The organism is Herbaspirillum sp. NPDC101397, from assembly GCF_044767325.1.
GTDB lineage: Bacteria > Pseudomonadota > Gammaproteobacteria > Burkholderiales > Burkholderiaceae_D > Herbaspirillum.
The window spans coordinates 1-115,343 of the sequence record NZ_JBIWNS010000009.1; the positions used below are offsets into that span (position 1 = coordinate 1).

At 61.2% G+C, this 115,343-nt stretch carries 99 protein-coding genes, 2 tRNA genes and 1 pseudogene (1 of these 102 running past the window's edge); 62 read left to right on the plus strand and 40 right to left on the minus strand.

Going from position 1 to position 115,343, the window contains the following annotated elements; all coding sequences use genetic code 11:
- The 3 genes and pseudogenes from ACIROW_RS20425 to ACIROW_RS20435 all read right to left on the minus strand — a co-directional run.
- A pseudogene (locus ACIROW_RS20425) lies at positions 1 to 290 on the minus strand (branched-chain amino acid ABC transporter permease); the annotation flags it as partial.
- 186 nt (positions 291 to 476) lie between these two features.
- The gene (locus ACIROW_RS20430) at positions 477 to 1,628 is read right to left on the minus strand and encodes an ABC transporter substrate-binding protein (protein ID WP_402278343.1); all 1,152 of its coding nucleotides are present in this window, start codon (positions 1,626 to 1,628) and stop codon (positions 477 to 479) included.
- Between the two features lie 179 nt (positions 1,629 to 1,807).
- Positions 1,808 to 3,916: a TonB-dependent siderophore receptor gene (locus tag ACIROW_RS20435; protein ID WP_402278345.1), complete on the minus strand. Its 2,109-nt coding sequence runs from the start codon at positions 3,914 to 3,916 to the stop codon at positions 1,808 to 1,810.
- 409 nt (positions 3,917 to 4,325) lie between these two features.
- Here ACIROW_RS20435 and ACIROW_RS20440 point away from each other — a divergent pair, with 409 nt between their 5' ends.
- The 11 genes from ACIROW_RS20440 to ACIROW_RS20490 all read left to right on the plus strand — a co-directional run bounded on the left by ACIROW_RS20440 (position 4,326) and on the right by ACIROW_RS20490 (position 15,148).
- Positions 4,326 to 5,387, plus strand: a complete 1,062-nt coding sequence (locus ACIROW_RS20440) for a LacI family DNA-binding transcriptional regulator (protein ID WP_402278347.1) — start codon at positions 4,326 to 4,328, stop codon at positions 5,385 to 5,387.
- Positions 5,388 to 5,586: 199 nt separating this feature from the next.
- Complete coding sequence (locus ACIROW_RS20445) at positions 5,587 to 6,393, plus strand: transporter substrate-binding domain-containing protein (protein WP_265215383.1); 807 nt, start codon at positions 5,587 to 5,589, stop codon at positions 6,391 to 6,393.
- Between the two features lie 121 nt (positions 6,394 to 6,514).
- Positions 6,515 to 7,213, plus strand: a complete 699-nt coding sequence (locus ACIROW_RS20450; RefSeq protein ID WP_402278348.1) for an amino acid ABC transporter permease — start codon at positions 6,515 to 6,517, stop codon at positions 7,211 to 7,213.
- Positions 7,210 to 7,860, plus strand: a complete 651-nt coding sequence (locus ACIROW_RS20455) for an amino acid ABC transporter permease (RefSeq protein ID WP_053199424.1) — start codon at positions 7,210 to 7,212, stop codon at positions 7,858 to 7,860. Before ACIROW_RS20450 ends, ACIROW_RS20455 begins: the two co-directional genes overlap by 4 nt.
- Positions 7,847 to 8,581 carry an amino acid ABC transporter ATP-binding protein gene (locus ACIROW_RS20460; protein WP_016832037.1) on the plus strand — a complete coding sequence of 245 codons (735 nt, stop codon included), beginning with the start codon at positions 7,847 to 7,849 and terminating at the stop codon, positions 8,579 to 8,581. The genes ACIROW_RS20455 and ACIROW_RS20460 overlap by 14 nt, the downstream gene beginning before the upstream one ends.
- On the plus strand, positions 8,578 to 9,324 hold the full coding sequence (locus tag ACIROW_RS20465; protein WP_402278350.1) for a sugar phosphate isomerase/epimerase family protein: 747 nt from the start codon (positions 8,578 to 8,580) through the stop codon (positions 9,322 to 9,324). The genes ACIROW_RS20460 and ACIROW_RS20465 overlap by 4 nt, the downstream gene beginning before the upstream one ends.
- Positions 9,325 to 9,362: 38 nt before the next feature.
- Positions 9,363 to 10,307 carry a sugar kinase gene (locus ACIROW_RS20470; RefSeq protein ID WP_402278352.1) on the plus strand — a complete coding sequence of 315 codons (945 nt, stop codon included), beginning with the start codon at positions 9,363 to 9,365 and terminating at the stop codon, positions 10,305 to 10,307.
- An 18-nt stretch (positions 10,308 to 10,325) separates the two neighbouring features.
- Positions 10,326 to 11,285, plus strand: a complete 960-nt coding sequence (locus ACIROW_RS20475) for a 2-hydroxyacid dehydrogenase (protein ID WP_402278353.1) — start codon at positions 10,326 to 10,328, stop codon at positions 11,283 to 11,285.
- A 230-nt stretch (positions 11,286 to 11,515) separates the two neighbouring features.
- Complete coding sequence (locus ACIROW_RS20480; protein ID WP_402278355.1) at positions 11,516 to 12,271, plus strand: electron transfer flavoprotein subunit beta/FixA family protein; 756 nt, start codon at positions 11,516 to 11,518, stop codon at positions 12,269 to 12,271.
- Between the two features lie 12 nt (positions 12,272 to 12,283).
- On the plus strand, positions 12,284 to 13,213 hold the full coding sequence (locus ACIROW_RS20485; RefSeq protein WP_402278357.1) for an electron transfer flavoprotein subunit alpha/FixB family protein: 930 nt from the start codon (positions 12,284 to 12,286) through the stop codon (positions 13,211 to 13,213).
- A 132-nt stretch (positions 13,214 to 13,345) separates the two neighbouring features.
- Positions 13,346 to 15,148: an acyl-CoA dehydrogenase gene (locus ACIROW_RS20490; protein WP_402278359.1), complete on the plus strand. Its 1,803-nt coding sequence runs from the start codon at positions 13,346 to 13,348 to the stop codon at positions 15,146 to 15,148.
- A gap of 55 nt (positions 15,149 to 15,203) precedes the next feature.
- On the opposite strand, the gene ACIROW_RS20495 is transcribed toward ACIROW_RS20490, so the two are convergent.
- Complete coding sequence (locus ACIROW_RS20495; RefSeq protein WP_402278361.1) at positions 15,204 to 15,620, minus strand: NINE protein; 417 nt, start codon at positions 15,618 to 15,620, stop codon at positions 15,204 to 15,206.
- A gap of 293 nt (positions 15,621 to 15,913) precedes the next feature.
- Between ACIROW_RS20495 and rpsP the strand changes: the two genes are divergently transcribed.
- From rpsP to trpS, 11 genes are all read left to right on the plus strand, one after another.
- Positions 15,914 to 16,168 (plus strand): 30S ribosomal protein S16, encoded by a 255-nt coding sequence (gene rpsP, locus ACIROW_RS20500; protein ID WP_040503873.1) that lies wholly within the window; start codon positions 15,914 to 15,916, stop codon positions 16,166 to 16,168.
- A 49-nt stretch (positions 16,169 to 16,217) separates the two neighbouring features.
- Positions 16,218 to 16,781: a ribosome maturation factor RimM gene (rimM, locus tag ACIROW_RS20505; RefSeq protein ID WP_402278363.1), complete on the plus strand. Its 564-nt coding sequence runs from the start codon at positions 16,218 to 16,220 to the stop codon at positions 16,779 to 16,781.
- A gap of 26 nt (positions 16,782 to 16,807) precedes the next feature.
- Entirely contained in the window at positions 16,808 to 17,554 is a 747-nt protein-coding gene (gene trmD, locus ACIROW_RS20510) for a tRNA (guanosine(37)-N1)-methyltransferase TrmD (protein WP_402278365.1), read from the plus strand.
- A gap of 134 nt (positions 17,555 to 17,688) precedes the next feature.
- Positions 17,689 to 18,072: a 50S ribosomal protein L19 gene (gene rplS, locus ACIROW_RS20515; protein ID WP_402278367.1), complete on the plus strand. Its 384-nt coding sequence runs from the start codon at positions 17,689 to 17,691 to the stop codon at positions 18,070 to 18,072.
- An 81-nt stretch (positions 18,073 to 18,153) separates the two neighbouring features.
- Entirely contained in the window at positions 18,154 to 18,819 is a 666-nt protein-coding gene (locus tag ACIROW_RS20520) for a CoA pyrophosphatase (RefSeq protein ID WP_116435374.1), read from the plus strand.
- A 213-nt stretch (positions 18,820 to 19,032) separates the two neighbouring features.
- Positions 19,033 to 19,989, plus strand: coding sequence for a CobD/CbiB family protein (locus tag ACIROW_RS20525; protein ID WP_402278369.1), 957 nt, complete (start codon positions 19,033 to 19,035; stop codon positions 19,987 to 19,989).
- 168 nt (positions 19,990 to 20,157) lie between these two features.
- Positions 20,158 to 20,502 carry a DUF3579 domain-containing protein gene (locus tag ACIROW_RS20530; RefSeq protein ID WP_016836400.1) on the plus strand — a complete coding sequence of 115 codons (345 nt, stop codon included), beginning with the start codon at positions 20,158 to 20,160 and terminating at the stop codon, positions 20,500 to 20,502.
- Positions 20,503 to 20,656: 154 nt separating this feature from the next.
- Positions 20,657 to 22,045, plus strand: a complete 1,389-nt coding sequence (gene fumC / locus ACIROW_RS20535; RefSeq protein WP_402278371.1) for a class II fumarate hydratase — start codon at positions 20,657 to 20,659, stop codon at positions 22,043 to 22,045.
- Positions 22,046 to 22,289: 244 nt separating this feature from the next.
- Entirely contained in the window at positions 22,290 to 22,622 is a 333-nt protein-coding gene (locus ACIROW_RS20540) for a hypothetical protein (RefSeq protein WP_402278373.1), read from the plus strand.
- 64 nt (positions 22,623 to 22,686) lie between these two features.
- Positions 22,687 to 23,253 carry a glycine zipper family protein gene (locus tag ACIROW_RS20545; RefSeq protein WP_116435379.1) on the plus strand — a complete coding sequence of 189 codons (567 nt, stop codon included), beginning with the start codon at positions 22,687 to 22,689 and terminating at the stop codon, positions 23,251 to 23,253.
- Between the two features lie 281 nt (positions 23,254 to 23,534).
- Positions 23,535 to 24,599, plus strand: a complete 1,065-nt coding sequence (gene trpS, locus ACIROW_RS20550) for a tryptophan--tRNA ligase (protein ID WP_402278375.1) — start codon at positions 23,535 to 23,537, stop codon at positions 24,597 to 24,599.
- Between the two features lie 29 nt (positions 24,600 to 24,628).
- On the opposite strand, the gene ACIROW_RS20555 is transcribed toward trpS, so the two are convergent.
- Positions 24,629 to 26,029 (minus strand): ATP-binding protein, encoded by a 1,401-nt coding sequence (locus ACIROW_RS20555; protein WP_402278770.1) that lies wholly within the window; start codon positions 26,027 to 26,029, stop codon positions 24,629 to 24,631.
- A 17-nt stretch (positions 26,030 to 26,046) separates the two neighbouring features.
- Positions 26,047 to 26,775, minus strand: coding sequence for a response regulator (locus tag ACIROW_RS20560; RefSeq protein ID WP_402278377.1), 729 nt, complete (start codon positions 26,773 to 26,775; stop codon positions 26,047 to 26,049).
- A gap of 208 nt (positions 26,776 to 26,983) precedes the next feature.
- Here ACIROW_RS20560 and ACIROW_RS20565 point away from each other — a divergent pair, with 208 nt between their 5' ends.
- Positions 26,984 to 27,553 carry a Spy/CpxP family protein refolding chaperone gene (locus tag ACIROW_RS20565; RefSeq protein WP_402278379.1) on the plus strand — a complete coding sequence of 190 codons (570 nt, stop codon included), beginning with the start codon at positions 26,984 to 26,986 and terminating at the stop codon, positions 27,551 to 27,553.
- Between the two features lie 70 nt (positions 27,554 to 27,623).
- On the opposite strand, the gene ACIROW_RS20570 is transcribed toward ACIROW_RS20565, so the two are convergent.
- Entirely contained in the window at positions 27,624 to 27,776 is a 153-nt protein-coding gene (locus ACIROW_RS20570) for a hypothetical protein (protein WP_402278381.1), read from the minus strand.
- Positions 27,777 to 27,823: 47 nt separating this feature from the next.
- On the opposite strand from ACIROW_RS20570, the gene ACIROW_RS20575 reads away from it, so the two are divergent.
- Genes ACIROW_RS20575 through ACIROW_RS20590 form a run of 4 tightly spaced genes read left to right on the plus strand, consistent with a single transcriptional unit; the run spans position 27,824 to position 37,380 of the window.
- Positions 27,824 to 29,452 (plus strand): MdtA/MuxA family multidrug efflux RND transporter periplasmic adaptor subunit, encoded by a 1,629-nt coding sequence (locus ACIROW_RS20575; protein ID WP_402278772.1) that lies wholly within the window; start codon positions 27,824 to 27,826, stop codon positions 29,450 to 29,452.
- Positions 29,453 to 29,461: 9 nt separating this feature from the next.
- Complete coding sequence (locus ACIROW_RS20580; RefSeq protein ID WP_402278383.1) at positions 29,462 to 32,632, plus strand: MdtB/MuxB family multidrug efflux RND transporter permease subunit; 3,171 nt, start codon at positions 29,462 to 29,464, stop codon at positions 32,630 to 32,632.
- Between the two features lie 12 nt (positions 32,633 to 32,644).
- Entirely contained in the window at positions 32,645 to 35,878 is a 3,234-nt protein-coding gene (locus ACIROW_RS20585; protein ID WP_402278385.1) for an efflux RND transporter permease subunit, read from the plus strand.
- A 20-nt stretch (positions 35,879 to 35,898) separates the two neighbouring features.
- Positions 35,899 to 37,380: an efflux transporter outer membrane subunit gene (locus ACIROW_RS20590; RefSeq protein ID WP_402278387.1), complete on the plus strand. Its 1,482-nt coding sequence runs from the start codon at positions 35,899 to 35,901 to the stop codon at positions 37,378 to 37,380.
- A 54-nt stretch (positions 37,381 to 37,434) separates the two neighbouring features.
- Here the strand turns inward: ACIROW_RS20590 and pabB are convergent, their stop codons facing one another.
- Positions 37,435 to 39,288, minus strand: coding sequence for an aminodeoxychorismate synthase component I (gene pabB, locus ACIROW_RS20595; protein ID WP_402278389.1), 1,854 nt, complete (start codon positions 39,286 to 39,288; stop codon positions 37,435 to 37,437).
- Between the two features lie 173 nt (positions 39,289 to 39,461).
- On the opposite strand from pabB, the gene ACIROW_RS20600 reads away from it, so the two are divergent.
- The 3 genes from ACIROW_RS20600 to corA are packed head-to-tail and all read left to right on the plus strand — an operon-like array spanning position 39,462 to position 42,803.
- Positions 39,462 to 40,877: an MFS transporter gene (locus tag ACIROW_RS20600; protein ID WP_402278391.1), complete on the plus strand. Its 1,416-nt coding sequence runs from the start codon at positions 39,462 to 39,464 to the stop codon at positions 40,875 to 40,877.
- A 27-nt stretch (positions 40,878 to 40,904) separates the two neighbouring features.
- A complete protein-coding gene (locus ACIROW_RS20605; RefSeq protein ID WP_402278393.1) occupies positions 40,905 to 41,795 on the plus strand; it encodes a DMT family transporter in 891 nt (296 codons plus the stop codon).
- 27 nt (positions 41,796 to 41,822) lie between these two features.
- Positions 41,823 to 42,803: a magnesium/cobalt transporter CorA gene (gene corA, locus ACIROW_RS20610; RefSeq protein ID WP_402278395.1), complete on the plus strand. Its 981-nt coding sequence runs from the start codon at positions 41,823 to 41,825 to the stop codon at positions 42,801 to 42,803.
- Positions 42,804 to 42,867: 64 nt separating this feature from the next.
- Here corA and ACIROW_RS20615 read toward each other — a convergent pair whose 3' ends face one another.
- Positions 42,868 to 46,860 carry a translocation/assembly module TamB domain-containing protein gene (locus ACIROW_RS20615; protein WP_402278397.1) on the minus strand — a complete coding sequence of 1,331 codons (3,993 nt, stop codon included), beginning with the start codon at positions 46,858 to 46,860 and terminating at the stop codon, positions 42,868 to 42,870.
- Between the two features lie 39 nt (positions 46,861 to 46,899).
- Entirely contained in the window at positions 46,900 to 48,660 is a 1,761-nt protein-coding gene (locus ACIROW_RS20620) for an autotransporter assembly complex family protein (RefSeq protein ID WP_402278399.1), read from the minus strand.
- 302 nt (positions 48,661 to 48,962) lie between these two features.
- Here ACIROW_RS20620 and ACIROW_RS20625 point away from each other — a divergent pair, with 302 nt between their 5' ends.
- Entirely contained in the window at positions 48,963 to 49,775 is an 813-nt protein-coding gene (locus ACIROW_RS20625; protein ID WP_402278401.1) for a ferredoxin--NADP reductase, read from the plus strand.
- 81 nt (positions 49,776 to 49,856) lie between these two features.
- Here the strand turns inward: ACIROW_RS20625 and ACIROW_RS20630 are convergent, their stop codons facing one another.
- A complete protein-coding gene (locus ACIROW_RS20630) occupies positions 49,857 to 50,321 on the minus strand; it encodes a fimbrial protein (RefSeq protein ID WP_402278403.1) in 465 nt (154 codons plus the stop codon).
- A gap of 359 nt (positions 50,322 to 50,680) precedes the next feature.
- On the opposite strand from ACIROW_RS20630, the gene ACIROW_RS20635 reads away from it, so the two are divergent.
- Positions 50,681 to 51,349: a response regulator gene (locus ACIROW_RS20635; RefSeq protein WP_402278405.1), complete on the plus strand. Its 669-nt coding sequence runs from the start codon at positions 50,681 to 50,683 to the stop codon at positions 51,347 to 51,349.
- A gap of 3 nt (positions 51,350 to 51,352) precedes the next feature.
- Here ACIROW_RS20635 and ACIROW_RS20640 read toward each other — a convergent pair whose 3' ends face one another.
- On the minus strand, positions 51,353 to 51,697 hold the full coding sequence (locus ACIROW_RS20640) for a hypothetical protein (RefSeq protein WP_402278407.1): 345 nt from the start codon (positions 51,695 to 51,697) through the stop codon (positions 51,353 to 51,355).
- A gap of 260 nt (positions 51,698 to 51,957) precedes the next feature.
- Between ACIROW_RS20640 and ACIROW_RS20645 the strand changes: the two genes are divergently transcribed.
- The 3 genes from ACIROW_RS20645 to ACIROW_RS20655 all read left to right on the plus strand — a co-directional run bounded on the left by ACIROW_RS20645 (position 51,958) and on the right by ACIROW_RS20655 (position 56,137).
- A complete protein-coding gene (locus ACIROW_RS20645; RefSeq protein ID WP_402278409.1) occupies positions 51,958 to 52,542 on the plus strand; it encodes a fimbrial protein in 585 nt (194 codons plus the stop codon).
- Positions 52,543 to 52,668: 126 nt separating this feature from the next.
- A complete protein-coding gene (locus tag ACIROW_RS20650; protein ID WP_402278411.1) occupies positions 52,669 to 53,427 on the plus strand; it encodes a molecular chaperone in 759 nt (252 codons plus the stop codon).
- An 85-nt stretch (positions 53,428 to 53,512) separates the two neighbouring features.
- The gene (locus ACIROW_RS20655; protein WP_402278413.1) at positions 53,513 to 56,137 is read left to right on the plus strand and encodes a fimbria/pilus outer membrane usher protein; all 2,625 of its coding nucleotides are present in this window, start codon (positions 53,513 to 53,515) and stop codon (positions 56,135 to 56,137) included.
- A 94-nt stretch (positions 56,138 to 56,231) separates the two neighbouring features.
- Here ACIROW_RS20655 and ACIROW_RS20660 read toward each other — a convergent pair whose 3' ends face one another.
- The 13 genes from ACIROW_RS20660 to paaY all read right to left on the minus strand — a co-directional run bounded on the left by ACIROW_RS20660 (position 56,232) and on the right by paaY (position 68,815).
- Positions 56,232 to 57,026 (minus strand): enoyl-CoA hydratase-related protein, encoded by a 795-nt coding sequence (locus ACIROW_RS20660; RefSeq protein WP_402278415.1) that lies wholly within the window; start codon positions 57,024 to 57,026, stop codon positions 56,232 to 56,234.
- A 14-nt stretch (positions 57,027 to 57,040) separates the two neighbouring features.
- A complete protein-coding gene (gene pcaF / locus ACIROW_RS20665) occupies positions 57,041 to 58,243 on the minus strand; it encodes a 3-oxoadipyl-CoA thiolase (RefSeq protein ID WP_402278417.1) in 1,203 nt (400 codons plus the stop codon).
- Positions 58,244 to 58,294: 51 nt separating this feature from the next.
- Positions 58,295 to 59,638, minus strand: a complete 1,344-nt coding sequence (gene paaK, locus ACIROW_RS20670; RefSeq protein WP_402278419.1) for a phenylacetate--CoA ligase PaaK — start codon at positions 59,636 to 59,638, stop codon at positions 58,295 to 58,297.
- 58 nt (positions 59,639 to 59,696) lie between these two features.
- On the minus strand, positions 59,697 to 60,212 hold the full coding sequence (gene paaI / locus ACIROW_RS20675) for a hydroxyphenylacetyl-CoA thioesterase PaaI (RefSeq protein WP_402278421.1): 516 nt from the start codon (positions 60,210 to 60,212) through the stop codon (positions 59,697 to 59,699).
- Positions 60,205 to 61,749 carry a 3-hydroxyacyl-CoA dehydrogenase PaaH gene (gene paaH / locus ACIROW_RS20680; protein ID WP_402278423.1) on the minus strand — a complete coding sequence of 515 codons (1,545 nt, stop codon included), beginning with the start codon at positions 61,747 to 61,749 and terminating at the stop codon, positions 60,205 to 60,207. Before paaH ends, paaI begins: the two co-directional genes overlap by 8 nt.
- Before the next feature lie 2 nt (positions 61,750 to 61,751).
- A complete protein-coding gene (gene paaG / locus ACIROW_RS20685; protein WP_402278424.1) occupies positions 61,752 to 62,543 on the minus strand; it encodes a 2-(1,2-epoxy-1,2-dihydrophenyl)acetyl-CoA isomerase PaaG in 792 nt (263 codons plus the stop codon).
- 17 nt (positions 62,544 to 62,560) lie between these two features.
- Positions 62,561 to 64,219, minus strand: a complete 1,659-nt coding sequence (paaN, locus tag ACIROW_RS20690) for a phenylacetic acid degradation protein PaaN (protein WP_402278426.1) — start codon at positions 64,217 to 64,219, stop codon at positions 62,561 to 62,563.
- 87 nt (positions 64,220 to 64,306) lie between these two features.
- Positions 64,307 to 65,380 (minus strand): 1,2-phenylacetyl-CoA epoxidase subunit PaaE, encoded by a 1,074-nt coding sequence (paaE, locus tag ACIROW_RS20695; protein WP_402278428.1) that lies wholly within the window; start codon positions 65,378 to 65,380, stop codon positions 64,307 to 64,309.
- Positions 65,381 to 65,431: 51 nt separating this feature from the next.
- On the minus strand, positions 65,432 to 65,971 hold the full coding sequence (paaD, locus tag ACIROW_RS20700) for a 1,2-phenylacetyl-CoA epoxidase subunit PaaD (protein WP_402278429.1): 540 nt from the start codon (positions 65,969 to 65,971) through the stop codon (positions 65,432 to 65,434).
- On the minus strand, positions 65,968 to 66,720 hold the full coding sequence (paaC, locus tag ACIROW_RS20705; protein ID WP_402278431.1) for a 1,2-phenylacetyl-CoA epoxidase subunit PaaC: 753 nt from the start codon (positions 66,718 to 66,720) through the stop codon (positions 65,968 to 65,970). The genes paaD and paaC overlap by 4 nt, the downstream gene beginning before the upstream one ends.
- Positions 66,721 to 66,742: 22 nt before the next feature.
- Positions 66,743 to 67,027 (minus strand): 1,2-phenylacetyl-CoA epoxidase subunit PaaB, encoded by a 285-nt coding sequence (gene paaB / locus ACIROW_RS20710; protein WP_016836359.1) that lies wholly within the window; start codon positions 67,025 to 67,027, stop codon positions 66,743 to 66,745.
- Positions 67,028 to 67,116: 89 nt separating this feature from the next.
- On the minus strand, positions 67,117 to 68,106 hold the full coding sequence (gene paaA / locus ACIROW_RS20715) for a 1,2-phenylacetyl-CoA epoxidase subunit PaaA (RefSeq protein ID WP_402278433.1): 990 nt from the start codon (positions 68,104 to 68,106) through the stop codon (positions 67,117 to 67,119).
- Positions 68,107 to 68,212: 106 nt separating this feature from the next.
- Complete coding sequence (gene paaY / locus ACIROW_RS20720; RefSeq protein WP_402278434.1) at positions 68,213 to 68,815, minus strand: phenylacetic acid degradation protein PaaY; 603 nt, start codon at positions 68,813 to 68,815, stop codon at positions 68,213 to 68,215.
- 401 nt (positions 68,816 to 69,216) lie between these two features.
- On the opposite strand from paaY, the gene ACIROW_RS20725 reads away from it, so the two are divergent.
- The 7 genes from ACIROW_RS20725 to ACIROW_RS20755 all read left to right on the plus strand — a co-directional run bounded on the left by ACIROW_RS20725 (position 69,217) and on the right by ACIROW_RS20755 (position 78,798).
- Positions 69,217 to 69,831, plus strand: coding sequence for a TetR/AcrR family transcriptional regulator (locus ACIROW_RS20725; protein ID WP_402278436.1), 615 nt, complete (start codon positions 69,217 to 69,219; stop codon positions 69,829 to 69,831).
- A gap of 217 nt (positions 69,832 to 70,048) precedes the next feature.
- Positions 70,049 to 71,161 (plus strand): ABC transporter substrate-binding protein, encoded by a 1,113-nt coding sequence (locus ACIROW_RS20730; protein WP_402278774.1) that lies wholly within the window; start codon positions 70,049 to 70,051, stop codon positions 71,159 to 71,161.
- A gap of 152 nt (positions 71,162 to 71,313) precedes the next feature.
- A complete protein-coding gene (gene paaZ, locus ACIROW_RS20735; protein WP_402278438.1) occupies positions 71,314 to 73,368 on the plus strand; it encodes a phenylacetic acid degradation bifunctional protein PaaZ in 2,055 nt (684 codons plus the stop codon).
- 177 nt (positions 73,369 to 73,545) lie between these two features.
- Positions 73,546 to 74,598 (plus strand): branched-chain amino acid ABC transporter permease, encoded by a 1,053-nt coding sequence (locus tag ACIROW_RS20740; protein WP_402278440.1) that lies wholly within the window; start codon positions 73,546 to 73,548, stop codon positions 74,596 to 74,598.
- Between the two features lie 10 nt (positions 74,599 to 74,608).
- On the plus strand, positions 74,609 to 76,399 hold the full coding sequence (locus ACIROW_RS20745; RefSeq protein ID WP_402278442.1) for an ATP-binding cassette domain-containing protein: 1,791 nt from the start codon (positions 74,609 to 74,611) through the stop codon (positions 76,397 to 76,399).
- A complete protein-coding gene (locus ACIROW_RS20750) occupies positions 76,399 to 77,157 on the plus strand; it encodes an ABC transporter ATP-binding protein (protein WP_402278444.1) in 759 nt (252 codons plus the stop codon). The genes ACIROW_RS20745 and ACIROW_RS20750 overlap by 1 nt, the downstream gene beginning before the upstream one ends.
- 57 nt (positions 77,158 to 77,214) lie before the next feature.
- Positions 77,215 to 78,798, plus strand: a complete 1,584-nt coding sequence (locus ACIROW_RS20755; RefSeq protein WP_402278446.1) for a methyl-accepting chemotaxis protein — start codon at positions 77,215 to 77,217, stop codon at positions 78,796 to 78,798.
- Between the two features lie 16 nt (positions 78,799 to 78,814).
- Here ACIROW_RS20755 and ACIROW_RS20760 read toward each other — a convergent pair whose 3' ends face one another.
- Complete coding sequence (locus ACIROW_RS20760; RefSeq protein WP_402278448.1) at positions 78,815 to 79,282, minus strand: Lrp/AsnC family transcriptional regulator; 468 nt, start codon at positions 79,280 to 79,282, stop codon at positions 78,815 to 78,817.
- 164 nt (positions 79,283 to 79,446) lie between these two features.
- On the opposite strand from ACIROW_RS20760, the gene ACIROW_RS20765 reads away from it, so the two are divergent.
- From ACIROW_RS20765 to ACIROW_RS20775, 3 genes are all read left to right on the plus strand, one after another.
- Complete coding sequence (locus tag ACIROW_RS20765; protein ID WP_402278450.1) at positions 79,447 to 83,079, plus strand: indolepyruvate ferredoxin oxidoreductase family protein; 3,633 nt, start codon at positions 79,447 to 79,449, stop codon at positions 83,077 to 83,079.
- 238 nt (positions 83,080 to 83,317) lie between these two features.
- Positions 83,318 to 84,406, plus strand: coding sequence for a DUF262 domain-containing protein (locus ACIROW_RS20770; RefSeq protein ID WP_402278452.1), 1,089 nt, complete (start codon positions 83,318 to 83,320; stop codon positions 84,404 to 84,406).
- Between the two features lie 11 nt (positions 84,407 to 84,417).
- On the plus strand, positions 84,418 to 84,921 hold the full coding sequence (locus ACIROW_RS20775) for a HEPN domain-containing protein (protein WP_402278454.1): 504 nt from the start codon (positions 84,418 to 84,420) through the stop codon (positions 84,919 to 84,921).
- A gap of 111 nt (positions 84,922 to 85,032) precedes the next feature.
- Here the strand turns inward: ACIROW_RS20775 and ACIROW_RS20780 are convergent, their stop codons facing one another.
- The gene (locus tag ACIROW_RS20780; protein WP_402278456.1) at positions 85,033 to 86,145 is read right to left on the minus strand and encodes a hypothetical protein; all 1,113 of its coding nucleotides are present in this window, start codon (positions 86,143 to 86,145) and stop codon (positions 85,033 to 85,035) included.
- 599 nt (positions 86,146 to 86,744) lie between these two features.
- Between ACIROW_RS20780 and ACIROW_RS20785 the strand changes: the two genes are divergently transcribed.
- Positions 86,745 to 87,941 (plus strand): HD-GYP domain-containing protein, encoded by a 1,197-nt coding sequence (locus ACIROW_RS20785; protein WP_402278458.1) that lies wholly within the window; start codon positions 86,745 to 86,747, stop codon positions 87,939 to 87,941.
- Between the two features lie 33 nt (positions 87,942 to 87,974).
- On the opposite strand, the gene ACIROW_RS20790 is transcribed toward ACIROW_RS20785, so the two are convergent.
- A complete protein-coding gene (locus ACIROW_RS20790; protein WP_402278460.1) occupies positions 87,975 to 88,475 on the minus strand; it encodes a cupin domain-containing protein in 501 nt (166 codons plus the stop codon).
- A 106-nt stretch (positions 88,476 to 88,581) separates the two neighbouring features.
- On the opposite strand from ACIROW_RS20790, the gene ACIROW_RS20795 reads away from it, so the two are divergent.
- A complete protein-coding gene (locus tag ACIROW_RS20795) occupies positions 88,582 to 90,378 on the plus strand; it encodes an EAL domain-containing protein (protein ID WP_402278462.1) in 1,797 nt (598 codons plus the stop codon).
- Between the two features lie 201 nt (positions 90,379 to 90,579).
- Here the strand turns inward: ACIROW_RS20795 and ACIROW_RS20800 are convergent.
- Both ACIROW_RS20800 and acs read right to left on the minus strand, forming a co-directional pair.
- Positions 90,580 to 90,670 (minus strand) — tRNA-Ser (locus tag ACIROW_RS20800).
- A gap of 193 nt (positions 90,671 to 90,863) precedes the next feature.
- Positions 90,864 to 92,846, minus strand: a complete 1,983-nt coding sequence (acs, locus tag ACIROW_RS20805) for an acetate--CoA ligase (RefSeq protein ID WP_402278464.1) — start codon at positions 92,844 to 92,846, stop codon at positions 90,864 to 90,866.
- A gap of 370 nt (positions 92,847 to 93,216) precedes the next feature.
- Between acs and ACIROW_RS20810 the strand changes: the two genes are divergently transcribed.
- The 4 genes from ACIROW_RS20810 to ACIROW_RS20825 all read left to right on the plus strand — a co-directional run bounded on the left by ACIROW_RS20810 (position 93,217) and on the right by ACIROW_RS20825 (position 96,571).
- Entirely contained in the window at positions 93,217 to 93,837 is a 621-nt protein-coding gene (locus tag ACIROW_RS20810; RefSeq protein ID WP_402278466.1) for a YqhA family protein, read from the plus strand.
- Between the two features lie 44 nt (positions 93,838 to 93,881).
- On the plus strand, positions 93,882 to 95,426 hold the full coding sequence (locus ACIROW_RS20815) for a fumarate hydratase (protein WP_402278468.1): 1,545 nt from the start codon (positions 93,882 to 93,884) through the stop codon (positions 95,424 to 95,426).
- Positions 95,427 to 95,490: 64 nt separating this feature from the next.
- Entirely contained in the window at positions 95,491 to 96,366 is an 876-nt protein-coding gene (gene murI / locus ACIROW_RS20820; protein ID WP_402278470.1) for a glutamate racemase, read from the plus strand.
- Between the two features lie 129 nt (positions 96,367 to 96,495).
- Positions 96,496 to 96,571, plus strand: a tRNA-His gene (locus ACIROW_RS20825).
- Positions 96,572 to 96,639: 68 nt separating this feature from the next.
- Here ACIROW_RS20825 and ACIROW_RS20830 read toward each other — a convergent pair.
- On the minus strand, positions 96,640 to 97,077 hold the full coding sequence (locus ACIROW_RS20830; RefSeq protein ID WP_402278472.1) for a winged helix-turn-helix transcriptional regulator: 438 nt from the start codon (positions 97,075 to 97,077) through the stop codon (positions 96,640 to 96,642).
- 98 nt (positions 97,078 to 97,175) lie between these two features.
- Between ACIROW_RS20830 and ACIROW_RS20835 the strand changes: the two genes are divergently transcribed.
- Positions 97,176 to 98,033 carry an SDR family oxidoreductase gene (locus ACIROW_RS20835; RefSeq protein ID WP_402278474.1) on the plus strand — a complete coding sequence of 286 codons (858 nt, stop codon included), beginning with the start codon at positions 97,176 to 97,178 and terminating at the stop codon, positions 98,031 to 98,033.
- Between the two features lie 80 nt (positions 98,034 to 98,113).
- Here ACIROW_RS20835 and mgrA read toward each other — a convergent pair whose 3' ends face one another.
- Both mgrA and ACIROW_RS20845 read right to left on the minus strand, forming a co-directional pair.
- Positions 98,114 to 99,151: an L-glyceraldehyde 3-phosphate reductase gene (mgrA, locus tag ACIROW_RS20840; protein ID WP_402278475.1), complete on the minus strand. Its 1,038-nt coding sequence runs from the start codon at positions 99,149 to 99,151 to the stop codon at positions 98,114 to 98,116.
- Positions 99,152 to 99,221: 70 nt separating this feature from the next.
- Positions 99,222 to 99,764, minus strand: a complete 543-nt coding sequence (locus tag ACIROW_RS20845; RefSeq protein WP_402278477.1) for a helix-turn-helix domain-containing protein — start codon at positions 99,762 to 99,764, stop codon at positions 99,222 to 99,224.
- Between the two features lie 97 nt (positions 99,765 to 99,861).
- Between ACIROW_RS20845 and ACIROW_RS20850 the strand changes: the two genes are divergently transcribed.
- The 9 genes from ACIROW_RS20850 (at position 99,862) to ACIROW_RS20890 (ending at position 106,546) form a co-directional block, all read left to right on the plus strand.
- Positions 99,862 to 100,566, plus strand: coding sequence for a glutamine amidotransferase (locus ACIROW_RS20850; RefSeq protein ID WP_402278479.1), 705 nt, complete (start codon positions 99,862 to 99,864; stop codon positions 100,564 to 100,566).
- On the plus strand, positions 100,563 to 101,270 hold the full coding sequence (locus ACIROW_RS20855) for an MOSC domain-containing protein (protein WP_402278481.1): 708 nt from the start codon (positions 100,563 to 100,565) through the stop codon (positions 101,268 to 101,270). Before ACIROW_RS20850 ends, ACIROW_RS20855 begins: the two co-directional genes overlap by 4 nt.
- Before the next feature lie 72 nt (positions 101,271 to 101,342).
- Entirely contained in the window at positions 101,343 to 102,242 is a 900-nt protein-coding gene (locus ACIROW_RS20860) for a DUF72 domain-containing protein (protein WP_402278483.1), read from the plus strand.
- Positions 102,243 to 102,496: 254 nt separating this feature from the next.
- Positions 102,497 to 102,844, plus strand: coding sequence for a hypothetical protein (locus ACIROW_RS20865; protein ID WP_402278485.1), 348 nt, complete (start codon positions 102,497 to 102,499; stop codon positions 102,842 to 102,844).
- Between the two features lie 174 nt (positions 102,845 to 103,018).
- A complete protein-coding gene (locus ACIROW_RS20870; RefSeq protein WP_402278487.1) occupies positions 103,019 to 104,107 on the plus strand; it encodes an NAD(P)/FAD-dependent oxidoreductase in 1,089 nt (362 codons plus the stop codon).
- A 25-nt stretch (positions 104,108 to 104,132) separates the two neighbouring features.
- The gene (locus tag ACIROW_RS20875) at positions 104,133 to 104,654 is read left to right on the plus strand and encodes a hypothetical protein (RefSeq protein ID WP_402278489.1); all 522 of its coding nucleotides are present in this window, start codon (positions 104,133 to 104,135) and stop codon (positions 104,652 to 104,654) included.
- 21 nt (positions 104,655 to 104,675) lie between these two features.
- Complete coding sequence (locus ACIROW_RS20880) at positions 104,676 to 105,392, plus strand: aspartate/glutamate racemase family protein (protein WP_402278491.1); 717 nt, start codon at positions 104,676 to 104,678, stop codon at positions 105,390 to 105,392.
- Positions 105,393 to 105,470: 78 nt separating this feature from the next.
- Positions 105,471 to 106,094 (plus strand): glutathione S-transferase family protein, encoded by a 624-nt coding sequence (locus tag ACIROW_RS20885; RefSeq protein ID WP_402278493.1) that lies wholly within the window; start codon positions 105,471 to 105,473, stop codon positions 106,092 to 106,094.
- A 23-nt stretch (positions 106,095 to 106,117) separates the two neighbouring features.
- On the plus strand, positions 106,118 to 106,546 hold the full coding sequence (locus ACIROW_RS20890; protein ID WP_402278494.1) for a hypothetical protein: 429 nt from the start codon (positions 106,118 to 106,120) through the stop codon (positions 106,544 to 106,546).
- A 54-nt stretch (positions 106,547 to 106,600) separates the two neighbouring features.
- On the opposite strand, the gene ACIROW_RS20895 is transcribed toward ACIROW_RS20890, so the two are convergent.
- The 7 genes from ACIROW_RS20895 to ACIROW_RS20925 form a co-directional block, all read right to left on the minus strand.
- Positions 106,601 to 107,812, minus strand: coding sequence for a M20 aminoacylase family protein (locus tag ACIROW_RS20895; RefSeq protein ID WP_402278496.1), 1,212 nt, complete (start codon positions 107,810 to 107,812; stop codon positions 106,601 to 106,603).
- Between the two features lie 114 nt (positions 107,813 to 107,926).
- Entirely contained in the window at positions 107,927 to 109,426 is a 1,500-nt protein-coding gene (locus tag ACIROW_RS20900) for a sodium:solute symporter (RefSeq protein ID WP_402278498.1), read from the minus strand.
- A 1-nt stretch (position 109,427) separates the two neighbouring features.
- A complete protein-coding gene (locus ACIROW_RS20905) occupies positions 109,428 to 109,637 on the minus strand; it encodes a DUF3311 domain-containing protein (protein WP_402278500.1) in 210 nt (69 codons plus the stop codon).
- Between the two features lie 203 nt (positions 109,638 to 109,840).
- A complete protein-coding gene (locus ACIROW_RS20910) occupies positions 109,841 to 111,271 on the minus strand; it encodes an NAD-dependent succinate-semialdehyde dehydrogenase (protein WP_402278502.1) in 1,431 nt (476 codons plus the stop codon).
- A gap of 71 nt (positions 111,272 to 111,342) precedes the next feature.
- Positions 111,343 to 112,602, minus strand: a complete 1,260-nt coding sequence (locus ACIROW_RS20915) for an MFS transporter (protein WP_402278504.1) — start codon at positions 112,600 to 112,602, stop codon at positions 111,343 to 111,345.
- A 4-nt stretch (positions 112,603 to 112,606) separates the two neighbouring features.
- Positions 112,607 to 113,101: a flavin reductase gene (locus tag ACIROW_RS20920; RefSeq protein WP_402278506.1), complete on the minus strand. Its 495-nt coding sequence runs from the start codon at positions 113,099 to 113,101 to the stop codon at positions 112,607 to 112,609.
- Between the two features lie 137 nt (positions 113,102 to 113,238).
- The gene (locus ACIROW_RS20925) at positions 113,239 to 114,606 is read right to left on the minus strand and encodes an LLM class flavin-dependent oxidoreductase (RefSeq protein ID WP_402278508.1); all 1,368 of its coding nucleotides are present in this window, start codon (positions 114,604 to 114,606) and stop codon (positions 113,239 to 113,241) included.
- A 265-nt stretch (positions 114,607 to 114,871) separates the two neighbouring features.
- On the opposite strand from ACIROW_RS20925, the gene ACIROW_RS20930 reads away from it, so the two are divergent.
- Positions 114,872 to 115,343, plus strand: partial view of a helix-turn-helix domain-containing protein gene (locus ACIROW_RS20930; RefSeq protein WP_402278510.1) — the 5' portion only. The gene runs 107 nt beyond the window's last position; the window shows 472 of its 579 coding nt (coding positions 1-472); its start codon is at positions 114,872 to 114,874; its stop codon lies off the right edge, out of view.

Below are 115,343 nucleotides of genomic sequence, written 5' to 3' on the forward strand. Positions count from 1 at the left end.
TCGGACTTGATCTTGATGGCCGGACGCACGCCGATCCATTCGACGAAGACGCCTTGCAGCGCGCCGAAGACCAGCACGATGGGGATCATCAGCCAGTAGTTGAGATAGGGTCCGCCGTGAATGTTGCCGACCACGGACAGGCCGACCAGCGAACCAAGCATCAAGGCCTCGCCTTGGCCGAAGTTCAGTGTGCCGGAGGTGGCGAAGGTCAATTGATAACCGAAGGCGATCACCGCGTAGATCATGCCTAGCGCGATGCCGCTGAAAACCAGCTGTAACAGAATATCCATTATTTCTACCCAAGAAGCGGCTGCCAATGAATGGCGAGCGGTGTGTGGCGAAAACCTGGTTTGCATGGGGCGCATGGACAGCGCCCGAACGAGCGGACTCGGTGCAAAAAAGGCCGGTCCTTGGGAGCAAAGACCGGCTTTTCAGGTTCAGCAATGATGCACAAATGTCAGTGCATGGTGGGCGGACTATTTGCCGAGAATGACGCGACCGTTTTTCACTTCGCCCATGACGACGTTGTTCGGCTTGATCGCTTCGTGGTCACTGTGCGAGAACGGTTTGTCGTAGGTCGTCACGACGCCTTCGACCTTGGTGTTCAGGTTTTCCAGGGCAGCACGGACCTTCTCGCCGTCGGTGGCGCCGGCTTGCTTGATCGCTGCGGCCAACAGGTAAATCGAGTCGTAACCCTGGGCAGCTGACACTGCGGAAGGAATGCGGTCAACCTTGTAAGCCTTTTGGTAGGCTTCGATGAAGGCCTTGCGCTTGGGTGTATTGCCGTCCTGGATGAAGGTTTGCGGCATGCGTGCGCCGTTGCCGTTCTTGCCGGAGTTGTCGATGAAGTTACCCATCGACAGCGGCCAGCTGCCGATGATGGGCACGTGCCAGTTCAGCTTTTCCATGGCGTTGGCGATCTGCGCCAGTTCAGGACCGATGCCGTAAGTCAGCACGACTTGCGCGCCGCCTTGCTTGGACTTCAGCAACTGGGCCGTCATGTCGACGTCCTTCAGGTTGTATTTTTCGACGGCGACGGGCGTGATCTTCCGGGCGGCCAGGACCTTTTCCAGATCTTCACGGCCGAGCTGGCCGTAGTTGGTGGAGTCGGCCAGAATCGCGACCTTGGTGAACTTTTGCTTGTCGATCGCTTCTTCGGCAATCATCTTGGCCTGGATGCCGTCAGCCGCCGAAGTACGGAAGACGTAGTTGTCCTTTTCCTTCTCGAACTGCTTGGTGATGACGCTGCCGGTGGCGACGTTATTGATGACCGGAATCTTGGCTTCCTGATAGAAGCGCTGCGCGGCCAATGCGACACCGGTGTTGATGAAGCCGACTGTGGCGACGACCTTTTCCTTGTTGATCAGCTCCTGCGCGATTTGCACGCCACGCTCATTCTTGGCTTCGTCGTCGCGCTCGACCAATTGCAGCTGGCGACCCAGTACGCCGCCGGCAGCGTTGATGTCGGCCACGGCCAGCTTGACGCCGTCGCGCATGGACGCGCCCATCGGTGCGGAACCGCCAGTGAACGGGCCGGACACGCCGATCTTGATCGTGTCGGCAGCCTGGCTGGAAAGGGAGAGGCTCAGCAGTGCTGCTGCAACCAGTGCTTGGGTCTTGTAAGTCATTTGTCTTCCTCCTGTTGTAATTAGGCGCTTAGTATTTTCGAGTCAGTCATTTTCAACAAGCGTTAAACTACGTAGATCATCTGCGTAGTAATACGTAGATGGGAAAACCAACGTCTCTTCTGATTCGGACCCCCGGTACATGGCGCGGCTGCATTGCTTTTTTCGGCATGCAACCGCGATCAGTAGCGATATCCCAGTGTCAGCATCACGACGCGATCATCGCCAAGGGCGACCGCATTGGCCAGGCCGCCGGCGTAGTACTGCGTATTGAATATGTTCTTGACGTTCAAGGCGGTGCGCCAGCGCGCGGCATTGTAGGCGACGCCCACATCAGTCAGCACATAGCCCGGCAGGGAATAGCCATTGGTGCGCTGACGACTTTGCCCATGCACACCGCCATTGAGTTCCCATCCGGTCAGTTCGCCCTTGAAGCGATAGCGTGCGCTGGTGTTGAAATTGTGGCGCGGCACATTGTCCAGCCACTGGCCGACGGTGGTGACTTTTTGTCCGCCGTCGTCGCTGATCACGGCCGAGGTGTAGGAGTAACCGGCCATCAGGCTCACACCGTTGCGGAAGTCGCTGGTGATGCCGATTTCTCCGCCTTGCGAATGCTGTTCTCCCACGGCGATCTTGAAGGTGGTGTTGTTCGGATCGGTCTGCAGCACGTTGCGGCGGCGCAGGTCGAACAAGGCCACGTTCAGGTTGGTACGGCCTTCATCCAACTCGACCTTGACGCCGGCTTCCCATTGCTTGCCGGTCTCCGGTTTGAAGGTGTTGCCGCCGATGTCAGTGCCGGAGTTCGGGTAGAACGAGGTGGAATAGCTGACGTATGGACGCACGCCTCTCAGGACTTCATACATCAATGCCGCCGAGCCGGTAGTGGCGCTGGCGGGATTGTCCGTGTGTTTCTTTGTCACGATGTTGTCCGAATAGGTCGACGTATTGTCGCGGCGCAGGCCGGCCAACAGTTGCCAGCGATCGCCGAACTGGATCTGGTCACGCAGGTAGATGCCAAGATCGCGGACGGTGGTGGAGGTATTGGTGCCAGGCGTGGCGGGGCAGACCAGGCGCGCGCCGTAGACCGGGTTGTAGACGTTCAATGCGGTCACGGTACAAGCATAGGAGCGCACGTCTTCGCGCGTGTTCAGGTAGTCCGAGCCGAAGGTGATCTGATGCTTGCCGACAGCGGTGTTGAAGCTGCGCTGCAAGTTGGTGTCCATCGTGAAGGTCTGACCGTCGTAGGTCTGGTCGGTGCCGGTCCGGGTCAGCGAGGTGCCGGTGGCGGCGGTGTTGGCGACCAACTGGCCGCTCATCGTGAATTGCTGCCAGCGCAGGTTGTTGTTCAGCGTCCAGCCGTCGTCGAAGCGATGCGTCAGCGAATAGCCCAGGCGGGTTTCGGTGGCGTTGTACGGCCGTGCTGCGGGTTCGCCGGTGAAGCGGCTGAGCGGGATGCTGCCGTTGACGTTGCGGTTGATCGATCCCGACAGCGGCAGGCCTTGCTGGCGGATGTAGCCGCGTTCCTGGAAGCTGGTCAGGATGGTGAAGTCGGTGCGTGCGCCGAGATCCAGCGACAGCGATGGTGCGATGTAACGGTTCTTGAACCAGACGTAATCGGTGGCGTCGTTGGCGTTGGAGATCAGGCCGTTGATGCGAAAGGCTTGTTTGCCGTTTTCCGACAGCGACTTGTTCAGGTCGATTGTCGCCTGGCGGAAGTCGTGGCTGCCGACCGTGACGTCGGCATTGGCGAAATCGTAGCTTTGCGGGCGCTTGCTGACCATGTTGACCAGGCCGCCCGGCAGGACCAGGCCGTACAGCAGCGAACCCGGCCCCTTCAAGACTTCAATTTGCTCCAGACCGAACAACTGCTCGGCGACGCGATTGGACGCCGCCGTGCGCAGGCCGTCCAGGTAAAGCGAATCGGACGCCACCTGGCCGCGGATGATCAGGTCGTCCCAGCCGCGCCGCCCGTATTGGCCGGAGACCACGCCAGGTGCATTCTTGAGCGCATCCGCGAGCGTCACGGCCTGCTGGCTGTCGAGCACGGCGCGCGGCACTAGTGAAACGGATTGTGGCGTCTGCGACAGCGGTACGGAGGATTTGTTGACCTGTATTTTTGCCGCGTTGTAGCGGGTTTCTGCATCGCCGTCGGCGCTCACGTTCACGGCAGGCAGCTGGTTCGTATCTGCGGCGGTCGTCGGGGCGGAAGATTCTGTGGTTTGCGCCAGCAGGATTGACGGTGCAAGGGTAGCCAGGCCCAGGAGGGCGGCGCGGGTGCGTTTGAGGGACATGGATAGAGGGAGATAATTTTGTTAATGAGAACTATTTTCATTAATTGTATCGTCCCATGTCGCGATGCAGCAAACTAATTAGAAGAATATTTGTATTTTTGTCGCGATCGTTTGAAGGCTGCAGAATTGGTTATGCCAACAATACCGCACGTGAGTTGCCATGGCGGGGAGGCGATTATGACCTGCCACTCGCATTTTTCCTGAGAGAAATTCGACGCTTCGTTTCATCATTCTTCATCAAATTTTTCATGTGAAATAGTTTGCCAAACAAAATTCTCACTGTTATCTTGGAACCGGTTCCAAAGATTCATCATAAAAAAGAAACCTGGGAACCCGTAGCGCAAATCAATCGATGTATCGATAGATAACAATCAACGATTTGGCAGGTAGAGTGAGACAAAAATCCTATATGCAACACACGCGCAGCACCGGCGCGGGCAAGGTCACGATTGCCCAGGTCGCACGCGAAGCGGGTGTGTCGAAGACAAGTATTTCAAGGTATCTCGGCGGCGAGCTTGACGCCCTGTCGGAGCATCTGCGCGAACAGATTCGCAGCACGATCGCCCGGCTCGGCTATCAGCCAAGCCAGATGGCGCGCGGCCTCAAGGGCGGGCGCACCAAGCTGATCGGGATGCTGGTGGCGGACATCCTGAACCCGTATTCGGTGGCCGTGCTGCACGGCGCCGAAGCGGCTTGCCAGGAACATGGCTACACGCTGATGCTGTGCAATACCGGCAACGACGAGAAGCGCGAGAAGCAATCGCTGGCGGCCCTGCATTCCTATAGCGTGGAAGGCCTGCTGTTCAATACGCAAGGGCGCAATGTGACGCCGTTGAAGGAGTTGGGGCAAGCGGCGTTTCCGGTGGTGTTGCTGGACCGGCGTGTGGAAGGTTGCGATTTCGACCTGGTCGGGTTGGACAACGTGGGCGCGGCACGCATGGCGACCGAGCACCTGCTGGCCGGCGGTTATACCGATATCGGCCTGGTGGTGCAGCCGCTGCACGGCGTCAGTTCGCGTCAGGGGCGGCAGGCAGGCTTTCTCCAGGCGATGTCGACGCGGCCGGATTGTCACGGCGAGACGCTGGAAGTGCATATCGACCAGCCGGGGCACGTGGCGACGACGCTGGATGATTTCCTGAAGCGCCGGCGCAGCCGCAATAGCGGCGGCAGGCTGGCGATTCTGGCGGGCAACGGCATGGTGTCGCTGCAGATCGCGCTGGCGCTGCAAAGCATGAAGCTGCGCTTCCCGCAAGACATCGGCCTGCTGTGTTTCGATGAATTGTCCTGGTCTCCGCTGGTTGGCAGCGGCATCAGCACCATCGAGCAGCCGACCTACGACATCGGCTTTGCCGCGATCGAGCGCCTGCTGGCGCGCATCAATGGCGAGGGCGCACCACGCCGCGAGATTTTGCTGGACGGCCGGCTGATTCCGCGCGGATCCAGCACGCAAGCGAAGAACATGGTTTTGTAACGATTCTGGAACCGATACCAGAGAAAACAAATGCACGGGTGATGCATCGCTGCTCAGAAAAAAGCAACAAAAAAAGCAACAAAAAGAGGCGGTAAAGAAAGACGTAGACAGTCGTACTACAGCGGGCGCAAGCCTATAACGAGGACGTTCATCCGGCTCCCTTATCCAGGGCAGGGGATGACGAAAAGGAGACTACACCATGAGCATCAAGAATCTGTTGAGCACCAAATTCATCGCGCTGACCCTGGCCGCTACCTGCGCAGTCGGCGCAGCCGCCAGCGCCAGCGCACAAACCGTGGCCGACCTGATCAAGAAGGGCAAGGTCACCATTGGCGTCGTCAGCGGCACACCACCGTTCGGTAGTGTTGACGCCAAGGGCGAGCCAATCGGTTACGACGTTGACGTCGCCAACCTGATCGGTAAATACCTTGGCCTGCCGGTGGAAATCGTTCCGCTGGTGCCGCCTGCACGTATTCCAGCGCTCGAATCCGGCAAGGTCGACTTCCTGGCTGCAACACTGGCGCCGACGCCTGAACGCGCCAAGTCGGTGATGTTCACGATTCCTTACAGCGGTTTCGAGTTGTCCATCGTCGGTCCGGTCGCTTCCAAGTTCAAGAACCTGAACGACCTGGTCAAGAAGAAGGTCGGCGTTTCGCGCGGTAGCACCAACGACACTGCACTGACTCGTCTGGCGCCTGCAGGCACCGTGCTGGTCCGTTTTGAAGATGACTCCACCGTGACCCAGGCTCTGTTGAGCGGCCAGGTTGATGCAATCTCGATCCCGAACACCATGGCGACCGAAATCGTGAAGACCCGTGGCGCCGGCAAGATCGACATCAAGTTCCCATACTCGGTGCAACCGAACTCGATGACCGTGCGTAAAGGCGCGTTCGATCTGCAGCAATGGCTCAACAACTTCATCTACTACGTCAAGCTGAACGGCGAATTGGATGCGATCTCGCGCAAGTGGTCGGGTTCGCCACTGCCAAATCTCCCCGTTTTCTGATTTAGCACTGCGCAACGTATTGCAATCAACCGGTACGGATTCCTCGCGGATTCGTACCGGAAAACTTGCGCGGCGGGTGTCGGCATTTGCGCCCGCCAAGTAAATCGGCAAGGAGTAGACGATGTCTTATGATTTTCAGTTTGCGTTCATCTTTCAGCACATGGACCAGCTGCTATGGGGAGCCTTGCTCACCATCCGGCTCAGTGCGCTGTCGATGATCTGCGGTTTGGCGGTAGGTATCTTCGGGGCGATCGTGAGCATTCACGGTTCGGCACCGGCCCGCTTTGCGGTCACGTCCTATGTGGAGCTGATCCGCAGCACGCCTTTCCTGGTGCAGTTGTTCATTATCTTTTTCGGCTTGCCCGCTGCAGGCGTGCAGGTCGATGCCAATGTCGCCGCACTGGTGGCGATGACGGTCAATCTCGGCGCGTATTCGACCGAGATCGTGCGCGCCGGCATGATGGCGGTCCATCCGTCGCAAGTCGAAGCGGCGCAGGCGCTGGCGATGACGCGCTGGCAGGTGATCCGCCACGTGGTGCTGACGCCCGCGCTGGAGAAGGTCTATCCGGCGCTGGCCAGCCAGTTCACGCTGATGATGCTGGCCTCCAGCGTGGTGTCGGCGATCTCCGCCGAAGAGCTGACCGCGAGCGCCAACCTGCTTGATGCGGAAACCTTCCGCAGCTTCGAAATTTACCTGATCGTGATGGGCCTCTACATTCTGCTGGCGCTGCTGTTCCGCCTCAGTTTCTGGCTCATCGGTCTGGTTGTGTTCAAACGCCGCCGCCGTCTTGGCGTAGCGCGGCCAAGGGGGAACCGATGATTGCCGAATTTTCCTGGGACCAGTTCATCTTCCTGTGGGAAGCCGCGCGCTGGACCGTGCTGTTGTCGGTGCTGGCGTTCATCGCCGGTGGCGCTGCCGGGTTCGTGGTGGCGCTGATGCGTACTTCGCATCTGCAGATCCTGCGTACCTTGTCGGCGGTGTATATCCAGATCATCCAGGGCACGCCGGTGCTGATCATCCTGTTCCTGTCGTTCTACGGACTGGCGATCTACGGTTTCAAGCTGCCGCCGATGGTGGCAGCGACGATCGCCATGACGATTTACACCAGTGCCTACCTCGGTGAAATCTGGCGCGGCTGCATCGAAGCCGTGCCGGTGCCGCAGTGGGAAGCATCCACTGCGTTGGCGATGACACGCTGGCAGCAGCTGCGCTACGTGATCCTGCCGCAGGCGGTGCGCATTTCGCTGCCGCCGACGGTCGGCTTCCTGGTGCAGATCGTCAAGAACACCTCGATTGCTTCCATCATCGGCCTGGTCGAGTTGACGCAGGCGGGCAAGCTCGTCAGCAATGCGACGTTCCAGCCCTTCCTCGTTTTCCCGATTGTCGCCGCGATCTATTTCATCTTCTGCTATCCGCTGTCGCGTTTCAGTTTTGCCCTAGAAAGGAAATTCCATGCCCATCGTTGAGATCGAGAACATCACCAAGAGCTTTGGCAGCAACCAGGTCTTGAATGGGATATCGTTGTCCGTCGAGCGCGGACAGGTGATTGCGGTCATCGGCCGCAGCGGTTCGGGTAAAAGCACCATGCTGCGTTGCATCAATGGCCTGGAGACGATTGATGGTGGTAGCATCAATGTCGCCGGTCACAAGCTCACCGCCAAGCATGAGCACCTGATCGAGCTGCGCAAGGATGTCGGGATGGTGTTCCAGCACTACAACCTGTTCCCGCATCTGACCGTGGAGGAGAACGTCATGCTGTCGCCGCGCATCGTCAAGAAAGTGGCGACCGAAAAAGCGCGCGAAACCGCGATCAAGGTCTTGAAGCAGGTCGGCCTGGATCACAAGCGCGACGCTTATCCGGAACAATTGTCGGGCGGCCAGCAACAGCGCGTGGCGATTGCCCGCTCGCTGGCGATGGAACCGCAGGTCATGCTGTTTGATGAAGTGACCTCGGCGCTGGACCCGGAGCTGACGCAGGAAGTGCTGAAAGTCATGGAAGAACTCGCAAGGGGAGGGATGACTATGTTGCTCGTCACGCACGAAATGGAATTCGCCCGGCGGGTCGCCGATCTCACCGTGTTCATGCATCAGGGCAAGGTGTGGGAAGCGCGTCCGTCGAAGGAATTCTTCTCAGATCCGCAAACGCCGGAAGCGCGCCAGTTCGTCGGCGCCGGCAACATCAAATGAAAACCCCGGTACTGGTTGCGGCCTCCGCCTACGGCGCAGATTTCGTGCGCCAGGTCGGGCATGCGCACCTGATTCCGATCGTGGCCGCGGCTGGTGCGGCGGGCTTGGAAATCCGCCGCGAGCTGTTCGTCGAGTTGCCTGATTTCGATGAGCTGCACGCGCTGCTGGTGAAGCACAAGTTGTTTTCGGTCTATTCGGCGCCGATCGAGTTGTTCCGCAAGGACGGTTCGCTGGCGCGCGATGAGCTCGATCAGGTCATGGACGAGGCGCAACAGCTGCAGTCACGATTCCTGAAGGTGTCGCTGGGCCATTTTTCGCCGGCCAGCAACATGCTGGACTGGTCGCGTTTTGTCGCGCAGGCGCCGGTGCCTTTACTGCTCGAAAACGACCAGACCGAACACGGTGGCAAACTGGAATCGATCGCCAATTTTCTGGCGGTTTGTTCCGGCACCGGCGTCCCGGTCGGCATGACCTTCGACATGGGCAACTGGCGCTGGAGCGGCGTCGACGCCGAAGTGGCGGCCCGCACGCTGGCGGCGCACGTGCAATACGTGCACTGCAAGGGCGTGTGGAACGACAAGGGTAAACTCAAGGCGATCCCGCTCGACGAAGACGACGCCGTCTGGCGCCGCCTGTTTTCCCATTTCCCGCGCGGCGTGCAGCGCGCGATCGAATTCCCGATCATCGGCAAGGACCTGGAAGCGGCGACCCGCGATTACGTGGCGATGCTGGCTTCGGCCTAGGCGCATCACCCGCCGTACACCATCAGAGAGAACGAGTAATGCAAACACAACTGGACGTCGTCACGTACGGCGAAGCACTGGCGTTGTTTGTCGCGGACGAGGTCGGCGATTTTGCGGATGTTGAAAGATACACGCGTCGCCTCGCCGGAGCCGAAACCAACGTCGCCATCGGCCTGGCGCGCCTGGGCCTGAAAGTCGGCTGGGTCAGCCGCGTCGGCAACGATTCCTTCGGCCGTTTCATCTGCAAGCGCGTCGCCCAGGAAGGCGTCGACGTCAGCCACGTGGCGACCGACAAGGAATTCCGCACGGCGATCCAGCTCAAGGCCAAGGCCGTCGACGGCGCCGATCCGGCGATCGAGTATTACCGCAAGGGTTCGGCCGCCAGCCATCTGTCGCAGGTCGATTTCGACGAGGCCTATTTCGGCGGCGCGCGTCACTTGCACGCGACCGGCATCGCCGCCGCCTTGTCGCCGAGCACGATGGCGTTCGCGCATCACGCGCTGGACTTCATGCGTGCGCGCGGCAAGACGATTTCCTTCGATCCGAATTTGCGGCCGATGCTATGGCCGTCGCAGGAAGTGATGGCGCAGCAGCTCAACGCGCTGGCGTTCAAGGCCGACTGGGTATTGCCCGGCCTGAGCGAAGGCAAGATATTGACCGGCCACAGCGAGCCGCGTGACATTGCCGCCTTCTATCTTGAGCGCGGCGTCAAGCAGGTCATCATCAAACTAGGTGCGGACGGCGCCTACTTCCGCAACGCCGACGATGAAGGCATCGTGGCCGGTGTCGCGGTCAGGGAAGTGGTCGACACGGTCGGTGCCGGCGACGGTTTCGCGGTCGGCGTGATCAGCGGTTTGCTGGAAGGATTGTCGATGACGGAGGCCGTCATGCGAGGCAACCGTATCGGCGCGTTCGCCATTCAGGTGGTGGGCGACATGGAAGGCCTGCCGACCCGCGCTCAACTTGACGCTGCTTCCACCTGAAGCCATCCGGGAGCATCGATGAAACAACATGTAGTCGTATACAAGAAGTTGCCGGACGATTTGCTGCAACGTCTGCGCGATGAATTCGAGGTCACGTATTTCGAGGCGATTAACGCCGGCAACCGTGCGCAGTTCCTGGCGGCGCTGGCGACGGCGCAGGGCATGATCGGCGCCAGCCTGCCGATCGGCAATGACATGCTGGAGGCGGCTCCCCTGCTGAAGATTGCCTCGACGGTGTCGGTCGGCGTCGACAACTTCGACCTTGATTATTTCCGCAAGCGCGACCTGATGCTGGCGCATACGCCGGGCGTGCTGAACGAGGCCACGGCGGATGCGATCTTTTCGCTGATCCTCGCCAGCGCGCGCCGCGTGGTGGAGCTGGCGGAATTCGTCAAGGCCGGAAAATGGAAGGGCAGCATCGGCGAATCGCTGTTCGGCGTCAACGTGCACGGCAAGACGCTCGGGATGCTCGGCATGGGCCGTATCGGCAGCGCGGTGGCGCGGCGTGCGCATCACGGTTTCGGCATGAAGATCGTGTATCACAACACGCGCCCCAATCCCGAGGCGGAAGCGTTGCTGGCGGCGACGTATGTCACACGCGACGAACTGTTTCAGCAGGCGGACTTCGTTTGTCCTATGCTGCCGCTGACGGCGCAGACCGAACGCACCATCGGTGCGCGCGAATTCGGGCTGATGAAGCGAAGCGCCATTTTTATCAACGCCTCGCGCGGACGCATCGTCGATGAAGCGGCGCTGATCGAGGCGCTGCAACGCAAGACCATTTACGGCGCCGGACTCGACGTCTTCGAGCAGGAACCGTTGCCGGCCGATTCTCCGTTGCTGCAATTGCCCAATGTCGTAGCCTTGCCGCATATCGGCTCGGCCACGCATGAAACGCGGCGCGCCATGGCTGAACTGGCCGTCGATAATCTGATTGCCGGTTTGCGCGGCGGCCGACCGGCACATCTGGCCGTATAAATTTCTCCTGCGGAATCCGGGCGTGGTGACGTCCGGAAATTCTGCTCAAAATCCTTTCCAAAAAGCCGGTCCGGGGACTTTCGCTGCGGCGATTTAGTGTGTATGCTTCACACATTAAAAAGAACGATCGTGCTAAATTCAAACGATGTCCGGCTTTTGCCGCGCTTTTGCTTTTATAATCACCGTTCAGTTAACGTTTACGTCAATTCGATTTTTCCAAGGACCAGGCGATGAAAGTATTAGTCCCCGTCAAGCGGGTAGTAGATTACAACGTCAAAGTACGCGTCAAATCCGACGGTAGCGGTGTGGACATCGCCAACGTCAAGATGTCGATGAACCCCTTCGACGAGATCGCGGTGGAAGAAGCCACGCGTCTGAAGGAAGCCGGTAAGGTCACCGAAGTCATCGCCGTTTCCTGCGGCGTGACCCAATGCCAGGAAACCCTGCGCACCGCCATGGCGATCGGCGCCGACCGCGGCATCCTGGTGGAAACGCCGGCCGACCTCGACCTGCAACCGCTGGCCGTGGCCAAGCTGCTGAAGGCACTGGCCGACAAGGAACAACCGCAACTGATCATCCTCGGCAAGCAAGCCATCGACGACGACAGCAACCAGACCGGCCAGATGCTGGCGGCGCTGCTGGGTTGGCCGCAAGCCACCTTCGCCTCCAAGGTCGTGGTCGAAGACGGCAAGGTCTCGGTCACGCGTGAAGTCGACGGCGGCCTCGAAACCCTGTCGCTGACCTTGCCGGCCATCGTGACCACCGACTTGCGCCTGAACGAGCCGCGCTACGTCACGCTGCCGAACATCATGAAGGCCAAGAAGAAGACCCTGGACATCGTCAAGCCGGAAGACCTGGGCGTGGACGTCGCTCCGCGCGTCAAGACGCTCAAGGTCGCCGAACCGGCCAAGCGCACCGCAGGCGTGAAGGTGCCTGACGTCGCGACCCTGGTTGCCAAGCTCAGAAACGAAGCCAAAGTCATTTAAGGAAGAGACAACATGACCGCACTCGTCATTGCAGAACACGACAATGCCAGCCTCAAGGGCAGCACACTGAACACCATCACCGCAGCAGCACAAGCCGGCGGCGACGTCCACGTTCTCGTGGCAGGCCACAACGCCAAAGCCGCCGCCGATGCCGCCGCGCAGATCGCCGGCGTCTCCAAAGTCCTGCTGGCCGATGCGCCGCAATTCGCCGACGGCCTCGCAGAGAATATCGCCGAGCAAACGCTGGCCATCGCCAAGGACTACACCCACATCCTGGCTCCCGCCACCGCCTACGGCAAGAACATCCTGCCGCGCGTGGCCGCCAAGCTGGACGTGGCACAGATTTCGGAGATCACCAAGGTCGACAGCGCCGATACCTTCGAGCGTCCGATCTACGCCGGTAACGCCATCGCTACCGTGCAATCGACCGATGCCATCAAGGTCATCACCGTGCGCACTACCGGTTTCGATGCCGCAGCCTCAGGCGGCAGCGCAGCGGTTGAGTCGCTGGCGGCCGTGGCCGACTCCGGCAAATCCAGCTTCGTCTCGCGTGAAGTGGCGAAGTCGGATCGTCCGGAGCTGACGGCTGCCAAGATCATCGTTTCCGGTGGCCGCGGCATGGGCTCGTCGGAAAGCTTCAAGATCCTCGAGCCGCTGGCCGACAAGCTCAACGCCGCCATGGGCGCTTCGCGCGCCGCGGTCGATGCGGGCTACGTGCCGAACGACTGGCAAGTGGGCCAGACCGGGAAGATCGTGGCGCCGCAGCTGTACATCGCCGTCGGTATTTCCGGGGCGATCCAGCATCTGGCCGGCATGAAGGATTCCAAGGTGATCGTGGCGATCAACAAGGATGAAGAAGCACCGATCTTCTCGGTGGCGGACTACGGCATCGTCGGCGACTTGTTCGAGGTCGTGCCTGAGTTGGTCAAGCAACTGGGATAATCAGCAATACCAAATCGGCCCTCTCGCATGACAGGGCCGATTTTTCAGCAGCACAGGTAATACAGCAAGCAGTAAAAACGAATGCGTAAGCAGCGCAACAAGAGATTGCGTACACAGGATCAGGAGTCGGAGATGAGCTACGTCGCACCATTGAAGGATATGCTGTTCGTCATGAACGAACTGGCTGGATTGTCGGAAGTCAATGCGTTACCAAACTGCGAAGACGCGACGCCGGAAACCGTGGAAGCCATTCTGGAAGAAAACGCCAGGTTCTGCGGCGAAGTCGTGGCGCCGCTCAATCATTCCGCCGACAAGGATCCGAGTTCATGGAGCGACGGCAAGGTCACGACCAGCAAGGGCTTCAAGGAAGCCTTCAAGCAGTTCGGCGAAGCCGGCTGGCAGGGCGTGCAGCATCCTGTTGAATTCGGCGGCCAGGGCTTGCCGAAGCTGGTGGCGACGCCCTGTATCGAAATGCTGAATTCCGCGAATCTCTCATTCGCGCTGTGCCCACTGCTGACCGACGGCACCATCGAAGCACTGATGACGGCCGGCACCGAAGAGCAAAAGAATACTTATCTGACCAATTTCATCTCCGGCAAATGGACCGGCACGATGAATCTGACCGAGCCGCAAGCCGGCTCCGACCTGGCGCTGGTGCGCACACGGGCGGTGCCTCAGGGCGACGGTACGTTCAAGTTGTCGGGCACCAAGATTTTCATCACGTACGGCGACCATGACATGGCCGAGAACATCGTCCATCTGGTGCTGGCGCGTACGCCGAATGCGCCGGAAGGCGTGAAAGGTATTTCACTGTTCATCGTGCCGAAGTTCCTGGTCAAACCGGACGGTTCGCTGGGCGAGCGCAACGACGTGCATTGCGTCTCCATCGAACACAAGCTGGGCATCAAGGCCAGCCCGACTGCGGTGCTGCAATTCGGCGACCACGGCGGCGCCGTCGGCATGCTGGTCGGGGAAGAAAATCGCGGCCTCGAATACATGTTCATCATGATGAACGCCGCGCGCTTCGCTGTCGGCATCCAAGGCATCAGCGTGGCGGAACGCGCCTATCAAAAAGCCGTGGCCTACGCCAAGGACCGCGTGCAGTCGCGCGACCTGGCGGGTTCGGCAGGCGCCGTCACCATCATCCACCAGCCGGACGTGCGCCGCATGCTGATGTCGATGCGTTCCCAGGTGGAGGCGGCACGCGCGCTGGCGTATGTCGCCGCTGCGGCGTCGGATGCCGGCCATCATCATGCTGACGAGGCTACGCGCAAGACCAACCAGGCCGTCTACGAATATCTTGTGCCGATCGTCAAGGGCTGGTCGACCGAATTGTCCATCGACGTCACGTCGACCGGCGTGCAGGTACATGGTGGCATGGGCTTCATCGAAGAAACCGGCGCTGCACAGTATTACCGCGATGCCCGCATCCTGGCGATTTACGAAGGCACCACCGCGATCCAGGCCAATGACCTGGTCGGTCGCAAGACCTCGCGTGACGGCGGTGCAGTCGCCAAAGGCATCATCGGCCAGATCCGCAAGACCGAAGCGGCGCTCACCGCCGCCGGCGCGGGCGAGTACGATGCCGACCTGCAGGCGATCCACAAACGTCTGGTTGAAGGTGCACAGGCGTTGGAGGATGTCGTCAACTACGTGGTTGCCAACATCAAGACGGACATCAAGGGGGTGTTTTCAGGCAGCGTGCCGTACCTGAAGCTGGCCGGCATCGTGCTGGGCGGCTGGCAAATGGCGCGCGCCGCGCTGGTCGCGGTCGACAAGCTGAATGCCGGTGACGGCGATGCGCAGTTCTACAAAGCCAAGATCGCAACTGCCCGTTTTTATGCGGACCACGTGCTGACCCAGGCCTCGTCGTTGCGCGCGTCGGTGGTGGAGGGTAGCGCCGGTGTGCTGGCGCTGACCGAAGACCAATTCTGATTTGGCAGCGCTCGCCGGGTCGACCGGCGAGCGCTGCAGGTTTTCCAGTTAAGCGTCAGCCGTAAGCGCCGCCGGTGAAGAGCAGGTCGAAACTGCGCGCCATCAGGGCGATCACCGACATGGCGCCGATGCCCAGCGTCAATACCAGAATCAGCGCCAGCACCCAGTGCGATTCGGATTTCTTGCCGGATGCCGGATTGCGGGTTGCATCCCATTTTTCATCCGGCGTCAGCCCGATGACGAGGGCTTCGAGGAAGCCGCACAATATCGACAGCGCAAACAGCATGCCCATGAACAGCGGCTGCGAGTTGCTGAACGTCCAGATCAGCAGCGCCGACACCGGCAGGGTGGCCAGATGCAGCCAGCCGATCAGGTCTTTGCGGCCGACCATATAAAAGCGGTGGAGGCCGATGCCGCCAAAAACGGCCGCCAGGAAAGTCGTGAATGTCTTGTTCTTGTGCTGAATTGTCATGAAGCTAATTTCTCAATGGCAAAAAAAGGCGCGGGATCGGGCGGACTGCACGACGGGGAGCGTTGTAGTGTTGTAAAAAAACTGCGCCTAGTATAGCCGCAGGAGAGGACGTCCCGAAGAGCGTTTCGGAGCGTGCCGCCCTGAAAAGGGCAAAATCCGGGGGGAAGGACGGAGGGGGCGCGTGCGGCGCATCGCGCGGGCCAGGTCGCTTTCCCGTATTCATCTTGCTGCGTGACCGGTATTTCGGCTATAATCACCAGCTTTTCCGTGTTCGAACACTTTTTGGAACCATTATGGTCGTTATTCGTTTAGCTCGTGGAGGCGCCAAGAAGCGCCCATTCTTCAACATCGTTGCAACTGATTCGCGCAATCGCCGCGACGGTCGCTTCATCGAGCGTCTGGGTTTTTACAACCCGGTTGCTTCCGGTAAGGAAGAATCCTTCCGTATCGCTCAAGACCGTCTGGCTCACTGGGAAGGCGTCGGCGCACAGCTGTCCCCAACCGTTGCCCGTCTGGTCAGCGAAGCAGGCAAGAAGGCCGCTGCTTAATTGCAGTTGCATTCAGCTCTGATTTCGCAAGCGTATTGGTAAGGCAGGTTTGTCGCGCACATCACAATCAGGCGTTGCAGTTCCCTCGGATCTGTTGACGGTAGGTTACATCTCAGGTGCTTATGGTATTCAGGGATGGGTGCGGGTCAAACCTTATTCAGCGGATGCAGATGCTCTGCTGGGCGCAAAAACCTGGTGGCTGGACAAGCCAGAGTTGCGTGATGTCGAGATGATGCAAGCCAAGTCCCACAGCGGTGATGTGGTGGCAAGGTTAATGGGAGTGGCTGGTCGTGATGCCGCCGAGGCGCTCAAGGGCGCAGTGGTGCAGATTGCGCGCAGCCACTTTCCTGCTTTATCCGACGGAGAATTTTACTGGGTCGATCTGATCGGCCTGGCAGTTGAAAACCTGCAGGGCGAGTCCCTGGGCGTGGTCAGCGATCTGATGGACAACGGGGCTCACCCGATCCTGCGGGTCGCAGTTCCCACGATCCAAGCCGAAGCTGCCGACAGCAAGGCTGCTGCAGAAATCCTGATTCCGTATGTTGACCAGTTCGTCAAGACCGTCAGTCTGGCGGACAAGAAAATCGTGGTCGACTGGGGACTGGATTATTGATCCCGTAGTATTGAAAAGGGTGCCGGATGCAATTTGACGTCGTCACGCTTTTTCCCGAAATGTTTGCAGCATTGACGCAGTCCGGTGTAACCCGGCGTGCGTTCGAGCAAAAGAAGTGGGGCTTGTCGCTGTGGAATCCCCGTGATTTCACCACCGACAATCATCGCACGGTGGACGACCGGCCTTACGGCGGCGGACCGGGCATGGTGATGCTGGCCAAACCGTTGCAGCAGACGCTACAGGCGGCGAAGCAGCGGCAACTCGATTTGAATCTGGCGGCGCCGCGTGTGGTGTATTTGTCCCCGCAAGGCAAGCCGTTGACGCATCAGCGCGTCATGCAGTTCGCTGAAGACACAGGTGTGGTGCTGCTGTGCGGTCGCTACGAAGCGATCGACCAGCGTTTGCTGGACAGCCATGTCGATGAAGAAATCAGCCTTGGCGATTTCGTGCTGTCGGGCGGTGAATTGCCGGCGATGGCGCTGATGGATGCCGTGATCCGGCAATTGCCGGGCGTGCTCAACGACGGCAGCTCGGCGGTTGAAGACAGTTTCGTCAACGGCCTGCTGGATTGTCCGCACTACACGCGGCCTGAAGAATACGAAGGTGTTGCGGTGCCGCCGGTATTGATGGGCGGCCACCATGCAGAGATTGTGAAGTGGCGACGCGAGCGGGCGCTTGAAGCGACCGCGAAGAAGCGTCCCGACCTGATCGCGAAAGCACGCCAGGACGGTTTGCTGAGCAAGGCCGATGAGAAGTTTTTAAGCAGTTTGTAGCAAATGTAGCAAAAGTGCGGGCAAGGCCGGAAGACAACTGAAGGCGGCGTCCGTTGATTAACCCCATCCTCTACCGGGCAGGTCGACTCAGTCGACGAAGTCAGCGCCGGCAAGATGGCATTCGGAGTATTAAAATGGATCTGATCCAGCAATTAGAGCAAGAAGAGATCGCGCGTCTCGCAAAGAACATCCCTGAGTTCGCTCCAGGCGATACAGTCATCGTCAGCGTCAACGTGGTCGAAGGTACGCGCAAGCGCGCCCAGGCTTACGAAGGCGTCGTGATCGCGCGTCGCAACCGTGGTTTGAACTCCAACTTCATCGTCCGCAAGATTTCGTCGGGCGAAGGCGTTGAGCGTACATTCCAGTTGTACTCGCCGCTGATCGCGTCGATCGAAGTCAAGCGTCGCGGCGATGTCCGTCGCGCCAAGCTGTACTATCTGCGTGAGCGTTCCGGCAAGTCGGCACGTATCAAAGAGAAGTTGCCTAACCGCCGTGGCACTGCCAAGGCTGAAGCGTAATCTTCGCAAAGTCTTTGATATTTGTTTGAAAAAAGGGCGTCTTCGGACGCCCTTTTTGTATTCCATCCTTAAGGTGCAGCCTTGGCAATTTTTGATCCTCTCGATCTTCCGATAGAGTCCGTCGCCGGCGAGGCGAGGCTGGATGCCGAGCGCATGCAGGAGGAATGGCTGCGCCGCCGCTTTACCGAAGAGCGCCCCTGGACGCCCGAGATCAACGTCGAGCAGCAAATCCGCCAGGTTGCCGGAACGCCGCGCCCGGCTGCCGTGCTGATGCCCATCGTGCTGCGCGAGCAGGGGCCGACACTGCTGTTCACCCAGCGCACCGCCGATCTCAAGGACCATGCCGGGCAGATCAGCTTCCCCGGCGGCCGCACCGAGCTGAGCGACGTCTCGCCGGTCGACACGGCCCTGCGCGAAACGGAAGAAGAAATCGGTCTGGCGCGCCGCCATGTCGAGGTGATCGGCTCGCTCCCCGAGTATTTCACCGGCACCGGCTATCGCGTTACGCCGGTGGCCGGCCTGATCCGCCCGCCCTTCGACGTGGTGCCCGATCCGCGCGAAGTGGCCGAGATCTTTGAAGTGCCGCTGGCGTTCCTCATGGACGGCATGAACCATCAGCGCCGCACCATCGAGTTGCCCAACGACCTTGGTCGGCGCACCTTCTACACCATGCCGTACGAGCGCTTCTTCATCTGGGGCGCGACCGCAGGCATGCTGCGCAACCTGTTCCATTTCTTGCGCAGCTGAGGGCAGAGCAGGGCAGGGACCTGAAGGGTGCCGCTCATAGGGAAAATATCTCCCGCGGACAACATAAAACGTCAGGAATACTTGCTGCCGTTGTATCATTTACCTGTTTCCGCGAAGGTCGTGCGCTCTGTGCGAACTCATATTCGCTTGGCAAAAGTACTTCCATAAGTACACAAATAAGTACACAAATAAGACTCACCAAAAGGCGGCTTGATGACATTTCTTTCCATACTCTTTGCGCTCCTGATCGAACAACTGAAGCCGCTGCGGGCGGACAATCCGATTTACGCCTGGATCAAATCCTTCGCGGCCCGGATTGAAAACTGGTTCAACGCCGGTCACGCGCATCATGGACGTCTGGGATGGTTTGTCATGGTCGGCGCGCTGACGGTGCCGGCCGGCCTGGTCTACTGGGTGTGCCTGCGCATCAGCCCGCTGGCGGCGCTGGCGTGGAACGTGCTGATCGTCTACATGACCCTGGGCTTCCGTCACTACAGCCACTACTTCACTTCGATCCAGCTGGCGCTGAACACCGGCGATGATGTCGCCGCGCGCGCCTTGCTGGCAGAGTGGACCAAGGAAGACACCTCGGACCTTGATGTCAGCGAAATTTCGCGCATCGCCGCCGAAAAAGCCCTGGTTACCACGCATCGTCACGTATTCGGCGTGTTTTTCTGGTTCCTGATGCCGGTTGGCCCAGCCTTGGCTGTGATGTATCGCGTGTCGGAGTATCTGGCGCGCGCCTGGAATGAGCCGGATCACATGAAGCAGGAAGTCTTTGGCCGCTTTGCCGAACGTGCGTTCTACTGGATAGACTGGATTCCTGCACGTTTCACGGCGGCGGCGTTTGCCGTGGTCGGCAATTTCGAAGACGCGATCTACGCCTGGCGCAATTTCGCCGATCGCTGGAAGGATGAGGCCGTCGGCATCATCCTGTCGGCCGGCGGCGGCGCCATGGGCGTGCGTTTCGGCACCCCGGCCGAGTCCGCCTCGGGCGTGCTGCCGATCGATGCCGCGACGGTCGATTCGACGCTGGAAGCAGCTGACGGCTTCCCCGGCGATCCGCCTTCGCCGCGCACGCTGCAAAGCACGGTCGGCCTGGTCTGGCGCGCCATGTTGTTATGGATGTTCCTGCTGCTGCTGTTGTCGGTCGCCGTCTGGCTGGGGTAAAGGGATGCAGGGTTGCCCGCAAGACAAGCTTTTGCGGGTGGCCCCGGTTGTCCAGATAGTGGTGTATCTCAAGTCTTCTATAAGATATAATACTTGGGTTTCGTCGGCTTCCATCCCAACAGGAAGGAAGCCATTTATGTGGCAAACGCCAGAGAACGAATTGCACGCATGGCAGATCCCATCAATACCACCAACGAGCCGGCACAAGAATTCATCATCATGGGTCTGACCCAGGATGGGAAGCAGTTCCGGCCCAGCGACTGGGCCGAACGTCTGTGCGGCGTCATGTCCTGTTTCCGCCCCGAAGGTTCGGGCGGCCGCAATGCTCACCTGCAATATTCCCCCTACGTATTACCGACCATGATCAACGGTGTTCGCTCGGTCGTCGTCAACGAAGCGCTGCGCGCGCTTGAGCCGCTGGCGTATCATTTCGTCCTGAATTTCGCCAAAGACAACAACCTGCAGGTGATCGACGCCTGTCTGCTGCCGGACCCAGCGTCCCGCAAGCCTTAGGACGTATTGCATCAGCGTCCGCCGGCAGCAGCGAGGCGGTGGTTGATGCAATACGTTCCAGTTGTCTCCTATCGCTCAAGCCGGCAGCGTGCGCCAGAGCCGTACGAGATGTAGCGGTTCCACGGAACCATATTTCCTGCGGAGAAGAAATATCATGAAACATCGCATTGAACGTGACACCTTCGGCCCGATCGAGGTGCCTGACGATCGTTTGTGGGGCGCGCAAACGCAGCGCTCGCTGCACCATTTCCATATTTCCACCGAGCGCATGCCCGCCGAACTGATCGTTGCGCTGGCAGCGGTCAAGCGTGCCTGCGCAAGCGTCAATCGCGACCTCGGCAAGCTCGACGCCAAGAAGGCGGAAGGCATCCTCGCCGCCGCCGATGAAGTGATCGCCGGCAAGCACCCGCTCGAATTCCCGCTGTCGGTCTGGCAGACCGGTTCCGGCACACAAAGCAACATGAACATGAACGAAGTGCTGGCCAATCGCGCTTCGGAACTGCTGGGCGGCGTGCGCGGTGAAGAGCGCAAGATCCATCCCAACGACGACGTCAACCAGAGCCAGTCGTCCAACGACATCTTCCCGACCGCCATGCACGTGGCGGCCGCGCTGGCCATCGCCACCCACCTGGTGCCCAAGCTGCACAAGCTGCGCGCGACCCTGGAACGCAAGTCGGAAGAATTCAAGGACATCGTCAAGATCGGCCGCACCCACTTGCAGGACGCCACGCCACTGACGCTGGGCCAGGAGTTCTCGGGCTATATCGCGCAACTCACGCATGCCGAAATGGCGATCATTTCGACGCTCAACGCCGTCAGCGAACTGGCGGCCGGCGGCACTGCGGTCGGCACCGGCCTCAACGCGCATCCGGAATTCGGTGCGCGCGTCGCCGCCGAGCTGGAGAAGCACTACGGCTTCCCGTTCAAGACCGCGCCCAACAAGTTTGCCGCACTGGCCAGCCATGACGCCCTGGTGTCGGCGCACGGCGCCCTCAAGACACTGGCGGCGGCGCTCATGAAGATCGCCAACGATGTGCGCTGGCTGGCTTCCGGCCCGCGTTCCGGCCTCGGCGAAATCACCATCCCGGAAAACGAGCCGGGCAGCTCGATCATGCCGGGCAAGGTCAATCCGACCCAATGCGAAGCCCTGACCATGCTGTGCGCGCAAGTGTTCGGCAACGACGTCGCAATCAACATCGGCGGCGCATCCGGCAATTTCGAACTGAACGTGTTCAAACCGGTGATCGTGCATAACTTCCTGCAAAGCGTACGTTTGCTGGCCGACGGCATGGACAGTTTCGACGACCACTGCGCGCAGGGCATCGAAGCCAACCGCGACCGCATTGCCGACCTGATGGAGCGTTCGCTGATGCTGGTGACCGCGCTGGCGCCGCATATCGGTTACGACAAGGCCGCCAAGATCGCCAAGCAGGCGCATCACGACGGCACCACCTTGAAGCAGGCGGCGCTGGCCCTTGGCTATGTCACCGAAGAGCAATTTTCCCAGTGGATCAAGCCGGAAGAAATGACCGGGCCGAAGTAATTTTTGCAGGCCTTGACAGCCGCTTTTCAGTCACATTTCCGCTTTGCCTACACGCCGCTTCCCCATAGCGGCGTGTCTGTTTCCGATCTCCGGAAACCCGCATGTATCCGGCTTTGTAGCGCCATGTACAGGTTTCTTAAATAGGGTTACGAATTGAAACAAAGCCGTTGAAACCTTGCCATTTTGCGTATATTGAATGAAGCGGGATGGCGCGTGCCGTCTCCACGAAATACGCGAGGCGAAGATGAGAAAAGCAGCTTTGTTGGGATTGCTTGCGCTGGGTTGCATGGCGGCAAGCGGGGCGAGTTCCGCGCACACCCGTTTCGGTGTGTACATCGGCGGTCCGCTGTGGATACCGCCACCGGCCTACTATCCGGCCCCGGTCTATTATCCGCCGCCGGTCTATGTCCAACCTGCAGCTCCGCCGGTGTACATCGAGCAGGGGCCCGCACAGAGCAATTACTGGTACTACTGCCAGGAAGCCAAAGGTTATTACCCGTACGTCCAGAGTTGCCCGAGCAACTGGATGAAGGTGGTGCCGAACGGTCCAAATGGCGGACAACCGCCGCCGCAATAAAGCTAACGCACGGCCGCCAACAAACCTCAGACCAGTTGCAGATAGCCTTCTCAAGGATTACATCGTGAAACCACTCCATAAAACAGCCGGTACGCTCGGCGCGTTGACAGCCCTGCTGGTGCTGGGCGGCTGCGTCAGCGTGCCGACCGGCCCATCGGTCATGGCCATGCCGGGCAACGGCAAATCGTATGAGCAATTCCGCAGTGAACAGCAACAGTGCCAGCAATATGCCCAGGACGCCATCGGCGGACAGGCGCAGTCGACGCAGAACAATGCCACCAACAGCGCTGTCGCGGGCACCGCGATCGGTGCGGTGGCCGGCGCTTTGATCGGCGCAGCTTCGGGCAATGCCGGCGCAGGTGCTGCGATCGGCGCCGGCGGCGGTCTGCTGGTCGGCAGTGCGGCAGGCAGCAACGCGTCGGCAGGCGGTAACTATTCGATGCAGCAGCGCTACGACATGACCTACAGCCAGTGCATGTACAGCAAGGGCAACCAGATACAGACGCAGCAACAGGCCACCACGGTCTACAGCTACCATCCGCGCCGCTACTATTACGCACCGCCGCCTCCGCCGCCCGGTTATTACGGCCCGCCGCCGGGATACTACGGCCCGCCACCGGGCGCGTATTAATACTTCCAAACCGCATCGCAAAAACGATGCGGTTTTTTTACGGAAGTCGGGCGGGGCAGGGCTTTTGCACTGCATCATCAGCAAGGCTTGATGCTATACTTGGCAGATGCAATACAGAATCCAACCCTCTCTACAACTCCGGCATTGGTGGCGCACCTGATTCGGGTGGCCCGCTTTTGCACAGCTTTGTAGTACAGCTTTTGTCAATGTGATGCCGCCGGTCCGGGCGGCATTGTTTTATGCGGCGAGACTGGCAGCGTTCCGAAATTACCGGAGTGACCATGTCCTTGAATGTTTCGCCAGCGTCTGCACCATCTGCAGCTTCCACCGTTTCCGACCAGCCGTCCGCGCGTCCCATTGTTTTGACCGGCGACCGTCCGACCGGTCCGTTGCATCTCGGCCATTACATCGGCTCGCTGGTGTCGCGCGTGCAGTTGCAGAACGAAGCCAGCCAGTTCCTGCTGCTGGCCGACACCCAGGCCATGACCGACAACGTCGGCCGTCATCAGAAAGTCACCGACAACGTGCTGGAAGTCGCGCTCGACTACCTGGCCGTCGGCATCGATCCGGAAAAATCCACCATCTTCATCCAGTCGCAAGTGACCGAGCTCTACGAGCTGTCGATGCATCTGCTGAACCTGGTCAGCGTGTCACGCCTGGAGCGCAATCCAACCATCAAGGAAGAGATCCGCCTGCGCGGTTTCGAGCGCGACATCCCGGCTGGCTTCCTGACGTATCCGGTCAGCCAGGCCGCCGATATCAGCGCCTTCAAGGCCACACTGGTGCCGGTCGGCAACGACCAGCTGCCGATGATCGAGCAGACCAATGAACTGGTGCGCCGCTTCAACAACGTGGTCGGCAAGGACGTGCTGGTGGAGTGCAAGGAAGTGCTGTCAGAAACCGGCCGCCTGCCCGGCATCGACGGTAAGGCCAAAATGAGCAAGTCGCTGGGTAACTCGATCGCATTGGGTGCTTCGCCGGCCGAGATCAAGCAGGCCGTGCAGCGCATGTACACCGATCCGAATCATTTGCGCGTCGACGATCCGGGCCAGGTCGAGGGCAACGTGGTGTTTGCCTTCCTTGATGCCTTCGAGCCGGATCGTGTGGCGCTGGAAGAGCTCAAGCAGCACTACCGCCGTGGCGGTCTCGGCGACAGCGTGCTCAAGCGTCGCCTGGAAGGCCATCTGCAGGAATTGCTGGAGCCGATTCGCACCCGCCGTGAACAATGGCAGCAGGATCGCGGCGAAGTGATGGCTATCCTGCGTCGTGGCACCGAACGTGCGCGCGCAGCAGCCGCGCAGACGGTGTCGGAAGTGCGCGGCGCGCTCGGCCTGAACTACTTTTAACGCCTAGTAAAAACGGTCCGGACGGGCGCTCAACGCGCCCGTTTTGCCTGCTTCAGCGGCAGCGATAGCAAGACTTCCAATCCACCCTTGGCATGGTTGCGCAGATCCAGCAAGGCGCCGTGATTCTCCGCGATATTGCGCGCAATCGTCAGTCCCAGGCCGGTGCCGCCGGTGTCGCGCGAGCGCGATGTTTCAAGCCGGTAGAACGGTTCGAACACGGTTTCCAACTGGCCTTCAGGAATGCCGGGGCCGTGATCGCGGATGCGGATCAGCACCCGGTTCGGCAGCAGGTCGTCGAGCGCGATTGATACCTCGGCGCGTTGGCCGTACTTGAAGGCGTTGTCGAGCAGATTGGTCAGGCAGCGACGCAGCGCATTCGGCTGGGCCACCACGAAAGCGCGCGTGCGGCCCTGCAGTTCCACCTGCTGGCCGGCGTCTGATGCGTCGGCGCACACGCTGTCGAGCAGGGAATCGATGTCCAGGCGCTGCATCGCTTCAGTCGAATCCATGCTGCGCGCCAGATCCAGTCCTTCCCGCACCATGCCTTGCATCACGGCAAGGTCATCCACCAGCTTTTGCTGCAATTCCTTGTCTTCCACTTTTTCCAGCCGCAGGCGCAGGCGCGTCAGCGGCGTTTGCAGATCATGCGTGATCGCCGCCAGCATGTGCGTGCGGTGCTGGATCTGGCGCCGGATGCGCATCTGCATGGCGTTGAAGGCCTTGGCAGCCTGGCGAATTTCGGTCGGGCCTTTTTCGACCAGAGGCGGATGGTCGATATCGCGTCCCAGTTCCGTCGCCGCACTGGCCAGATGCTTGATCGGACGCACGGCCATGCGCGCCACCACATACGCCAGCATTGCAATCAACACCAGGAACAGAAGAATGTACGGACCGCCGGAAGGACCCATGCCGCCGCGACCGCGCAGCGAAGGCGGGTCGCCCGGCATGTGCAGACGCAGGCGCAGCAGCGCCTTGTCGCGCAGGCTGACATAGATGACACGGCAGGTTTCCATGCGCGGCCGCTCGGCACGGGCAGGATCGTCCGGAGGCGCATTGCGCGGCCGGCGCGGGGCGCAGTCAGTCTCGCGCTGGACCACGATCTGGCGGTCCTCGCCCAGTCGCGATTTCAGGATGTCGGCCATCGGGCTGCTGCTCGGGCGCAGCGTGTCGCCGACCTCATTGACGAAGGCGGCCTCGAAGCCGAAGTTGTCAGCCGCGTGCAAGACCACGTCGCGCGCCTGCGGCGTGAGAGGATCGAGCGCCTGCACCACCTGCTCGACGCGTTCGGCGACGTGCTGGTAGCGCAGTTCGCGCATGGTGTTGCGACGCTCGTTGGAAGCCAGCCAGGTAGTTGTCACCGTCGCCACCAGGATGCCCGCCAGCAGGATCAGGAAGACGCGATTGCCGATCGAGCCGATGAACTCGCGCAAAGGGGCGAAGAGATGATTCATCCGGCGTCTTCCTGTGTCACGGTGGTGGCCAGCACGTAACCTTCGTTGCGGATGGTCTTGATGATGGTCGGGGTGCGGGCGTCATCGCCCAGTTTCTGGCGCAGGCGGCTGATCTGGATATCGACCGAGCGATCAAAGGGATCGGCTTCGCGGCCCTGGGTCAGTTCCAGCAGCTGGTCGCGGTTGAGGATGCGGTTGGGATGGTCGAGAAACACCTTGAGCATGCGGAATTCCGCGCCTGACAAGGCCACCACTACGCCGTCCGGGTTGAGCAGATGGCGCGCAGTCAGGTCCAGCGTCCAGCCGGAGAAATGCATGGTCTTGGCATCCGGCCGCATCATGCTCGGCGGCAGCGCCTGGGTCCGGCGCAGCACGCTGCGTATGCGCGCGAACAGTTCACGCGGCTCGAACGGCTTGGCCAGGTAATCGTCGGCGCCCATTTCCAGTCCCAGGATGCGGTCCAACGGTTCGCCGCGCGCGGTCAGCATGATCACCGGCACGTTCGATTGCGCGCGCAGGTTGCGGCACAGCGTCAGGCCGTCCTCGCCGGGCAGCGTCAGGTCCAGCACGATCAGGTCCACCCGCGATTCGTCGAGCACCTTGCGCATGTCGGTGCCGTTGGTCGCCGTCAGTGTACGGAAACCGTTGGCATCGAGGTACTCCGCCAGCAAGGTGCGGATTTCGCGGTCGTCGTCGACCACCAGAATGTGAGAATTTGTATCCATGGCAGCCATTATGACTACTCCAAAAAATGGGGTGACGCTGAATTGTATATTGGGATAACAGGCAGCCCTCCAGACATAGAGAGAAACAAAGCAGCCGCCGGCATATACAGAGAGATACAAATCGTGCAACAAGGGAAAAACCGCGGTTACACCTGAAGAGTTAAATGTGAACTGTGCAGATAACGCACCCAACACGAAAGGAATCACCATGTTGAATCTGAAAAAACACCTGATGATCGGCGTCGCCGCCGCAGGTATCGGTCTGACCGCCATGTCTTCGTTCGCCCAGATGCCGCCGGCAGGTCCGGGCGGCCCAGGTGGTCCGGGCGGACGTCATATGCCGACTCCCGAACAGATCGCCAAATTCGAGCAGCACCGCGCCAAACGCCAGGCAGCCTTGCACGACAAACTGAAGATCACCGCCGCCCAGGAAGGCGCCTGGAAGACCTTCACCGACAAGACCACGCCGCAGCGTCCGGCCACGCCGCCGGCCCGTCCGAGCAAGGATGAATGGAGCAAACTGACCACGCCGGAACGCCTGGACCGCCATCTGGACATGATGAAGAAGATGGAAGCCCGCATGACGGATCGTATCGCCGCCACCAAGGAGTTCTACGCCGTCCTGTCGCCTGAGCAGCAAAAGGTGTTCGACCAGGAATTCCGCAAGATGGAAGAACGTCGCTTCAAACACGGCCGTTTTGGTGACCATGGCGGTGACCACGGTCGCGATCACGGCAAGCCGGGTGCTCCTGCAGCCGCGCCTGCTCCAGCCAAGTAAGCAACATCGGCAATTCGAAACCTTGCGCAACTTTGCGCAAGGTTTTTTGTCTTTCTCTCAACGTTTTTGTTTATTTGATATGAAGATATGCGGGAACGATCATCGTTCCGTCATGCTTCTGCACCATAATAACGAGTTGGCGTGCTGCCGTGCGCCTGCGAGCGCATTTCCTGAAGACCATCCCGCCGGCCGCAAAGGCTGTCGCCGCCGCGCTGATCTTCATGAAATGCCTTGACCCATATTGAATCGATCGATTTTCCTGCCGCCAAGATGACTACAACACCAACTCCAGACAACAATCAATCGCCATCTTCCTCTTCCGGAAAATCCCCCGGCTTGCTCAAGCGCTGGTGGTTCTGGGCCTTGCTGATCATTGTGGTCGGCGGCGGTTATTACTACTGGCACCACAAGCGCGCGGCAGCGGCCGAGCAGGCGCAGAGCAGCGGCGGGCAGTGGCAGGGGGGCGGCGGCAAAGGCAAGCGCGGCGGTCCTCCGGGCGCGGGTGGCGGCTTCGGTGGCGCAGGCCTGTCGCCGGTGGGCGTGGCGGAGGCCAAGATCTCGGACGTCAATATCTACCTGACCGGCCTCGGAGGCGTTACGCCGACCGCCACCGCTACGGTGCGCAGCCGTGTCGACGGCCAGCTCATGAAGCTGCATTTCAAGGAAGGCCAACTGGTCAAGGAAGGCGACTTGCTGGCGGAGCTCGATGCGCGTCCCTACCAGGTTGCGGTGACCCAGGCTGAAGGCCAACTGGCGCGCGACCAGGCGCAACTGGGCGCGGCCCAGCTTGACCTCAAGCGCTACCGCACGTTGCTGTCGCAGGATTCCATCGCCGGCCAGCAGGTCGATACGCAAGCCGCGTTGGTCAAGCAACTGGAAGGCACGGTCAAGTCCGACCAGGGCAACCTGGCCAGCGCGCGCCTGCAACTGACCTATTCGCGCGTCACTGCGCCGGTCAGCGGCCGCCTCGGCCTGCGCCAGGTCGACATCGGCAACATCGTCCACTCCAGCGACACCAACGGCATTGTCATCATCACCCAGGTGCAGCCGATCACGGCAGTGTTCAGCATTCCCGAAGACAACATCCCGGCCGTCATGAAGCAACTGCAGGCCGGCAAGAAACTCGCCACCGATGCGTGGGACCGGGACCAGAAGAACAAGCTCGCCAGCGGCGTGCTGCTGACCATCGACAATCAGGTCGACGCCACCACCGGCACCATCAAGCTCAAGGCGCAATTCCCCAACACCGACTATGCGCTGTTCCCGAATCAGTTCGTCAACATCCGCATGCTGCTAGACACCCGCAAGGACGCCATCACGATTCCGACGGCGGCGCTGCAACGCGGCTCCAAGGGGTTATTCGTGTATGTGGTCAAGTCCGACAACACCGTCACCGTGCGCAACGTCAAGACCGGCCCGGCGCAGGGCGACATCACCGCGATTGAAGACGGCGTCGCCAGCGGCGAAACCGTGGTCGTCGACGGCATCGACCGCCTGCGCGAAGGCGCCAAGGTCGAGCCGGTGGTGCGCGGCGGCGCCGACGATCCGGCCAACAAACTGACCGAAAAGGCTGGTCCGCGTCGTCATAAACGCGATGGTGCTGCCGCTGGTGCCGCGGGTGCTCCCGGCATTGCCGCCGGCGAAGGTCAAAGCGGTCAAGGCGGCCAGGACATGACGCCCGAAGAACGCCAGAAGCGCTGGGCTGCGCTCAACAAACGCATCGACGCCGGTGAGTTCGGCGAAGAAATCAAGAAGCTGCCGGAAGACCAGCGCCGCCAGCGCATGATGGAAATGCGCCGCCAGCAACGCAGCACCACGGAAGGCACACCGGCCGCACCTGCTGCAGCACCGGCAACTGCACCGGCTGCAACTCCAGCCCCCGCCAATGCAACGAAATAAGGCGGCAGCATGAATCCATCACGCCTGTTCATCCTGCGGCCGGTGGCGACGTCGCTGCTGATGCTGGCGATCCTGCTGGCCGGCATCGTCGCCTATAAACAGCTGCCGCTCTCGGCGCTGCCCGAAGTCGACTATCCGACCATCCAGGTCGTTACGCTCTATCCCGGCGCCAGCCCCGACGTCATGACCTCGTCGGTCACCGCGCCGCTGGAACGCCAGTTCGGCCAGATGCCCGGTCTTAACCAAATGTCGTCGACCAGCTCCGGCGGCGCATCGGTGATCACGCTGCAATTCAACCTCGACCTCAGCCTCGACATCGCCGAGCAGGAAGTGCAGGCCGCCATCAACGCCGGCGGCAACCTGCTGCCGTCCGACCTCCCGGCGCCGCCGATCTACAGCAAGGTCAATCCGGCCGACACCCCGATCCTGACGTTGGCGGTAACCTCCAAGACACTGCCGCTGCCCAAGGTGCAGGATTTGATCGACACGCGTCTGGCGCAAAAGATTTCGCAGCTCTCCGGCGTCGGCCTGGTCAGTCTGTCCGGCGGCCAGCGTCCTGCCGTGCGCATGCAATTGAATCCGCGCGCCATCGCCTCGCTGGGCATGAACCTGGACGACATCCGCACCGCCATCGGCAACGCCAACGTCAACCAGGCCAAGGGCAGCTTCGACGGCCCGGCGCGCGCCTCGACCATCGACGCCAACGACCAGCTGAAGTCCGCCGACGAATACCGCAACCTCATCATCGGCTACAAGAACGGTGCGCCGATCCGCGTATCGGACGTGGCTGACGTGGTCGATGCCGCCGAGAACGTGCGTCTCGGCGCCTGGGCCAACGACTCCGCCGCCGTGATCGTCAACATCCAGCGCCAGCCGGGTGCCAACGTAATCGCCGTGGTCGACAGCATCAAGAAGATCCTGCCGACCCTGCAGGCCAGCCTGCCGGGCGCCATCGACGTGCATATCCTGACCGACCGCACCACCACCATCCGCGCCTCGGTGGATGACGTCAAGTTCGAACTGCTGCTGTCGATCGTGCTGGTGGTGATGGTGATCTTCGTGTTCCTGCGCAATGTTCCCGCCACCATCATTCCAAGCGTGGCGGTGCCGCTCTCGCTGGTCGGCACCTTCGGCATCATGTACATGGCCGGCTTCTCGATCAACAACCTGACGCTGATGGCGCTGACGATCGCCACCGGCTTCGTGGTCGATGACGCCATCGTCATGATCGAAAACATTTCGCGCTACATCGAAGAAGGCATGGCGCCCCTGCAAGCCGCGCTCAAGGGGGCGCAGCAGATCGGCTTCACCATCATTTCGCTGACGTTTTCGCTGATCGCCGTGCTGATCCCGCTGCTGTTCATGGGCGACGTGGTGGGGCGGCTGTTTCATGAATTCGCCGTGACGCTGGCGGTGGCGATCCTGATCTCGGCAGTGGTGTCGCTGACGCTCACGCCAATGATGTGCGCGCGTCTGCTGCATCACGTGCCGGAAGAGAAGCAGGGCTGGTTCTATCACAAGAGCGGCGCTTTCTTCGACAACATCGTCGCACGCTATGGCGTCGCGCTGACATGGGTGCTCGATCGCCAGCGCACCACGCTGGTGGTGGCGCTGGGCACGCTGGTGCTGACGGTGGTGCTGTACATCTTCATTCCCAAGGGCTTCTTCCCGGTGCAGGACACCGGCGTGATCCAGGGCATTTCGGAAGCCACGCAATCGGTCTCCTTCGGCGCCATGGCAGAGCGCCAGCAAGCGTTGGCCAAGGTGGTGCTGGAAGACCCGGCGGTGGAAAGCCTGTCGTCCTTCATCGGTGTCGACGGCATTAACGCCACCCTGAACAGCGGCCGCATGCTGATCAACCTCAAGCCGCATGAGTCGCGCGACATCAGCGCCAGCGACATCATTCGTCGCCTGCAACCCAGGCTCAATGAAAAAGTCCCCGGCATCACGCTCTACATGCAGCCGGTGCAGGACCTGACCATCGAGGACAGCGTCAGCCGCACGCAATACCAGTTCACGCTGGAAGACGCCGACTCCGCCGAACTCAGCACCTGGGTGCCGAAGATCGTCGACCGCCTGCGTCAGTTGCCGGAACTGGCCGACGTCGCCAGCAACGTACAGGACCAGGGTTTGCAGGCCTACGTCGAGATCGACCGCGACGCTGCTTCGCGCATGGGCGTCACCACGGCGGCTATCGACAACGCGCTGTACAACGCCTTCGGCCAACGCCTGATCTCGACCATCTATACGCAATCGAATCAGTACCGCGTGGTGATGGAGGTCAAGCCGGAATTTCAGAAGGGGCCGGAAGCGCTCAACAGCATTTTCCTGGTGGCCTCCAACGGCAACCAGATCCCGCTGTCGAGCATCGCCAAGGTGACCGAGCGCACCGCGCCGCTGGTGGTCAACCATCTCGGCCAGTTCCCGGCGGCCACCGTCTCGTTCAATCTGGCGCAGGGCGCTTCGCTGGGTGAAGCGGTCAAGGCCATCATGGCGGCCGAGAAAGAGATCGCCATGCCGGCCAGCATCTCGACCAACTTCCAGGGCGCCGCGCTGGCGTTCCAGGCGTCGCTGTCGAATACGCTGTGGCTGATCCTGGCGGCAATCGTGACGATGTACATCGTGCTCGGCGTGCTGTACGAAAGCTACATCCATCCGATCACCATCCTGTCGACCTTGCCGTCGGCCGGCGTCGGCGCCTTGCTGTCGCTGATGATTTCGCGCAACGACCTCGGCATCATCGGCATCATCGGCATCATCCTGCTGATCGGCATCGTCAAGAAAAACGCCATCATGATGATCGACTTCGCCCTCGAAGCCGAACGTCATGAAGGCAAGTCGCCGCGTGAAGCCATCTACCAGGCCTGCCTGCTGCGCTTCCGCCCGATCCTGATGACCACCATGGCGGCCTTGCTGGGCGCCTTGCCGCTCATGCTGGGTACGGGCGTCGGCTCCGAACTGCGCCAGCCGCTCGGCATCACCATGGTCGGCGGCCTGCTGGTGTCGCAGGTGCTGACGCTGTTCACCACGCCGGTGATCTACCTCGGTTTCGATAGCCTGGCCAAACGCATGCGCAAGCGCTTCGGCAAGGAAAAGCATCCTGAGCATCCGGACGACGATGCGCCTTCGACCAAGGCGCCCCTGGTTCCGCCGTCGTCGCCAACACAGCCACAAGTCTGACCCAGGGACAGCATGAATATTTCGCGTCCCTTCATTGAACGGCCCATCGCCACCACGCTGCTGACCATCGGCATCGCGCTGGCGGGCATGCTGGCGTTCAAGCTGCTGCCGGTGTCGCCGCTGCCGCAGGTCGACTATCCGACCATTTCGGTGTCGGCCTCAATGCCCGGCGCCAGCCCGGAAACCATGGCGGCGACCATCGCCACGCCGCTCGAGCGCGCGCTCGGCGCCATCGCCGGCGTCACCGAGATGACCTCGTCGAGCTCGCTCAATTCGACCCGCATCACCCTGCAGTTCGACCTCAACCGCGACATCGACGGCGCCGCGCGCGACGTGCAGGCGGCATTGAATGCCGCGCGCAGCTTGCTGCCTTCCGGCATGCCGAGCAGTCCTTCGTACCGCAAGGTGAATCCGGCCGACGCGCCGATCATGATCCTGGCGCTGACCTCGGACACCATGACGCAGGGTCAGATGTACGACGCCGCCGACAGCATCCTGGCGCAAAAACTGTCGCAGGTTCGCGGCATCGGCCAGGTCAGCGTAGGCGGCAGTTCGCAGCCGGCGGTGCGGATCGAGCTCAATCCGACTGCACTCAACAAGTACGGCATCGGCACGGCCGATGTGCGCACCGCCGTGGCGGCCACCAACGCCAACCGTCCCAAGGGCATCGTCGAGGACGGCGACCGCAACTGGCAGATCTACGCCAACGACCAGGTCAAGACGGCAGCCGAATACGCGCCGCTGATCGTGTCCTACCGCAACGGCGCGCCGGTGCGCGTGCGCGACATTGCCGAGGTCAAGGATTCGGTGGCCGACCTGCGCAATTCCGGCTCCGCCAACGGCAAGCCGTCGGTACTGGTGATCCTGAACCGTCAGCCCGGCGCCAACATCATCGAGACCGTGGATGCCGTGAATGCCTTGCTGCCCAACCTGAAGGCATCGATCCCGAACGCGATCAATCTCGAAGTCATGATGGACCGTACGCCGACCATCCGCGCCTCGCTCAAGGACACCGAGAAGACCCTGCTGATGTCGATCGCGCTGGTGATCATGGTGGTGTTCCTGTTCCTGCGCAACGGCCGCGCCACGCTGATTCCGAGTGTGGCGGTGCCGGTCTCGCTGATCGGTACCTTCGGCATCATGTACCTGCTCGGCTATACCCTCGACAACCTGTCGCTGATGGCGCTGACGATTGCCACCGGCTTCGTGGTCGATGACGCCATCGTCGTGCTGGAAAACATATCGCGTCACATCGAGCAGGGCATGAAGCCGGTCAAGGCGGCGCTGGTCGGCGCTCGCGAAGTCGGCTTCACGGTGCTGTCGATGAGCATTTCGCTGATCGCGGTGTTCATCCCCATCCTGATGATGGGCGGCATCGTCGGCCGCCTGTTTCGTGAGTTCGCGGTGACGCTGTCGGTGGCGATCCTGGTGTCGTTGCTGGTGTCGCTGACCACCACGCCGATGATGTGCGCCATGCTGCTCAAACAAGAAAGCGAAGAAGAGCGCAAGCCGGGCCGTTTCTTCACGGCTGTCGAGCGCCTGTTCGACAGCATGCTGCGCGGCTATGAGCGTTCGCTGGCGTGGGCCCTGCGGTTCTCGCCGCTGATGATCGTGATCCTGCTCGCCACCATCGCACTCAATGTCTATCTGTACGTGATCGTACCCAAGGGCTTCTTCCCGCAGCAGGATACCGGCCGGCTGGTCGGCGGCATCCGCGGCGACCAGTCGATTTCGTTCCAGGCCATGAAGATCAAGCTCAACGAATTCATCGAAATCGTGCGCCAGGATCCGGCGGTGGCCAACGTTACCGCCTTCACCGGCGGCGGGCGGCGCAACGGCGGCAGCATGTTCATTGCGCTCAAGCCGCTGTCGGAACGCAAGATATCCGCCGACAAGGTGATCGCGCGGCTGCGCCTGAAACTGGGACACGTGGCCGGGGCCAGCCTGTTCCTGCAGGCGGTGCAGGACATCCGCGTCGGCGCGCGCCAGAGCGATTCGCAATATGAGTACACGCTGCAGTCCGACGACCTTGAACTGTTGCGCACCTGGGAGCCCAAGATCCGCGTGGCGTTCTCCAACCTGCCGCAGCTGGAAGACGTCAGCACCGACCAGCAGGACAAGGGTTTGCAGACCACGCTGACGATCGACCGCGAAACCGCCATCCGCAGCGGCGTCACGCCGCAGTTGATCGACACCAGTCTCAGTGATCTGTTCGGCCAGCGCCAGATCTCGACCATCTACAGCGGCATGAACCAGTACCACGTGGTGATGGAAGCCGCGCCGCAATACTGGCAAAGTCCGGAAATCCTCAACAGCACCTACGTCAGCCTGGCCAACAGTACGGCCAACCTGTCGCCGACCACCTCGGCGCTGGGCACGCCGCCGGCGTTGACGGCGGGCGGCAAGCTCAACTCCAACTCGTCGCTGGCGCTGACCTTGTCGACGGCGGCGTCGAAGCAGGTGCCGCTGACCTCGTTCTCCAGCTTCGCGCCAACCACCACTTCGTTGAGCGTCAGCCATGAGGGGCAGTTCATCGCCTCGACGATTTCCTTCAACCTGGCCGAAGGCGTCTCGCTGTCGCAGGCCACCCAAGTGATCAACGACACGTTGGCGCGCCTGGGCGTCCCGACGGCGGTGCACGGCGCCTTTGCCGGCACCGCCAACGCCTTCCAGTCGTCGCTCGACAGCCAGCCGGTGCTGATCCTGACGGCCTTGCTGGCGGTGTATATCGTGCTCGGCATCCTTTATGAGAGCCTGGTGCATCCGATCACCATCATCTCGACGCTGCCGTCGGCCGGCGTCGGCGCGCTGCTGGCCCTGCTGGCCACCGGCACCGACTTCAGCCTGATCGCGCTGATCGGCGTGATCCTGCTGATCGGTATCGTCAAGAAGAACGCCATCATGATGATCGACTTCGCCCTGCAGGCCGAACGTACGCGCGGCCTGTCGCCGCGCGACGCCATCTTCGAGGCGTGCAGCCTGCGCTTCCGGCCGATCATGATGACCACCATGGCGGCGCTGCTGGGCGCTGTGCCTCTGGCGCTGGGCTCCGGCGACGGCGCCGAGTTGCGCCAGCCACTCGGTATTTCCATCGTCGGCGGCCTGATCGTGAGCCAGATGCTGACGCTGTACACGACGCCGGTGGTTTATCTCTACATGGAACGATTCCGCCTGTGGAGCAAGGGTTTGTTCGAGCGCACGACGGGACGAAAGACAGCGCAACAGGAAAATACGGGCGCGGCGTGAAACGCGGCGTTCAAGGAGAAATGACAATGACATCCGTACTGCGCAAACGCGCTTTGATTTTGACCCCGCTGGTGCTGGCCCTGGCGGCTTGCTCGGTCGGCCCCGACTATGTCCGTCCGCAGACTGCGGCGGTGCCGACGGCCTTCAAGGAAATGAAGGACTGGAAGCCGGCCCAGCCGAATGAATTGGCCATGAACGGGAAGTGGTGGGAAATGTTCGGCGACCAGCAGCTCAATGCGCTGGTGGAGCAGATCGATATTTCCAATCAGAACCTGGCGCAGTCGGAAGCCAATTTCCGCAAGGCCATGGCGCTGGTGCAGGGCGCGCGCGCCGACTATTCGCCGACCTTGTCGGTGGATGCCTCGCGCACGCGTTCGCGCTCCGCAACGAGCAGCAGCGGCAACAGCTCCAGTTCATCGGTGCGCGACAATTATTCCTTCTCGCTCAACGCCGACTGGGAAATCGACGTCTGGGGCCGCGTGCGGCGCAATGTCGAATCCAACGAAGCCAGCGCCCAAGCCAGCGCCGCCGACCTGGCGGCAACCCGGCTGAGCGCACAGGCGCAACTGGCGCAGAACTATCTGCAACTGCGCGTGCTCGATGCGCAGCAGCAGTTGCTGGACGATACCGTCACCGCTTACCAGCGCTCGTATCAACTGACGCAGAATCAATACAACGCCGGCGTGGTCGCCAAGTCTGACGTCATCCAGGCGCAGACGCAATTGAAGTCAGCGCAGGCACAGGCACTCGACAACGGCGTGCAGCGCGCGCAGCTGGAACATGCGATCGCCTTGCTGGTCGGCCAACCGGCCTCGACCTTCTCGATCACGCCGTCGCCGTTGGCGGCTGCGGCGCCGCCGATTCCGGTGGCCTTGCCGTCGATGCTGCTGGAGCGGCGTCCCGACATCGCCGGCGCCGAGCGCCGCGTCGCTGCTGCCAACGCCCAGATCGGCGTGGCGCAGGCGGCGTATTACCCGAGCCTGTCGCTGTCGGCCTCGGGTGGATTCCAGACGTCCAACGGTCTGGCCAACTGGTTCACCATGCCCAGCCGGGTGTGGTCGCTGGGGCCGCAATTGAGCCAGTTGATTTTCGACGGCGGCGCGCGCCGCTCGGTCACCGACCAGGCCATCGCCACCTATGACGGCGTGGCCGCAGCGTACAAGCAGACCGTGCTGACCGCGTTCCAGGAAGTGGAAGACAATCTCGCTGCGCTGCGCATCCTCGAACAGGAAGCTGTCGTGCAGAACGAAGCGCTGCAGTCTGCACGCCAGGCCGTGACTCTCGTCACCAACCAGTACAAGTCCGGCGTCGTCAATTACACCAGCGTGATCACGGCGCAAGCCACCGCGCTGACCAGCGAACGCACTGCATTGGATATTTTGTACCGGCGTATGGCCGCCAGCGTGTTGCTGACCAAGGCCCTCGGCGGCGGCTGGAGCGAGCAGAACATCGCCGACCTGGGCGCGTTGGCAAGTCAATCGGAGAACAGCAAGAAGAAATAAGATTGAATAAGTTTGCCGGACCGGCAAAAAGCGCAGCCCCGGTGCTGCGCTTTTTTATGCGCCGATATCCCAGGCCACGTCTGCACGAATTGCGCCGCGCAAGGCGTTGCAGATCATCACCGCATCGGCGCGGCGCAGTTCCTCACGTGTGATGCTGCGCTCGGTCGCGGCCCACGCGGGATCGGCGAGCAGCACCGAGCGCATCACGCCGGGCAGGGCGCCGGCCGCCAGCGGCGGCGTGTACCAGCGACCATCCAGTTGCACGAAGACATTGCTGCGGCCGCCTTCAGTCAGTTCGTCACGTTCGTTGAAGAACAGCGTGTCGAAACCGCCGCGCCGTTCGGCGTCTTTCCAGGCTTCGTCGTAAGCGGTGCGCATTGACGTCTTGTGGCGCAGGAACAGATCGTCGCTGGCGCTCGGCGTCGGTGAGATGAACACTTTCACAGTTGCACCTAGCGCCGACAGCACGCCTTGCTGCAAGCGGACCGCGCCGTCGCGGAACAGGTCCAGCCGCAAGCGATGCGGCGTTGCCGGAGGCAGTTGCGCGCAGGCTTCGGTCAACGCATTGCGGATGGTCGTTTCATCGAATGTGAAATTGAAATACGCCGCCGAGTTCTGCAGCCGCCGCAGATGCAGGTCCAGGTGGCGGCAGCCGTTTTCATGGTCGGCATGGATGGTTTCGAACAGGCTGAAGCCGCCATCGAGGCCGGTCAGGAATGCCGACTTCAAGCGGCATTCGGCAAATTCATCTGCGGCCTTGCTGTCGTAGACGATGCCGGCACCCACACCCATTTCGCTATGACGCACGCCGTTTTGAGGCGCCTGCAGCACCAGTGTGCGAATCGGCACCGACAGGCAGAAATCGCCCACGGTACGGCCTGGCTCGGCAGCGTCTAACCAGCCGATGGCGCCGGTGTACACTCCGCGCGGCGTCGATTCCAGTTCGCGAATGATTTGCATGGTGCGGCGTTTGGGCGCGCCGGTGATCGATCCGCAAGGATAGAGAGCGGCCACCACGTCGGCGATATGCGCGTCGTCGCGCAGTTGCGCCGTGATGGTCGAGGTCATCTGCAATACCTGGCCGAAGCGGCCGACTGCGAACAACTGCGGCACCTGCACCGAACCGGCAATCGCGACGCGGCCGAGGTCATTGCGCAGCAGGTCGACGATCATCAGGTTCTCGGCGCGGTTCTTTTCGTCGTTTGCCAACTGATCGGCGCGGCGGCTGTTTTCGGCCGCGTCGTCATGCGCCGGCGCGGTGCCTTTCATCGGCTGGGCCAGCAGTTTTCCTTGCGTGTGGCGGACGAACAGTTCCGGCGAAAACGACAGCACCCAACGCTCATCCGGCAGGCGGATCAGTGCGCCGTACGGCACCGGCTGGCGCGCGCGCAGTTTGTTGTACAGGCTCAGCGGTTCGCCCCAGGCATCGAAATGCAGGCGGTAGGTGTAGTTGACCTGGTAGGTGTCGCCGGCCGCGATGTAGTCGCGGATGCGCGCGATGTCGGCGTTGAAACGCTGCTCGTCGACGCTGGTGCGCACGTTGGCGACGCCGGCTTCAGCAGGAATCGCATCTTGCTGTTGCTGCAGCCATTCATCGGTCTGCGCAGCGCTGAGGCGGCGGCAGTCGGTGAACAGCAGGATTTCTGCAAGCGGACCGGGCTGGCCGGCATGCGCTTCAATGCCGTGCAAGCATCCCCCCAGCTCGTAGCTGAACAGCGCCACGGCATGCAGGCCCTTTTGTTGCGCGGCCTGCATGTCGGCGAGCATCTCCGCCATGCCATCAGCATCGTCGCAGCGCAGCGTCGCCTGATAGCCGGTGTACAGGCGCGAACGCGGTTCGTCCGTGCGTGCGTTGGCATCACCGTGGCGGTAGCTGTCATCGAGCAGGGCGAAGCAGGGGAGGGACATAGTCGTGCGTGGTTCAGCCAAGAGAAAACAAAGGGGAGCAAGCTGCCGGCCAACGGCCGGGAGCGCCCGGCAGCATCATAGCTTAAACGGTATACTGGAGCATATTTCCGTGATGCAACGGGCTCGCTGCGCAGAGGTCCGAATCAACGCTGACTCAACCAATTTCCCATCCCATGGCTTTACAGCGCACCTTCACCATTCCCCTCATCGTCGCCTGCGCCCTGTTCATGGAACAGATGGACTCTACCGTGATTTCGACCTCGCTGCCGGTGCTGGCGATCGACATGGCGGTCGATCCGATTTCACTCAAGCTGGCGTTGACGTCTTACCTGGTCAGCCTGGCCGTGTTCATTCCGATCAGCGGCTGGATGGCCGATCGCTTCGGCGCGCTGACGATTTTCCGTTCGGCAATCTGCGTGTTCATGCTGGGTTCCATCCTGTGCGGCGTCTCGCAAAACCTGCCGGAGTTCGTGGCGGCGCGCTTCTTCCAGGGCATAGGCGGCGCCATGATGGTGCCGGTCGGACGACTGGTGATTCTGCGCAGCGTCGACAAGGCCAACCTGGTCAAGGCGCTCAGCTACCTCACCATTCCGGCCATGTTCGGGCCGGTGTTGGGGCCGCCGCTGGGCGGCTTCATCACGACGTATTTCCACTGGCGCTGGATCTTCTTCATCAATATCCCGATCAGCATCCTCGGCCTGTACCTGGCCACGCGCTTCATCGCCAACGCCAAAGCGGATAGCGTCGCGCCGCTGGACTGGATCGGCTTCGTGTTGTCGGCACTGGGTTGTTCGCTGGTGATGATGGGACTGGCGACCACCGGACGCCACTTGGTGTCGGGCGATATTTCGCTGGCCTGCGTGGTGCTCGGCAGCCTGTCGCTGGGCGCTTACGTCTGGCATGCACGCCGTACCGAACATCCGCTGATCGACCTCAAGCTGCTCAAGATCGAAACCCTGCAGGCCGGCGTCGGCGGCGGCTCGCTGTTCCGCCTCGGCATCGGCGCGATTCCCTTCCTGTTGCCGCTGATGCTGCAGCTCGGCTTCGGCTTCAGCGCCTTCCATTCCGGCCTGCTGACCTGCGCGTCGGCGGCCGGCGCGATGTTCATGAAGACCATCGCGGCCAAATTCCTCAAACGCTACGGCTTCCGCCGGGTCATGATCGTCAACGGTACCTGCGGCGTGCTTTCGCTGGCGGCGATGGGCCTCTTCACGCCGGCCACGCCGTATGCGGTGATGTTGATCGTGCTGCTGATCGGCGGCTGTTTCCGTTCATTGCAGTTCACCAGCCTCAATGCGATTTCCTACGCCGATGTCGACACCAACCGCCTCAGCCAGGCCACCAGCATTGCCAGCGTGGCGCAGCAATTGTCGGTCGGCATGGGCGTGGTGCTGGGCGGTTTCGCCTTGCAGATGTCCAACCAGTTGCAAGGCCACGCGACGCTGGTCAGCCAGGATTTCTGGCCGGCGTTCCTGACGGTGGCGGTGGCGGCTTCGTTTTCGATCCCGATGCTCATGCGCCTGCCGCCCGATGCCGGCGCCGAGCTGGCCGGTCGCGACCCCAAGGCAAGCCGGGCAAGCGCAACGTAACTATTTCACCTCATCGCCATGGCCCACATGCAGCTCAAATACAGCATCTTCCCGATCAGCGCGATCCTGATCTGGTCCGGCAACACCATTGTCAGCAAGATGGCGGCGGGCGTGATCGAGCCGGCGGCGATGTCGTTTTATCGCTGGCTGATGGCCGGCCTGTTGCTGACGCCGTTTTGCCTGCGCGGCGTCTGGCGGCAGCGTCACCAGATTCGTCCGCACCTGTGGAAAGTCGTGGTGCTGGCGCTGTTCGGCATGGTGCTGTATCAGAGTCTGGCGTACTTCGCTGCGGCCACGTCCTCGGCCACCAGCATGGGCATGATCGCCTCGCTGATGCCGCTGCTGACCTTGCTGCTGAGCAGCATCCTGCTGCGCGAGCCGCCGACCTGGGGCACGCTGATCGGCGGCGTGCTCTCGCTGTTCGGCCTGATGATTTTGATCGGCAAAGGCCATCCGGCGCAACTGTTCACCAATGGCGTGGTGTTCGGCGACCTGCTGATGCTGGTGGCGACCGTCGCCTACGCTTTCTACGGCGTGCTGCTCAAGCGCTGGGCGCTGCCGATTGCCGCCTGGCATTTGCTCTACCTGCAAATCTGGGTGGCGGTGATCCTGCTGTTGCCGCTGTGCCTGGCGGCGCCGTATTCGCCGGTGACGGCGGCCAACCTGCCGCTGTTGCTGTATGCCGGCATCGCCGCCTCCATCATTTCGCAGATCCTGTGGATGAACGGCATCGCGCATCTGGGGGCGACGCACTCGACCATGTTCATGAACTTGTCGCCCATATTTACCGTCATAATTGCCATGGTCGTGCTGGATGAGGCTTTGCATTCGTATCACGCGGTCGGCGGCGGCATCACGCTGGCCGGCGTGGTGCTGGCGCAGGTGATCAAGCGCAGAATCGTACGGCCGGCCGTCTGACGGACAAACAGGAAAGCAGGCTCAAACATGAACAACGCAAACATGGTCGTCAATTGCACGGCCTACAAGAACGGCAAGAAGCTGCGCGACATCACGATCGAGGAAATCAGCGACGTGCTGCTGGAGGAAAATACCTTCGTCTGGGTCGGCCTGCTGGAACCGAGCGTCGAGCTGATGCGCCAGATCAAGGAAGAATTCAACCTCCATGAACTGGCCGTGGAAGACGCCTACGCCGCCCATCAGCGGCCCAAGATCGAGGAATACGGCGACACCTTGTTCGTGGTGCTGCAGACCGCGCAAGTGGTTGACGCGGTGGTGCAATTCGGCGAGACCCACATCTTCGTCGGTGCGCGCTTCGTGGTGTCGGTGCGGCACGGTTCGTCGAGAAGCTACGCCAAGGTGCGCGAGCATTGCGAGATGCTGCCCGAGCGCCTGGTCCGCGGTCCCAGCTACGTGCTGTACTCGATCATGGACTTCGTGGTGGACAACTACGGCCCCATCATGGACGACCTGGAAGAGCGTTTCGACAAGTACGAAGCGGAGCTGTTCGACCGTGTGTCGGAGCAAGTCCATTTACAGGATCTCTACCAGCTCAAGCGCCAGCTGATCAAGATCCGCTCGGCGGCGGTGCCGTTGCTGGACGTGTGTACGCAGCTGCTGCGCTTTCACGAAAACATCATCACCAAGGACGGCAAGGTCTATTTCCGCGACATCTACGATCACGTGGTGCGCCTGATCGAGACCGGCGACCGCCTGCGTGAAATGGTGGCGGCGGCGATGCAGATCGAGCTCGCCCAAGTGACCATACGCCAGAACGAAGTGGTCAAGCGCCTGGCCGGCTGGGGCGGCATCCTGGCGATCCCGACCATGATGTTCAGCTTGTACGGCATGAACTTCAAATACATGCCCGAGCTGGAGTGGCACTGGGGTTATCCGACAGTATTGATCGCCATTGGAGGATCATGCAGCTGGCTGTACTACCGCTTGCGCAAGGTCGGCTGGCTATAGAAAATCAGATGCAAAAAAAAGGGCGGTGTGGCATTCCACACCGCCTTTTTTACGTCCCGCCCAATCAGTCGAAACGTAGGTTGTACAGCACATTGAGGCCGTTGATGGTGCCGGTGCGCGCCACCAGCGACCAGCGCCGCGACAGCTGCCAGGTGGCCTTGGCGATGCTGGCCGCGCCTGTCAGGCTTTGTTCGTAGCCGAGCGAGAGCTTTTCGGAAATCGATTTGCCGAGATTGACCACCTGCTCGTCGGACAGGCCCGATTCGCTGGCGCCGATCGAGAACTGGTCAAGACCGATGTCCTTGGCAATCTTCTTGCCACCGTAGTTGCCGACGAAGGCCAGCGCCTGGCTGCTGGCGCTGCGCTGACCGAGCCCGGAACTGTCGCTGCCGTGGCCGAACATCATCCACGAGAGTTTTTCATCATCGGGAACGTTCGGTTCCGACACCAGGCGCACGCGCGGCTGGTTGGCGTTGCCGGTGACTTCGACGCCGGCTTCGACGTCCTGGTTGCGGCGCATGGCGAGGATGTTCAGATTGGGATTGCTGATCGGTCCCTGGAAGTTGATGATGCCGCGCTCGATGTTGAGCTTGGTGCCGAAGGCTTCGTAGGTGCCTTCGGCAACGCGCACGGTACCGGTGGCGCGCAGCGGCAGCAGCGGCTCGCTGCGCACGTTCATCTCGCCGCGCAGCTTGAGGTCGGCGCCACTGCCGTTGAAGCGGAAGCTGTCGCCGAGGTCGACCACGATGTTCATCACCGGCGCAAAACGTCCGGCCGGTTTCTCGGTCGCGGCCGTGAGCTTTTCCTTCGAGGTTGCGGCCGCGCCGGCCTTGGCGCGGGACTTGCCGTCCTTGTCCTTGCGCACGATCACGACGTCGTCGCCCAGCTTGGGCGCGCTGCTCTTGGGCAGGTCGAACAGAGCTTTGTCGACCACGAACTTGCCGTCGATGCGCAACTGCTCGTTGACGTTGGCCAGTTTGGCCTGGCCCGACAGCATCAGCTGGCGATCCGGGCTGGCGAACAGTTGCAGATGGTCGGCCACGATGGTGGCGTTCAGGTCGGGATCGGCGTCTCCCAACTTGACCTTGCCGGTGGCGCGCAGCGTGCCTTCGCCGCCATGGAATTCGATCTGGCGCAGGTCGATCACATTGTCGTCCATGACGATGCGCACGGTGCCGTCCTTGAGCTGGATGCCCTGGTCGAACAGCGTTACGGCCAGGCTGTCGCCATTGATGGCGCCGGACAGGCGCGGCTTGGCCAGCGTGCCGGCGGCGTTGAGATCCACCGCAAGCTTGCCGTCCAGGCTGTATTGAGGACCCAGCAGGGCGCCGATGGTCTTGACGTCGGGCACGTTCAAGCGCGCGTGGGCGGTCAGCGGCGAGTCCGGCAGCAGCGTCAGTACGCCGTCCTGGCGCATGAGACCGGCTTGGCCCTGGGCTTCAATTGTGCCGACGCGGGCAGCAGCTACGCGGCTGTTGAACTTCGCTTCCTGACCGGCGAGATCGACCCGCAGTTGCAGCGTCGAGAGGCCCAGGGCGACTTGCGAATTGCCGGTGTTGACCGACACGTCGCCGCTCTTGCGCAGCACCTGCAGGAAGCCCGAGGCGGTTTCCGCCAGCGAGAAATTCCAGTCGGCGTCAAGCACCAGATCGGTCTTCGCCGGCGGCGCAGCAGCGGATGCGCCAGTCATTTCCTGCACCAGTTCCAGGATACGACCGACGTCGAACGCCTTGGCGCTGCCTTCGGAACGGATGCGGCCTTGCTGGTAGCTCAGGCTGCGCAGGTCGATTGCCATGCGGTCGACATTGAGCCGGGTGGCGCCCGCCACCAGCGTATCGGCGGCGAGCGTGAGGCTCAGCGGCGACGCCAGCGCAATGCGCGGCAGGCCCTGGTTGTCGAGTTTGTCGATGACGCCGTTCCAGCCGTAGCCGTTCTTGTCTTCGGTGACCTTGCCGTGGGCGTTGAGCTGCAGCGCCAGCGTCTGGTTGCGTACGCGGCCGTCGGCCTGCACGGCCAGCTTGTGGTCGCCATAGGTGCCGGACAGCGTCAGTTTCAATTGGTTGAGCGTGGCGTCGGGGCCGCTGTAGCCGTCGCCGTCGATGCTCAGTTGCAGCTTGTTGTTGGCGGATGCTGCGCCTGTGTTGAGATCGGTCTGCAGGTCGGCCTGGCCGCCGAGCCGGTTCAGGTGATGCGGACCGAACGCCAGTTGCTGGCCGCTGTAGGTCGCACGCAGGTTGGGGCGTTGCATGCTGCCGGTGAGCTGGCCGTCCAGCTTGAGCAGGCCGGAAATACCAAAGCCCAACCGCGCCAGTTGCGGCGCATCGACATGGATGTCGAGTTTGTCGGACGGCGCGCCGAATGCACCCTTGAGCTGCAGCTGGTTGCCTGCCACCAGCAGGTCCAGGCTGCTCGGCAACAGGCGCTTGCCGGCCAGTTGCAGCTTGCCGTTGCCGCTCATGGGCAATTGGTCGTAGCTGCTGTCGTGGATGGAAAAATTCAGTTTCGCCTGCAACGCCGGCGAGAGCGAACCGGTGGTGTCGAAGTCCATGTTGATGCGCGCGGTGATCGCGTGCGCTGCGGTTCCGGCCTTGGCATTGGCCGGCACCTTGCCGGTCTTCACCCACAGTGAAGGATCAAAGTTGGCCAGCTTGCCCTTGAACGCATATTCCATGGCGCCGACCGTGCCCAATGTACCGGCCAGTTCCAGCCGCGCCTTCTGCGCCGTCAGCAGCACTTGTTTCAGCGCGACTTGCTCGGGCGTGACGGCGGCGTCGGCCTGGATGCTGTATTGCGCGTCTTGCAGCTTCAGCAGGATGTCCTGGCCGCCGGGCTTGAGGACGACGTTGAGCGGACCGGCCAGGCGGGTCGGCTTGAGTTCGTTGTGAATCGCATGCAGATCGAGTGCGGCAACCTCGAAGTCGAAGCGGCCGGCCTTGTCAGCGGGGTGGAACTCACCCTTGCCGGTCAACGTGGCGTTCTTGAGCAGCGCAATGCGCAAGTCGCTCAGTTGCTGGCTGTCGACGCCGAGATCAACTTTGGCCTTGACCGAGTTCAGCGGCAGGCGTTGCTGGTCGAGACTGCCGGGGATGGCGTTGACAATCTCGACCGGGCCGGCGACGCGCAAATTGTCCGCCGTCGCGCCGGCCACCGGCGCCAGATCGGCGTGCAACTGCAGATCTGCCTTCGGCGCGCCGCTGCTGAAGGCTTGCGGATTGACGTGCTGCACGTCGACCCTGGCGCGCTTGAGCGGCACCGTGGCGAACGGCGTGGCGACGACGTCGGCGTTGCCGTTGAGTTTGTCGCCGGTGGCGGTCAGGGCGATGCCGAGCTCCTGCAGCGAGCCGGACAATTGCGCCGCCAGCTGGAATTTTTCAGAGATCTTTTCCTGCGCATACAAGCCCGCCAGCTCGATGCCGCCGTTGAGCGCGAACGGCTGCTTGCCGTTCAGGTGCAGCAGCGCCGTGGCCTGGCCGAAAGCAGTAGTCAGCTTGTCCAGCACCAGCGTGTGCTGCACGCCGTCCGAGGTGCCGTGCAATTGCAGGCCGCTCAGTTCGGTGATGGACGTGCCTTGCTGCAGAATCAGTTTTTGCAGCGAGACGTCGTTCAGGTTCAGCGCCAGCGGCAGGCTCAACGACGTCGGCATGATGGTCGGCGTAGGCGGCGATGGTTGCTTGTTGATGTCGACCGTGCCTACGTGAAGGTAACTGATGGTGAGGCGGCGCTGGGTGAGCGACAGATTCCAGGCTGCGTCGATGCGATCGATGTCGAGTTGCATCGTGGCGTCGCGATAACGCAGGTTGCGCATGTGCAGGCCGTCGGCCAGGCTGCCGCCGCCGTGCACGCCGGACAATTTCCCTTGCATGCTCCAGACGGCGAAGCGCCAGGCATTGCGCGCGCCGCTGTCGGTGCCGACCACCCACGCCAGCGTCGCCGCCAGCGCCAGCAACAAGGCGGCCACAGCGAGCAATGCGTAAAGCGCCCGGCGACCGGCGCGTCCGCGCTTGGGTGGGGGCGCTTGCTGGTCTTCAGGATGATCGGTGGCGGTTGGTGCGGTCATGCGTGCGTCGGTTAAAAGTGATTGAGGTTCAAGAGCGAATCAGAAAGCGATGCCCAGCGAAATGTGCGGACGGATCTGCTTCTTTTGCACGCCATAGGCCAGGTCGAGGTTGAGCGAACCGACCGGACTGCGCCAGCGCGCGCCGGTGCCGACGCCGTTATAGAAGGTCTTGTTGTTCCAGTTGTCGGCGGCGGCGCCGACATCGTAGAACACCGCCGCGCCCCATTTTTCCGTGAACCAGCGCTGGTACTCGGCGCTGCCGGTCACCAGGTATTTGGTCGGATAGACGGTGCCGTTGACTTCATTGCCGATGCTTTGATAACTGTAGCCGCGCACCGAATCGTTGCCGCCCGCGCGGAACAGCAGCGACGCCGGCACTTCGGAGGCCGAGCCTTTGGTGAACACGCCGCCGAGCTCGGTACGCAGGATGATCAGGTCGCGCTTGGCGACCGGCAGATATTGCTTGAAGCGACCGTACAGGCGGCCGAAGGTCTGGTCGGTGATCACGCCCTTGACGGCGAAGCCGGTTTCCAGCGTCAGCAGGTTGCCCTTGCGCGGGAAGATGGGGTCGTCGACGTTGCGGCGCGCCCACGAGAAGCCCGGTACCAGCGCCTGATGGCGGCCTTGCGTGACGACAGTGTCGGGCGGCAGGGTGGCGCCGTTTTCCTGTTGCAGCTGGTCGCGGTAGTAGGTCAGCGTGTAGGCGGTGTCGTAGAACTCGCCCGTGCGTGCGCGCTTGATGCCGGTGCGCAGGCTGCGCAAGTCGACGCCTTCCAGGCGGGTGCGCTCCATCGAGGCGTTGACGCTGTTGACGAAGGCTTTTGTATCGGGCGGCATGGCCAGGTTGAGGAGGCCGTACTGGCGTTTCTGTTCGAGCCGCAGCTGGCTGTCGAACACGTATGCCTTGTTGAACACGTTGTAGTGCGAATAGCGGCCTTCGACCTGGGCGCCGGTGTCGGTGGCGTACCCGATACCGGTGCGAATGCGTTGCGTGGCGAATTCGGTGACTTGCACTTTTACGGGCGCCATGTCGGCGTTTTCAGGATCGTTGTCGATGCCGACGATGGCATTGCTGAAGTAGGGCGTGTTCTGGATCTGGCGTTGCAGCGACAGCAGGCGATTGACGTCGTACTCTTCGCCGACGCTGAGCGGGTTGACGTTACGGATGATGCTTTCGGGATAGCGCTTGGTGCCGGTGATCTGCAGCGGACCGAGCGTGAAGCGCGGGCCGCTGTCGTAGTGCACGGTCAGGTCGGCCTGCTGGTCGTCGGGGTCGACGCTGGCCTGCGATTCTGCGATACGGGCGGCGGCGTATTTGTGCTGCTGCAATTTGTCCAAGCCCTGGTTCTTGGCCTTGTCCCAGTCTTCCTGGCGGAATGGCGCGCCGACCGGCAGCGCCCAGGTTTTCTGAATATCGCTCACGCGTGCGGCGTCCTGCTCGGCGGCCGCGCCGGAGACGCTGACGTCAGCCGAGTTGATCTTTGTCTGCGGACCGGCGTCGACATGCAGCTGCACCAACTTTTCCTGCTTGCCGTCCTTGTCCAGGCGGACTTCGGTTTTGGGCGAAAAATAACCTTCGGTCGAGGCCAGTTGCACCACCTGGTCGCTGACGGTGTCGAGCAGGAATTGCAATTGTTCCTCGCTCAGGTCTGCGCGGTCCTGATAACGCATCAGGTCGAGGTGCTCCTTGAGGATTTTCTTGAGCGGATCGGGGGCGCTGATCTCAACCTTGTAGGCGGCATGCGCCGCGCCGGCAGCGCAGGACAGGAGGGCAATCGCTAATCGGCAAGTCCATTTCATCGGGTGTTCGTTGATTCTTGGTTTTTCGTAATCATGCACTTGCCGGGGCGTTCAGGCTGAAGTGCGGTTAGGATGTTGGTTGTGGCCCTGCCGGAGGGGATTAGTTCCCCTGCAACGCGCATGGCTATTGGCGCCGGCGGACGTATGGGCAGCCCTTCGCGGCGATCAGTTGCCATTGTATCCGGCAAAGTGGCGTATCGAGCGAAGCAAGCCCCGGGCAGGGCATTTTTGAGAGTTTTCCCAGACGTCGCTGGACGTTCGGGATGTTAGAGCCCGTTTCTTTGTGAAACGGGTTCTAATGCATGCAGACAAGGAGCAAGGACGTGAACGCGCAAATCCCGGCAACCGAAAAGGCCACACAGGAAACCTTGGTTTCCGTGCATCGCTGGACCGACAAATTGCTGACCTTCCGGACCACGCGTCCCGCAGAATATCGTTTTACACCCGGCCAGTTCGCTCGGCTGGGCTTGCTGGTCAACGGCGAAATGGTCTGGCGCGCCTATTCGATCACGTCGGCCGAGACGGAACACGAACTGGAGTACTACGCCATCGTGGTTCCCGACGGCCTGTTCACCACCGCGCTGAACGCCCTGAAGCCGGGCGACCCGGTGTGGGTCGAAAAGCTCAGCTACGGCTTCATGACGCCCGACCGGTTTGGCGGCGGCGACGACTTCTGGATGTTGGCGACCGGGACCGGGCTGGGACCTTATGTTTCCATCCTGCAGCAGCCGGAAGTCTGGCGGCAATTCCGCAATTTGGTGCTGGTGCACTGCGTACGCCACGAAGAAGAGCTGACCTATCAGGAAAAATTCCAGGCCTTGCGTGAACAGGCTGCAGCGCAAAACCTGCCGGGCCGGTTGCAGCTCATCCCCATGACCACGCGCGACGATGCCGCCGGACATCCTGACCGCCTGCACGGACGCATCACCAGCGCCTTGCGCGACGGCAGCCTTGAGCGCAAAGCCGGGCTCGACATCAATGCCGACGCATCACGCCTGATGGTGTGCGGCAATCCCGACATGATCACCGAGGTGCGGGAAATCCTGCGCGAGCGCGGACTCGGTCCGTGCCGCCGTGCTGGCGGAGGTCAATTCATTACCGAAGATTATTGGTGACGGTAGTGCAGGTGCGCGCAGCTCGCGCACTTCACTGAACGGACGTGCTGCGCCGCCTGGCGTAGCCGTCCGTTTTACTTTCTAGCGATAGTCGAAAGAAACCAGTACGGTGCTGTGCATGGCGGCGGCATCGACGTTGGCCGCCTTGCGCAAAGTTGCCGTCAATGGAATGGACACCGCCTGTCTGCCCTTGAAGTTGTAGCTGATGCTGTCGCCCGGACCGATCAGCGTCGCGCCATGACTGATGGCAACTTCCGCACCCGCCGTACCGCCGTCGAAGGTCTTGCGGCCGGTCGCCGTGCCCATGTCCTGCATGGAAATCCGCACGGACTGGCTGTTGTCGCAATACACGCTGAAGGGAATCTTGCTGCCGCCGCGCGACGTCGACAGTGTCTTCATGTCGATCGCCTGGGTTTCCACCGTGCATCCCGGATCGACGATTGCTCCGGAAAAGCGTATGGTTCCTCCAATGGCGAAAGCCAGCGAAGAGCATGTGCCGATGATGCCGAAGACGGCCAGGCGTTGAAAGCGGATGGTGGTGGGCATGGGTTGATACTCCTCGAAAAATAGGCTGCTGAAACGGACTGAGCAATTCGATGTTATATCGAATTTTTTCGAGAGTTTGAGAGGGTGTTACTTATATTGAATTGAATTTTTTCTAGATTATATGTCGCGATAGTTTTGTTTGCTGTTGCTTTTTCGCAATTTAAAAAAATCGCAAAAAAATATTTTTCGCCACGCGTCATAGGAGAAAAAACGCTTTGCCGGGATTAGCGAAAAACAGCAGGGAACCAAGCAAGATGGCTGCCACTCCAGAGCATATATTTTTTGAGGGGCATATCGCACTTGCACGAAGTGCGTATGGTTGAAGCCGCTAAGCGTGCAAATTAATGATAGGAGAATGTATGAGTTTAATTTTGAACAAGGTCCTGCAAATCGCGATTGCAGATGATCATCCGGTGGTGCTCAACGCACTCAAACACGAACTGGGCCGCCTGCCGGAATTCCGCATCGTGCTGATGGCGCACACCGGCGACGAATTGCTGGAGTCCCTGCAGCGCACGCCTTGTGAAGTGGTCATCACCGACTTTGCCATGCCCACCGAAGAGAAGGACGAGGCTGACGGCTTCGTGCTGATCAAGCGCATCCGCGCCGAGTTTCCGTCAACCAAGTTGATCGTCTACACCGCGATGAGCAACAGCGCCGTGGTCAAGCGCCTGTATCGCATGGGCGTCTTCTCCGTCATCAGCAAGAAAGAAAAAGCCGATGAACTGGTCAACGCCTGTCTCGCCACCCAATCGGCCAAGCAGGTCTATTTCCCCGTCTCGTTGCGCGGCGAGCTGGAAATGAGCTGGGCCCAGGGCGATGCGTTCGCACAAAACAAGGAGCTCACCATGAGCGAGTTGGAAGTGGTGCGACTGTTCGTCGGCGGCTGCTCTCTCGGCGACATCTGTGATCGACTGTCGCGTACGCCCAGTACCGTCAGCACGCATAAGAACAACGCCATGCGCAAGCTTGGCCTGGCGACGGACGCAGACCTGATCAAGTACGCGTACGCGACTGGCATGATCTGATTTTTATCGATTGATAAAAGAGGGGTTGGCAATCGCCGCACTCGCGGCCAAAAAAATAGATTGATCTGCAGGGATATGCGACGGACATCGTCCGGCGCGAAGCGGAAAACAATCATCTTCGACAGAGCGCAGCAGATGGGGCGCGCTCTTTCTTTCCTCCTTCCCATTTTCCTTTTCCTTTTCGCTTTTTCCTTCCGCACCCGGTGAGGCGAGACGCGTGCGCGTCTTCGCTTTTCTTTTCCTGAAACATGCATTGCTCTGCGCGCAGCATTGCGTTGCCGGAGCAGAGAACGCGTCTCGACATTCATCTTGATGGTCTGATTGTTGTGCAGCGCGCAGAGTTTTCATGTCCTGTCTCAACGGATTTTGTCGGATTTTTTTCATCGGGAGCAGTTTGAGATTTTTCTTATATTTTTAGCACCGGTGAATCCCTATGATGCGTCCTGTGATGAATGTGTCAGAACCAAAAGCGACACGCTCAACGCAACGTCACGCTACGCAATGCAAGGTCGCCCGGCGGTATCGGGGGAAGCTGTAGCAAGGTCTTTTGCAGGTTCAGGCATCTGCATGAATTGCGAAAAATTTTAAATTCCATTTGGAGTATCAACATGAAAAAAATCATCCTGTCTTCGTTGCTGGTGATCGCGGCAGCACCAGTTCTTTCCCAAGCGGCTGACGGTACCATCACCTTCAACGGTAATGTCACCGGTCAGACCTGCAGCATCAGCGGCAACGGTGGTACCAAGGACTTCACAGTTAAATTGGACTCTGCTCCAACTTCTGCGCTTGCCGGTAAGGGTCAAACTGCTGTTGTCCGGAACGATACGATCAGATTCGTTCTGACCGGTTGCACCAATAACGGCGCCACTCCTGCCGCGAACGGCGCTGTCCGCGTCCGATTTGACGGCGGTCCGACAGTGAATCCTACGACGCATCGTCTGATCAATACCACTGGTGCGAATTTTGCCACCAATGTTGAAATCGGTTTGATCAATTCGGACTTCTCGGATATCAATATCGGCGGCGATCAAAACACAGGTGGCAATCCCTATATCCCGATCACCGGCGACACTTCTGCAACCCCCAGCACCGGCACCGCGACAGTCGTCTACGGCACCAAGTATGTGGCAACTGGCATAGCAACAAGAGGTCAGGTCGTTACCACAGTTCAGTACAGCCTCGATTTTCAATAAGTCGTCCGGTTCAAAAAAGCGCCGGTCTTGGGCCGGCTTTTTTTGACGCCATCTTTGCACCTGAGTCCGGGTGTCGGGCATCAGCCTCATGCATCCGGGCTCATCAACAGCAAATAAGGGATACCTATGAAACGCACCATAACAAGAACAGCCGTTGCCTTGCTGCTGGCTGCCGGCGCCGCCTCCAGCTGGGCAAGCGTGATTATCCACGGCACGCGCGTGATTTTTCCGTCCAGCGAAAAAGAAGTGTCCGTACGCCTCAGCAACGAAGGGCAATCGCCAGGTCTGATCCAGATGTGGATGGACGCAGGCAACCCCGATGCCAAACCGGATGAAACCAAAGTGCCGTTCATCCTGACGCCGCCGTTGTTCCGTATCGAACCGGGCAAGGGACAGACCCTGCGCATGATCTACACGCGCGAGCCCCTGCCGCAGGACAGGGAATCGGTTTTCTACCTGAACCTGCTCGAAGTGCCGCCGCGGCCGGTCGATCTGGACGCGGAAAACGTCAACTTCATGCAGATGGCCTTCCGTACACGCATCAAGGTGTTCTACCGTCCCAAGGCCCTGGACAACCAAGAGGCCTATTACAAGGTGCCATCGCAGATGACATGGACAGTCGTGCGCGAAGACGCCGGTTACGCGCTCGAGGTCAAGAACCCGTCGCCGTATTACTACAACCTGATCAATGCCGGCCTGGCCGCGTCGGTGGAAGGCGGAAAAGACATCATGAATAGCGAAGGCGGCATGGTCGAGCCGGGCGGCACCCAGCGATATCCGCTCAAGGACCTCAAGAGCATGCCGGCTGCGGGGCAAAAAGTGAAGTTCGAATTCCTGAATGACTATGGCGCCGGCGTTGTCGGCGAAGGCGTGTTATCGAAGTGATCGTCCGGGCGGTGAACATATCGCCGTGCCATTTTTACCCTCATTGAAACGCAGCAGGCCCTCGCAAGAGGGCAAAGCAGAAACCATGAAACCCATTCGACAGACGTTCAAGCGCAAGCCCTTATGCAACATGATCCTGATCATGCTTGCCGCGTTGCCGGCCAGCGCCGCTTACGCGGAAAAGAAGCCGACTACCCTGGCGCAGGCACAGTTCAACGACCAGTTCCTGCAGCGCAAGGATGGCAAGTCGGTCGATTTGTCGCGCTTCCAGAACGGCAATCCGGTCCAGGCCGGGTCGTATCGCGCCGACGTCTACGTGAATGACTCCTGGATGGGGCGGTCGGATGTGGTGATGCGCAGTGTCAATGGCGATCCGACCAACGTGGTGTTCTGTGCGGATCGTGCTTTCCTCGACATGGCCGGTGTCGACTTCGCCAAACTCTCGCCCGAGGCGCTGGCGATCATCAAGCAGGCAGCACCGGAAAGCTGCCTCGATATTGAAGAACTGATTCCCAGTGCGACCGCATCGTTCGACAATGCCGAACTGCGCCTGAATGTCAGTATTCCGCAGATTGCGCTGCGCCGGCAGGCGCGCGGCTACGTCAGTCCGGAATTCTGGGATCGCGGCGTCAATGCGGGGATCCTCGGCTACAACTTCAATACCTATCGCACCAGCACGCCTGGAGCGCCGTCCAATTCATCCTCTTATCTGGGTCTCAACGGCGGCATCAATCTGGGCGACTGGCGCCTGCGCAATTTTTCGGCGGTGACGAAACAAAGCGGCGGTCAGACGCGTTTCCAGAATACCGCGACCTATCTGCAGCGCGATCTCATCGACCTGAAAAGCCAGCTGACCATCGGCGACACGTTCACGCCAGGTAATTTTTTCGACAGTTTCTCGTTCCGTGGCGTGCGGCTGGCATCGGATGATCGCATGCTGCCGGACTCCCTCAGCGGCTATGCGCCGGTGGTGCGCGGTGTCGCCAAAACGAACGCCAAGGTGACGGTGTCCCAGGGCGGCAACATCCTCTATGAAACCACGGTCGCTCCCGGTCAGTTCGAGATCAACGATCTGTACGCCACCGGTTACGGCGGCGACCTGACGGTCGTCGTCACGGAAGCTGACGGCAGCCGCAGCAGTTTCACCATCCCGTATTCATCAGTGGCGCGATTGCTGCGCCCAGGCGTCGGCCGCTACAGCGTCACCGCCGGTCGCACACGCAGCTACGGATTGTCGCAGGCCAATTTCGTCCAGGCGACGTATGAGCGCGGCATGACCAACAGCGTCACGCTGTTCGGCGGCGCCCAGGCGGCCAACGATTATCTGTCGGCGGTAGGCGGCGCGGCGCTCAACACCGAGGTCGGCGCGTTCTCGGCCAGCATGACGCAGTCGCACGCCAAGGTGTCGGAACAGGAGACGCGTTCCGGTCAGAGCTACCGGGCCGATTACAGCAAGTTGCTGAAAGACACCGGCACCAATCTGTCACTGGCGGCATATCGGTATTCCAGCGCAGGTTTCATGCGCCTGCAGGACCTGTTGGCGGCAAAAGACCAGATCGCAAGAGGATTGCCCGGCAGTCAGATCGACCGCCAACGCAGCCAGCTGCAATTGTTGGTCAATCAGTCCCTGGGCGACAAGAATGGTTCCTTCTACCTCAGCAGTTCGATGCAGAACTACTGGAACCGCGACGGCTCGACACTGCAATACCAGGCCGGCTACAACAACAACTGGAAGATGATCAGCTACAGCGTCTACATGCAGCGCCAGAAAGACTTGGCCACCGGCGCCACCAGCACCCAGTACTACGCCAGCGCCAGCATGCCGCTCGGACGCGAAGTGCATTCGCCGATGATGACGGCCAGCGTCAGCAAGGACAGCGCCGGCGGCACCAGTTTGCAATCGACACTCGGCGGCGTGCTGGGAGAGGACAATGCGTTCAGCTATGGTGTCAGCGCAGGCAAGAACCCGGGTTCCTCGACCGCGTCGGTCAATGGCCAGTACCGGGCCGCTTACGCCAATGTCGGCGGCAGCTACGGTTATACGACCGGCGGTTCGACGCAAATGTCGGCGCAGGTGTCCGGCGCCATCGTCGCGCATCCGGGCGGCGTGACGCTGGCCCAATCGGTGGGTGAAACCATCGGTATCGTCGAGGCGCGCGACGCCGAAGGCGCCATGGTCAACACCGCCGGCGTGCGGGTGGACGGTCGCGGCTACGCCGTCGTGCCTTACATGACGCCATACCGTCTCAATGAAATTGCCCTTGATCCCAAGGGTACCTCTACCGACGTCGAACTGGCGGTGACCAGCCAGCGCGTGGCGCCGCGGGCAGGGGCAGTGGTGATGTTGAAATATCCGACCGTGAGCGGCCGCTCCATGCTGTTGCAGGTGACGCTGCCCAACGGCGATGCGGTGCCGTTCGGCGCCGAAGCGCTGGATGACAAGGGCAACTCGATCGGTCTGGCCGGGCAGGGCGGCCGTGTGTTCGTGCGCACCACCAACGAGGATCAGGGAAGCCTTCAGATGCGTTGGGGACCTGCGGCGACCCAGCAATGTTCGGTGCAGTACCAGCTGCCGCCGCGTCCGACGGACGCCAAAGGCATCGTGTTCGACACGGCGGAAGCGCGCTGCGAGTTCACGCCCCAGGCCGCCAGCAAGAAGCCGGACCTCAATATCGTCGGCAAAGTCGCAAGCCCGAGCGTGACGCGCTAATCAACTGCGTCCCCTCAAAGAAAAAGCCGTCCACGAGACGGCTTTTTCCATGGGATTGCCGCGTCACCGGCATCGGAAAGAATGCAGACCCGATTCAGCGTCCGACAAACTTCGCTGCGCGCTTTTCCTTGAACGCAGCGATTCCCTCGCGGCGATCTTTGCTGGCTGCCAGCAGCGAGAAGGACTTGCGCTCCAGGTTCAGGCCGGCTTCCAAGCCCAGCTCATATGACTTGAGCATGGCTTCCTTTGCCAGCCGCAACGCCAGCGGCGACTTGGCGGCGATGGTCTCGGCCAGCGCCAGCGCACGCGGCAGCGTTTGCTCATCGTCGGCAACTTCGGCAATCAGGCCCGCAGACAAAGCATCGTCAGCCGACAAGAACTCTCCGCTCAGCACCATCTTCATCGCCAGCGGCTTGCCGACCGTACGGATCAGGCGCTGCGTGCCGCCTGCGCCGGGGATGGTGCCGAGGTTGATTTCCGGTTGGCCGATCTTGGCGCCGCGCCCGGCGATGGCGATGTCGGCGTGCATCAGCATTTCGCAGCCGGCGCCCAGCGCGTAACCATTGACGGCGGCCAGCAGCGGCTTGCTGAATCCGGCGATGGCTTTCCAGTATTGCGGACGGACGTCGAGCAGGGCGCCGATGGCGTCGGTTTGCGCCATCTCGTTGATGTCGGCGCCGGCGGCGAATACTTTCGCGCCGCCGGTGATAACCACCACGCGGATGCTGTCGTCGGCTTCCGCCAGCGCCAGCTCTGCGGCGATTTCGCGCAGGCTGTTGTTGCGCAGCGCATTGCGCACGTCCGGGCGGTTGAGCGTGATCAGCAGCACGTGCGCGCTGCTGCGTTCAACCAGGATGTCCTGATGGGCGGTGACAGGTTGGTCGCTCATGGAGTGGCCGCCCTTCAGACGCGTTCGATGATCACGGCGATACCCTGGCCGACGCCGATGCACATGGTGCACAGCGCGTAGCGGCCGCCGGTGCGTTCCAGCTGGTTGATCGCGGTGGTGATCAGGCGTGCACCGGACGCGCCCAGCGGGTGGCCGATGGCGATGGCGCCGCCGTTCGGATTGACGTGGGCGGCATCGTCCGCCAGGCCGAGATCGCGTGTCACCGCCAGGCCTTGTGCTGCGAAGGCTTCGTTGAGTTCGATCACATCCATTTGTTCCAGCGTCAGTCCGGTCTGGGCCAACACCTTGCGCGAAGCCGGCGACGGGCCGAAGCCCATGATGCGCGGCGCCAAGCCCGCTGTGGCCATGCCCAGCACCTTGGCGCGCGGCTTCAATTTATAGCGGTCGACGGCGGCGGCCGAGGCCAGCAGCACGGCGCAGGCGCCGTCGTTGACGCCAGAGGCGTTGCCGGCGGTGACGGTGCCGTCCGGACGGACCACGCCTTTCAGGCGACCCAGCGCTTCGACCGTGGTGTCAGGGCGCGGATGCTCGTCGTCCTTGACGATCTTGGGATCGCCCTTCTTTTGCGGGATCGTGACCGGCACGATTTCGCCGGCGAAGAAACCGGCTGCATTGGCGGCGGCCCAGCGTTGCTGACTGCGCACGGCGAAGGCGTCCTGGTCGGCGCGGTTGATCTTGAACTCGTCAGCCACGTTTTCTGCCGTCTCCGGCATGGAGTCGATGCCGTATTTGGCCTTCATCAGCGGATTGATGAAACGCCAGCCGATGGTGGTGTCTTCGATCTTTGCCGAGCGTGAGAAGGCAGACTCCGCCTTGGCCATCACGAACGGCGCGCGCGTCATGCTTTCCACGCCGCCGGCGATCACCAGGTCGCATTCACCGGCCTTGATGGCGCGGGCGGCGGTGCCCACCGCATCCATGCTCGAACCGCACAGGCGGTTCAAGGTAGTGCCAGGCACCTCGACCGGCAAGCCGGCCAGCAGGCCTGCCATGCGCGCCACGTTGCGGTTGTCTTCACCGGCCTGGTTGGCGCAGCCGTAGATGATGTCGTCGACCTTGGTCCAGTCGACGCCGGGATTGCGTTCGATCAGCGCACGGATCGGCAACGCGGCCAGGTCATCGGCGCGTACGCCGGCCAGGGCGCCGCCAAAGCGGCCGAAAGGGGTGCGGATGGCGTCGCAGATAAAAGCTTCCATGATGTTCCTTGTCTGTTGCCTGATGGCTGAATAGGGGTTGGTTCGTGTTGTTCAGATCGCGCCGGTCGGCGCTTCATGCACCACCTTCGGACGCTGGTCGATCACGCGCTTGGCCTTGCCCACGGCTGACCGCTCGATCTTGCCGCTGGCCACCACCTGCACCGCCGTGGTCACGCCCACGTGCGTCTTGATGTGATGCTGCAGCTCGTTCGCCAGCGCATCAATGTCGCCCGCCGACAGCGCAACTTCGGGACGCAGTTCGACCGTCACGCCCAAGGTGTCGAGATGGCCGTTGCGACCGACCACCAGCTGATACTGCGGCGCCAGCTTCGGCATCTTCAGGATCAGTTCTTCGATCTGGGTCGGAAACACGTTCACGCCGCGGATGATCAGCATGTCGTCGGAGCGGCCGGTGATCTTGCCGATGCGGCGCATGGAGCGCGAGGTCGCCGGCAGCAGGCGCGTCAGGTCGCGGGTGCGGTAGCGAATGATCGGCAGCGCTTCCTTGGTCAGCGAGGTGAACACCAGTTCGCCGTCGGAGCCGTCCGGCAGCACTTCGCCGGTTTCCGGGTTGATGATTTCGGGATAGAAATGATCTTCCCAGATCACCGGGCCGTCCTTGCTTTCAATGCATTCGCTGGCCACGCCCGGTCCCATGACTTCGGACAGGCCGTAGATGTCGACCGCGTCAATGCCGGCGCGCGCCTGGATCTCGGCGCGCATGGCGTCGGTCCACGGCTCCGCGCCGAAGATGCCGACCTTGAGCGAACTGTCGACCGCATCCAGACCCTGGCGTTGGAATTCTTCAATGATGTTGAGCATGTACGACGGCGTCACCATGATGATGCTCGGCTTGAAATCCTGGATCAGCTGGACTTGTTTCTCGGTCTGGCCGCCCGACATCGGGATCACCGTGCAGCCCAGCTTCTCGGCGCCGTAGTGCGCGCCCAGGCCGCCGGTGAACAGGCCATAGCCGTAGGAGATATGCACGATGTCGCCCTTGCGGCCGCCGGCTGCGCGGATCGAACGCGCCACCACGGTGGCCCAGGTGTCGATGTCGTTCTGGGTGTAGCCGACCACGGTCGGCTTGCCGGTGGTGCCGCTGGAGGCGTGGATGCGCACGACCTGCTCGCGCGGCACCGCAAACATGTTGAACGGGTAGTTGTCGCGCAGGTCCTTCTTGCCGGTGAACGGGAATTTGGCCAGGTCGGCCAGCGTCTTCAGGTCGTCCGGATGCACGCCGGCGGCGTCGAACGAGGCGCGGTAATGCGGCACGTTGTCGTAGGCGTGCTTGAGCGACCATTTCAGGCGCTGCAATTGCAAGGACTGCAGCTCGTCCTTGCTGGCGGTTTCGATGGCTTCCAGGTCGCCTGGTTGTGGGGTGCGTTGTGGCATGGTGGTCTCCGTGAGGGCTCTGCTCTATTGTGTAATGGGTAATTTCGTGTTCAGCACGTCAGGCTGCAGCGGCGCGCGCCAGCGCCGTGGCGTCCAGTCCGGCGATGACTTCGCCCTTGATGCGATAGGACTTGCCGCGGAACAGCGCGATACGCTTGCCGTCCTGGTTGGTGACGGTGATGTCGTAGACGCCGGTGCGTCCCGCCAGCGATTGCTCGATGGCTTCCGCCGTCAGCACGTCGTTGACCGCGCCGGGCGCCAGGTACTCGATGCTGCAGCCGGAGGCGACCGTGGCCTGGTTGCGGCTGTTGCATGAGAATGCGAATGCGCTGTCGGCCAGCGCAAAGATGAAGCCGCCGTGGCAGGACGCATGGCCGTTGAGCATGTCTGAACGCACCAGCATCGACAGCCGCGCATAACCGGGACGCACTTCATGGATCTTCATGCCCAGCGCCTGTGTGGCGTTGTCGCGTGCATACATGGACTTGGCGGTGGCTTCGGCCAGCGCCTGCGCTTCTTCGGGGTTGAGCGCAACCGCGGGCACAGCAGCGGCGTTGATGATTGCTTCAGCCATGGAACTTTCCTTTGCTTGCGGTTTTTCTCATGATCAGCGGCGACACGCGGTAGCGGTCTTCGCCATAGGCGGCGGCCAGGTGCGACAGCACTTCGGCGATGGTGTCCAGTCCGATGGCGTCGGCCCAGGCCAGCGGTCCGCGCGGATAATTGACGCCTTTCTGCATCGCCATGTCGGCGTCGGCGGCGCTGCACACGCCCTGGTTGACGGTGTCGGCGGCTTCGTTGGCGAGCATCGCCACCGTACGCATGACTGCCATGCCCGGCACGTCGTCCAGACGCGAAACGGCAAAGCCGGCCGCCTGCAGCAGCGCAACAATCGAGGAATAGGCGGCGTCGCTGCACTGATCGGCGCGCGTCACGGCCACGCGCGTGGCCTTGCCGAAGTCCAGCGCCAGGTCGATCAGCACGGTATCGGCATGACGGTTGTCGGCGGCGCGCTGCGTGGCGCTGCGGCCGTCGGTCAGATAGGCGCGGGCGCTGCCGCACTGGAGCACTGCATTATCGGCGCCGGGAGTGCTGCTACGTTCTACGCTGACGTTGCCCAGTCGTGCAGCCAGCGCCTCGGCCAGCGCGCCGGTGCCGAACAGCTGTACCGCCTGCGCCGCACGTTCAAAGGAGCCCTCGGTAGCCGGCGTCGGTGCGACGGCATCCGTGCCGTAGCGATAGAAGCCGCGTCCGCTCTTGCGCCCGAGGAAGCCGGCGTTGACTAACTCCTGCTGAATCAGCGACGGCGTAAAGCGCGGATCGGTGAAGTAGGCGTTGAATACCGACTGCGTCACTGCAAAGTTGACGTCATGACCGATCAGGTCCATCAGCTCGAACGGTCCCATGCGGAAGCCGCCGGCTTCGCGCAGGATGGCGTCGATGGTGGCCGGTTCGGCCGCCTGCTCATTGAGGATGCGCAGGGCTTCGGCGTAGTAGGGACGCGCCACGCGATTGACGATGAAGCCCGGCGTCGATTTGGTGTGCACCGGATTTTTGCCCCAGGCCAGCGCGGTGTCGTACACGCACTCGGCCACGGCCGCATCGCTGGCCAGGCCGCTGATGATTTCGACCAGCGCCATCAACGGCACCGGGTTGAAGAAATGCATGCCCACCAGTCGTTGCGGCAACCGTAGCGCGGCGCCGATGCTGGTGATGGAAATCGACGAAGTGTTGCTGGCGAAGATGCAGTCGTCCGCGACCACGGCTTCCAGGTCGGCGAACAGCTTGCGCTTGACGTCGAGGTTTTCGACGATGGCTTCGACCACCAGGCCGGCTTCGGCTAGCTCGGACAGGGCCGCCGCCGGACGCAGGCGTGCCGTGGCGGCGCGCGCTTCGTCGGCCGTCATGCGGCCCTTGTCGGCCAGCTTGCTGAACATGCCGCCGATATCGGCGATCGCTTTCGCCACCGCTTCGGCGCGCGTGTCGAACAGCTGCACGGTGTAGCCGGCTGCTGCCGCCACTTGCGCGATGCCGGCGCCCATGGCGCCGCTGCCGATGACGGCAACAGTGCGCGAAGGGGCCAACGCTTTGGGATAATTGCTGCCGGACATGCTCATTCTCCGGTGAACAGCGGCGCGCGCTTTTCAAGGAAGGCCGTGACGCCTTCCTTGTAGTCGCGGCTATAACCGAGCGCGCGCATGCTGTCGCGTTCCAGCGCCAGCTGTTCGGTCAGGGTATTGGCCGGGCTCTGATAGATCGCCGCCTTGGTGTGCGCCAGACCCTTGGTCGGCGCGGTGGCGAAATGTTGCGCCATGGCGCGCGCTTCAGTTTGCAATTTGTCGTCGTCGACGCATTTCCAGATCAGGCCCCATTGCTCGGCTTGTTCGGCGCTCAGCTTGTTGCCCAGCATCGCCAGGCCCATGGCGCGCGCGGTGCCGACCAGGCGCGGCAGGAAGTAGGTGCCGCCGGTATCCGGCAGCAGGCCCAGCTTGCAGAACACTTCCACGAAGCTGGCCGAACGCGCCGCCAGCACGATGTCGCACGCCAGCGGAATATTGGCGCCGGCGCCAGCGGCCACGCCATTGACCGCGCAGATCACCGGGAAGGGCAGGGCGCGCAGCGTCTGCACCAGCGGGCCGTAGTATTTTTCAATCGATTCGCCCAGATCGACGGCGCCGTCGCCCGGCTTCACCGCGCGGTCGGACAAGTCCTGCCCGGCGCAGAAGCCGCGACCCGCGCCGGTCAGCAGCAAGACGCGCACGCCGGCGTCGGCCTTGATTTTTTCCAGCGCATCGCGTACTTCCAGATGCATGGCGACCGTGAAGCTGTTGAGCTTGTCGGGCCGGTTCAGCGTGATGACGGCGACGCCGTCGGTGTTTTCAAACAGGATGGATTCGTATTGCATGGCGGGTTCCTAAACGATCAGACAGGTTCGCGGGTCTGCACCACGCGGAAGCGGCTTGCGACAAAGGCCGTATCGGCCAGCGCGGCGTTGGCCGCCGGATTGGCGCCGGTGCCGTGGAAGTCGCTGAAGGCCGCCGACTGATTGACGAACACGCCGCCGGTCAGGTTCAGCGACAGCGCCACGCCGGCTTCGGCGGCGGCATCACCCAGTGCTTCCTTGACGGCCGCATCGGTGGTGTAGGCCGACAGCGTCAGCGCGCCATGTTCGCGCACGGTTTTCTCGGCCAGCCTGATGCTCTCGGCGGTGCTGTCGGTGCCGATGGCAAACGAGATCGGGCCGAAAAACTCTTCCGTCACGGCCTTGCCGCCGGCCGCCTTCACCAGCAGCGGCGTACGAATGCGTGCCTCGGGGAATTGCGGATGTTGCAGCGCTGTGCTGTCGAGCACAACCTCGCCGACCTTGCGCGCCGCCTCGATGCGGTCCAGCACGGCAGTGTTCTGGATCGCGCCCAGCAATTCCACCGCCTTGACCGGATCGCCGGTCAGCTTGTTGATTGCCTCTCCGATGGCGGCCACCACGGCGTCAAAGCTCACATGGCCTTCTTCGGTGGCGATGCCGTCTTTCGGGATATAGATGTTCTGCGGCGTGGTGCACATCTGGCCGGAATACAGGACCAGCGAAAACGCGATGTTGCGCGCCATGCCCTTGAAGTCGGCGGTCGAGTCGATGACGATCTGGTTGACGCCGGACTTCTCGGTGAAGACTTGCGCCTGCACTGCATTGCGCTCCAGCCAGTTGCCGTTGGCGGAACTGCCGGTGAAGTCGATCAGCTTGATCTCCGGACGCAGCGCCAGTTCGGTGGCGACCTTGTCGCCGGCTTCATGCGCGACCAGGGTGACGACGTCGGGATTGAAACCGGCTTCGGCGATGACCGCGCGCGCGATCTCGACGGTGATCGCCAGCGGCAGGATCGCACCCGGATGCGGCTTGACGATCACGGTGTTGCCGGTCGCGAGGTCGGCGAACATGCCGGGATAGCTGTTCCAGGTCGGGAAGGTGCAGCAGCCGATCACCAGGCCGATGCCGCGCGGCACGATACGGAAGCTCTTCTGCATCTTCAGCGGGTCGTGCTTGCCTTGCGGTTTTTCCCAATGCGCGCCGGCCGGGATACGGCTGGTTTCCTGCCAGGCGTAGGCGATCGCTTCGACTGCGCGGTCCTGCGCATGCGGGCCGCCGGCCTGGAAGGACATCATGTAGGCCTGGCCGGTGGTGTGCATGACGGCATGGGCGATTTCGAAGCTGCGGGCGTTCAGGCGGGCGACGATTTCCAGCGCGACGCCGGCCCAGACTTCCGGTCCGGCCTTGCGCCAGGCGACGCCGGCGGCGGCCACGCCTTGCAGCAGCTGATCGATGTCGGCCTTCGGGTAAGTGATGCCGAGCGCCGGGCCGTAAGGCGAGACTTCATTGCCGGTGCGGCCGGTGGTGCCGGCCTGGTCGATCTCGAACGGACGGTTGAGGCGCGCCTCGTAAGCGGCCTTGCCCTCGTCGGCGGCGGTTTCGCCGTAGACGCGCGGGCTTGGGCTTTCGCTGTACGGGCTCCAGTAGCCGCGTTCACCGATGGCTTGTACCGCTTTATCCAGCGTGGCGCGGTGGCGTTCAAAGAAGGTGGTCGACATGTGGTCTCCTGAATGATTGTGTAGTGGTCGACGTAGGATCAGTTGGGATCAGTTGGGATCAGCGCGGATCAGCTCGGCTCAGCGAGTTTAATTATCCTGATCGAAGTCGATCAGCAGCTTGTCGGTGACCGGGAAGCTCTGGCAGCTCAGCACGAAGCCGCGCGCGATTTCATAGTCTTCCAGGCAGTAGTTGGCGTCCATGTCGACCTTGCCTTCGACGATCTTGCAGCGGCAGGTGGCGCAGACGCCCCCCTTGCACGAATAGCGCATGTCGATGCCGTTCTTGAGGCCGGCGTCGAGCAAGGATTCTTTTTCCTTCTCCATCGTGAAGACGGTGTGGTAGCCGTCGACGATCACGGTGACTTCGCATTCCTGCTTGCCGACCACCGGACGTTGCGCCACGGCCTTGTGTTTCGGGATGCTGGCGGCGAACAGTTCGACCTTGATGGCGGACTTGTCCAGGCCGTTGGCCTGCAGCGATGCGCTGACCGCGTTGAGCATCTCTTCCGGGCCGCAGATGAAGGCGGCGTCGATGTCGTCGAGGTCGATCCAGGACTTGAAGAACTGATCGCATTTTTCGCGCGTGATGCGGCCGTTGAACAATTCAACGTCCTGCTGTTCGCGGCTCATGACGTAGACGATGTTGAGGCGTTCCAGGTAGACGTCCTTCAGATCAGTCAGCTCTTCCTTGAAGATCACCGACGACGACGCGCGGTTGCCGTACACCAGCGTGAAGCGGCTGCCCGGTTCGGCCAGCAGCGTGGTCTTGATGATCGACAGCATCGGCGTGATGCCGCTGCCGGCGGCGAAGGCCAGGTAGTGCTTCTGGTTGGCGGCGTCCAGCGGCAGGTTGAAGTGGCCCATCGGCGGCATCACCTGCAGGCTCTGGCCCGGCTTGAGCGTGTCGTTGGCCCAGGTCGAAAAGACGCCGCCTTGCGTGCGCTTGATCGCCACGCGCAACTGGTCGTCCTGCACCGCCGAGCAGATCGAGTAGGAGCGGCGCAGGTCTTCGCCGTTGATCTCGGAACGCAGCGTCAGGTGCTGGCCCTGCTGGTACTGGAAGGTCTCTTTGAGTTCGGCCGGCACGTCGAACGACACGACGATGGTGTCGCGGGTTTCGTTCTTCACGTTGCCGACGGTCAGAGGATAAAATTTGCTCATGATGGATGTCTGCCTGATGTGCTTGGGACGCCTATTGAGATATCAACGGACTCAATGGGCTTTGAAATAGTCGAACGGCTCCAGGCAATCCTTGCACTGGTACAGGGATTTGCAGGAGGTTGAACCGAACTGGCTGACGACCACGGTATGCATCGAGCCGCAATGCGGGCAGGCCACCTTGGGCGCCTGCAAGCGCTTGCGGCTGATGCCGCTGATGTCGATCACCTGCTGCGCCGGCGGCGCGATGCCGTAGCCCTTGAGCTGGCTCTTGCCGTGCTCGCTCATCCAGTCGGTGCTCCAGGCCGGCGACAGCCGGGTCTGGATGTCGACGCCGGCAATGCCATGCTGCGCCAGCACTGTGACGATCTCCTGGGAAATCACCTGCATGGCGGGGCAGCCGGAATAGGTCGGCGTGATCACGATGGTGCATTGCACTTCCTGCTCGTCGCCCGTGCTGACTTGCACGTCACGCACGATGCCCAGGTCCACCACCGAAATCACCGGGATTTCAGGGTCGGGGACCAGGTGCAGCCAACTCCAGATTTGTTCCTGGAGTTGCTCGGTCGACAGGCTGGAAGCGCTCGCGATCACCAGGTGGCTCCCGGATAGGCGCGCTGCAGGAACTGCATTTCCGCCAGCAGGTAGCCGAGGTGTTCGGTGTGCTTGCCTTGCTTGCCGCCGCTTTGCATCCAGGCGTCGGCCGGCGGCGTCTGCAGGGTGGCTTCGGTCAGGATTTCCTGTACATGCTGCAGCCATTGTGCGCGGATCGCGTCCGGCGCGGGCGCCACACCTTCCTGTTGCATGGCCAGGTCGGCGGCGTCGCTGCTGAACAGTTCGCCGGTGTACGGCCACAGGTAATCGACAGCCTGCTGCACCATGCGATGGCTCAGTTCGGTGCCGTCGCCGAGGCGCACGATCAGGTCGCCGCTGCGGCGTACGTGATAGGTCACTTCCTTGATCGACTTTTGCGCGATCTCGGCGATGCGAGGATCGGTCGAGGTCGTCAGCGCTTCCAGCAGGAAGTAATGCGCCGCGTCGAAGAAGAACTGGCGCACCAGCGTATCCGCGTAGTTGCCGTTGGGCTGTTCGACCAGCAGCACGCTGCTGAACTGATGGGCATCGCGCAGGAAGGCAAGCTGGTCTTCGCTGCGGCCGTCGCCTTCGAGTTCGCCGGCGTAGGACAGCCACATGCGCGCCTGGCCGATCAGGTCCAGGGCGACGTTGGTCAAGGCCATATCCTCTTCCAGGGCAGGGCCCTTGCCGCACCACTCAGACAGGCGCTGGCTGAGGATCAGCGCGTTGTCGCCGAGGCGGCGTACATAAGTTGCTTTATCTGACATGCCGGTTTCCTGAACGCAAGGGTTAGAGGTTCTTCACTTCTTCCGGCATCGGGAAGAAGGTCGGGTGGCGATACACCTTGTTGTTGGCCGGCTCGAACAGCGCGACCTTGTCGCCCGGGCTGCTGGAGACGATATCCGCGGCGCGCACCACCCAGATGCCGACGCCTTCGTTGCGGCGGGTGTAGACGTCGCGCGCATTGTTGATCGCCATCTCGGCGTCAGGCGCGTGCAGGCTGCCGACGTGCTTATGCGCCAGGCCGTGCTGACTGCGGATGAAAACTTCCCATAGCGGCCATTCTTTACTCATCATCTCTTCCTTTGGACTGGACCGGCCGCACTGCAGGCAGGCGGGCGGTCGTGGCTGTGTTGTATTGGATTGCGTATTTATGTGGCTACTTATGCGGCAGCTTGCGCCGTCTGTTTCTTGTCGGCGTGGGCGACCAGTGCGTCGCGGAACCATGCGCCGTCGTCGTAGGCCTTCTTGCGCGTCTGCAGGCGCTCGCGATTGCAAGGGCCGTTGCCGCGCAGGACGTTGTGGAATTCTTCCCAGTCGATCGCGCCGAAATCGTAGCGGCCGGTTTCCTCGTTCCACTTGAGATCAGGATCGGGCACGGTCAGGCCGAGGTATTCGGCTTGCGGCACGGTCTGGTCGACCATGCGCTGGCGCAGCTCGTCGTTGGAGAACAGCTTGATGCGCCATTGTGCCGACTGCGCGCTGTTGACCGAGGCGGCGTCGGACGGGCCGAACATCATCAGCGACGGCCACCACCAGCGGTTAAGCGCATCCTGCGCCATCTGTTTCTGTTCCGGCGTGCCCTTGCACAGCGACATCATGATGTCGTAGCCCTGGCGCGCATGGAAGGATTCTTCCTTGCAGACGCGTACCATGGCGCGCGCATACGGACCGTAAGAGCAGCGGCACAGCGGGATCTGGTTGATGATCGCGGAGCCGTCCACCAGCCAGCCGATGGCGCCCATGTCGGCCCACGACAGCGTCGGGTAATTGAAGATGCTGGAATACTTGGCCTTGCCCGAATGCAGGTCGGCCAGCAACTGGTCGCGCGATACGCCCAGGGTCTCGGCGGCGCTGTACAGGTACAGGCCGTGACCGGCTTCATCCTGGATCTTGGCCAGCAGCACGGCCTTGCGTTCCAGCGTCGGTGCGCGCGTGACCCAGTTCGCCTCCGGCAACTGGCCGACGATTTCCGAGTGCGCGTGCTGCGACACTTGGCGGATCAGCGTCTTGCGATAGGCGTCCGGCATCCAATCCTTCGGCTCGATCTTGACGCCCTCGTCGATGCGCGCCTGGAACGCGCGTTCTTCCGCGCTCATCTCGTCAAGCGAGCGCACGTTCTTGAGGCCGGTTTCTACCAGTTGTGCATACATGATGTTCATCTCCACTGAGGTGATAGTGCCGCGCTGATCAATGACCTGAACAGTGATTCACTGCGGCGCGACGGCGTGTTTCTAAATAAGCTAAATGGGTAACGCTTCAGTTCTTCTTTGCCGCGATCAGGGGCTCCACCGCGGGCGCTTTCAATTTTGGCCGATCGGCTTCGATCTCTTGCAGCGGCTGGACTTCCTTCATGCTGGCCAGGCAGCGCTTGGTCAGGTTCTGATAGGTATGCGTGCCTTCTCGCTTCCAGGCGATTTCCTGCTCAGTCAGTTCGCGCAGGATCTTGGCCGGGACGCCGGCGGCCAGCGAGCGCGGCGGCACTTTCATGCCGGCGCGGATGAAGGCGCTGGCGGCGACGATGGCTTCTTCACCGACTTCGGCGTCGTCCATCACCACGGCATTCATGCCGACCAGCGCGTCGCGGCGCACGATGCAGCTGTGCAATACGGCGCCGTGGCCGATGTGGCCGTTTTCTTCGATCACCGTGTCATGCGCGGGGAAGCCGTGCACCACGCAGGTGTCCTGCACGTTGGAGCCGCGATGCATGACGATGCGGCCGAAATCGCCGCGCAGGCAGGCGGCCGGTCCTATATAGCAATCCGGTCCGACGATCACGTCGCCGATCAACACGGCGGTCGGATGAACGTAGGCGCTGGGATCCACCACCGGGATCACGCCTTCTATCGAATAACACGGCATTGCTCGTCTCCTTGATGACCTGCTTGTCCAGATGTTCCGGCTCTGTTTTTGGTGGGGCGGGGCAATGTAAAAAACATTTGCCTGGCATCCGATTTTGGTTAATAATAAATTCAACCGACCGGTCGGTCAATAATGTTTTGAACTATTTTCGCTATTTGTGTTGCGTTCGCGGCGTGCAGGAGTGCGCGCCAAAGCCGCGCCCAGAGCGGAAGAGCGAGCCATTGTAAAAACGGTCGGGAGATGGTTTGACGTTCTTTCAGCATGTCGCGACATGCCGGAATGCCAGCACGAACTTGCGCAGCGACGAGTGAATGCAAGCCGGTGAGAGCGACAGGTGAAGCTGAATTGGGTCGGATTTACGGCACAATCACGGCTTCTTGGAATTTGTTGAAAGGAAGAAAATGCCACGCAAGCGTGCAGCAGGATTTGATAACCAGCGCGACCTGATCATCGAGCAAGCGGCAACCTTGTTCGCGCGCAATGGTTTTCCCGGCACGTCGATGAATGAAGTGGCGGAGGCATGCGGCCTGTCGAAGGCATCGCTGTATCACTACATGTCGGACAAATATCAGTTGCTGATGTTTATTTGCGAAGGCCATATCGAGCGCCTGTGCGCTCTGGTCGATGAAGTGGCGCAGCAGGATCTGGCGCCGGAACCGCGCCTGCGCCTGATGGTGCAGCGATTTGTCGAGGAATACGCCGATGCCCAGAACGAGCATCGGGTGCTGACCGAAGATGTGCGCTTCCTGAAAGAGGAAGACCAGCAGCGCATCTTCGCCGGCGAGCGTAAGGTGGTTGGCGCCATGGCGCAGGCGATGATCGGTGTACGGCCCGAGCTGGACGCCAGCAAGATGGCCAAGCCGTTGACGATGCTGCTGTTCGGCATGATCAACTGGATGTTCATGTGGTTGAAGCCGGATGGCGAACTGACGCATGAGCGCATGGCGATGGTGGTGTCGGACCTGCTGTTCGGCGGCATCGGCGCAGTGCGACTGGACGATATCGGCCAGTCCTGAGACGGAAAAGAATACGGCAGGAATGAGCAAGGCTCCAGATTGAGAGTCGATCATTTCTGCGCAAGAGACGGGGAGGGGACGGTGCAAACCGCTTCCATCCGGGCAGGACGCTGCAGGCAAACGATGCAGCAAGAAGTGACCAGAAAATCAACCAAGGAGACTGCAAGTGAAATTCGTCCAAAAACTCAACGCCCTGACCACGTCGGTTGCATTGGCAATGCTGGCTTTTGCCGGCGCAGCGCACGCCGACATCAACGTCGGTGTGACCCTCTCGACCACCGGCCCGGCTGCATCGCTCGGCATCCCGGAAAAAAACACCATCGCCCTGCTGCCGACCACCATCGCCGGCCAAAAAGTGAATTACATTGTCCTGGACGACGCCTCCGACACCACCCAGGCAGTCAAGAACACCCGTCGTTTCATCTCCGAAAACAACGTCGACCTGATCATCGGTTCGACCGTGTCGCCGAACTCGCTGTCGATGATTGAAGTGGTCGCCGAAGCGCAGACGCCGATGATTTCGCTGGCCGCCTCGGCGCGCATCGTCGAACCGATGGACGCGAAAAAGAAATGGGTCTTCAAGACGCCGCAAAACGACATCATGATGTCGCTGGCGATCGTGCAGGACATGGTTGCGCGCGGCATCAAGCGCGTCGGTTTCGTCGGCTTCGCGGATGCCTATGGCGAAGGCTGGTATAGCGAATTCAGCAAGGCCGCCGCCTTGAAGAAGGTCGAAGTCGTGGCCAACGAACGTTTTGCACGCAACGATACCTCGGCCACCGCGCAAGCCTTGAAGCTGATGTCGGCCAAGCCTGATGCGATCCTGATCGCCGGCTCCGGCACCCCGGCCGTCGTGCCGCAGCGCGCCCTGGCCGAACGCGGCTACAAGGGCCTGATCTACCAGACCCACGGCGTCGCCAATTCCGACTTCCTGCGCGTAGGCGGCAAGCTGCTGGACAACACCTTGCTGCCGGCCGGCCCCGTGCTGGTGGCGGCGCAACTGCCGGCCGACAATCCGATCCGCAAGGTAGCCCTGGCCTACACCGTCAAGTATGAAGCGGTGCACGGCAAGGATAGCGTCTCGCTGTTCGGCGGCTATGCCTGGGACGCCGGCCTGCTGCTGCAAGCCGCCGCGCCGGAAGCGCTGAAGAAGGGCAAGCCCGGGACGCCTGAATTCCGCGCCGCACTGCGTGACGCGCTGGAAGCCTCCAAGAATGTCAACGGCGTGCACGGCGTCTACAACATGTCGGCCACCGACCACCTCGGCCTGGATCAACGCGCTTCGGTGATGGTGAAGATCGTCAACGGCGCATGGAAGTACCAACCGTAAGCGCAACATCGTTACCGGCAATGCGATGACGTAGAAACGGGCAGGGCGGCTGAGGGATGGCTTCCGAGGGGAGGCTTACCTCAGCGCCTTGCCGTTTTAGCGTCCCAACGTCGTCGCTGCCTCAGTTTTTCGAGCACAAATCGGACACAACAATGACAGCACAATCCACACTCTTGCAAAGCTACATCGGCGGCCGCTGGATCGGTTCCACCGCCGCGACGCCGCTCAACAGCGCCGTCAACGGCCGTCTCATCGCCTCCACGCATGCCGAGAGCATCGACTTCGATGAAGCCGTGACCTATGCGCGCAAGCAGGGATTGCCGGCATTGCTGAAGCTCGATTTCCAGCAGCGCGCGGGCATCCTGCGCGCGCTCGCCAAATACCTCAACGAACACAAGGAACAGCTCTACGCCGTCTCCGCGCATACCGGCGCCACGCGCGCCGACAGCTGGATCGACATCGAAGGCGGTTCCGGCACCCTGTTCGCCTACGCCAGCGTGGGCGGCAACGAATTCCCATCGGGTAACCTGGTGCATGAAGGTCCGGCCATCCCGCTGGGCAAGCAGGGCAAGTTCGCCGGCACGCATATTCTGGTGCCGCGCGGCGGCGTCGCCGTGCACATCAACGCCTTCAATTTCCCGGTCTGGGGCATGCTTGAGAAATTCGCGCCGACCTTCCTCGCCGGCATGCCATGCCTGATCAAGCCGGCCACCGCCACCAGCTACCTGACCGAAGCCGCAGTACGCCTGATCAACGCCTCCGGCCTGCTGCCGGCCGGCAGCCTGCAACTGATCATCGGCGGCACCGGCGATCTGCTGGACCGCATGCTGGGCCAGGACGTGGTGACCTTCACCGGCTCGGCCGACACCGCCGCCAAGCTGCGCGTGCATCCGAACCTGATCCGCCATTCCGTTCCTTTCAACGCCGAAGCCGATTCGCTCAACTGCGCCATCCTCGGCCCGGACGTCTCGCCGGACGACGAAGAGTTCGATCTGTTCGTCAAGGAAGTCGCGCGCGAAATGACCACCAAGGCGGGCCAGAAGTGCACCGCGATCCGTCGCGCCATCGTGCCGCGCCAACACATCGACGCCGTCGCCGAACGCCTGCGCGCGCGCCTGGCCAAGACCGTGGTGGGCGACCCGTCGCTGGAACAGGTGCGCATGGGGCCGCTGGCTTCCAAGGCGCAACAGCATGACGTCGCCGAACGCCTGGCGCTGCTCAAGGCCGGCAATGAACAGATCTTCGGCGCCGGCGACGGCTTCAACCCGGTCGGTGATGCGGTTGGTGACGGCGCCTTCTTCGCGCCGACGCTGCTGCTGTGCCGTGACGGCGTCGCCAATCCGGCGGTGCATGATATTGAAGCTTTCGGCCCGGTCAGCACGCTGATCGCCTATGACGATTTCGACGGCGCGCTGGACCTGGCCGCACGCGGCCGCGGCAGCCTGGTCGGCAGCCTCGTGACGCACGACCCCAAGGTCGCCGCCAAGGCCATTCCGATCGCCGCCGCATGGCATGGACGTTTGCTGATCCTTGACCGCGAAGCGGCAGTGGAATCCACCGGTCACGGCTCGCCCTTGCCGCAACTCAAGCACGGCGGCCCCGGCCGCGCCGGCGGCGGTGAAGAGCTGGGCGGAGCACGCGCCGTCAAGCACTACCTGCAACGCGCGGCGGTGCAAGGTTCGCCGACCATGCTGGCCGCCGTCACCGGCGAACACGTGCGCGGCGCTGCCGTGCGCGAGTCCGACATCCATCCGTTCCGCCATCACTTCGAAGACCTGCAGATCGGCGACTCGCTGCTGACCCATCGCCGCACCGTCAGCGAAGCCGACATCGTCAATTTCGGCGGCCTGTCGGGCGACTACTTCTACATGCACTTCGACGAGATCGCCGCCAAGGAGTCGCCGTTCGGCAAGCGCATCGCGCACGGCTACTTCGTGCTGTCGGCCGCCGCCGGTCTGTTCGTCTCGCCCGCGCCGGGTCCGGTGCTGGCCAACTACGGCCTGGACACGCTGCGCTTCGTCAAGCCGGTCGGCATCGGCGACACCATCCGCGCACGCCTGACCTGCAAGCGCAAGATCGACCGCAACAAGAAAGACGTCAACGGCGTCGGCCAGGGCGTGGTCGCATGGGACGTCGAAGTGACCAACCAGGACGGTGAACTGGTGGCTTCGTACGACATCCTGACGCTGGTCGCCAAGAAGAACTAATCACGGTAATACCCCGCAACACCCAATAACAAAAAGCCTGCGGCAGCGCTCCTGAATTTCCGGAGTGCGCACGCAGGGCAGAAGGCGACAACCGGCATCGACCGGCATCGCCTTCGACAACACTATTTCAATCTGCACGGCGCGCGCCTGCCGCCATGCAACCAAGGGAGGATGGACGTGGACGCAAGTATCTTTGCGGTCCTGGTGCAAGACGGCATTACGACGGGCGCAATTTACGCCTTGCTGTCGCTGGCATTGGTACTGGTTTTTTCGGTGACGCGAGTCATCTTGTTGCCGCAAGGCGAATTCGTCGCCTTCGGCGCACTGACCCTGGCGGCCATCCAGGGCGGCCATGCGCCGCAATCCGCGCTGCTGATGGTGGCGCTGGGCGTGGCAACCATGCTGTGCGAGCTGGCCAGCAACCTGCGCCGCGCCGATCGCCGCGGCAAGCTGCTCGGTCGGCTGCCGCTGCTGGCGGGCAAATACCTGCTGTTCCCGATCGCCATCTACGCCGTCACGCTCTACGTCCCGCTCAAGGATTTGCCGATGCTGGCGCAGATCGCGCTGGCGCTGGCCATCGTCGTGCCCATGGGCCCGATGGTGTATCGCCTGGCCTATCAGCCGCTGGCGCATGCCAGCATCCTGGTGCTGCTGATCGTCTCGCTCGGCGTGCATCTGGCGATGGTCGGCCTGGGCTTGCTGATGTTCGGTCCGGAAGGCTCCAACACCTTGCCCTTCACCGATGCGCAATTCACCATCGGCGAGATGACGATCTCGGGCCAGAGCCTGATCGTGATCGGCACCGTGATCGCGCTGATCGTCGGCATCTATTTCTACTTTGAACGCACATTGTCGGGCAAAGCTCTACGTGCGACCGCCGTCAACCGCCTCGGCGCACGCCTGGTCGGCATCGGCACCAACCAGGCCGGCAAGCTGTCGTTCACGCTGAGCGCCGGCATCGGCGCGCTGTGCGGCATCCTGATCGCGCCGTTCACGATCATCAATTACGAATCGGGCTTCCTGATCGCGCTCAAGGGTTTTGTCGGCGCCATCTTCGGCGGCCTGGCCAGCTATCCGATCGCTGCTATCGGCGCGGTCGGCGTCGGCCTGATCGAGAGCTTCTCCTCGTTCTGGGCCAGCTCGTTCAAGGACCTCATCGTCTTCACGGTGATCATCCCCGTCTTGCTGTGGCGCTCGCTCACCAGCAACCACGTCGATGAAGAAGCCTGAGGTGGAACACATGAAAAACAAACTCGTTCTCTCGACCATTGCGCCTGTCGTCGTCCTGTTGGTAGTGCTGGCTTTGCCGTTCCTGTCGGTGCCGCCGTTCTGGATCACGCTGTTATCTTATGTCGGCCTGTACAGCATCGTCGCGCTCGGCCTCGTGATGCTGACCGGCGTCGCCGGCCTGACCTCGTTCGGCCAGGCTGCATTCGTCGGCATCGGCGCGTACACCACCGCTTACGTGACCACCCAATTCGGCCTGTCGCCGTGGATCGGCCTGCTGGCCGGGCTGCTCATCACGGGCGTCTCGGCGCTGCTGATCGGCGCGGTCACGATGCGCATCTCGGGCCACTTCCTGCCGCTGTCGACCATCGCCTGGGGACTGTCGCTGTACTTCCTGTTCGGCAATCTGGAAAGCCTGGGCAAGTACGACGGCATCGGCGGCATCCCGTCGATTCCGCTGTTCAACTTCGAGTTCAGCAGCGGCAAGTCGATGTACGTGCTGATCTGGGTAGTGGTGATCCTGGCGCTGGTGTCGGTCAAGAACTTCCTCAACTCGCGCACCGGCCGCGCCGTGCGCGCGCTCAAGTTCGGCTACGTCATGCCGGAAGCGATGGGCGTCAACACGGTCTGGCTCAAGATCGTCATCTTCGCCTACGCCGCCATGCTGGCCGGCGTGTCCGGCTGGCTGTACGCGCATTTGCAGCACGCGGTCAATCCGACCCCGTTCGGCCTCAAGTACGGCATCGACTACCTGCTCATGGTGGTAGTGGGCGGCGCCGGCTACGTCTGGGGCGCGCTGCTCGGCGCCGGCCTGATCACCTTGCTCGGCAACTTCCTGCAAGAGTGGCTGCCGGCCGTGCTCGGCACCGGCGGCAACTTCGAGGCCATCGTCTTCGGTATTGCACTGGTGCTGTTCCTGCAATACGCCAATGAAGGCCTGTGGCCGTTCATCCAGGCGCGCTTCCCGGGCCGGCCGTCGGCCAGGGCGCCGGACGATGCGCCTGCGCTGGCGCACAAGGACAAGCCTGCCGCCGGCGACGTCATCCTCGACGTCAAGGCCGCGCGCAAGCAGTTCGGCGGCCTGGTGGCGGTCAACGACGTCAGCTTCTCGGTCAAGGCCGGCGAAGTGGTCGGCCTGATCGGCCCCAACGGCGCCGGCAAGTCGACAACCTTCAACCTGGTCACCGGCGTGCTGCCGATCACCAGCGGCGAAGTCAATTATCGCGGCCGCTCGATCGCGGGATTGTCGTCGCGCCAGATCGCCAGCCGCGGCATCGCGCGCACCTTCCAGCACGTGCGCCTGGTGCCAGGCATGAGCGTGCTCGAGAACGCCGCCATGGGCGCCTACCTGCGCGGCGACCGTGCAGCGCAAGGCGGCGCACTGGCCAGCATCCTGCGCCTGAACCGCAAGGAAGAGGACAAAATTTTGCTCGAAGCCAAACGCCAGCTGGAACGCGTCGGCCTCGGCGACATGCTGTACCGTCCCGCCGGCAGCCTGGCGCTGGGCCAGCAACGCATCCTCGAAATCGCCCGTGCGCTGTGCTGCGATCCGGCCTTGCTGCTGCTGGATGAACCGGCCGCCGGTTTGCGCTACAAGGAAAAAGAGGCGTTGTCCGAACTGCTCAGGAAGCTGCGCGCTGAAGGCATGGCCGTGCTGCTGGTCGAGCACGACATGGACTTCGTGATGCAATTGACCGATCACATCGTGGTCATGGAATTCGGCACCAAGATCGCCGAGGGAACCCCGGCGCAGATCCAGGTCCATCCTGCCGTGCTGGAAGCCTATCTCGGAGGAGTTGAATAATGAGCGCGATAATCAACAACGGCGAAGTGCTGCTCGACGTCAGCAACCTCGACGCGCGCTACGGCAAGGTGGAAGCGTTGCACGGCGCCAGGCTGCAAGTGCGCGCCGGCCAGATCGTCACCGTCATCGGCCCCAACGGCGCCGGCAAGTCGACCCTGCTCAACGCCATCATGGGCGCCTTGCCGACCAGCGGTTCGGCCAGCGGCAGCGTGAAGTACCTCGGCCAGGAGCTGAGCAGCATGGACGTCGAAGACCGCGTCGCGCGCGGCCTCTGCCTGGTGCCGGAAAAGCGCGAGCTGTTCGCCACCATGAGCGTCGAAGACAACCTGCAACTGGGCGCCTACAAGCGCAAGAAGAATGGCGAAGCCAACTACATGGACCAGCTCGACCCGGTCTACGCCTTGTTCCCGCGCCTGCTGGAACGGCGCAAGCAGGCGGCCGGCACCTTGTCCGGCGGCGAGCGCCAGATGCTGGCGGTCGGCCGTGCGCTGATGGCCAAGCCGCAAGTGCTGATGCTCGATGAACCGAGCCTGGGCCTGGCGCCGCTGATCACCAAGGAAATCTTTCACATCATCAGCGAGCTGCGCAAGACCGGCGTCGCCACGCTGCTGATCGAGCAGAATGCGCGCGCCGCATTGCAGGTCGCCGACTATGCCTACGTGCTGGAAATGGGTGAGCCGGTGATGGAAGGTCCGGCCTCGGAACTCGCTGCCAACAAACAGATCATCGAGAGCTATCTGGGTTTCGCGAAACATTAAAAACTTGGCAAAAAAACATAGCGGCGAAGATCGCAAAACAACAACGGAGTGGAGACAATGAACCTGCGTCGGTTTTCTATCGGTGTGCGGCTGGGCGGCGGCTTTGCGCTGCTGTTCGTGTTGCTGGTCGCGCTCGGCGCGGCGATCGCCATCCAGGCGGCGTCGCTGCAAAACGATTTGTCGCAGCAACTGACGCAAATCGCCGCCACCGTGCCGGCGGCGCAGAAGAGCGCCATCGCTGCGGCGCTGACCGATTCCGACGCCGCGCGTGGCGTGCTGCTGAAATTCGCCCTCGGCGCCGGCGTTGCGCTGATGCTGGCATGCGCCCTGATCGCCTGGCGCCTGAGCCGCAGCATCACGCGACCCTTGCAGGCGGCGGTGTCGGTCGCACGGCGCGTGGCCACCGGCGACCTGTCTTCCAAAGTGGTGGTGGAAGGGCGCGACGAAGTCAGCGACCTGCTGGGAGCGTTGCAGGCCATGAACCAGAGCCTGCTCAAGATCGTCGGTGAAGTGCGCTCCAGCACGCAGGTGATTTCGGACGCATCCGGCCAGATCGCCAGCGGCAACAGCGAATTGTCGGCGCGCACCGAAGCGCAGGCCAGCTCGCTGGAACAGACCGCTTCCTCGATGGAACAGCTGACCGCCACCGTCACCCAGAACGCCGACCATGCTGTGCGCGCCAACCAGATCGTCGAAGCGGCGTCCGGCTTCGCCGTCAAGGGCGGCCAGGTGGTGAGTCAGGTGCTCGACACCATGGGTTCGATCAACGAGAGCTCGCGCAAGATCGTCGAGATCATCAGCGTGATCGACGGCATCGCCTTCCAGACCAACATCCTCGCGCTCAACGCTTCGGTGGAAGCGGCGCGCGCCGGCGAACAGGGCAGGGGCTTCGCCGTGGTCGCTTCGGAAGTGCGCAATCTGGCGCAACGTTCGGCCGTCGCCGCCAAGGAAATCAAGACCCTGATCGACGACTCCGTGCAGAAGGTGCAGAGCGGCAACGCCCTGGCCGGCCAGGCCGGCGGCACCATGAAGGAAATCGTCGACTCGGTGCAGCACGTCGAGCGCATCATCTCCGAAATCACCCAGGCCGGCCGCGAGCAGAGCAGCGGCATCGGCGAGATCAACCAGGCCATCACACAGATGGACCGCATGACGCAGCAGAACGCCGCGATGGTCGAGCAAGCCGCCTCGTCGGCGGTCAAGATGCAGGAGCTTGCGACTTCGCTGGCGCAATCGGTCAGCGCCTTCCGCCTCGAGAACCATACGGAAGACGCGGTGGCGATGGTCAAGCGCGCGGTGCAGCACGTGAAGCAGCAGGGCAAGGACGCGGCGCTGGCCGACTTCAGCCGCCCGACGCCGGCATTCAAGCAGCGCGACCTCTACATCAACGTCATCGACCTCAACGGCAACACGCTCGCGCACGGCGAAAACGCCAAGCTGATCGGGCGTAACCTGATTGACCTGAAGGACGCCGACGGCAAGCTGTTCATCAAGCAATTCGTCGACACCGCCAAGGGCGCCGGCAAAGGCTGGATCGACTACCGCTGGCCGAATCCGGTCACCGCCGTGCTGGAAGAAAAGACCACCTACATCGAAGAGATCAACGGCCTGGTGATCGGCTGCGGGATTTACAAGGGTTAAAAAGTCTTGCGTTGCCTCAGATCGGCAGCGCAGTCTCGTATTTCACTTCACGCAGCGCCACGCTGGTGTTGACCTGCGAGACGCCGTTGAGCTTGACCAGCACGTTGTGCAGGAAGTCGTGATAGGCGTCCATGTCGGGCACGATGACCTTGACCATGTAGTCGGCGGTGCCGGTGGTTTCGTAGCATTCGATCACTTCGGGACGCATGCGCATGGTTTCCTCGAACTTCTCCACCACGCCCTCGGCATGGCGCAGCAGGGAGATGTGCGCCAGGCAGCACACCGACAATCCCAGCTTGCGCCGGTCGACCACGGCGGTGTAGCGCACGATGTAACCGTTGTCTTCCAATTCCTTCTGCCGGCGCCAGCACGGACTGGCCGACATGCCGACTTTCTCCGCCAGTTCATTGGAGGAAATCCGGGCGTTTTTCTGCAGCTCGGCGAGGATCTTTTGCGATGCGGGATCGAGAGGTGAGTTTTTCATTTTCGAGGTCGTATCTAGAAAAATAATTCCCATTCTATCGACTATCAAGGCATAAATAGAAATAATTTTTCCGGTTCGAAGTCATATCCTTTCTCGTATCAATACCCGTTTTTGACGGGTTTTCCGGCAGCCTTCCGCCCCCTATTGAGACGACAACGATAACGATGAACTCGGTGACAATTCCCCCCTTCCGATCGGCCGCTACGGCGCCGATTCAGCCTGCAACTCTGCCGCTGGATCAGTTTGAAACGCAGTTGGAAACCCCGCTTGAAACGACCGCATCGCTGGTTTCCGCGCTGGCAGATCCGGATTACGCACTCGAAGACAATCTCACCCGCAGCAGCGGCCGCGTCTTCCTGACCGGCACCCAGGCGCTGGTGCGCCTGCTGTGCATGCAGAAGGTTGCCGACGCCGCCAACGGCCTCAACACCGGCGGCTTCATCAGCGGCTATCGCGGTTCGCCTCTCGGTGCCGTGGATCAGGAACTGTGGCGCGCCTCCAAGTTGCTGAGCGCGCACAACGTCGAGTTCCTGCCGGCCATCAACGAAGAACTCGGCGCCACCGCCGTGCTCGGCTCGCAACAGGTCGAAGCCGACCCGACGCGCAAGGTGCAGGGCGTGTTCGCCATGTGGTACGGCAAGGGCCCCGGCGTCGACCGCTCCGGCGATGCGCTCAAACATGGCAATGCCTATGGTTCGTCGCCGCACGGCGGCGTGCTGGCGATCCTCGGCGACGACCACGGTTGCGTGTCGTCGTCGATGCCGCACCAGAGCGAACAGGCGCTGATCGCCTGGGGCATGCCGGTGGTCAATCCCGCCAATATCCAGGAATACATGGAGTTCGGCCTGTACGGCTGGGCGCTGTCGCGCTTCTCGGGCGCGTGGGTCGGCTTCAAGGCGATCTCGGAAACCGTGGAAGGCGGCGCCGTGGTCGAACTACCGCCGCTGCCGAGCTACACCGTGCCGACCGATTACACGCCGCCGGCCGACGGCCTGCACAACCGCTGGCCCGACTTGCCCGGCCTCGCGCTGGAGCAGCGCGTCGATGACAAGCTCAAGGCGGTGCAGGCATTCGCCGGCGTCAATTCCATCGACAAGCTGATCGTGCCGTCGCCGCACGCGCGCATCGGCATCATCAGCGCCGGCAAGGCCTACCTCGATTTGCTGGAAGCGCTGGAGCGCCTCGGTCTGTCTCAACAGCAGCTGGAAGACCTTGGCGTGCGCCTGTACAAACCGGGCCTGACCTATCCGCTGGAGCGCACGCGCCTGTCGGCCTTCGCCGCGGGCCTCGATGAAATCCTGGTGGTGGAGGAGAAGGGCGCCGTCATCGAGCAGCAACTCAAGAACCTGTTCTACAACCTGCCGCAAGAGCGCCGCCCCTCGGTGATCGGCAAGACCGACGCCCACGGCGAAACGCTGTTGTCGGCGCTGGGCGAGCTGCGTCCCTCGCGCATCGCGCCGGCGCTGGTGCGCTGGTTCGGACCACGCTTCCCGACGCTGAACCTGCAACGCTTCCTGCCCGATTTCTGCGCCGCCGACCTGTTGTCCAACGGCGCCGACAGCGTCAAGCGCACACCGTATTTCTGCTCCGGCTGCCCGCACAACACCTCCACCCGCGTGCCGGAAGGCAGCCGCGCCATGGCCGGCATCGGCTGCCATTTCATGGCGACCTGGATGAAGCGCGACACCAACTACCTCGCGCAGATGGGGGGCGAAGGCATCAACTGGGTCGGCTCCTCGCGCTTCGTCGACGAGAAGCACGTGTTCCAGAATCTGGGCGACGGCACCTATTACCATTCGGGCTCGCTGGCGATCCGCCAGGCCATTGCCGCGCGCACCAACATCACCTACAAGATCCTCTACAACGACGCCGTCGCCATGACCGGCGGCCAGCCGGTGGACGGCTCGCTGTCGGTGCCGCAGATCGTGCAGCAGGTCACGAGCGAAGGCGCGAAGAAAGTCGTGGTCGTCACCGATGCGCCCGAGAACTACGCGCTGATCAAGCTGCCGGCCGGCGTCACCGTGCATCACCGCAGCGAACTCGACGTCATCCAGCGCATGCTGCGCGACATCCCCGGCGTGACCGTGCTGGTCTACGACCAGACCTGCGCCGCCGAGAAGCGTCGCCGCCGCAAAAAGAACAAGCCCGGCCACATCGCCTTCCCCGACCCGGCGCGCCGCATGATGATCAACCCGGCGGTGTGCGAAGGTTGCGGCGACTGCGGCGTGCAATCCAACTGCCTGTCGATCCTGCCGCTGGAAACCGAACTCGGCCGCAAGCGCCAGATCGAGCAATCCTCCTGCAACAAGGATTACTCCTGCGTCGAAGGCTTTTGCCCGAGCTTCGTCTCGGTGCTGGGCGGCACGCTGAAGAAGCCGGAAAGCGTCAAGCTCACCCTGGCCGACCTGGAAGCCACGCTGGCCGCGTATCCGACACCGGCGCCGCATCGCTTCGCCAAGCCTTTTGAAATCCTCGTGGCCGGCGTCGGCGGCACCGGCGTCGTCACCGTCGGCGCGCTGATCACCATGGCCGCGCACCTGGAAGGCAAGGGCGCCTCCACGCTCGACTTCATGGGCTTCGCGCAGAAGGGCGGCGCGGTGCTGTCGCACGTGCGCATCGCCGCCTCGCCGGCGGCGCTCAACCAGGTCCGCATCGACCTGCAACAGGCCGACGCCGTCTTCGCCTGCGACCTGGTGGTCTCAGCCATGCCGGAAGGTCTGTCGGTCATGCGCCGCGGCCACACCAAGGTGATCGCCAACGACCGCGAAATCCCGACCGCCGATTTCACGCGCAACCCGGACTCCTCCATCAACAAGGAAGGCCTGCTGGAGAAACTGGCCGCCTCGGCCGGCGCCGACAACGTCGTGCAGATCGACGCGCAGGACACGGCGCTGCGTTTCCTCGGCGACCCCATCGGCGGCAACATCCTGCTGATGGGCTACGCCTGGCAACGCGGCCTGGTGCCGGTCGGTCTGCCGGCATTGATGCGCGCCATCGAGCTCAACGGCGTAGCCATCGACATGAACAAGCGCGCCTTCACCCTCGGCCGCCTGGCCGCCGCCGACGCAGCCGCGCTGGACAAGCTCGGCAAGCCGAAGCAGCAGGTGATCCAGTTCGCCGCACCGAAGACGCTGGCCGACACCGTCGCCTTCCGCATCGACTTCCTGACCAAGTACCAGAACCGCGCCTACGCCCGCCGCTACGAAGAAGCCGTGGCGGCAGTGGAACGCGCTGAAGCCCGCGTGGAAGACAACGCCTCCAGGCGCCCGATCAGCAAGATGGTCGCCCGCAACCTGTTCAAGCTGATGGCCTACAAGGACGAATACGAAGTCGCGCGCCTGCATGCCGACCCGGTATTCCGCGAACAGATCGCCGCGCAGTTCGACGGCGATTACAAGCTGGCCTTCCACCTGGCGCCGCCGATGCTGGCGCGCAAGAAGCCGGGATCGGACGTGCCGGCCAAGATGCGTTTCGGCGCATGGATGATGTCGGGGTTTGCCGTGCTGTCACGCTTCAAGTCGCTGCGCGGGACGCCGTTGGATGTGTTCGGTTATACCGAAGAGCGTCGGCGTGAGCGGGCATTGCGGGATCGGTATCTGGGGTTTGTGCTTGCGTTGGCGGAACAGCTGAATGCCGGCAACAAGGGAGCGGCGTTGAAGTTGGCGCAGTTGCCGGAGCAGGTGCGTGGGTACGGGCACGTCAAGCTGGCGGCGATGGATAAGGCGGATCGGGAGTGGGAGGTGTTGATGGGGGAGTTCTCGGGAGAATTGCGCAGGGATGAACGCGTGGCCGCTTGACGATTTGATAAACCGATGATGTAGAGCCAGAAAAGAAGTCGATGAAGCTTTATTGCATCATCGACTTTTTTGTTGAGAGGACGATGTGGAGTAGAGCAATACAATTATGATGTCCAGAGCGCTGGAAGTATCTCTTATAAGAAACGTTCAAGATCGAACGCCGGGGACTTGAAATGCTTCTTGTAAGATCTGGTAGGATTACCACCCATGTTCCATAACTAACTATAAAAGGACTAGCATGGCAGACGATATTGAACCAGAAGAAGCGGACCTCTTAGTAGACGAGGAAGTTGACGAAACAGGGGCCTTCGTAACATACGATATTGCGTCATATCCATCTGATTTGACCCTATGGGGCATTAAAGAAATGTGGGATGAAGGGGATATTTTGATCCCTGGATTTCAACGTAAATATGTGTGGAAGATAAGCCAAGCATCGTTACTTATTGAATCATTCCTGTTAGGGCTTCCTGTTCCACAAGTATTTTTCTACGTTGATGATGACAATAAAAGTCTCATTATCGATGGTCAGCAACGCATTCTCAGTATGATTTTTTTCTTCGAAGGATACTTCGGACATGAAAATACTCATGGACGTCGGCAGATATTTCGGCTGACGGGATTGGACGAGCGCAGTCCTTTTGCGAATAAACGGTATGAAGATTTGGAGGAGCCTGTCCAAAGAAAACTAAGAAATGCAGTGCTACGAGCAATAAATATTCGGCAGCTCAGCCCAAAAAGTGAACATACAAGTATTTATCATATTTTTGAGCGTCTCAATACCGGTGGAACGCCTCTAAAACCTCAAGAGATTCGCAATTGCGTCTTCCGAGGCTCGCTTGGTCAGTACCTTAGAGATTTGAATAAAGATCCTGCCTGGAGATTGATAATTGGGAAAAGAGACGAGGACAAACATCAGAAAGACGTTGAACTGATTTTGCGCTTGTACGCTTTATCGGGCTCTGGAAGTCTTAGTTATGAAAAGCCAATGAAGGAATATTTAAACGTTGCAATGGCTAATGACTTAGACGGGAAAGCAAAACATTCTGTTCGATTTATAAATCGTTTTTCTAAAGTGTGCAAAGTGATTGCAAAGGAATTGCGTCCTAAGCCCTTCCATTTAAGAGGTCCTTTAAATTCCTCAGTATTGGATTCCGTGTTCTGCACATTGCTCGACAACTTCAACGCCATTCCTGACGATCTCGCTCGGCGCTACGCTGCACTATCTAAAAATAAAGCTTTTCTTGAAGATACGTATTACGGCACTAGCGACGTAACGGTATTGCAGCGACGTTTTACTACGGCGAAGCAGTTTTTAATAGATTAGGGGCTTAAGCCATGAGCTACGCTGTCTATTTTAATTCTACTGATGTCACTATCAATCATTTAGCTGGTGTAATTGCGCAATGCCCTCCTTTGGTCGCAATGCAATACACAGGTTTTGCGGCGGTGAGTGCAGTAACGGTTTACGAATTGGCTATAAAAGAACTGTTTACAGAGTTCGGTAGAAAAAAACATAAAACTTTCGGCCATTTTGTAGACAAACATTTCAAACGGCTAAACGGTCGTATTGGATTAAAGGATTTGCGAGAAGAAAGTTTAGCTCGTTTTGGGGACAAGTATCTAAATCGCTTTGTTCGCCTTTTAGATATAGAGGAGAAGAATTTTCTTGCAAATCATCGCGCAAGTATTAAGTCGAACTACGGAAATTTGATCGTGTGGAGAAACAGCTTTGCACATGAAGGAAAAGTTCCAAACAATGCGACATTTCAAGAGGTTCAAAGATCTTACGAGAACGGGAAAAAAGTGATCGAATGTCTCGCAAAAACTTTAGTCCGATAAGATTCAGCAGGAAGCAGTTTCGAGTGTTGAATCGACAAAAAAGCTCCCATTCGGGGGCTTTTTTGTTTGGTGTCTTTCCCACAAGCCTGAGCCCGGAGAAAAGAGTTTTTATCACCCTCGCGCAACCCACGGAATAGCAATATTCGCCAACACGCAAGAGCTCAGCAACACCCAGAACATCACGCGATCCAGCGCATAAGAAAGTGCCTTGTCTTCCTTCTTGACCATGATGAAGTTCGACAGCAGCGCCAGGATTAGCGACAGCGCGATCGTGGCCAGGCCGAACGCCGCTACATAGTCGACCAGTCCGAACGAGCCCGACGGCGGCAGGATGGAGTTGGCCACGTAGGAGTTGGCCACGGCGCCGAAATAGGCTGCGGACGGCAGCGAGAAGCGCGGGCCGACGTCGGATGCCTTCACGTAGAAACTGCACAGCGCCAAGGCCAGAGCGGCGAACAGCGACAGGAAGATCTTGTTGTACACGCCGGCGCTTGAACGCGCGATGTTGATGCCGGCGATATATTGCGTAAATACTTTTTCACTCTTAGCATCGACGCGTGGATCGCCATAGGATGAACGGTAGGCGTGCGGTTTGACGACGTTGGACTTGCCGGTGATCTTGTAGCCGGAAATCTGTACCCGCGAGCTGACGTTGGAGCTTGCGTCAGCGACGTAACGCAACCGGGTGCTGTCGCGCGCGCCGTCTTCGAGATAGATGTTGAGCATGTGGTCTTCGAGCGGGACACGCATGGTGTCGAAGAACTTCAGGAACTTGGCGGTGACGCGCAGCCGCTGGTAATGCGTGCCGTCGTCGCCGTGGTATTCCTCCAGCACTTCTTTCTTGATGATGTTGCCGTCGACGACGACGAGCTTGCCGCCCGGGTCGAGGGCTTTGTCGCCGGTCCAGCGGAACCAGACGTAGAAGGTCCCGCTCCAGCTCGAATCCTTGATCGAGAACGTATCAATCCCATCTACATAGGTGCCCACCGAGACGGTAGGAACAGTGCTTGCGGCAGCGGCGAGTGCCGACGAGGAGTCGCCTTGTTCCTTGCCGAGGCTGGACATGCGCGCCTGATGATTGAGCTCCGCCGTCACGCGGTTGTTGCGCAGAACATTCACGCTGAGCAGTATGCAAATCAGATAGACCACCGCCACGGCGACGGCGATGCCAATGACGAATTTCTTCTTTTCCGGCGCCAGTTCGCGCCACGTTTTCAAATCCATTTCCCCGCCCCAAAAAAGTATGACTGATTCCGATCAGTCGTTCTGGCCAACCGCTCACTGGGTCAGTGTCGGTTTTTCGGCCGCTTGATTGACTACGCCTTCTGTTGAATTTGGAGCTTTCCATTCTCTTCGTTGCGGGGCGCGTTTGCGCGACTGCATCACCGAGTTACGCCGCGATGGAGGATCGGTGTTGACGAAAAAAATGGCTGCAGGGATTGCTGTCTGAACGCAATGGTGATCGTCGCGTCGCTGCGAATCGGCTCAACGTATTTATCAATACGCCCCCTGAGCAGTTTTGGATTCTTGTTGATCGCTGGCAGGAACAGTGGCTTGAATAATATCAAATAATTATTACAAAACAATTAACTGTGTCGGCGTTTGTAAGGCTTCTCCTTTGATCTCCTCCGATATGTCCAGAAGGTTGCCTGATAGGCATCGTTATTTTCCTCAAAGAATCATAGTTTCCCGACAGATATATTTTCGCGCCGCTCTTAGTATGTCGGTCAGCATGACGCCGCACAGAATTTCTGGACTTCAATCGACGCGCCGGCTTCAGGCGATCAGGCAAGGATTTGTGTACCGCTCGGGAAACAGGTGAGTTGGCTGCAGATCTTCCACGCGCTTCATTCAAGACAATCTTTCGACTGCTCATCATGAACTTGATACCGATTGGCGAAGTCTCTGCGCAGATAAATTGTGGCGCTCCATTGCCTTGGAATGTCCGGGACACGGAAGGCAAGTTGTTGCTGGCGCGCGGCTATCTGGTCGAGACCATGGAGATGCAGCACAATCTTTTGCGGCGCGGCGTGTTTGTGGATGCGGACGAGGTTCAGGCCCACCAGGATCAGCCGCCAATGCTGTTCGGCGCCAGCGAGCGGCCGACGGTGCCATTCGCCCAGCAGTGGGACGCGGTGGAAAGACGATTGACCGAACTGCTCGCGAATCATCGTGATGCGAAATTTCTGAGCGGCATCAGCGACGTGGAATCGATGATCAGCGTCGCCTCGGAGGAGCATACCGACCAGACCATCTATTCGGTCATCCGGCACGACCAGGAGCGCTTCGCTGCATACGGCATCACGCATTCGATCCATGTCGCCTGCGTTTGCAGCATCCTTGCCAAACGGCTGGGCTGGTCGAAGAAGAACAGGGAAACCGTCATCAACGCCGCGTTGACGATGAATCTTTCCATCATCGGCTTACAAGGCGAACTTGCACGCAGCGAGGGTGCGCCGACCAGGCAACAGCGGCAACTGATACACGTACACCCGGCCGAAAGCGTGCGCATGCTGCAGGATGCCGGTGTGACCGATGAGGACTGGTTGCAGGCCGTTGAACAACATCACGAAAGTCCAAACGGCGGCGGTTACCCCTACGGCACAAGACACAAGCTCAGCGAATCGTCGCAAATGATCCGGTTCGCCGATATCTTTACCGCCAAATATTCCGCACGCAAGAACAGGGCGGCGATGCCCTCTAGACAGGCTGCCCAGTCGGTGTATCTGGCCAGCGATGGACATCCCATTGCATCGGCGCTGCTCAAGGAATTCGGCATTTATCCGCCGGGTTGTTTTGTGCTGCTGAAAAGCGGCGAGACGGCGGTGACGATCCGCCGCGGCAATACGCCGACGGCGCCGTTGGTGGCTGTGGTGCGCGACAAGAACGGCATGCCGATCAAGGAGCCGCTGCTGCGCGAAACCGTATTGCCGCAATACGCCATTCTGCGCACGCTTCCCAATCAGTCCACGCAATACGACACGGCCATTGAAAGGTTGTTTACCTTGACGGCTGAGTAGGCGATTGAAGTTGACGGCGTTGGCGGTACGCCTTTACGCGAGACGTTCAATCACCTGCGCGTGCTGAGGCCAGGTCCGCGTGAGCAGCGCTTTATCGGCGAGTTCGAATTCCTCGAATTCGAAACCCGGAGCCACTGTGCACCCAACCAGGGAGTGGCCTTGCGGATCGGCGCACTCCGCCCCGAACCAGGCGCCGGCAGGCACCAGGGCCTGGAACTCTGCGCCGTCATGGTTGACGGGATTGCCTAATTTGAGAACCGTTAAATCACCGGCATGCCCGAGGACATAGATGTGCAAGGGCGACCCGTCATAGAAATGCCACATCTCGTCGGACTTGATCCGATGCCAGGCAGATCTTTCTCCGGCACCCAGCAAATAGTAGATTGCAGTTGAGGCTGAGCGGATGAGGCCGTCGCTTGATCTCGCCACGTCCATTGCGCTGCGATAGGTTTCCCTGAAATGGCCGCCTTCGGGATGCGGCTGGAGACGAAGGCGAGAAATCAGTTCTGCGGGTGTTGAACCACGTTGATTCATAAGTTCCTCATCTTGACCATGATAAAAACTCCTCTTCGGATAGCATGGTAATCTACATCTCTCCCAGTAGGACAAGATCAATCTTTGTACCGATAGGTGCCTCGCCATGCCAAATACGACCAATAACGGAAGCGCGGCTTCTTATCTGCCTGCCTTGGAATCGGCAGTCTTGAACACCTGGACTGCGGCATTGATGGTGGTTGACGCCACCGTGGAAAATGCCCCTATCGTCTTCGTCAATCTGGCGTTCAGCGAGCTGACCGGCTATCAGCTGCACGAGATCATGGGGCGTGATTGCCGCTTCCTTCAGGGGCGTGAACGACCGGAGAGAGCCGAAGATGCATTGAAACAAATGCAGCGGCAAGGGCATACGCGGCTGGTGGCGCGTAACTATCGCCGGGACGGTACCCCGTTCTGGAACGAGGTGACGCTGTCCTTGATGACGGACGCGACAGGCAGGATCACCCATTTCATCGCGGTACTGATTGATGTCAGCGATCGTTTCACTGGCTTGAGTCAAAGCGGCTATTCCTGGCAGCCTGATATCTATCCAACGCCGATCGTTGTCGATGAGCAGAGCCTGATCGAGAAAGAGCGCCTGTTTTTTGAATCGTCGTTGAGACAGGCTGTTCTGGCCAAGGATTTTCATCTGCAATATCAACCCGTCATCTCCATGCGTACCGGAGACATCATCGGACTGGAGGCATTGGTTCGCTGGACTCATTCTTCTCTCGGCGCCGTCTCTCCTTCGCATTTCATTTCCGTGGCGGAAGAGTTGGGGTTGATTGAAGACATCGGAGACTGGGTTCTGCAAACAGCCTGTCTCGACATGCGACGACGGGAGGCCGCAGGGCTCGCGCCGTTACGCGTCGCCGTCAACGTGTCACCCTATCAGTTCAGCAGTCCGCGTCTGACCGACCTGATTCAGGACGCGATTGAACGCAACGATCTGGATACATCCATGCTGTGCCTCGAGATTACCGAAGGCGCAGTCATGCTGGATACCGAAAACACCAGAACGACACTGCGGCGGTTAAAGGCCATGGGCATCGATCTGCTGCTGGATGATTTCGGCACGGGTTTTTCATCCTTGAGCTACCTCAAGCGATTTCCTTTTGACCGCGTAAAGATCGATCGCTCATTTGTCACCAATCTTACGGAAGACAGCGACGACGCCGCTATTACCAAAGCAATCATTTCCATGGCGCACAGCTTGGGAATCAAAGTGATCGCCGAAGGCATCGAAACGGAAGCGCAGTTCGCAATCTTGCGGGACCAGCAGTGCGATGAAATGCAGGGTTATCTTTTTTCGCGCGGCATCTCGTCGGAAGAACTGGATGTCTTGCTAAGAGAAGGAAAACGTCTGCCATCCCACTTGTTCGGCGCCGGGAACGCGACCCGCACCATCTTGCTGGTAGATGACGAGGCGGAGATGCTGTCGCAATTGCAGGAGCCATTGCGCCGGGATAACTACGAGATTCTGATGGCGAACAATGGAGAAGAGGCGCTCGCGATACTCGAGACACATGAGGTGGACGTCATCCTGAGCGATCAGAGCATGGCCGGCATGACGGGGGTGGAGCTATTGCGCAGTGTGCAGGTGCTCTATCCCGAAACAATACGGATTATCCTGTCGGGTTTCTCGGAGTTGCAATCGGTAACGGACGCCATCAACGATGGCGCGGTCTACAAGTTTTTGACCAAGCCATGGGACGAGACCAAGCTGCGCGCGCATATCCATGAAGCATTCATGCGGAAAGAACTCTCGAATGAAAACCGGTTTTTAGGTGATCAGATAAAAATCAAGAATCTGGAGCTGGATGTTCTGACGCGGAAATTACATGAACTGAGCGCACAAAAGAAAGCGACCTCTTCGTCGAAGATTGAGACAAGGCTGACATAGAAGATGTGAGGGGAGCGCTTCCGTATCGGTAGCTGGGATTCGCCTACGTTCCGCAGGCCGCGGAATCGCTTGCAAGCGATTCCCTTCGAATCCCCCGCGTAAGCCGCGCAGGCGGCTTACTTCTCTCCGCAGATGGGTTTGCTGCGCAAACAAAATGGAAATACAAATAAAAATGCCCGCATAAGCGGGCATTTTGTATTCTGGCGGAGAGAGGGGGATTCGAACCCCCGATAGGCTATTAACCTATACACGCTTTCCAGGCGTGCGACTTCAACCACTCATCCATCTCTCCGGAATTTGGCTTCGTTTTTAGCGAAGCCGCTGATTATAGCAACATTTTTCAGAAAATGAGACGGTTTTGAGCCGTCGTCCATAAAATAATGGCGATGCGTCGCGGCATCGCCATTATTTCTTGTCAGATCGGCATTCCCGGTGCAGATGCGGCTTGCGGCCGGGAACAGGACGCCTTTCCGTCTATTTCCAGCTTATTGCGCTTCCTTGAGCTGGTCCAGGATGGCCGGGTTTTCCAGGGTGGAGATGTCCTGCGTGATGTCTTCGCCCTTGGCCAGCACGCGCAGCAGGCGGCGCATGATTTTGCCGGAGCGGGTCTTGGGCAGGTTGTCGCCGAAACGGATTTCCTTGGGTTTGGCGATCGGGCCGATTTCCTTGGCGACCCAGTCGCGCAGCTCCTTGGCGATGGCCTTGGCTTCGTCGCCGGTCGGGCGAGGGCGCTTCAGGACCACGAAGGCGCAGATCGATTCGCCGGTGGTTTCGTCCGGTTTGCCGACCACGGCGGCTTCGGCCACGATGGGGTTGGCGACCAGCGCGGATTCGATTTCCATCGTACCCATGCGGTGACCGGAGACGTTCAGCACGTCGTCGATGCGGCCGGTGATGGTGAAGTAGCCGGTGTCCTTGTTGCGGATCGCGCCGTCGCCGGCGAGGTAGACCTTGCCGCCGAATTCTTCAGGGAAATAGCTCTTCTTGAAACGCTCGGGATCGTTCCAGATGGTGCGGATCATCGACGGCCACGGACGCTTGACGACCAGGATGCCGCCGGTGCCGTTGGGCAGGTCGTTGCCGGTTTCATCGACGATGGCGGCGGTGATGCCAGGCAGCGCCAGTGTGCAGGAACCCGGCACTTGCGGTGTTGCGCCCGGCAGTGGCGAGATCATGTGGCCGCCGGTTTCGGTTTGCCAGAAGGTGTCGACGATCGGGCATTTTTCGTGGCCGATGTTTTTGTAGTACCACATCCAGGCTTCCGGATTGATCGGCTCGCCGACCGAACCCAGGAGGCGCAGCGACGACAGGTCGTATTGCTTGGGATGGATTTTTTCGTCGGCTTCGGCGGCCTTGATCAGTGAGCGGATCGCGGTCGGCGCAGTGTAGAAAATGGTGGCCTTGTGACGTTGGACCATGTCCCAGAAGCGACCGGCGTTCGGATAAGTCGGCACGCCTTCGAATACGATCTGCGTCGCGCCGACTGCCAGCGGGCCGTAGGCGATGTAGGTATGGCCGGTGATCCAGCCGATGTCGGCGGTGCACCAGTAGACGTCGTCAGGCTTGATGTCGAAGGTCCACTTCATCGTCAGCACGGCCCACAGCAGGTAGCCGCCGGACGCGTGTTGCACGCCCTTCGGTTTGCCGGTGGAGCCGGAGGTGTAGAGGATGAACAGCGGATGTTCGGCGTCGACCCATTCAGGTTCGCAGGCGTCGGGCTGGTTGGCGACGACGTCGTGCAGCCACAGGTCGCGTCCTTCGACCCAATTGATGTCGGCGCCGGCGCGCTTGTAGACGATGACGTTCTTGATCGTGTCGCAGCCGCCCATGGCGAGCGCTTCGTCGACGATGGATTTGAGCGGCAATTGCTTGCCGCCGCGCACCTGGTAGTCGGCGGTGATGACGGCCACTGCGCCGGCGTCGATCACGCGTTCCTGCAGCGATTTGGCGGAGAAGCCGCCGAACACCACCGAGTGCGTGGCGCCGATGCGGGCGCAGGCTTGCATGGCGGCGACGCCTTCGACCGACATCGGCATGTAGATGACGACGCGGTCGCCTTTCTTGACGCCGAGCGACTTCAGGCCGTTGGCGAAGTGGCAGACTTTCTTGTGCAGTTCGCGGTAGGTGACGCGGGTGACCTTGGCGTCGTCGGATTCGAAGATGACGGCGGTCTTGTCGGCGTTGCCGTTGTCGAGATTGACGTCGAGGCAGTTGTACGAGACGTTGATCTTGCCGTCTTCAAACCATTTGTAGAACGGCGCGTCGGCTTCGTTCAGGGTCTTGGTGAAGGGCTTTTTCCATTGCAGGTTCTCACGCGCGAGGCGGGCCCAGAAGCCTTCGTAGTCGCGTTCTGCTTCGGCGCACAAGGCGTTATAGGCATCCATGCCGGACACGGCGGCGTTCTTGACGAACTCTGCCGGTGGAGCGAATACACGGTTTTCCTGCTTGAAGGTTTCGATGTCTGCCACGATTTAGTCTCCTGCGATTAATGATTTTTGCTTTTTGCAAAACATAGGCGTGTTCACTTACTCAGTCCTTACACATGCTGAATTGATCGGGGCGGAAAGGGCCGCTGCGCACGGTCCGACGTCACGTACAGAGGTCAGACCACAAGAGCGCAACGAAGTTTGCACTGCGGTATTGCCAGAGTGCATTATCGCATCTGTGGCGATCCTCAGCAGAGCGTACACAGCCAAGAAAGCGGCAAGGGAGTGTAAAATAGCGGCCTGAATTCGCTCGCCTGAATGCATCCGATATTGACATGCGATGCACGCAAGCTGCCGTGAGACAAGGCTGACCGCCTGCTCACATCACTGTTTTATTCTGAGATCCGCGCCAATGAAAGACACTCGCTCCACGCCTTCCGGTAAAAAGATCGGCATCGTGCCCAATCTGATTTTCATGAGCCGGTGGTTGCAGCTGCCTTTGTACCTCGGCCTGATCCTGGCGCAGTGCGTCTACGTGTATCACTTCTGGGTCGAGCTGAGCGACCTGATCGGCGCGGCGCTGGGCAATGCAGCCTCGCTGGAACACATCCTCGACGCGGTCGCCCTCGAAGGCGCGCTGCGTCCCGACAAGCTCAACGAGCAGACCATCATGCTGGTGGTGCTGGCGCTGATCGACGTGGTGATGATTTCGAACCTGCTGATCATGGTGATCGTGGGCGGTTACGAAACCTTCGTCTCGCGCATGAACCTCGAAAGCCATCCCGACCAGCCCGAGTGGCTGTCGCACGTGAACGCTTCGGTGCTGAAGGTCAAGCTGGCCACGGCGATCATCGGCATCTCGTCGATCCATCTGCTCAAGACCTTCATCAACGCCAACCTGTACGACGTCAAGACCTTGCTGGCGCAGACCGGCATCCACATCACCTTCCTGTTGTCGGCCATGGCGATCGCGTATTGCGACCGGCTCATGAGCCATCCCGCGGTTCCAGCGGAGCCGCCGGAACCACACTGACCGAATCTTTCCGTATTTTTCATTCAACCCCGAGAGAACCAGCCATGACCATCATCAAGCAAGACGATCTCATCGAATCCGTGGCCGCCGCGCTGCAATACATCAGCTACTACCATCCGGTGGATTACATCCAGCATCTGGCGCGCGCCTATGAGCTGGAGCAGAATCCGGCCGCCAAGGATTCCATCGCCCAGATCCTGACCAACTCGCGCATGTGCGCCGAAGGCAAGCGCCCGATCTGCCAGGACACCGGCATCGTCAACGTGTTCCTGCGCATCGGCATGGGCGTGCGCTTTGAAGGTTTCGGCAGCGGCTCCATCGCCGACGCCGTCAACGAAGGCGTGCGCCAGGGTTACAGCCATCCGGACAACGTGCTGCGCGCGTCCATCGTGGCCGACCCGCAATTCGACCGCAAGAACACCAAGGACAACACCCCGGCCGTGATCCACATGGAACTGGTGCCGGGCAACACCGTCGACGTGCGCATCGCCGCCAAGGGCGGCGGTTCCGAGAACAAGACCAAGTTCGTCATGCTGAACCCTTCCGACTCGCTGGTGGACTGGGTCCTCAAGACCGTGCCGACCATGGGCGCCGGCTGGTGTCCGCCGGGCATGCTCGGCATCGGCATCGGCGGCACTGCCGAGAAGGCCATGCTGATGGCCAAGGAAGTGCTGATGGACGACATCGACATGTACGAACTGAAGCAGCGCGGTCCGCAAAACAAGACAGAAGAACTGCGCATCGAACTGTGCGACAAGGTCAACGCGCTCGGCATCGGTGCACAAGGCCTGGGCGGCCTGACCACCGTGCTCGACGTCAAGATCGCCATGTACCCGACCCACGCCGCATCCAAGCCGGTCGCGATGATCCCGAACTGTGCGGCAACCCGTCACGGCCACTTCGTGCTGGACGGTTCCGGCCCGGCCTACATGGATCCGCCATCGCTGTCCGAATGGCCTGAAGTGCATTGGGTGCCGGACACCGAAAAGTCGAAGAGCGTCAACCTCGACACCCTGACCAAGGAAGAAGTCGCGTCGTGGAAACCGGGCCAGACCCTGCTGCTGAACGGCAAGATGCTGACCGGCCGCGACGCCGCTCACAAGCGCATCCAGGAGATGCTGGCCAAGGGCGAGAAGCTGCCCGTCGACTTCACTAACCGCGTGATCTATTACGTCGGTCCGGTCGATCCGGTGCGCGACGAAGTGGTCGGTCCTGCCGGTCCGACAACGGCTACGCGCATGGACAAGTTCACCGACATGATGCTGGAGCAGACCGGCCTGATTTCCATGATCGGCAAATCCGAACGCGGCCCGACCGCCATCGAGGCGATCAAGAAGCACAAGTCGGCTTACCTGATGGCGGTCGGCGGTTCGGCCTACCTGGTGTCGAAGGCGATCAAGTCGGCCAAGGTGCTGGGCTTCGCCGACCTGGGCATGGAAGCGATCTACGAGTTCGACGTCAAGGACATGCCGGTCACGGTGGCGGTCGACGCCAACGGCATCTCGGTGCACAACACCGGTCCTGCCGAGTGGAAGGAAAAGATCGCAACCAACACCGCGTTGAGCAAGATCGCGGTCACGACTGCATAACAATGCAACTGCGGATGCAACAGCGGATGTCCCAACCGAAGCCACAAGCGGGAGTCGCTCGCCGATGACCGCAACAGCTTCACCAGCAACACTGATGCCGATGGACGCTCACACTGATCGTGACGCGCCCATCGGCATTTTCGATTCCGGCATCGGCGGCTTGTCGGTGCTGCGTCACGTGCGCGCAGCCTTGCCGCAGGAGCACCTGCTGTACTTTGCCGACTCCGGCTATGCACCCTACGGTGACAAGGATGAGCAGCAGATCGTCGACCGCTCGCTGGCGATCGCCGGCTTCCTGATCGGGCAGGGCATCAAGGCCCTGGTGGTGGCGTGCAACACCGCGACCGCTGCGGCGATCCAGGCAATCCGCTTGCAATGGCCCGAGCTGATCGTGGTCGGCATCGAGCCCGGCCTGAAACCGGCGGCGTTGCACAGCAAGAGCGGCGTGGTTGGCGTGCTGGCCACGCGCAGCACATTGGCTAGCGCGCGCTTCATCGCCTTGCGTGAACAGATCGCCGCAGCCGGCAAGGTCCGGTTCATTTCGCAAGCCTGTGTCGGCCTGGTCGATCAGATCGAGAAGGGCGAGTTGCAATCGCCGGCCACTGCGGCGCTGGTGGATCGCTACGTCATGCCGTTGATTGCGCAGGGCGCCGATACGCTGGTGCTGGGCTGCACGCATTATCCATTCGCACGCGAGCTGATCGAATCGGCGGCGCGACATGCCGGATGCGCCGCGCCGGTCATCATCGATACCGGCGAAGCGGTGACGCGGCAATTGAGCCGTTTGCTGGAGGCGAAGGCATTGGTGCGTTCCGGCGACGCTGCTGGAAATGGCGGAAGTCTGGTGGCCTATACCACCGCCGGTGTCAGCACCTTGTCGACGGCCTTGACCAATCTGTTGAAGATGGACGCAGAAGTGCGCCAGATCGCGGCGAGTTAGCAGCCGTCGCCCGGGGATTCCGGCAAATTTCGTTGCGGTGACTATTTCATTTGCCAGAAGCCCTACAGTTTTGTATAATCTTTTGCTTCACTGACTCAAGGCAGTAATTCAGGTCTTGGTCATGCAGTGGTGGCTGTAGCTCAGTTGGTAGAGTCCAGGATTGTGATTCCTGTTGTCGCGGGTTCGAGCCCCGTCAGCCACCCCAGTTTGAACAGCACTACAAATAAACAAGGCCCGCATTCAGCAGGGCCTTTTTTATTTTCCGGACGGGTTTTACTTTGACGCCCGGTTTTCTTTTTCCTCTTCCTTTTCCTGCCTGGCCGCCATGAAGCGCGGCAAACTCACCTCGATCCAGTCCGTCAGCGTCTCGATGCGTTGCGCTGCTTCAAGCCCCAACGGCGACAGCGTGTAGTCGACGTGCGGCGGCACCACGTCATACGACTTGCGGATCACCAGTCCGTCGCCTTCCAGCTCCTGCAGCGTCTGCGCCAGCATCTTTTCGCTGACGCCGCCGACCTTGCGCCGCAGGTCGCTGAAGCGATGCGTGCCGCCCAGCAGGGCGACCAGCAAGAGCACGCCCCAGCGGCTGGTGAGGTGCTTCAATACGCTGCGCGAGGGGCAATCGGCGGCAAACAGCTCGCCGCGCGCCATGCGGTCCTTCAGCGACACATGGGTAGCAAGAGGGTGGAGTGCGGGGTCTCGTGTATTCATGGCGATTATTTTACACTAACCTTTTTGTGCGTACTTACTAAAAGTTAGTGTATCCGATAAGCTGCAATTTCTTTCACTTCACCGAACAGGAAATTGTCATGATCGTCGTCACCGGAGCCACCGGCCAATTGGGCCGACTCGTCATCGCCGCATTGTTGAAAACCGTCTCTGCAGCGAACATCGTCGCCGCCGTGCGCAGCCCGGAGAAAGCATCCGACCTGGCCGCGCTCGGCGTGCAAGTGCGTCGCGCCGACTACACCGACGCCGCCAGCCTCGACGCCGCGCTGCGGGGGGCAGAAAAAGTCCTGCTGATTTCGTCCAACGAGCTCGGTGAGCGTCTGAATCAGCATCGCGCCGTCATCGACGCCGCCAAGCGCGCCAACGTCAAGCTGCTGGCCTACACCAGCGTGCTGCGCGCCGACACCTCGACCCTTGGCCTGGCAGCGGAACACAAGCAAACCGAGCAGGCCATCAAGGACAGCGGCGTCCCGGCGACCATCCTGCGCAACGGCTGGTATCACGAGAACTACACCGGCGGCCTGCAGAAGGCAGTCGCCAACGGCGCGATTGTCGGCAGCGCCGGCGATGGCCGCATCTCCTCGGCTGCACGCAGCGACTACGCCGAGGCTGCGGCTGCCGTGCTCACCGGCAGCGGCCACGCCGGCAAGCTCTATGAGCTGGCCGGCGACGGCGCCTATACGCTGAGCGAGCTGGCGGCGGAAGCGGCGCGCCGGTCCGGCAAGCCGGTCGAGTATCGCGACATCCCGGAAGCCGACTACAAGGCCGCGCTGCTCGGCTTCGGCTTGCCGGAAGTGATCGCCGTCCTGCTGTCGGACTCGGATGCGGCGGCAGCGAAGGGCGCCTTGTTTGATGATGGCAAGCAGTTGTCGGCGCTGATCGGTCATCCGACCGTGCCGTTGTCGGCATCGGTGGCGGCAGCGTTGGGCAAGGGCTGATTCATTTTCTTGCTCTGAAATGAAAACGGGCCCATCGCTATGTGGAATAGCGATGGGCCCGTTTTACGTGCGCGACAAAATTACTTGTGGCGCGACGACACTTCCCACAGATTGAGATGACCGTCCTGCGCCTGCTTGTCGATGGCGGCCAGCTCTTCTGCGCTGAAGCTCAGCTTGTCCAGCGCTGCGACGTTCTCGCGGATCTGCTTGCTGCTGCTGGCGCCGATCAGCGTGGTGGTCACGCGCGGATCGCGCAGCACCCAGGCCAGCGCCATCTGCGCCAGCGTCTGGCCGCGCGCCTTGGCGATGTCATTGAGCGCGCGCACGCGCTGCAGGTTTTCTGCGCTCAGGTGGTCGCTCTTGAGCGAGCCGCCGCCGGCGCGGTTGATGCGCGCATCGTCCGGAATGCCGTTGAGGTACTTGTCGCTCAGCAGTCCCTGCGCCAGCGCCGTGAAGGTGATGCAGCCCATGCCCTGGCGTTCCAGTTCATCGAGCAGGCCTTGCTCGATCCAGCGGTTGAACATGTTGTATGACGGCTGATGGATCAGGCAGGGCACCTTCCATTGCTTGAGCAGCTCGGCGGCTTCCTTGGTCTTCTCCGGCGAATACGACGACACGCCGACGTACAGCGCCTTGCCTTGCTGCACGGCGGTGGCCAGCGCGCCCATGGTTTCTTCCAGCGGGGTGTCCGGGTCGAAGCGATGCGAGTAGAAGATGTCGACGTAATCCAGGTTCATGCGCTTCAAGCTCTGGTCCAGGCTGGCCAGCACGTACTTGCGCGAGCCGCCGCCCTGGCCGTAAGGACCGGGCCACATGTCCCAGCCGGCCTTGGTCGAGATGATCAGTTCATCGCGGTAAGGCCGGAAATCCTGGTTGAACAGATGGCCGAAATTGGCCTCCGCGCTGCCGTACGGCGGCCCGTAATTGTTGGCCAGGTCGAAATGCGTGATGCCCAGGTCGAAGGCGGTGCGCAGCATTTCGCGCTGGGTCGCCAGCGAGGTGGTGTCGCCGAAGTTGTGCCACATGCCCAGCGACAGCAGCGGCAGTTTCAGGCCGCTGCGGCCGCACTGGCGGTATTGCATGGTTTCATAGCGGGTGTTGGATGCGTGATAGGTCATGGATGTGTCTCCTTGTTGATCGGGTTTTGCTTGCGTGTTTGCGAGTTTGCGTGTGGGGGAGGGCGCGGTCTCAGCGCTCGCGATTGCTGACGATGACCATGACTTCGGCCTGGACGCTGCCGGTGCTTCTGGTCCGGTGCGGAATCAGCGCATTGAAATAGAGGGAATCGCCGGCCTTGAGTTGCACCAGCTGGTCGGGAAATTCAACGTCGATGCGGCCCTTGTGCACGAACAGGAATTCTTCTCCCTCGTGCTCCTTGAACGCCGATGCCACGAAATCCTGCGGCGGATACATCATGAAGGGCAGCATCTCTTTGGGCGCGATGTCGGCGGCGATGCTTTCCACCGGGCGGGCGCCGCCGGCGGTCTTCGCCATGGCGGTGCGCGCCGAGGCGCGCGTGATGCTGATCAGCTGATCGCTGCCGGCGTCCGACGCCAGTTGCCCGACGTCGACCTGCAAGGCCCTGGCCAGTTTCAGCGCCACCGCGATGGAGGGCATGCTGACGCCGCGTTCTATCTTGGACAGATAGCTCTTGGTGAGGCCGCTTTGATCAGCCAGCGTCTCCAGCGTCCAACCCTTTTGCTTTCTTAGCAACTTCAGTCGAATGGTCATGTCGGAATGGCGAAAATAGGTGAAGCATTGTAGCTCAGGACACTTTGTGTCATATAATCACCAGAGTGTCATATCCTTCGTCTTCGGAAAGCTCATCATGCAATGTCTCGTCATCCGCCATCTCGCCTTTGAAGACCTCGGCAACTTTGCGCCGGTGCTGAAGCAGGCCGGCTTTGCCGTCGACTACGTCCAGGCCGGCGTCGCCACGTTGCAGCCGGCTGCGGTCGCCGCAGCCGATCTGCTGGTCGTGCTGGGCGGTCCGATCGGCGTCAACGATAGCGCCGAATATCCCTTCATCAATGAAGAAATCGCACTGGTGCGGGAACGGCTGGACAGCGGCAAGCCGGTCCTCGGCATCTGCCTCGGCGCGCAGATGATGGCGGCGGCGCTGGGTGCGCGCGTCTATCCCGGCACGCAGAAGGAAATCGGCTGGGGCGGCGTGACGCTGACCGGCGCGGGTCGCGCATCCAGTCTCTCCACGCTCAATGACAACGACGCCGTGCTGCACTGGCACGGCGACACCTTCGACCTGCCGGACGGCGCCGAGCTGCTGGCGTCCACCGCAGCGACGCCGCATCAGGCGTTCCGTTACGGCCGCCATGCGCTGGCGTTGCAGTTCCATGTCGAAGCCGACGCCGATTGCATCGAGGCATGGCTGATCGGTCACGCCTGCGAATTGTCTTTGGCCGGGATCAGGCCGTCGGCGATCCGCGATGACGCCAGGCGCTGCGGTGCACAGGCGCGCAGCAATGCGGAAAATATCCTGCGCGCCTGGCTGGCGGAAACCGGGCTGTGCGTGTGAAAGCCTTGCGCTGTCGCGTTAATCACCTGCTGACCGGCAAGGTCGCGGCGCTCGCGGGAACCGTTCATCTGAGCGGCATAGCCAAGCAGGTGCTGGCGGGACGCATCTGGTGCGGGGAGCAGGGATTGCACGGCGACGAGCAGGGCGACCGGCTCTTCCATGGCGGACCGGACAAGGCCTTGCATCATTATCCGCGTGAGCATTACGCGTTCTGGCGAGAGCGCATCGGCGCGCGCGACTTGTGGTCGCGTCCGGGTGCGTTCGGTGAGAACATTTCCACCGATGCCCTTGGCGAACACGAGGTCTGCATCGGCGATCGCTTCTCGCTCGGCGATGCGCTGCTGGAAGTCTCGCAGGCACGCCAGCCGTGCTGGCGGCTTAACCTGCGCTTCGCCCATGCCGGCATGTCGCGGCTGGTGCAGCAATCCGGCAAGACCGGCTGGTACTACCGCGTGCTGCAAAGCGGTTGGGTCGCGGCCGGCGATGCGCTGGTCCTGCTGGCGCGCCCGCATCCGCAGTGGCCGCTGTCGCGCATCCTCGACGTGTTGTATTGCCGACCGGTTGAACCGGACTTGCTGCATGAATTGATCGGGATCGACAGCTTCCCGCCATCTTGGCGCGGCATGTTTGAAAAGCGGCTGTCATCCGGCCGGCTCGAAGATTGGGCGAAGCGGCTAGACACGCCGTCAGCGGATGTCTCATAACGCCGGTTATGGTGAACTCTGAAATCCTGTACGTGTCTGCTCTGACAGATACTTCATTTCGGAGCGACGGCCATGGCAAAGATCCGTATCGGCATTTCCGGCTGGCGCTATGCGCCATGGCGCGGCGGTTTTTATCCTGAAGGACTGAAGCAGGCCGACGAACTGCAATTCGCGTCGCGCGCCTTGCCATCGATCGAACTCAACGGCTCCTTCTACGCCTTGCAGCGACCGCAGAGCTACGCCGCCTGGTACGACGCGACGCCGCCGGGCTTCGTCTTCAGCATCAAGGGCAATCGCTTCATCACCCACATCCAGCGCCTGCGCGACATCGACGGGCCGCTCGCCAATGTGTTTGCTTCCGGCGTGTTCAACCTCAAGGAAAAGCTCGGCCCCTTCCTGTGGCAGTTCCCGCCCAGCTTCCGCTACGACGCCGAACTGGTGGAGCATTTCCTGAGCCTGTTGCCGCACGATACCGAAACAGCGCTGGAACTGGCGCAACACTGCGAGCCGCGCATGAAGGAGCGCAGCCTGCTCAAGATCGACAAGAAGCGCAAGCTGCGCCACGCCATGGAAATCCGTCACGAGAGTTTTATCGACGACGGTTTCATCGCGCTGCTGCGCAAATATAACGTCGCGCTGGTAGTGGCCGACACCGCCGGCAAGTGGCCGTATCTGGAGGACGTTACCGCCGACTTCATGTATCTGCGCCTGCACGGCGACAAGGAGTTGTACGCCAGCGGTTATACCGAACCGGCGCTGGAGCGCTGGGCGCAACGCATCGAGGCGTGGAGCAAGGGTGGGCAGCCGAAGGACGCCCATTGCGCCTCTGACAGCAAGCCGACAGTGCGCAAGAGCAGGGATGTTTATTGCTACTTCGATAACGATATCAAGGTCAAGGCGCCGTTCGATGCGAGGCGTCTGATTGCGCGACTGGGAATCGAAAAAGGGCTCGCCGCGCTGACAGAAAACTGACAAAGAATTCACTGCGGAAACACTCGGAAAAGTCGCTTCGGTATGTTGTAAAGATTTGTTGCGAAGCGCTGAAAAATGTCGCTTAATGACGCCTGTCCGATGTCAAAAAATAATCATTGCAACAAGACGGCGGACAAAAGTCTTGGGGGGAATCCAAGCAGAATCGCAAAATGAATTTCAGGCAATGCTCGCGGATTGCCGCTGTTTTGTGTGACGAGTCATAACAACGATTAACCACTCGGCTGGAGAATTAAATGGGATCACTTTTGATCGGCACAGGCGCGGGTTTGTTCGGCGTTGCCATGCTGTGGCTGCGCTACGGCCACAAGCTGCGAGAAGAAGCGCCGGTGTCGGACTTCCAGCGCAAGCTCAATTTCATCCGCGACGTTTGCGACGGCAACCTCAAGAAAGCCAACGCGCTGCTGACCGAAAAGATGGCGCTCGACACCACGCTGTCGTACGAGCAGGCAGTTGAACACGTCTATCTCGACATGCTCGAAATCACCAACGAAGAACGCGCCGCCGTCATGAAGCACGGTGAACGCCGCAAGACCCGCCGCGCCAAATCGCAATCTTCCGCATCCGAAACGACGACGCAATAAGGCGCTACACACCGGACATGCGGTTTTGTAATTTGCAAACTCGCTATTGATCGTTGGGCGCCGGCAGGGCTGGCGCTATAGTGGAAATCTTGTTTTCACCATCAGGAAATCCACCGGGAACATCGCGCTCAGTCTGAGCAATCGCAGTTTCCCGGACGACCGTCCATCCCAACTATGCATATCGTCATCGGCGCCGGCGTGATCGGCGCTTCGGTCGCCTATCATCTGGCGCGCGCAGGTGCGCCCGTCACCGTCATCGACGCCGGCCGCATCGGCGGCGGCACCAGCGGCAACAGTTTTGCCTGGGTCAATTCACACAACAAGGCGCCGCGCGCCTATCACGATCTCAACGTCGCCGGCATGCGCGCGCACGCCGCTTTGCGCGAACGCTTCGGTGACGCACCGTGGTGGCATGGCGGCGGCACCGTCGAATGGGAGGGCGTCGCGCCCGAGGCCTATCGCGCCAAAGTGGCGCTGCTGCAATCCTGGGGCTATGCCGCAGAGTGGCTCGATCGCGCCGCCTTGCAGGCGCTGGAGCCCGACATCGATTCCGATGCCGTCGGCGATGCGCCGGTGGCGTTCTTTCCCGACGACGGCTGGGTCGATCCGGTCGTCTACAGCCATGGACTATTGACCGAGGCCAGGCGGCTTGGCGCTCACGTATTTGAACATCTTGCGGTGACGGCAATCCGTCGCCAGGGCAATCGGGTGACCGGAGTCACCACCGCCGATGGCGCGACACATGATGCCGACGTGGTCGTCAACGCCACCGGCCGCTGGGCCGATCAGGCGGCGTTGCCGATTGATTTGCGCATTCCAATGGCGCCGTCGGCGGGCCTGATGCTGTTCACGCCGCCGCTGGCGCATAGCGTGCAGCGCGTAATCTTTTCGCCGCGGGTACATATCCGTCCGGACGGAGCGGGTCGCCTGCTGATCTGCCGCAACGATCTTGAGGTGAAGGCCGACGCCGAATTTGACCGCCGCGCGCCGGAAGTGGCGGGACTGCTCGCCGCCGCACGCGAGGTGTTGCCGCTGCTGCGTGGCGTCGACGCCGAAGCCTTGCGCGTCGGCGTGCGTGCGATTCCCGCCGATCAGTTTCCCGCGGTCGGTCCGTCGCCCGACACCAGCGGCTATTACAGCGTGGTCACGCACAGCGGCGTGACGCTGGCGCCTTTCCTGGGTGAAACGGCCGCCGATGAAATCCTCAACAACACAGTGCGGCCCGAGCTGGAAAGCTTCCGGCCGCAACGCTTTTTTCTCTGACGCCTTCATCCCACAAGGACACTCCATGGCAAGAATCAACCTCGTGCAGCGCGATGCGCTCGACCCGCAAGGCCGGCAATCCTACGACGACGAAATCACGCGCGTCGGCCAGGTCACCAACATGAAGGGCACCATCCTGCATTCGCTGGCGGCGCACCAGGCCTATCACGGCTCCTACCTGATCAAGGCCGAGCTGATCAAGCTGCTCGGCAAGCGCGCCTTCAACGTCTATGCGCACGCCATCTCGTCGGCGTCGGATTGCCTGCTGTGCTCGACCTTCTTCCGCAAGGCGCTGGCGGCCGAAGGCATCTCGCCGAAAGACTTCAATCCGACCGACGACGAGCAACTGCTGATCGACCTCGGCAGCCGCATCGGTGGCCGCGCCAAACAACTCGATGACGCCATCTGGGTGCGTCTGAAGCAGCGCTACGACGACACAGCCATCGTCAACCTGATCGGCTTCGGCGGCACCATGGTGGCCACCAACATCTTCAACAGCCTGCTCGAAGTCGACATGGATGACTACCTGCAAGACCCGGCGCAATAAAGAAAAGAACGGAGCAAACACATGAGCGGGCCCAAGAAAACCTATTACGGCGTCAGCGTCGGCATCCTGATGGTGAAGACGCATTTCCGCCGCTACCTTGGTGACATCGGCCACGCCGGCACCTGGAATTTCCCTGTGCAATACCGCATCGTCGAAGACGCCGTGCCGTCGAAGATGACCGACCTGCACAATGTCAGCCTGCTGGAGCCTTTCAAGAAGGCGGCGAAAGAGCTGGTTGATGCCGGCGTCGACGGCATCACCACGACCTGTGGTTTCCTGTCGATCTACCAGCAGGAGCTGGTCGACTTCTGCGGCGTGCCGGTCGCCACCAGCAGCCTGTTGCAGGTGCCGATGGTGCAGCGGATCATTCCGTCGGACAAGAAGGTCGGCATCCTTACCTACAACGGCGAGGTGCTCAACGGGAAATACCTGGAAGCAGTCGGCATCGCCGCCGACACGCCGGTGTACGGCATGCCGCAGGGTTCCGAGTTCGTGCGTTCAATCCGGGAGGGCGACGACAGCGTGCCGTATGCGGTGCTGCGCCAGGAAGTGCTCGACCTGGTCGCGCGCATGCTGCGCGAAAATCCATCGATCGGCGCGATCGTGTCCGAATGCACCAACCTCGCGCCGTTCACGGCTGACATCCAGCAGACCTTCGGTGTTCCGATCTACGATACGGTGTCGCTGGTGAACTGGTTCCAGGCGGGCTTGCGGCCGCGGCGTTATCCGGCGGAGTAGGGCCGCCGCCGGATTCAGTCCGGAACCGGTATCATGCCTGTCTCTGTATCGTGATTCCTTCAACCTGAAAGCGTCGCCATGATTACCGTCCTTGGAAAAGTTACGTCAATCAACGTCAGAAAAGTGCTCTGGTGCTGTACGGAACTCGGCTTGCCCTTCCAGCAGGAGAACTGGGGCGGGGATTTTCAATCGACGCAAACGCCGGAGTTTCTGGCGTTGAATCCACACGGGCTGGTTCCGGTGATTCGCGATGGCGACTTCGTGCTATGGGAATCCAATTCCATCCTGCGTTATCTGGCCAACCGGTACGGCGCCGATCCGCTGTATCCGCAGGAACCGCGGCGACGGGCGCAGGTGGACCAATGGATGGACTGGCAGGCATCGGACCTGAACAGTGCATGGCGCTACGCTTTTCTTTCGCTGGTCAGAAAGTCGCCCGCGCATCAACAGCCAACAGAACTGGCCGCCGCAGTCGCCGGCTGGAACGCGCACATGGGCAGGCTGGATCGCCATCTTGACGCGACCGGCGCGTACGTCGCCGGCCAGGATTTCACGCTGGCCGACATCCCGATCGCCTTGTCCGTCAATCGCTGGTTGTCGACGCCCATGGAGCGGCCGGACTATCCTGCCGTAGCGAGCTACTTCGAACGCCTGCGCGAGCGGCCGGGCTTTGGTGCGCATTGCGACAACGGCGCGCCCTGATTCTCACTTCACATCGGAGCAGCATGGACAACGCAGCGGAAAATTCGCCCCACCGTCTCGTCGATATCTTTTTCTATGGTCTGCATATGGATGCCGCTTCGCTGCAGACCAAAGGGATCGTCATCCGGCAGCCGCGTCTTGCCACGATTCGCGATTGCAAGATAGTCGTCCGGACGAAGGCGATCTTGTTGCGAGAAGAAGGGGCGACTGCGCACGGCATGCTGTACCAGCTCACACATGCCGAAATCGACGTCCTCTACAAGGATCAACCCGACTATCGGGCGGAAGCGTTTGCAGTCGATGACGGCGAGCGGATCGTCAGCGCCATCAGCATGGTGCACATAGCTCCGCCGCTGGATGGCGCCGTCGATCCTGCGTATGCGACAAAACTCCGCAAGGTCCTGGAAGATATCGGGCTTCCTGCAAGCCATCTCAGGGCCGACATCCAGTAGACCTTCGACATGTCGTTCCCTGAACCGGCGGAGTAACCTGCAGGCTGGATGGGATTATTGCGCAGGCTCACAGGAAAAGGATTGCGCCAGCCGCACCCAGTACTCGACGCCGCCGGCGATGATGTCGTCATTGAAGTCATAGTGTGCATTGTGCAACTGCTGGCGACTGCCGGCGGCAGCATTCCCGATCAGGATGTAGGTTCCGGGACGTTCCTCCAGCATGAAGCCGAAGTCTTCTGAGGTCATGTTGGCCGGCACGTCTGCGTGCACATTGCCGGCGCCGAAGCAGCGCTCCAGCACCTGGCGGCAGAACGCCGTCTCTGCGGGCGTATTGACCGTCGCCGGATAGTATTGGAAAAACTCCAGCGTCGCGCCGGCGCCATGGATGGCAGCAATGCCTTCAGCGATTCTGGTCATCTCTCCTTGCAGTTTTTTCAGCAGTGTGGACGACAAGGTGCGTACCGTACCGCGCAGCTCTGCGCTGTCGGGAATGACGTTGTCGGTCATGCCGGCGTTGAACATGCACACCGAAATCACGGCCGGATCGACCGGACTCTTGTGGCGCGCAACCAGCGTCTGAAATTGCTGGACGATGGCGCAGGCAATCGGAATCGGATCAATGCCCATGTGCGGTTGGGCGGCATGCGCACCAAGACCGGTTACGCTGATTCTGAAACGCTGGCCCGCGGCCATGATAGGGCCGACGCGCAGTCCGAACTGTCCGGCCGGCAAGGCGGGCCAGTTATGCATGCCGAACACCGCCTTCGTCGGGAATTCTTGGAACAACCCGTCATCCATCATCTTGCGCGCGCCCGCGCCGCCTTCTTCGCCCGGTTGAAAGACGAAGTGCACGTCGTGCGGCGGGGCCTGCAACGTCTTCATCAGCAACGCTGCGCCCAGCAACATGGTGGTGTGTCCGTCATGGCCGCAGGCGTGCATGCGGCCGTCGCAACGGGAGGCGTGATCGAAGACATTCTTTTCGCTGATCGGCAGGGCGTCCATGTCGGCGCGCAGCACGATACCCGGTCCGCGCTGCTTGCCCGACAAGGTGGCGACCAGTCCTGTGCCGCCCATGCCCTTGCGCACCACATAGCCGGCGTTCTGCAATTCGGCGGCGACCACCTCGGCGGTGCGCAACTCTTCGAAGCGCAATTCCGGATGCCGGTGCAGGTCGCGCCTGAAGCTGCGCAGGAACGGCAAGTTGGCATTGATCAAGGCGCGCAGCGTCGTCGTATCGGAAAAGTTCAGGGCGTCGTTGGAAGTCATGGCTAGAAAATTGAAAATGAAAAAAGGCGGCGAAGCAGGGTGTCTCGATGGAGTCCTCGCCTCGCCGCCGGAGCAGCTGCTACCTCGCTTGCTCACATCACTTGCTTACTTCATTCAGGCAATTGAATCAGCCCGCAGCTGATTGCTGTCCTGCCTGGCGCCGGAACGCGTCACCGCAGTAACCAGCAACATGGCGATGACGTTCAGCGTCAGGGCAACGACGCCGACATTGGTGTCCTTGAGGAAATCAGGGATGAAAGGAATCAGATCCGAGATCGTCATCTTGGTCACCGACAGGATCGCCACGGTTGCTTCACCGACCAGGATACCGACGATCGCCCCCGCCTTGGTGACCGGCCGGGACGGCATGATGCTGGCCAGCAGCGCCGGAAATAATTGCGTCACCAGGCTGTACGCCATCAACAGCAGCGAGACGATGGTTTGTCCGCCCTGCAACGTGAACCACAATCCTGCGAGCATCACCAACGGCGCCGCCAGCTTGGCGACGCGGCCGATGTGGTGGTTGTCTGCTTCGGCGTTGTCGCTCGACTTGCGCATGGCGCGATAGACATTGTTCGCCAGGAGCGTGGACACGGCCATCAGGATCATCGAACCGGGGACGATGGCCGTCAACACGCCGGCTGCGCCGATGATGCCGACCACCCAGGGATCGAAGGTGGCGATTGAAATCTTGAACAGCGCCAGATCGATGTCGGGTCCGGTCAAACCGGGGATCTGCAAGACGGTGGCAAAGCCGACGAAGAAAACGAACAGCAGCATCATCTGGTAGATCGGCAGGGTATAGGCATTACGGCGCAGGCTCTGCTCGCTCTTGGCGGTGAACGACGCCATGAACATATGCGGCCACATGTAAAAGCCCAGTGTCGTCAGCAGCACGGTGGAGGTCATCCAGACCGCGCTCTTGCCGGTGGCCGGCAAGGCCAGGAAGCCGGGTTTGGCAAGTTCGATCGCTTCAAACATCGGCGTGATGCCGCCGTAGTAGTGCCAGGGCAGATACAGGCCGAGGAAGATCGCCACCGCCAGCACCAGGAAATCCTTCAGCACAGAGGTCCAGGCCGAGCCGTGCACACCCGATACCATGACATAGATGACCGTGACGATCGCACCGATCCAGACGCCTTGCGTGGAACTCAGGCCGGAGTAAGACGCCACGCTGACGATGATGCCGAGGCCTTTGAGCTGCAGCACCAGATAGGGCATCAGGGCGACCACGCCCACCAGGGCGACCAGGATGCCGAGCGCAGGGCTGTTGAATTTCTTGGCGAAGAAGTCCGGTTGCGACAGCAATCTGTGCTGTTTGGCGAAGCGCCAGATCGGCGGCAATATCCAGTACGACAACACGAAGCTCAGGCTGCCGAAGCCCAGCATGTAATACGCCGGACCGCCGACGCCGTAGGCAAAGCCGCTGCCGCCGAGGAAAACGAAGGTGGTGTAGATCTCACCCGCCATCAGCAGGAACACCAGGCCGGCGCCGAAGCCGCGGCCGGCCACCGTCCACTGCTCCAGACTCATGTCCTTGCCGCGCTGGGCGCGGACTCCGAGCCACAGGGCCAGCAGCATGGTGCCGAAAATAAGGATCAAGGCAATGTTCATATTATTCTCCCAGCTCGACATAGCCCGGCGCATTGCGCGGATCGAATCGATAGACGACGTACATCACGACCGACGTCATGGCCAGCGACAGCGCCATCCACGACAGCAGGAATGGCAGACCGAACAGAAATGGCGTAACGCGATTGAAGAAAAACGGCCCGAGCATGACTGATGCGACGGGCAGTAAAGCAAGATACCGAACTGCACTCATTGAATCCCCCCTTGAATTGACAATTGACAGATGCAAACGACAACAAGCGTGGCCTGCGGCTCAGCTGGCTGAATCGCAGAAACAGGCGAAGATGAACTGCAAGGTCCGCAGGAATAGCGGCGAACCGGGCTGGCGATGGCGGACGGGCTACATGGGATTTCCTCCGGAGCGAAGTCGGATCGAGATCCGGATAAATTCGTGGCTCAGCCCAGCAACTTGTGCGACACCGATTTGACGTGGGTGTAATGCTCCAGTCCCTCGGTGCCGCCTTCACGGCCATAGCCGCTGTCCTTGACGCCGCCGAACGGTGTTTCCGACACCGCCGACACCATGTGGTTGATGGCCAGGTTGCCGACCTCGAGTTCGCTTGCCAGCCGATGCGCATGGTTGGCCGACTCGGTGAATGCGTAGCCGGCCAGGCCGAACGGCAGGTCGTTGGCCTTGCGGATGGCGTCGTGGATGTCTTCCACCGGCGTGATCAGGCACAAGGGGCCGAACGGTTCTTCGCGCATCGCCAGCGCCATCACGGGCACGTCGGCCAGCACCGTGAACGGGAAGTGATAACCGGCGCCCGGCAGGCGTTTGCCGCCGCAGACGATGCGCGCACCATGCAGCAGGGCATCGTCGACCATCGCATCCAGCGCCTGTACGCGGCGAATGTTGGTGACCGGGCCGATCTGCACGTCGTCGCGCATGCCGTCGCCGACGCGGATCTTTTCACCGTAGGCGGCGCATGCCGCAACGAAACGATCGTAGACCGCGCGATGCACAAAAAAGCGCGTCGGCGCGACGCACACCTGGCCGCCGTTGTTGAGCTTGCCTTGCAGCGACACCGTTGCCGCCAGTTCGGGATTGGCGTCTTCGCAGACGATCACCGGCGCATGTCCGCCGAGTTCCATGATGGCCGGCTTCATGTGGCGCGCCGCCATCGCCGCCAGGTGCTTGCCGACTGCGGTCGAGCCGGTGAAGGTCACCAGTCGCACCAACGGATGGCAGATCAGGGTTTCTGAAATCTGGGCCGGATCGCCGAACACCAGGTTGAGCACACCCGGCGGCAGACCTGCATCGGTAAAGGCGCGCGCCAGCATCAAGGCGCCGGCAGGGGTTTCTTCCGCCGCCTTGAGTATGATCGAACAGCCTGCGGCCAAGGCGCCGCCGACCTTGCGCGCCGGTGAGCTGAGCGGGAAATTCCAGGGAGTAAACGCCGCAACGACGCCGACCGGTTCGCGAAAGACGGTATGCCGCATCTCCGGCTCGGCCGGGATCAGGCGACCGTACAATCGGCGGCCTTCGTTGGCGTCCCAGGCGATCAGGTCGCAACCGCGCAGGACTTCGGCGCGCGCTTGCGCCAGGGTCTTGCCTTGTTCCAGCGTGATGGCCGCAGCAATGCTCTCGACCCGTTCGCGCATCAGGTCGCAAGCGCGCAGCATGATCTCCGCGCGTTTGGCGGGGGCCATGTTCTTCCAGATGTGGAAGCCGGAGTCGGCCGCCTGCAGCGCCAGTTCCAGGTGTAGCGGCGTGGCCATCGGCACGCTGCCGATCACGCTTTCATCGGCAGGGTTGATGATCGGCTTGCCGGCGGAGTGTATCCAGTTGCCATTGATCAGGAATTGAATTTCGGGGTAGTTGTTCATCGCTCGACCTTGTGAAATGACACGCGCTTGCGCACTGCATCCGTTGCTGAATTTGCTGCTGAGTTTTTTGTTTATCTTTTGCCGTTTGCCAGACGCAGTGCTTCCGGGCGCTGCCGCAGGCGATACATCGCAACGCAACCCAGCGCTGGACCGATCGCCAGCATGCAAAACCCGGCGCGCCAGCCCATCCATGCCACCACTTCCGGCACCAGGTGGATGCTTGCCAGCGTCAGCAGGAAGCCGGCGCAGGTCTGGACGGTCAGCAGCGTGCCGGTCATCGAGGGTTCGCCGAGCTCGGCCACGCTGGCGGAGAACTGGGCCGAATCGGCAATCACGGAGATGCCCCACAGCAGCGCCACCGGCGCCACCAGCCACGGCGTGAAACCGTAGAGGAAGGCGATCAGCACGGCGCAGGCGGCGCTGGTCGCCATCGCGGCGATGGTCACGGTGGTGCGGCCGCAGCGGTCCGCCAGCCAGCCGCCGCCGATCGATCCAAACGCGCCGACGGCGACCGCGGCGAAGGTCAAGAGGCTGGCGTAGTGTTCCGGCCGCGCCATGCCTGCCGCTGCAAAACTGGCCGCGAGGAAAGCCGCCAGCCATGCCCACATCGCGTAGAGCTCCCACATGTGGCCGAGGTAGCCCAGGTTGGCCAGGCGTATCGCCGGATTGCGCCAGGCCTGCGCCATGTAGTTGAAATCGATGCGGCTGCCGCGCGTCATGTTCGGTCCCAGGCCGCAGAACAGAATGCCGATGCCCGACAGCGCCGCGCAGCCGGCGGCGATCGCGTAGATGACGCGCCACTCGATGCCGCCAAGCGCGGCCAGCAAATGCGGGCTGGCCGAGCCGAATGTCAGTCCGCCGACCAGCAAGCCGATCAGCAAGCCCATATCGCGTTGCGCCCAGGTCACTGCCAGCCGCATGCCGACCGGATACACGCCGGCCATGCACATGCCGGTCAGGAAGCGCAACAGGAAGACCCCGGTCCCGACCGGCGGCAACAGCGCCAGCAAACCGGTGGCGGCGGCCGCCACCAGCGCCGACGCCATGAAGAGCCGGCGCGGATCGTAGCGGTCCGCCAGCGACAGCAATGCGCTGATCACGGTGCCGACGACGAAGCCGCACTGGACCGAACTCGTCAGCAGCGCCTGGTCCAGCGCCGGGATCGATTGGGTGCGCTTGATCATCGAGATGACCGAGGCGGAAGAGAACCAGACCGCCATCGCGCCGATCTCGCACGCCAGCAGGATCAGCAGCGAGCGCAGCTTGCCGGGCAGCGGTGTGATCGCATCCTTCATGTCGATGGTGCCCCTGGTGTCTGTCGCTGCCGTCATGCTGTCATGCCGCCAGCGCAGTCGGCAGGCAGTGGAAGTTGCGCCCAAGGTAGATCAGCGCCTCCTTGCCCTTGTTGCTGCGCGCCGCTTGCACGGAGCAAAAGAACACGCTGTGGGTGCCGACTTCAGAAACCGAATCGATCTTGCAATCAAGCGCGACGAGCGCATCGATCAATACCGGCGCACCGGTTTCCAGCCGCTCCCATTGCGCCGACAGGAAACGCTCCTTGACGTCGACGCCTTTGCTCGAGAACAGGATCGCCAGTTGCTGCTGGCAGGCCGACAGCACGTTGATGCACAAGGCGCCGTTCTCTTTGAAGATGGCGTTGTTGCGGCTGTCGCGGTTGATGCACAGCATCAGGGTGGGAGGTTCGTCGGTGACGCTGCATACCGCAGAGACGGTGCAACCGGCCAGCCCGGCAACGCCGTCGCTGGTGATGACATTGACGGCGGCGCCGAAGCTGGACATGGCGTCGCGGAAGATGATTTTATCGATCATGGCGGACTTTCATCAAGGATGAATGGATTGCGCAACCCAATGCAGCGCAACTGATTCAGGGCAAGCGTTCCCCCTCGGCGCGTCGACAACGGCGCGCCGATATGGTGCTGATGAGGAGGAGGCCGGCCCGGCCGGTGTTACGGCGTTGGCTTGATACGGTATTGGTTGGCGCTGTGGCTGGCCGGCAAACGCGCCGCACCGAACAGCTTCTCGCGCAGCGCACCCTGTTTATAGGCGGTCTTGTAGACGCCGCGCTCTTGCAGGATGGGCACCACCAGTCCGATGATGTCGTCGAAGCATTCCGGCACCACGGTGCGCGACAGATTGAAACCATCGACGCCGGCTTGCTCGGACCAGCCCATCAGGACATCGGCGACCTGTTCGGCCGAGCCGACCAGCGGCGCCTGGCGGCTGCCGAGCGTCATCTGTTCCAGCAGTTTGCGCTTGGTCCATTGCGGGCCGGCGCTGCGGGTCATGGCCTCGACGTTGGAGACGATGGCCTGGCTCTTGCCGGTTTCGATCGGTTCATCCATGTCGTATTTGGCGAAGTCGATGCCCATCGACGCCGCCGCATGCACCAGCGCCGCTTCGGAGCTGACGTAGCGTTGGTACTCGGCGAATTTTTCCTTGGCCTGGGCTTCGGTTGCGGCGGTGATGATGGTGGCGCCGAGGAATACCTTGATGTCGTCGGCGGCGCGACCCAGTGCGACGGCCTGCGCGCGGATATCGTCAACGATGTTCTTGACGCCGTCCTTGCTCTGGCCGTTGACGAACACGCATTCGGCGTGGGTTGCTGCGAACTGGCGACCGCGTGTGGAAGAACCTGCCTGATACAGCACCGGCGTGCGTTGCGGCGACGGTTCCGACAGATGCATGGCGTCGACCTGATACTGGCGTCCACGATGGTGGATGACGTGTACTTTGGCGGGATCGGCGTAGAAGCCGTCCGCGCGATTGACCTGCACTGCGCCGTCTTCCCAGCTGCCTTCCCACAATTTGTAAACCAGTTCCATGTATTCGTCGGCCAGGTCATAGCGGTCATCGTGCGCCATTTGCCCCGACAGGCCGATGGCACGCGCTGCGCTGTCCAGGTAGCCGGTCACGATGTTCCAGCCGACCCGTCCTCCGGTCAGGTGGTCCAGCGTCGACATGCGGCGCGCGAACAGGAACGGCGACTCATACACCAGGTTACTGGTCACGCCGAAACCGAGATGCGTGGTGACGCCGGCCATTGCCGGGATCAGCATGGTCGGATCGTTGACGGGAACCTGCACCGCGCCGCGAATGGCAGCATCCGGGTTGCCGGCGTAGACGTCGTAGACGCCGACGACGTCGGCGAAGAAGATACCGTCGAACAAACCTTTTTCCAGTTTGCGGGCGTACTCCATCCAATACTGGATATCACGGTAATCGGCCGAACGGTCGCGCGGATGGCGCCACAATCCTTGCTGGATATGGCCGACGCAGTTCATGTCGAACGCATTGAAATGGATTTCTCTGGACATTCTGTCTCCTCGGTAGCTGATCTTGTTGCGGCAAACGATGCGGCCCAGCAGCTTTGTTTTGATCGGCATTGCAGCTGATTCGCGTTTTTCTGCCGTTTACTATATTGGACAAAAATACACTATGCAAGAATATTCTTCATATTTTTTAGAGTAATCCGGCATGCCCCGTATTGATCCGGATCAAGCGCCGACGTGGTGCGCGAGTTTCCCCTGGAAGGTGCAGCAGGTATAATCTCCGGCTTACCGACACCGATATTTCATCCGCTTGAATACCTCTCACGCCCTCATCGCAGAAGACCCGACCCAGGCCATCTCCACGCGTATCAAAATCGAACGCGGCAGCAGGGGCTGGTCTCTCGCCGAACTGTCCGAGCGTTCCGGCGTATCGAAAGCGATGATCAGCAAGATCGAGCGCGGCGAGGCCAGTCCGACCGCGACAGTGCTTGGTCGTCTGTCGGGCGCCTTCGGCCTGGCCTTGTCGATGCTGTTGTCGCTGGCGGAGCAGAACGGCAATCGCCTGAACCAGCACGCGCAGCAAAACGTCTGGACCGATCCTGAGACCGGCTACACGCGCCGCACCTTGTCGCCGCCCGCCGGCGGCATGCTGGAATTGCTGGAGATTGTCCTGCCGGCCAAGGTCAGCGTGCCGTATCCGGCCAGCGCGTTTACCTTCCAGCATGAGCAGATTCTGATGCTCGAGGGACGACTGCTGTTTCGCGAAGGCGAGCAGGAGCATC

Bases quoted from the DNA above. Each gene is read 5' to 3' on its own strand.
- ACIROW_RS20845 (WP_402278477.1), bottom strand. From the start codon at position 99,764: ATGACCATTCGACTGAAGTTGCTAAGAAAGCAAAAGGGTTGGACGCTG.
- ACIROW_RS20630 (WP_402278403.1), bottom strand. From the start codon at position 50,321: ATGCCCACCACCATCCGCTTTCAACGCCTGGCCGTCTTCGGCATCATC.
- ACIROW_RS20925 (WP_402278508.1), bottom strand. From the start codon at position 114,606: ATGTCCAGAGAAATCCATTTCAATGCGTTCGACATGAACTGCGTCGGC.
- ACIROW_RS20570 (WP_402278381.1), bottom strand. From the start codon at position 27,776: ATGAAGATCAGCGCGGCGGCGACAGCCTTTGCGGCCGGCGGGATGGTC.
- paaE (WP_402278428.1), bottom strand. From the start codon at position 65,380: ATGAGCAAATTTTATCCTCTGACCGTCGGCAACGTGAAGAACGAAACC.
- ACIROW_RS20470 (WP_402278352.1), top strand. From the start codon at position 9,363: ATGCAAACACAACTGGACGTCGTCACGTACGGCGAAGCACTGGCGTTG.
- murI (WP_402278470.1), top strand. From the start codon at position 95,491: ATGACCGCAACAGCTTCACCAGCAACACTGATGCCGATGGACGCTCAC.
- ACIROW_RS20780 (WP_402278456.1), bottom strand. From the start codon at position 86,145: ATGGATTTGAAAACGTGGCGCGAACTGGCGCCGGAAAAGAAGAAATTC.
- ACIROW_RS20590 (WP_402278387.1), top strand. From the start codon at position 35,899: ATGACAATGACATCCGTACTGCGCAAACGCGCTTTGATTTTGACCCCG.
- ACIROW_RS20830 (WP_402278472.1), bottom strand. From the start codon at position 97,077: ATGAATACACGAGACCCCGCACTCCACCCTCTTGCTACCCATGTGTCG.
- fumC (WP_402278371.1), top strand. From the start codon at position 20,657: ATGAAACATCGCATTGAACGTGACACCTTCGGCCCGATCGAGGTGCCT.
- ACIROW_RS20645 (WP_402278409.1), top strand. From the start codon at position 51,958: ATGAAAAAAATCATCCTGTCTTCGTTGCTGGTGATCGCGGCAGCACCA.
- ACIROW_RS20750 (WP_402278444.1), top strand. From the start codon at position 76,399: ATGAGCGCGATAATCAACAACGGCGAAGTGCTGCTCGACGTCAGCAAC.
- paaH (WP_402278423.1), bottom strand. From the start codon at position 61,749: ATGTCCGGCAGCAATTATCCCAAAGCGTTGGCCCCTTCGCGCACTGTT.
- ACIROW_RS20835 (WP_402278474.1), top strand. From the start codon at position 97,176: ATGATCGTCGTCACCGGAGCCACCGGCCAATTGGGCCGACTCGTCATC.
- ACIROW_RS20430 (WP_402278343.1), bottom strand. From the start codon at position 1,628: ATGACTTACAAGACCCAAGCACTGGTTGCAGCAGCACTGCTGAGCCTC.
- ACIROW_RS20810 (WP_402278466.1), top strand. From the start codon at position 93,217: ATGAAAGACACTCGCTCCACGCCTTCCGGTAAAAAGATCGGCATCGTG.
- paaB (WP_016836359.1), bottom strand. From the start codon at position 67,027: ATGAGTAAAGAATGGCCGCTATGGGAAGTTTTCATCCGCAGTCAGCAC.
- ACIROW_RS20915 (WP_402278504.1), bottom strand. From the start codon at position 112,602: ATGACGGCAGCGACAGACACCAGGGGCACCATCGACATGAAGGATGCG.
- ACIROW_RS20760 (WP_402278448.1), bottom strand. From the start codon at position 79,282: ATGAAAAACTCACCTCTCGATCCCGCATCGCAAAAGATCCTCGCCGAG.
- ACIROW_RS20860 (WP_402278483.1), top strand. From the start codon at position 101,343: ATGGCAAAGATCCGTATCGGCATTTCCGGCTGGCGCTATGCGCCATGG.
- ACIROW_RS20725 (WP_402278436.1), top strand. From the start codon at position 69,217: ATGCCACGCAAGCGTGCAGCAGGATTTGATAACCAGCGCGACCTGATC.
- ACIROW_RS20640 (WP_402278407.1), bottom strand. From the start codon at position 51,697: ATGAAAACTCTGCGCGCTGCACAACAATCAGACCATCAAGATGAATGT.
- mgrA (WP_402278475.1), bottom strand. From the start codon at position 99,151: ATGACCTATCACGCATCCAACACCCGCTATGAAACCATGCAATACCGC.
- ACIROW_RS20650 (WP_402278411.1), top strand. From the start codon at position 52,669: ATGAAACGCACCATAACAAGAACAGCCGTTGCCTTGCTGCTGGCTGCC.
- ACIROW_RS20560 (WP_402278377.1), bottom strand. From the start codon at position 26,775: ATGGATACAAATTCTCACATTCTGGTGGTCGACGACGACCGCGAAATC.
- rpsP (WP_040503873.1), top strand. From the start codon at position 15,914: ATGGTCGTTATTCGTTTAGCTCGTGGAGGCGCCAAGAAGCGCCCATTC.
- ACIROW_RS20865 (WP_402278485.1), top strand. From the start codon at position 102,497: ATGGGATCACTTTTGATCGGCACAGGCGCGGGTTTGTTCGGCGTTGCC.
- ACIROW_RS20635 (WP_402278405.1), top strand. From the start codon at position 50,681: ATGAGTTTAATTTTGAACAAGGTCCTGCAAATCGCGATTGCAGATGAT.
- ACIROW_RS20580 (WP_402278383.1), top strand. From the start codon at position 29,462: ATGAATCCATCACGCCTGTTCATCCTGCGGCCGGTGGCGACGTCGCTG.
- ACIROW_RS20525 (WP_402278369.1), top strand. From the start codon at position 19,033: ATGACATTTCTTTCCATACTCTTTGCGCTCCTGATCGAACAACTGAAG.
- corA (WP_402278395.1), top strand. From the start codon at position 41,823: ATGAACAACGCAAACATGGTCGTCAATTGCACGGCCTACAAGAACGGC.
- ACIROW_RS20920 (WP_402278506.1), bottom strand. From the start codon at position 113,101: ATGATCGATAAAATCATCTTCCGCGACGCCATGTCCAGCTTCGGCGCC.
- paaG (WP_402278424.1), bottom strand. From the start codon at position 62,543: ATGCAATACGAATCCATCCTGTTTGAAAACACCGACGGCGTCGCCGTC.
- ACIROW_RS20885 (WP_402278493.1), top strand. From the start codon at position 105,471: ATGATTACCGTCCTTGGAAAAGTTACGTCAATCAACGTCAGAAAAGTG.
- ACIROW_RS20445 (WP_265215383.1), top strand. From the start codon at position 5,587: ATGAGCATCAAGAATCTGTTGAGCACCAAATTCATCGCGCTGACCCTG.
- ACIROW_RS20815 (WP_402278468.1), top strand. From the start codon at position 93,882: ATGACCATCATCAAGCAAGACGATCTCATCGAATCCGTGGCCGCCGCG.
- pcaF (WP_402278417.1), bottom strand. From the start codon at position 58,243: ATGGAAGCTTTTATCTGCGACGCCATCCGCACCCCTTTCGGCCGCTTT.
- ACIROW_RS20765 (WP_402278450.1), top strand. From the start codon at position 79,447: ATGAACTCGGTGACAATTCCCCCCTTCCGATCGGCCGCTACGGCGCCG.
- ACIROW_RS20495 (WP_402278361.1), bottom strand. From the start codon at position 15,620: ATGACAATTCAGCACAAGAACAAGACATTCACGACTTTCCTGGCGGCC.
- ACIROW_RS20585 (WP_402278385.1), top strand. From the start codon at position 32,645: ATGAATATTTCGCGTCCCTTCATTGAACGGCCCATCGCCACCACGCTG.
- ACIROW_RS20790 (WP_402278460.1), bottom strand. From the start codon at position 88,475: ATGAATCAACGTGGTTCAACACCCGCAGAACTGATTTCTCGCCTTCGT.
- ACIROW_RS20775 (WP_402278454.1), top strand. From the start codon at position 84,418: ATGAGCTACGCTGTCTATTTTAATTCTACTGATGTCACTATCAATCAT.
- ACIROW_RS20615 (WP_402278397.1), bottom strand. From the start codon at position 46,860: ATGACCGCACCAACCGCCACCGATCATCCTGAAGACCAGCAAGCGCCC.
- ACIROW_RS20870 (WP_402278487.1), top strand. From the start codon at position 103,019: ATGCATATCGTCATCGGCGCCGGCGTGATCGGCGCTTCGGTCGCCTAT.
- ACIROW_RS20875 (WP_402278489.1), top strand. From the start codon at position 104,133: ATGGCAAGAATCAACCTCGTGCAGCGCGATGCGCTCGACCCGCAAGGC.
- ACIROW_RS20565 (WP_402278379.1), top strand. From the start codon at position 26,984: ATGTTGAATCTGAAAAAACACCTGATGATCGGCGTCGCCGCCGCAGGT.
- ACIROW_RS20795 (WP_402278462.1), top strand. From the start codon at position 88,582: ATGCCAAATACGACCAATAACGGAAGCGCGGCTTCTTATCTGCCTGCC.
- trmD (WP_402278365.1), top strand. From the start codon at position 16,808: ATGCAATTTGACGTCGTCACGCTTTTTCCCGAAATGTTTGCAGCATTG.
- ACIROW_RS20600 (WP_402278391.1), top strand. From the start codon at position 39,462: ATGGCTTTACAGCGCACCTTCACCATTCCCCTCATCGTCGCCTGCGCC.
- trpS (WP_402278375.1), top strand. From the start codon at position 23,535: ATGTCCTTGAATGTTTCGCCAGCGTCTGCACCATCTGCAGCTTCCACC.
- paaN (WP_402278426.1), bottom strand. From the start codon at position 64,219: ATGTCGACCACCTTCTTTGAACGCCACCGCGCCACGCTGGATAAAGCG.
- ACIROW_RS20770 (WP_402278452.1), top strand. From the start codon at position 83,318: ATGGCAGACGATATTGAACCAGAAGAAGCGGACCTCTTAGTAGACGAG.
- ACIROW_RS20605 (WP_402278393.1), top strand. From the start codon at position 40,905: ATGCAGCTCAAATACAGCATCTTCCCGATCAGCGCGATCCTGATCTGG.
- ACIROW_RS20575 (WP_402278772.1), top strand. From the start codon at position 27,824: ATGACTACAACACCAACTCCAGACAACAATCAATCGCCATCTTCCTCT.
- ACIROW_RS20895 (WP_402278496.1), bottom strand. From the start codon at position 107,812: ATGACTTCCAACGACGCCCTGAACTTTTCCGATACGACGACGCTGCGC.
- ACIROW_RS20655 (WP_402278413.1), top strand. From the start codon at position 53,513: ATGAAACCCATTCGACAGACGTTCAAGCGCAAGCCCTTATGCAACATG.
- ACIROW_RS20910 (WP_402278502.1), bottom strand. From the start codon at position 111,271: ATGAACAACTACCCCGAAATTCAATTCCTGATCAATGGCAACTGGATA.
- ACIROW_RS20850 (WP_402278479.1), top strand. From the start codon at position 99,862: ATGCAATGTCTCGTCATCCGCCATCTCGCCTTTGAAGACCTCGGCAAC.
- ACIROW_RS20480 (WP_402278355.1), top strand. From the start codon at position 11,516: ATGAAAGTATTAGTCCCCGTCAAGCGGGTAGTAGATTACAACGTCAAA.
- paaZ (WP_402278438.1), top strand. From the start codon at position 71,314: ATGACAGCACAATCCACACTCTTGCAAAGCTACATCGGCGGCCGCTGG.
- ACIROW_RS20660 (WP_402278415.1), bottom strand. From the start codon at position 57,026: ATGAGCGACCAACCTGTCACCGCCCATCAGGACATCCTGGTTGAACGC.
- ACIROW_RS20905 (WP_402278500.1), bottom strand. From the start codon at position 109,637: ATGAGTGCAGTTCGGTATCTTGCTTTACTGCCCGTCGCATCAGTCATG.
- ACIROW_RS20465 (WP_402278350.1), top strand. From the start codon at position 8,578: ATGAAAACCCCGGTACTGGTTGCGGCCTCCGCCTACGGCGCAGATTTC.
- ACIROW_RS20620 (WP_402278399.1), bottom strand. From the start codon at position 48,660: ATGAAATGGACTTGCCGATTAGCGATTGCCCTCCTGTCCTGCGCTGCC.
- ACIROW_RS20460 (WP_016832037.1), top strand. From the start codon at position 7,847: ATGCCCATCGTTGAGATCGAGAACATCACCAAGAGCTTTGGCAGCAAC.
- paaI (WP_402278421.1), bottom strand. From the start codon at position 60,212: ATGGCTGAAGCAATCATCAACGCCGCTGCTGTGCCCGCGGTTGCGCTC.
- ACIROW_RS20475 (WP_402278353.1), top strand. From the start codon at position 10,326: ATGAAACAACATGTAGTCGTATACAAGAAGTTGCCGGACGATTTGCTG.
- ACIROW_RS20755 (WP_402278446.1), top strand. From the start codon at position 77,215: ATGAACCTGCGTCGGTTTTCTATCGGTGTGCGGCTGGGCGGCGGCTTT.
- ACIROW_RS20625 (WP_402278401.1), top strand. From the start codon at position 48,963: ATGCAGACAAGGAGCAAGGACGTGAACGCGCAAATCCCGGCAACCGAA.
- ACIROW_RS20540 (WP_402278373.1), top strand. From the start codon at position 22,290: ATGAGAAAAGCAGCTTTGTTGGGATTGCTTGCGCTGGGTTGCATGGCG.
- ACIROW_RS20530 (WP_016836400.1), top strand. From the start codon at position 20,158: ATGGCAGATCCCATCAATACCACCAACGAGCCGGCACAAGAATTCATC.
- paaC (WP_402278431.1), bottom strand. From the start codon at position 66,720: ATGTCAGATAAAGCAACTTATGTACGCCGCCTCGGCGACAACGCGCTG.
- paaA (WP_402278433.1), bottom strand. From the start codon at position 68,106: ATGTATGCACAACTGGTAGAAACCGGCCTCAAGAACGTGCGCTCGCTT.
- paaY (WP_402278434.1), bottom strand. From the start codon at position 68,815: ATGCCGTGTTATTCGATAGAAGGCGTGATCCCGGTGGTGGATCCCAGC.
- ACIROW_RS20435 (WP_402278345.1), bottom strand. From the start codon at position 3,916: ATGTCCCTCAAACGCACCCGCGCCGCCCTCCTGGGCCTGGCTACCCTT.
- rplS (WP_402278367.1), top strand. From the start codon at position 17,689: ATGGATCTGATCCAGCAATTAGAGCAAGAAGAGATCGCGCGTCTCGCA.
- ACIROW_RS20450 (WP_402278348.1), top strand. From the start codon at position 6,515: ATGTCTTATGATTTTCAGTTTGCGTTCATCTTTCAGCACATGGACCAG.
- ACIROW_RS20490 (WP_402278359.1), top strand. From the start codon at position 13,346: ATGAGCTACGTCGCACCATTGAAGGATATGCTGTTCGTCATGAACGAA.
- ACIROW_RS20730 (WP_402278774.1), top strand. From the start codon at position 70,049: ATGCTGGCTTTTGCCGGCGCAGCGCACGCCGACATCAACGTCGGTGTG.
- ACIROW_RS20745 (WP_402278442.1), top strand. From the start codon at position 74,609: ATGAAAAACAAACTCGTTCTCTCGACCATTGCGCCTGTCGTCGTCCTG.
- ACIROW_RS20440 (WP_402278347.1), top strand. From the start codon at position 4,326: ATGCAACACACGCGCAGCACCGGCGCGGGCAAGGTCACGATTGCCCAG.
- ACIROW_RS20455 (WP_053199424.1), top strand. From the start codon at position 7,210: ATGATTGCCGAATTTTCCTGGGACCAGTTCATCTTCCTGTGGGAAGCC.
- ACIROW_RS20900 (WP_402278498.1), bottom strand. From the start codon at position 109,426: ATGAACATTGCCTTGATCCTTATTTTCGGCACCATGCTGCTGGCCCTG.
- pabB (WP_402278389.1), bottom strand. From the start codon at position 39,288: ATGTCCCTCCCCTGCTTCGCCCTGCTCGATGACAGCTACCGCCACGGT.
- paaK (WP_402278419.1), bottom strand. From the start codon at position 59,638: ATGCCACAACGCACCCCACAACCAGGCGACCTGGAAGCCATCGAAACC.
- ACIROW_RS20485 (WP_402278357.1), top strand. From the start codon at position 12,284: ATGACCGCACTCGTCATTGCAGAACACGACAATGCCAGCCTCAAGGGC.
- ACIROW_RS20890 (WP_402278494.1), top strand. From the start codon at position 106,118: ATGGACAACGCAGCGGAAAATTCGCCCCACCGTCTCGTCGATATCTTT.
- ACIROW_RS20880 (WP_402278491.1), top strand. From the start codon at position 104,676: ATGAGCGGGCCCAAGAAAACCTATTACGGCGTCAGCGTCGGCATCCTG.